Origin of the sequence: Mycobacterium sp. UM_WGJ (assembly GCF_000455125.1) — a bacterium.
In the GTDB taxonomy this organism is placed as follows: Bacteria; Actinomycetota; Actinomycetes; order Mycobacteriales; family Mycobacteriaceae; genus Mycobacterium.
Window position 1 is genome coordinate 56820 of sequence record NZ_AUWR01000008.1, and the last position, 115027, is coordinate 171846.

The 115027-nt window shown below is 68.2% G+C and carries 107 protein-coding genes, 1 tRNA gene, 1 other RNA gene and 2 pseudogenes (1 of these 111 running past the window's edge); 53 read left to right on the forward strand and 58 right to left on the reverse strand.

Annotation, left to right across the window (positions count from 1 at the left end; genetic code table 11):
• Positions 1-12 precede the first annotated feature (12 nt).
• Positions 13-1308, forward strand: a complete 1296-nt coding sequence (locus tag N416_RS0102180) for a glycosyltransferase 87 family protein (protein ID WP_024440500.1) — start codon at positions 13-15, stop codon at positions 1306-1308.
• On the opposite strand, the gene N416_RS0102185 is transcribed toward N416_RS0102180, so the two are convergent.
• From N416_RS0102185 to N416_RS0102205, 5 genes are all read right to left on the reverse strand, one after another.
• The gene (locus N416_RS0102185) at positions 1269-2003 is read right to left on the reverse strand and encodes a 1-acyl-sn-glycerol-3-phosphate acyltransferase (RefSeq protein WP_024440501.1); all 735 of its coding nucleotides are present in this window, start codon (positions 2001-2003) and stop codon (positions 1269-1271) included. The genes N416_RS0102180 and N416_RS0102185 overlap by 40 nt on opposite strands.
• A 112-nt stretch (positions 2004-2115) precedes the next feature.
• A complete protein-coding gene (locus N416_RS0102190; RefSeq protein WP_024440502.1) occupies positions 2116-2529 on the reverse strand; it encodes a hypothetical protein in 414 nt (137 codons plus the stop codon).
• On the reverse strand, positions 2526-3785 hold the full coding sequence (locus tag N416_RS0102195) for an ArsA family ATPase (RefSeq protein ID WP_036457032.1): 1260 nt from the start codon (positions 3783-3785) through the stop codon (positions 2526-2528). Before N416_RS0102195 ends, N416_RS0102190 begins: the two co-directional genes overlap by 4 nt.
• 35 nt (positions 3786-3820) lie before the next feature.
• Positions 3821-4258 carry an SRPBCC family protein gene (locus N416_RS0102200; protein ID WP_024440504.1) on the reverse strand — a complete coding sequence of 146 codons (438 nt, stop codon included), beginning with the start codon at positions 4256-4258 and terminating at the stop codon, positions 3821-3823.
• A 94-nt stretch (positions 4259-4352) separates the two neighbouring features.
• Positions 4353-4748: a hypothetical protein gene (locus tag N416_RS0102205; RefSeq protein ID WP_024440505.1), complete on the reverse strand. Its 396-nt coding sequence runs from the start codon at positions 4746-4748 to the stop codon at positions 4353-4355.
• Between the two features lie 193 nt (positions 4749-4941).
• On the opposite strand from N416_RS0102205, the gene N416_RS0102210 reads away from it, so the two are divergent.
• A complete protein-coding gene (locus N416_RS0102210; protein ID WP_024440506.1) occupies positions 4942-6744 on the forward strand; it encodes a long-chain fatty acid--CoA ligase in 1803 nt (600 codons plus the stop codon).
• Between the two features lie 66 nt (positions 6745-6810).
• On the opposite strand, the gene N416_RS0102215 is transcribed toward N416_RS0102210, so the two are convergent.
• The 4 genes from N416_RS0102215 to N416_RS0102235 form a co-directional block, all read right to left on the reverse strand.
• Complete coding sequence (locus N416_RS0102215; protein WP_024440507.1) at positions 6811-7953, reverse strand: glycosyltransferase family 4 protein; 1143 nt, start codon at positions 7951-7953, stop codon at positions 6811-6813.
• Positions 7954-8101: 148 nt separating this feature from the next.
• Positions 8102-8875: a DUF4157 domain-containing protein gene (locus N416_RS0102225; protein WP_369797561.1), complete on the reverse strand. Its 774-nt coding sequence runs from the start codon at positions 8873-8875 to the stop codon at positions 8102-8104.
• A gap of 46 nt (positions 8876-8921) precedes the next feature.
• Positions 8922-10058, reverse strand: coding sequence for a peptidoglycan hydrolase RipC (gene ripC, locus N416_RS0102230; RefSeq protein ID WP_081654441.1), 1137 nt, complete (start codon positions 10056-10058; stop codon positions 8922-8924).
• 183 nt (positions 10059-10241) lie between these two features.
• Positions 10242-10508: a hypothetical protein gene (locus N416_RS0102235; RefSeq protein ID WP_231383961.1), complete on the reverse strand. Its 267-nt coding sequence runs from the start codon at positions 10506-10508 to the stop codon at positions 10242-10244.
• 97 nt (positions 10509-10605) lie between these two features.
• On the opposite strand from N416_RS0102235, the pseudogene N416_RS0102240 reads away from it, so the two are divergent.
• A pseudogene (locus N416_RS0102240) lies at positions 10606-12462 on the forward strand (DEDD exonuclease domain-containing protein); the annotation flags it as partial.
• Here N416_RS0102240 and trpD read toward each other — a convergent pair.
• Positions 12400-13482: an anthranilate phosphoribosyltransferase gene (gene trpD / locus N416_RS23690; protein ID WP_125078104.1), complete on the reverse strand. Its 1083-nt coding sequence runs from the start codon at positions 13480-13482 to the stop codon at positions 12400-12402. The pseudogene N416_RS0102240 and the gene trpD sit on opposite strands and share 63 nt — an antisense overlap.
• 171 nt (positions 13483-13653) lie before the next feature.
• Between trpD and N416_RS0102255 the strand changes: the two genes are divergently transcribed.
• The 5 genes from N416_RS0102255 (at position 13654) to N416_RS0102275 (ending at position 18673) form a co-directional block, all read left to right on the forward strand.
• Positions 13654-14265, forward strand: coding sequence for a heme-copper oxidase subunit III (locus N416_RS0102255; RefSeq protein ID WP_024440513.1), 612 nt, complete (start codon positions 13654-13656; stop codon positions 14263-14265).
• Positions 14262-15137: a cytochrome c gene (locus tag N416_RS0102260; RefSeq protein ID WP_231383962.1), complete on the forward strand. Its 876-nt coding sequence runs from the start codon at positions 14262-14264 to the stop codon at positions 15135-15137. Before N416_RS0102255 ends, N416_RS0102260 begins: the two co-directional genes overlap by 4 nt.
• Positions 15134-16303: a ubiquinol-cytochrome c reductase iron-sulfur subunit gene (locus tag N416_RS0102265; RefSeq protein WP_024440515.1), complete on the forward strand. Its 1170-nt coding sequence runs from the start codon at positions 15134-15136 to the stop codon at positions 16301-16303. The genes N416_RS0102260 and N416_RS0102265 overlap by 4 nt, the downstream gene beginning before the upstream one ends.
• Entirely contained in the window at positions 16300-17925 is a 1626-nt protein-coding gene (locus tag N416_RS0102270; protein ID WP_024440516.1) for a cytochrome bc complex cytochrome b subunit, read from the forward strand. The genes N416_RS0102265 and N416_RS0102270 overlap by 4 nt, the downstream gene beginning before the upstream one ends.
• Before the next feature lie 115 nt (positions 17926-18040).
• The gene (locus N416_RS0102275) at positions 18041-18673 is read left to right on the forward strand and encodes a pyridoxal 5'-phosphate synthase (protein ID WP_024440517.1); all 633 of its coding nucleotides are present in this window, start codon (positions 18041-18043) and stop codon (positions 18671-18673) included.
• A 35-nt stretch (positions 18674-18708) separates the two neighbouring features.
• Here N416_RS0102275 and N416_RS0102280 read toward each other — a convergent pair whose 3' ends face one another.
• The 4 genes from N416_RS0102280 to N416_RS0102295 form a co-directional block, all read right to left on the reverse strand.
• A complete protein-coding gene (locus N416_RS0102280; protein WP_024440518.1) occupies positions 18709-19335 on the reverse strand; it encodes a DUF2561 family protein in 627 nt (208 codons plus the stop codon).
• 11 nt (positions 19336-19346) lie between these two features.
• Complete coding sequence (locus N416_RS0102285; RefSeq protein WP_024440519.1) at positions 19347-20258, reverse strand: MmpS family transport accessory protein; 912 nt, start codon at positions 20256-20258, stop codon at positions 19347-19349.
• 130 nt (positions 20259-20388) lie between these two features.
• The gene (locus tag N416_RS0102290; RefSeq protein WP_024440520.1) at positions 20389-20808 is read right to left on the reverse strand and encodes a cytochrome c oxidase subunit 4; all 420 of its coding nucleotides are present in this window, start codon (positions 20806-20808) and stop codon (positions 20389-20391) included.
• 10 nt (positions 20809-20818) lie between these two features.
• Positions 20819-21901, reverse strand: a complete 1083-nt coding sequence (locus N416_RS0102295) for a cytochrome c oxidase subunit II (RefSeq protein WP_036457039.1) — start codon at positions 21899-21901, stop codon at positions 20819-20821.
• Positions 21902-22094: 193 nt separating this feature from the next.
• On the opposite strand from N416_RS0102295, the gene asnB reads away from it, so the two are divergent.
• Positions 22095-24041 (forward strand): asparagine synthase (glutamine-hydrolyzing), encoded by a 1947-nt coding sequence (gene asnB / locus N416_RS0102300; protein ID WP_024440522.1) that lies wholly within the window; start codon positions 22095-22097, stop codon positions 24039-24041.
• A gap of 71 nt (positions 24042-24112) precedes the next feature.
• Here asnB and N416_RS0102305 read toward each other — a convergent pair whose 3' ends face one another.
• From N416_RS0102305 to N416_RS0102315, 3 genes are all read right to left on the reverse strand, one after another.
• Complete coding sequence (locus tag N416_RS0102305) at positions 24113-25087, reverse strand: carbohydrate kinase family protein (protein ID WP_024440523.1); 975 nt, start codon at positions 25085-25087, stop codon at positions 24113-24115.
• 123 nt (positions 25088-25210) lie between these two features.
• Positions 25211-25567, reverse strand: coding sequence for an iron-sulfur cluster assembly accessory protein (locus N416_RS0102310; protein ID WP_024440524.1), 357 nt, complete (start codon positions 25565-25567; stop codon positions 25211-25213).
• A gap of 101 nt (positions 25568-25668) precedes the next feature.
• Entirely contained in the window at positions 25669-26796 is a 1128-nt protein-coding gene (locus N416_RS0102315; protein ID WP_051190150.1) for a glycerate kinase, read from the reverse strand.
• A gap of 69 nt (positions 26797-26865) precedes the next feature.
• Between N416_RS0102315 and N416_RS0102320 the strand changes: the two genes are divergently transcribed.
• The 5 genes from N416_RS0102320 (at position 26866) to N416_RS23080 (ending at position 31902) form a co-directional block, all read left to right on the forward strand.
• Positions 26866-27543: a DUF3043 domain-containing protein gene (locus tag N416_RS0102320; RefSeq protein ID WP_024440526.1), complete on the forward strand. Its 678-nt coding sequence runs from the start codon at positions 26866-26868 to the stop codon at positions 27541-27543.
• 32 nt (positions 27544-27575) lie between these two features.
• Positions 27576-28634, forward strand: a complete 1059-nt coding sequence (cobT, locus tag N416_RS0102325) for a nicotinate-nucleotide--dimethylbenzimidazole phosphoribosyltransferase (protein ID WP_024440527.1) — start codon at positions 27576-27578, stop codon at positions 28632-28634.
• A complete protein-coding gene (locus N416_RS0102330; RefSeq protein WP_024440528.1) occupies positions 28631-29365 on the forward strand; it encodes an adenosylcobinamide-GDP ribazoletransferase in 735 nt (244 codons plus the stop codon). The genes cobT and N416_RS0102330 overlap by 4 nt, the downstream gene beginning before the upstream one ends.
• A 125-nt stretch (positions 29366-29490) precedes the next feature.
• Positions 29491-29661, forward strand: coding sequence for a hypothetical protein (locus N416_RS23075; protein WP_155943304.1), 171 nt, complete (start codon positions 29491-29493; stop codon positions 29659-29661).
• Positions 29662-29802: 141 nt separating this feature from the next.
• A complete protein-coding gene (locus N416_RS23080; protein WP_024440529.1) occupies positions 29803-31902 on the forward strand; it encodes a hypothetical protein in 2100 nt (699 codons plus the stop codon).
• Here N416_RS23080 and N416_RS0102345 read toward each other — a convergent pair.
• Together N416_RS0102345 and gcvT are read right to left on the reverse strand one after the other, a co-directional pair.
• Positions 31899-33005: a branched-chain amino acid aminotransferase gene (locus N416_RS0102345; RefSeq protein WP_024440530.1), complete on the reverse strand. Its 1107-nt coding sequence runs from the start codon at positions 33003-33005 to the stop codon at positions 31899-31901. The genes N416_RS23080 and N416_RS0102345 overlap by 4 nt on opposite strands.
• Positions 33006-33028: 23 nt before the next feature.
• Positions 33029-34129: a glycine cleavage system aminomethyltransferase GcvT gene (gene gcvT, locus N416_RS0102350; protein WP_369797565.1), complete on the reverse strand. Its 1101-nt coding sequence runs from the start codon at positions 34127-34129 to the stop codon at positions 33029-33031.
• Positions 34130-34155: 26 nt separating this feature from the next.
• Here gcvT and N416_RS0102355 point away from each other — a divergent pair, with 26 nt between their 5' ends.
• Together N416_RS0102355 and N416_RS0102360 are read left to right on the forward strand one after the other, a co-directional pair.
• On the forward strand, positions 34156-35244 hold the full coding sequence (locus N416_RS0102355) for an adenylate/guanylate cyclase domain-containing protein (protein ID WP_024440532.1): 1089 nt from the start codon (positions 34156-34158) through the stop codon (positions 35242-35244).
• An 11-nt stretch (positions 35245-35255) separates the two neighbouring features.
• A complete protein-coding gene (locus N416_RS0102360; RefSeq protein ID WP_024440533.1) occupies positions 35256-36800 on the forward strand; it encodes a leucyl aminopeptidase in 1545 nt (514 codons plus the stop codon).
• Between the two features lie 19 nt (positions 36801-36819).
• Here N416_RS0102360 and N416_RS0102365 read toward each other — a convergent pair whose 3' ends face one another.
• The gene (locus N416_RS0102365; RefSeq protein WP_024440534.1) at positions 36820-37722 is read right to left on the reverse strand and encodes a hypothetical protein; all 903 of its coding nucleotides are present in this window, start codon (positions 37720-37722) and stop codon (positions 36820-36822) included.
• Between the two features lie 232 nt (positions 37723-37954).
• Here N416_RS0102365 and sucB point away from each other — a divergent pair, with 232 nt between their 5' ends.
• Genes sucB through N416_RS0102390 form a run of 5 tightly spaced genes read left to right on the forward strand, consistent with a single transcriptional unit; the run spans position 37955 to position 43154 of the window.
• A complete protein-coding gene (sucB, locus tag N416_RS0102370) occupies positions 37955-39727 on the forward strand; it encodes a 2-oxoglutarate dehydrogenase, E2 component, dihydrolipoamide succinyltransferase (protein ID WP_024440535.1) in 1773 nt (590 codons plus the stop codon).
• A 42-nt stretch (positions 39728-39769) separates the two neighbouring features.
• Positions 39770-40678: a TIGR01777 family oxidoreductase gene (locus N416_RS0102375; protein ID WP_024440536.1), complete on the forward strand. Its 909-nt coding sequence runs from the start codon at positions 39770-39772 to the stop codon at positions 40676-40678.
• A gap of 27 nt (positions 40679-40705) precedes the next feature.
• Entirely contained in the window at positions 40706-41401 is a 696-nt protein-coding gene (lipB, locus tag N416_RS0102380) for a lipoyl(octanoyl) transferase LipB (protein WP_024440537.1), read from the forward strand.
• Positions 41398-42354 carry a lipoyl synthase gene (locus N416_RS0102385; RefSeq protein ID WP_024440538.1) on the forward strand — a complete coding sequence of 319 codons (957 nt, stop codon included), beginning with the start codon at positions 41398-41400 and terminating at the stop codon, positions 42352-42354. The genes lipB and N416_RS0102385 overlap by 4 nt, the downstream gene beginning before the upstream one ends.
• Before the next feature lie 47 nt (positions 42355-42401).
• On the forward strand, positions 42402-43154 hold the full coding sequence (locus N416_RS0102390; RefSeq protein WP_024440539.1) for a DUF4191 domain-containing protein: 753 nt from the start codon (positions 42402-42404) through the stop codon (positions 43152-43154).
• Positions 43155-43188: 34 nt separating this feature from the next.
• Here the strand turns inward: N416_RS0102390 and N416_RS0102395 are convergent, their stop codons facing one another.
• Entirely contained in the window at positions 43189-43659 is a 471-nt protein-coding gene (locus tag N416_RS0102395) for an RDD family protein (RefSeq protein WP_024440540.1), read from the reverse strand.
• Positions 43660-43782: 123 nt separating this feature from the next.
• Between N416_RS0102395 and glnA (N416_RS0102400) the strand changes: the two genes are divergently transcribed.
• Positions 43783-45219: a type I glutamate--ammonia ligase gene (glnA, locus tag N416_RS0102400; RefSeq protein WP_024440541.1), complete on the forward strand. Its 1437-nt coding sequence runs from the start codon at positions 43783-43785 to the stop codon at positions 45217-45219.
• 528 nt (positions 45220-45747) lie between these two features.
• Entirely contained in the window at positions 45748-47145 is a 1398-nt protein-coding gene (locus N416_RS21220) for a PE-PPE domain-containing protein (RefSeq protein ID WP_051190151.1), read from the forward strand.
• 13 nt (positions 47146-47158) lie between these two features.
• Here N416_RS21220 and N416_RS0102410 read toward each other — a convergent pair whose 3' ends face one another.
• Genes N416_RS0102410 through N416_RS0102425 form a run of 4 tightly spaced genes read right to left on the reverse strand, consistent with a single transcriptional unit; the run spans position 47159 to position 53766 of the window.
• A complete protein-coding gene (locus N416_RS0102410; RefSeq protein WP_024440542.1) occupies positions 47159-47806 on the reverse strand; it encodes a PaaI family thioesterase in 648 nt (215 codons plus the stop codon).
• Positions 47807-47819: 13 nt separating this feature from the next.
• Positions 47820-50846 (reverse strand): bifunctional [glutamine synthetase] adenylyltransferase/[glutamine synthetase]-adenylyl-L-tyrosine phosphorylase, encoded by a 3027-nt coding sequence (locus N416_RS0102415; RefSeq protein ID WP_024440543.1) that lies wholly within the window; start codon positions 50844-50846, stop codon positions 47820-47822.
• A 17-nt stretch (positions 50847-50863) separates the two neighbouring features.
• On the reverse strand, positions 50864-52204 hold the full coding sequence (gene glnA / locus N416_RS0102420) for a type I glutamate--ammonia ligase (protein ID WP_024440544.1): 1341 nt from the start codon (positions 52202-52204) through the stop codon (positions 50864-50866).
• A 20-nt stretch (positions 52205-52224) separates the two neighbouring features.
• Positions 52225-53766 (reverse strand): alpha/beta hydrolase, encoded by a 1542-nt coding sequence (locus N416_RS0102425; protein WP_024440545.1) that lies wholly within the window; start codon positions 53764-53766, stop codon positions 52225-52227.
• A 193-nt stretch (positions 53767-53959) separates the two neighbouring features.
• Between N416_RS0102425 and panB the strand changes: the two genes are divergently transcribed.
• Positions 53960-54799, forward strand: a complete 840-nt coding sequence (gene panB / locus N416_RS0102430) for a 3-methyl-2-oxobutanoate hydroxymethyltransferase (RefSeq protein WP_024440546.1) — start codon at positions 53960-53962, stop codon at positions 54797-54799.
• 42 nt (positions 54800-54841) lie between these two features.
• Complete coding sequence (locus N416_RS0102435; protein WP_024440547.1) at positions 54842-56245, forward strand: CYTH and CHAD domain-containing protein; 1404 nt, start codon at positions 54842-54844, stop codon at positions 56243-56245.
• 1 nt (position 56246) lies between these two features.
• Here the strand turns inward: N416_RS0102435 and rnpB are convergent.
• Positions 56247-56635: RNase P RNA component class A (gene rnpB, locus N416_RS22080), an RNA gene on the reverse strand.
• A 79-nt stretch (positions 56636-56714) separates the two neighbouring features.
• Here rnpB and N416_RS0102440 point away from each other — a divergent pair.
• A complete protein-coding gene (locus tag N416_RS0102440; RefSeq protein WP_024440548.1) occupies positions 56715-57428 on the forward strand; it encodes a 2OG-Fe(II) oxygenase in 714 nt (237 codons plus the stop codon).
• Between the two features lie 24 nt (positions 57429-57452).
• Here N416_RS0102440 and N416_RS0102445 read toward each other — a convergent pair whose 3' ends face one another.
• Positions 57453-58094 (reverse strand): bifunctional 2-polyprenyl-6-hydroxyphenol methylase/3-demethylubiquinol 3-O-methyltransferase UbiG, encoded by a 642-nt coding sequence (locus N416_RS0102445; protein ID WP_024440549.1) that lies wholly within the window; start codon positions 58092-58094, stop codon positions 57453-57455.
• Positions 58091-59050 carry an NAD(P)/FAD-dependent oxidoreductase gene (locus N416_RS0102450; RefSeq protein WP_024440550.1) on the reverse strand — a complete coding sequence of 320 codons (960 nt, stop codon included), beginning with the start codon at positions 59048-59050 and terminating at the stop codon, positions 58091-58093. The genes N416_RS0102445 and N416_RS0102450 overlap by 4 nt, the downstream gene beginning before the upstream one ends.
• 48 nt (positions 59051-59098) lie before the next feature.
• Here N416_RS0102450 and N416_RS0102455 point away from each other — a divergent pair, with 48 nt between their 5' ends.
• Positions 59099-59674, forward strand: coding sequence for a helix-turn-helix domain-containing protein (locus tag N416_RS0102455; protein WP_024440551.1), 576 nt, complete (start codon positions 59099-59101; stop codon positions 59672-59674).
• Positions 59675-59689: 15 nt separating this feature from the next.
• Here N416_RS0102455 and N416_RS0102460 read toward each other — a convergent pair whose 3' ends face one another.
• From N416_RS0102460 to N416_RS0102470, 3 genes are read right to left on the reverse strand one after another with little or no spacing between them, the layout of a single operon-like run.
• The gene (locus tag N416_RS0102460; RefSeq protein WP_024440552.1) at positions 59690-60784 is read right to left on the reverse strand and encodes a bifunctional RNase H/acid phosphatase; all 1095 of its coding nucleotides are present in this window, start codon (positions 60782-60784) and stop codon (positions 59690-59692) included.
• Between the two features lie 25 nt (positions 60785-60809).
• A complete protein-coding gene (locus tag N416_RS0102465) occupies positions 60810-61544 on the reverse strand; it encodes a zinc ribbon domain-containing protein (protein WP_024440553.1) in 735 nt (244 codons plus the stop codon).
• Positions 61541-62674, reverse strand: a complete 1134-nt coding sequence (locus N416_RS0102470; RefSeq protein ID WP_024440554.1) for a Nif3-like dinuclear metal center hexameric protein — start codon at positions 62672-62674, stop codon at positions 61541-61543. Before N416_RS0102470 ends, N416_RS0102465 begins: the two co-directional genes overlap by 4 nt.
• 61 nt (positions 62675-62735) lie before the next feature.
• Here N416_RS0102470 and N416_RS0102475 point away from each other — a divergent pair, with 61 nt between their 5' ends.
• The 4 genes from N416_RS0102475 to N416_RS0102490 are packed head-to-tail and all read left to right on the forward strand — an operon-like array spanning position 62736 to position 65637.
• Entirely contained in the window at positions 62736-63419 is a 684-nt protein-coding gene (locus N416_RS0102475) for an HAD-IA family hydrolase (RefSeq protein WP_024440555.1), read from the forward strand.
• Complete coding sequence (locus tag N416_RS0102480) at positions 63412-63906, forward strand: low molecular weight protein-tyrosine-phosphatase (RefSeq protein WP_024440556.1); 495 nt, start codon at positions 63412-63414, stop codon at positions 63904-63906. The genes N416_RS0102475 and N416_RS0102480 overlap by 8 nt, the downstream gene beginning before the upstream one ends.
• Positions 63906-64742 carry an SURF1 family protein gene (locus N416_RS0102485; protein ID WP_024440557.1) on the forward strand — a complete coding sequence of 279 codons (837 nt, stop codon included), beginning with the start codon at positions 63906-63908 and terminating at the stop codon, positions 64740-64742. The genes N416_RS0102480 and N416_RS0102485 overlap by 1 nt, the downstream gene beginning before the upstream one ends.
• Positions 64743-64776: 34 nt before the next feature.
• Positions 64777-65637 (forward strand): LLM class F420-dependent oxidoreductase, encoded by an 861-nt coding sequence (locus N416_RS0102490; protein ID WP_024440558.1) that lies wholly within the window; start codon positions 64777-64779, stop codon positions 65635-65637.
• A gap of 2 nt (positions 65638-65639) precedes the next feature.
• Here N416_RS0102490 and fadD8 read toward each other — a convergent pair whose 3' ends face one another.
• Positions 65640-67232: a fatty-acid--CoA ligase FadD8 gene (gene fadD8, locus N416_RS0102495; RefSeq protein ID WP_024440559.1), complete on the reverse strand. Its 1593-nt coding sequence runs from the start codon at positions 67230-67232 to the stop codon at positions 65640-65642.
• 76 nt (positions 67233-67308) lie between these two features.
• Between fadD8 and N416_RS21225 the strand changes: the two are divergent.
• Positions 67309-67449: pseudogene (locus tag N416_RS21225) on the forward strand (ArsR family transcriptional regulator); the annotation flags it as partial.
• A gap of 69 nt (positions 67450-67518) precedes the next feature.
• Here the strand turns inward: N416_RS21225 and N416_RS23085 are convergent.
• A complete protein-coding gene (locus N416_RS23085; RefSeq protein WP_152664711.1) occupies positions 67519-67737 on the reverse strand; it encodes a hypothetical protein in 219 nt (72 codons plus the stop codon).
• Between the two features lie 600 nt (positions 67738-68337).
• Between N416_RS23085 and N416_RS0102515 the strand changes: the two genes are divergently transcribed.
• The gene (locus N416_RS0102515; protein ID WP_231383964.1) at positions 68338-68856 is read left to right on the forward strand and encodes a hypothetical protein; all 519 of its coding nucleotides are present in this window, start codon (positions 68338-68340) and stop codon (positions 68854-68856) included.
• Here N416_RS0102515 and N416_RS21230 read toward each other — a convergent pair.
• The 3 genes from N416_RS21230 to N416_RS0102530 all read right to left on the reverse strand — a co-directional run bounded on the left by N416_RS21230 (position 68853) and on the right by N416_RS0102530 (position 71102).
• Entirely contained in the window at positions 68853-69191 is a 339-nt protein-coding gene (locus N416_RS21230) for a helix-turn-helix domain-containing protein (protein WP_024440561.1), read from the reverse strand. The two genes, N416_RS0102515 and N416_RS21230, sit on opposite strands and share 4 nt — an antisense overlap.
• Before the next feature lie 313 nt (positions 69192-69504).
• Positions 69505-70344 carry a mycofactocin-coupled SDR family oxidoreductase gene (locus tag N416_RS0102525; RefSeq protein ID WP_024440562.1) on the reverse strand — a complete coding sequence of 280 codons (840 nt, stop codon included), beginning with the start codon at positions 70342-70344 and terminating at the stop codon, positions 69505-69507.
• Between the two features lie 149 nt (positions 70345-70493).
• Positions 70494-71102: a TetR/AcrR family transcriptional regulator gene (locus N416_RS0102530; protein ID WP_024440563.1), complete on the reverse strand. Its 609-nt coding sequence runs from the start codon at positions 71100-71102 to the stop codon at positions 70494-70496.
• Between the two features lie 105 nt (positions 71103-71207).
• Here N416_RS0102530 and N416_RS0102535 point away from each other — a divergent pair, with 105 nt between their 5' ends.
• The 4 genes from N416_RS0102535 (at position 71208) to N416_RS0102550 (ending at position 75301) form a co-directional block, all read left to right on the forward strand.
• Complete coding sequence (locus tag N416_RS0102535) at positions 71208-71411, forward strand: ferredoxin (RefSeq protein ID WP_024440564.1); 204 nt, start codon at positions 71208-71210, stop codon at positions 71409-71411.
• Between the two features lie 51 nt (positions 71412-71462).
• A complete protein-coding gene (locus N416_RS0102540; RefSeq protein WP_024440565.1) occupies positions 71463-72743 on the forward strand; it encodes a cytochrome P450 in 1281 nt (426 codons plus the stop codon).
• A gap of 38 nt (positions 72744-72781) precedes the next feature.
• Entirely contained in the window at positions 72782-74233 is a 1452-nt protein-coding gene (locus N416_RS0102545) for an aldehyde dehydrogenase (RefSeq protein ID WP_024440566.1), read from the forward strand.
• A 147-nt stretch (positions 74234-74380) separates the two neighbouring features.
• Positions 74381-75301, forward strand: coding sequence for a TIGR03619 family F420-dependent LLM class oxidoreductase (locus tag N416_RS0102550; RefSeq protein ID WP_024440567.1), 921 nt, complete (start codon positions 74381-74383; stop codon positions 75299-75301).
• Here N416_RS0102550 and N416_RS0102555 read toward each other — a convergent pair.
• The 9 genes from N416_RS0102555 to N416_RS0102595 form a co-directional block, all read right to left on the reverse strand.
• On the reverse strand, positions 75298-75765 hold the full coding sequence (locus N416_RS0102555) for a hypothetical protein (protein ID WP_024440568.1): 468 nt from the start codon (positions 75763-75765) through the stop codon (positions 75298-75300). The two genes, N416_RS0102550 and N416_RS0102555, sit on opposite strands and share 4 nt — an antisense overlap.
• Before the next feature lie 13 nt (positions 75766-75778).
• Complete coding sequence (locus N416_RS0102560) at positions 75779-76555, reverse strand: SDR family NAD(P)-dependent oxidoreductase (RefSeq protein WP_024440569.1); 777 nt, start codon at positions 76553-76555, stop codon at positions 75779-75781.
• Positions 76552-78036 carry an aldehyde dehydrogenase family protein gene (locus N416_RS0102565; RefSeq protein ID WP_024440570.1) on the reverse strand — a complete coding sequence of 495 codons (1485 nt, stop codon included), beginning with the start codon at positions 78034-78036 and terminating at the stop codon, positions 76552-76554. Before N416_RS0102565 ends, N416_RS0102560 begins: the two co-directional genes overlap by 4 nt.
• A 113-nt stretch (positions 78037-78149) precedes the next feature.
• Positions 78150-78779, reverse strand: coding sequence for a TetR/AcrR family transcriptional regulator (locus N416_RS0102570; protein ID WP_024440571.1), 630 nt, complete (start codon positions 78777-78779; stop codon positions 78150-78152).
• A 36-nt stretch (positions 78780-78815) separates the two neighbouring features.
• Complete coding sequence (locus N416_RS0102575) at positions 78816-79745, reverse strand: alpha/beta hydrolase (RefSeq protein ID WP_036457121.1); 930 nt, start codon at positions 79743-79745, stop codon at positions 78816-78818.
• Positions 79746-79754: 9 nt separating this feature from the next.
• A complete protein-coding gene (locus N416_RS0102580; protein WP_024440573.1) occupies positions 79755-81215 on the reverse strand; it encodes an aldehyde dehydrogenase in 1461 nt (486 codons plus the stop codon).
• On the reverse strand, positions 81191-81985 hold the full coding sequence (locus N416_RS0102585; protein WP_024440574.1) for a carboxymuconolactone decarboxylase family protein: 795 nt from the start codon (positions 81983-81985) through the stop codon (positions 81191-81193). The genes N416_RS0102580 and N416_RS0102585 overlap by 25 nt, the downstream gene beginning before the upstream one ends.
• The gene (locus N416_RS0102590; protein WP_024440575.1) at positions 81982-82785 is read right to left on the reverse strand and encodes a mycofactocin-coupled SDR family oxidoreductase; all 804 of its coding nucleotides are present in this window, start codon (positions 82783-82785) and stop codon (positions 81982-81984) included. The genes N416_RS0102585 and N416_RS0102590 overlap by 4 nt, the downstream gene beginning before the upstream one ends.
• Positions 82782-83612, reverse strand: coding sequence for a mycofactocin-coupled SDR family oxidoreductase (locus N416_RS0102595; RefSeq protein WP_024440576.1), 831 nt, complete (start codon positions 83610-83612; stop codon positions 82782-82784). The genes N416_RS0102590 and N416_RS0102595 overlap by 4 nt, the downstream gene beginning before the upstream one ends.
• Before the next feature lie 74 nt (positions 83613-83686).
• On the opposite strand from N416_RS0102595, the gene N416_RS0102600 reads away from it, so the two are divergent.
• A complete protein-coding gene (locus N416_RS0102600; RefSeq protein WP_024440577.1) occupies positions 83687-84277 on the forward strand; it encodes a TetR family transcriptional regulator in 591 nt (196 codons plus the stop codon).
• A 642-nt stretch (positions 84278-84919) separates the two neighbouring features.
• Here the strand turns inward: N416_RS0102600 and N416_RS0102605 are convergent.
• The 4 genes from N416_RS0102605 to N416_RS0102620 form a co-directional block, all read right to left on the reverse strand.
• Positions 84920-84991: transfer RNA gene (locus tag N416_RS0102605), tRNA-Val, on the reverse strand.
• Between the two features lie 46 nt (positions 84992-85037).
• Positions 85038-85499, reverse strand: coding sequence for a peroxiredoxin (locus N416_RS0102610; RefSeq protein WP_024440578.1), 462 nt, complete (start codon positions 85497-85499; stop codon positions 85038-85040).
• Complete coding sequence (locus tag N416_RS0102615; RefSeq protein ID WP_024440579.1) at positions 85499-85921, reverse strand: DUF3052 domain-containing protein; 423 nt, start codon at positions 85919-85921, stop codon at positions 85499-85501. Before N416_RS0102615 ends, N416_RS0102610 begins: the two co-directional genes overlap by 1 nt.
• A gap of 86 nt (positions 85922-86007) precedes the next feature.
• Positions 86008-86529, reverse strand: a complete 522-nt coding sequence (locus N416_RS0102620) for a hypothetical protein (RefSeq protein ID WP_231383965.1) — start codon at positions 86527-86529, stop codon at positions 86008-86010.
• 253 nt (positions 86530-86782) lie between these two features.
• On the opposite strand from N416_RS0102620, the gene aceE reads away from it, so the two are divergent.
• The 7 genes from aceE (at position 86783) to N416_RS0102655 (ending at position 96474) form a co-directional block, all read left to right on the forward strand.
• Complete coding sequence (gene aceE, locus N416_RS0102625) at positions 86783-89572, forward strand: pyruvate dehydrogenase (acetyl-transferring), homodimeric type (RefSeq protein ID WP_024440581.1); 2790 nt, start codon at positions 86783-86785, stop codon at positions 89570-89572.
• 67 nt (positions 89573-89639) lie between these two features.
• Complete coding sequence (locus N416_RS0102630) at positions 89640-90956, forward strand: CdaR family transcriptional regulator (protein ID WP_024440582.1); 1317 nt, start codon at positions 89640-89642, stop codon at positions 90954-90956.
• 178 nt (positions 90957-91134) lie between these two features.
• Entirely contained in the window at positions 91135-92067 is a 933-nt protein-coding gene (locus N416_RS0102635) for an ACP S-malonyltransferase (protein WP_081654432.1), read from the forward strand.
• 81 nt (positions 92068-92148) lie between these two features.
• Entirely contained in the window at positions 92149-92448 is a 300-nt protein-coding gene (acpM, locus tag N416_RS0102640) for a meromycolate extension acyl carrier protein AcpM (RefSeq protein ID WP_024440584.1), read from the forward strand.
• 2 nt (positions 92449-92450) lie between these two features.
• The gene (gene kasA / locus N416_RS0102645) at positions 92451-93704 is read left to right on the forward strand and encodes a 3-oxoacyl-ACP synthase KasA (RefSeq protein ID WP_024440585.1); all 1254 of its coding nucleotides are present in this window, start codon (positions 92451-92453) and stop codon (positions 93702-93704) included.
• Positions 93705-93736: 32 nt separating this feature from the next.
• Complete coding sequence (gene kasB, locus N416_RS0102650) at positions 93737-95005, forward strand: 3-oxoacyl-ACP synthase KasB (protein WP_024440586.1); 1269 nt, start codon at positions 93737-93739, stop codon at positions 95003-95005.
• A 47-nt stretch (positions 95006-95052) separates the two neighbouring features.
• Positions 95053-96474, forward strand: coding sequence for an acyl-CoA carboxylase subunit beta (locus N416_RS0102655; protein WP_024440587.1), 1422 nt, complete (start codon positions 95053-95055; stop codon positions 96472-96474).
• Here N416_RS0102655 and N416_RS0102660 read toward each other — a convergent pair.
• Both N416_RS0102660 and N416_RS0102665 read right to left on the reverse strand, forming a co-directional pair.
• Positions 96471-98003 carry a glycerol-3-phosphate dehydrogenase/oxidase gene (locus N416_RS0102660; protein WP_196805089.1) on the reverse strand — a complete coding sequence of 511 codons (1533 nt, stop codon included), beginning with the start codon at positions 98001-98003 and terminating at the stop codon, positions 96471-96473. The two genes, N416_RS0102655 and N416_RS0102660, sit on opposite strands and share 4 nt — an antisense overlap.
• Positions 98003-98581, reverse strand: coding sequence for a TetR/AcrR family transcriptional regulator (locus N416_RS0102665; protein ID WP_024440589.1), 579 nt, complete (start codon positions 98579-98581; stop codon positions 98003-98005). Before N416_RS0102665 ends, N416_RS0102660 begins: the two co-directional genes overlap by 1 nt.
• 56 nt (positions 98582-98637) lie before the next feature.
• Here N416_RS0102665 and N416_RS0102670 point away from each other — a divergent pair, with 56 nt between their 5' ends.
• Positions 98638-100218: an FAD-binding oxidoreductase gene (locus tag N416_RS0102670; protein ID WP_024440590.1), complete on the forward strand. Its 1581-nt coding sequence runs from the start codon at positions 98638-98640 to the stop codon at positions 100216-100218.
• Positions 100215-101123, forward strand: coding sequence for a diacylglycerol kinase (locus tag N416_RS0102675; RefSeq protein WP_024440591.1), 909 nt, complete (start codon positions 100215-100217; stop codon positions 101121-101123). Before N416_RS0102670 ends, N416_RS0102675 begins: the two co-directional genes overlap by 4 nt.
• Before the next feature lie 6 nt (positions 101124-101129).
• Here the strand turns inward: N416_RS0102675 and N416_RS0102680 are convergent, their stop codons facing one another.
• The 4 genes from N416_RS0102680 to N416_RS0102695 form a co-directional block, all read right to left on the reverse strand.
• The gene (locus N416_RS0102680; protein ID WP_024440592.1) at positions 101130-102038 is read right to left on the reverse strand and encodes a hypothetical protein; all 909 of its coding nucleotides are present in this window, start codon (positions 102036-102038) and stop codon (positions 101130-101132) included.
• A gap of 188 nt (positions 102039-102226) precedes the next feature.
• On the reverse strand, positions 102227-102748 hold the full coding sequence (locus tag N416_RS0102685; RefSeq protein WP_036457126.1) for a DUF3145 domain-containing protein: 522 nt from the start codon (positions 102746-102748) through the stop codon (positions 102227-102229).
• 135 nt (positions 102749-102883) lie between these two features.
• Complete coding sequence (locus N416_RS0102690) at positions 102884-103717, reverse strand: serine hydrolase (RefSeq protein ID WP_024440594.1); 834 nt, start codon at positions 103715-103717, stop codon at positions 102884-102886.
• 86 nt (positions 103718-103803) lie between these two features.
• Positions 103804-104886, reverse strand: a complete 1083-nt coding sequence (locus N416_RS0102695) for an AraC family transcriptional regulator (protein ID WP_024440595.1) — start codon at positions 104884-104886, stop codon at positions 103804-103806.
• A 92-nt stretch (positions 104887-104978) separates the two neighbouring features.
• Here N416_RS0102695 and N416_RS0102700 point away from each other — a divergent pair, with 92 nt between their 5' ends.
• Genes N416_RS0102700 through N416_RS0102710 form a run of 3 tightly spaced genes read left to right on the forward strand, consistent with a single transcriptional unit; the run spans position 104979 to position 108508 of the window.
• Positions 104979-106784: an amidohydrolase family protein gene (locus tag N416_RS0102700; protein ID WP_024440596.1), complete on the forward strand. Its 1806-nt coding sequence runs from the start codon at positions 104979-104981 to the stop codon at positions 106782-106784.
• 9 nt (positions 106785-106793) lie between these two features.
• Complete coding sequence (locus N416_RS0102705; protein WP_024440597.1) at positions 106794-107879, forward strand: S-(hydroxymethyl)mycothiol dehydrogenase; 1086 nt, start codon at positions 106794-106796, stop codon at positions 107877-107879.
• Positions 107876-108508 (forward strand): MBL fold metallo-hydrolase, encoded by a 633-nt coding sequence (locus tag N416_RS0102710; RefSeq protein ID WP_024440598.1) that lies wholly within the window; start codon positions 107876-107878, stop codon positions 108506-108508. The genes N416_RS0102705 and N416_RS0102710 overlap by 4 nt, the downstream gene beginning before the upstream one ends.
• Before the next feature lie 80 nt (positions 108509-108588).
• Here the strand turns inward: N416_RS0102710 and N416_RS0102715 are convergent, their stop codons facing one another.
• Positions 108589-109305, reverse strand: a complete 717-nt coding sequence (locus N416_RS0102715) for a hypothetical protein (protein WP_024440599.1) — start codon at positions 109303-109305, stop codon at positions 108589-108591.
• An 84-nt stretch (positions 109306-109389) separates the two neighbouring features.
• Here N416_RS0102715 and N416_RS0102720 point away from each other — a divergent pair, with 84 nt between their 5' ends.
• On the forward strand, positions 109390-110466 hold the full coding sequence (locus N416_RS0102720) for an SAM-dependent methyltransferase (RefSeq protein WP_024440600.1): 1077 nt from the start codon (positions 109390-109392) through the stop codon (positions 110464-110466).
• On the opposite strand, the gene N416_RS24205 is transcribed toward N416_RS0102720, so the two are convergent.
• Positions 110463-111992, reverse strand: a complete 1530-nt coding sequence (locus N416_RS24205; protein ID WP_081654433.1) for an Hsp70 family protein — start codon at positions 111990-111992, stop codon at positions 110463-110465. The two genes, N416_RS0102720 and N416_RS24205, sit on opposite strands and share 4 nt — an antisense overlap.
• A gap of 607 nt (positions 111993-112599) precedes the next feature.
• On the opposite strand from N416_RS24205, the gene N416_RS0102735 reads away from it, so the two are divergent.
• Together N416_RS0102735 and N416_RS0102740 are read left to right on the forward strand one after the other, a co-directional pair.
• Positions 112600-113274, forward strand: a complete 675-nt coding sequence (locus N416_RS0102735; RefSeq protein WP_024440603.1) for a cutinase family protein — start codon at positions 112600-112602, stop codon at positions 113272-113274.
• 92 nt (positions 113275-113366) lie between these two features.
• A complete protein-coding gene (locus N416_RS0102740; RefSeq protein ID WP_024440604.1) occupies positions 113367-114026 on the forward strand; it encodes a cutinase family protein in 660 nt (219 codons plus the stop codon).
• A gap of 55 nt (positions 114027-114081) precedes the next feature.
• Here the strand turns inward: N416_RS0102740 and N416_RS0102745 are convergent, their stop codons facing one another.
• Positions 114082-115027, reverse strand: partial view of an acetolactate synthase large subunit gene (locus N416_RS0102745; protein WP_024440605.1) — the 3' portion only. It continues 614 nt past the right edge of the window; 946 of the gene's 1560 nt are visible here — the last part of the coding sequence; its start codon lies beyond the right edge, outside the window; the stop codon is at positions 114082-114084.

Below are 115027 nucleotides of genomic sequence, written 5' to 3' on the forward strand. Positions count from 1 at the left end.
CTGTGCTGCGACATGACTACATCGCGGCCGCCCGACCCGGGCCGTCGGCACGGGGGCATCAGCGGTTGGGCCGTTTGGTGGATCTTCACGCTGCTGGCGGTTGCAGCCTTGGGCTACACGACGTGGCGGGCGCTGGGCAGCACGCCGTACCACATCGACGTCGACGTCTACCGGATGGCGGCACAGGCCTGGCGTGAAGGCCGGCCGCTCTACGGCCAGGACTGGTTCCAAACCCAGATCGACGGGACGGTTCTGCCGTTCACCTATCCCCCGATCGCCGCGGTGCTGTTCGCTCCGCTCACCTGGGTGTCGCTGGGCACCGCGACCGCCGCGCTGATCGTCCTCTCGACGCTGCTGCTGGTGGTGTCGATCACCATCGTGCTCACCGGTCTGGGGGTCCGCTTCGACGCGCACCCCGACTGCGGGCCGGCCTGGTGGCACCGCGGCGTGGTGGCGACGGCGATCGTGGCGGCGTCGATCTGGCTGGATGCCGAACCGATCTGGGCGAACTTCGACTTCGGTCAGGTCAATGCGGTGCTGATGACGTTGGTGATCGCCGACTGTGTACCGTGGCGCACCTATTGGCCGCGCGGCGCACTGCTGGGTGTGGCGGTGGCGCTGAAGCTGACCCCGGCGGTGTTCCTGCTCTACTTCCTGTTACGTCGGGACAGGCGTGCCGCGGTGACCACCGTGGCGTCGTTCCTGGCGGCGACACTGGTGGGCTTCGTGATGGCCTGGAGTGACTCCTGGCAGTACTGGACGCACACCGTCAGCGATACCGACCGCATCGGCGGGGCGAGCCTGAACACCAACCAGAACCTGGCCGGCGCGCTGGCCCGGCTGCCGCTGAACGACCAGCTGCGCTCGGTGCTGTGGCTGGCGGGGTGCCTGGCGGTGCTGGCGGCGATGTGGTGGGCGGGCCGCCGGGTGCTCCGGGCCGGTGAGCCGATCCTGGCGCTGGTGTGCGTGGCACTGTTCGGGTTGGTGGTGTCGCCGGTGTCGTGGTCACACCACTGGGTGTGGATGCTGCCCGCCGTGGTGGTCACGGCGGTGGTGGCCTACCGGCATCGGGCGGTCGTGCTCGGCGTGCTCGGTGTAGCGGGGGTGGCGCTGATGATGCGCAGTCCGATCGAGTTACTGCCCGAACACCACGAAGCCGGCGCGGCGTGGTGGCGCCAACTGGCCGGGACGTCCTACGTGTGGTGGGCATTGGCCGTGATCATCACGGCCGGCGCCACGCTGCGGCCCGTCCCCCGGACGAGTCCGGATCAGCCCGCCGCGGTCTCCGGAAACCGGGCGACCGGCTGACCCGTTGCCCCGTCCTGTTGTGCGGCACCGTTTTTGACGCTTGCCGCGTAGATGTCGACGTATTCCTGGCCGGACAGCCGCATCAATTCGTAGATCACCTCGTCGGTGACGGCGCGTTCGATGAAACGGTTGTCGGCCATCCCGTCGAAGCGGGAGAAATCCATCGGCTCACCGAAGCGGACGGTGACCCTGCCGAAGCGCAGCATCTTGGTGCCCGGCGGGTTGACCACGTTGGTGCCGACCATGACGACCGGGATCACCGGGACGCCGGTGTGCAGCGCGAGCCGCGCCAGTCCGGTCTTGCCCTTGTACAGCCGGCCGTCGGGTGAGCGGGTGCCCTCGGGGTAGATACCGAGCAACTTGCCCTGCGACAGGATCCGCTGAGCGGTGTTCAGCGCGGCCTGCGCGGCGTCAGAGTCGTTGCGGTCGATGGGAACCTGACCGACGGCGGTGTAGAAGGAGCGGGTGAGCCAGCCCTTGAGTCCCGTGCCGGTGAAGTACTCCGATTTGGCCAAAAAGGTGATCCGCCGGCGCACCACCAAGGGCAGGTAGAAGCTGTCCATGACGGCGAGGTGATTGCTGGCCAGGATGGCCGCACCGTCGTCGGGGATGTTCTCCAGACCCTCGACTTTCGGCCGCCCGATCAGAGCAAGCAGAGGCCCCAAGAAGACGTACTTGGCCAGCCAGTACCACATGGCCCCTCCCTCCTGCCCCGACTAAAGGCGGCCGTGTTCGCGCCAACTTTACCGACCGCGGGTGGCTAGGACCACACGGTGATTCGTCACATCACGAATTCCGCGGAATTCCTCAGCTTTCGGCGTTTCTGGTGTCGGTTTCAATGGTGACCGGAATCGGCTCATAGTTGGGCCGGGCCGGCGGCTGGTCGCCGCCACCCCCTCCGCCGGGCGAGCCGGGGTCCGGCGGACGTGGCGCCCCACCAGCTCCGTCGGGCTCGCCCACCACCGCGCGGATCACCTCATACAGCGCGACGCTGTGCTCGGCGACGATGGTGAGCAGCGGATGTTCTTCCCCGGTGACCAGCGCAGCCAGCGCACACACCGGGCACCACACCTGTTGGCATTTGCCCGGGCCGTCACCCGAGGAGGCCGCCAACAGCGCCGCGGCGCGCACCGCCGGGTCAAGTCGATCCAGGATCGCCTGGGCCAGCTTGCGCAGTTCGGGTCCGAGCTCGCCCAGATCGGGGTGGGCGCCAGCGTTCAACGTCGCACCTCCTCATCGCCAGTCACCGGCCACACGGCCGGATCCGGCCGGAAGCGCACCGTCAGTTCGCTGCCACGCAGCGTTGCGTCCACGACCGTGCACCGCCGCAGCACCGACGCCAACCGAACCCGACGTCGGGTGCCACCTGCACCGATGATCAGATCATCTCCGGATCGCCCCAGGCTCAGCGCACCGGAATCGACCTGGGGTAACTCTAGCCGCAGTCGATACACCGCCCCCAAGCCGGAACCGGACTCCCGGTCGACCACTGGCCGCACCGGACCGGGTGGCGCCGATCCGTCGCGGCGGCGGCTGTTCGCGAGTAGATCGCCCAGCGCTTTAGGGCCGATCGGCTCCCCCGCCAGATGCGGGACCAACACCATCGCCACATCACCGATGGCGCGGTCGACCTCGTCGAGGACACCGCTCTGTTCCCTGATCCGTTCGGCGTACCAGTCGAACGCCGGGTGCGCCGGCAGATTGGTGTAGACGTACGAATCATCCTGCAACAAAATCTGATTGACGATCAGCTCTGCCACCCGGACGCCGGTCAGCGACAGCGCCCCCAAAGTCCGGACGGCTTCGGCGGCCACCACGCGCTCGGCGGTCAGCACCAGGTGCGCAGCGACCGTCGTCTCATCGGTCAGCCGCTCGGCAAGCTGCTCGGCGGCGCTGCTGATTCGCTCGATCAGATCGACCAGTGCGGTCGACCGGGGATCCTCGGTTCCACTGAGCCGACGGTGCCGCGGCCAGGACCGCTCGGCGTAGAGCGCCACCGTCGCCGGCAGCGTCAGCATCCGCATCGCATCGGCGGTGGACGCACAGTCGACGATGACCCGGTCCCAATGCCCGGTGTCTGCCAGTTCGCCCACCTCGTGCAGGCCCAGCACTTCCTGCACACCGGGAAGCGCCGAAAGCTCTTCGGGCGCAACGCTACCCAGGTCAGACTCGGGGAACCGCGCGGCCAGGACCTCGACCACGCCGGCCCACTGCCGCTCGAGCAGGGCCAGCGTGTCCAACGCCAACACGTCCAGGCAGCCACCCCCCATTCCGGCGTCATCGACGTCCACCGTGATGGGGTCCCGGCCGTCACCGGGGGGCACCGGCAGTCCGAGCACGTCGCCCACCGAATGGGCCTGGTCGGTGGAGATCAGCAACACCCGGTCACCAGCGCATGCCAACGAGACCGCGGTCGCCGCCGCACACGTGGACTTGCCTACGCCGCCCTTGCCGACGAACAGACTGATCGCAGGCACGGGAAGCGCTGTCGGCGTTCCTGCCTCAGGCGGCTTCACTCAGCCTCTGCTCGCTTCTTCAGGTCCTTCAGCGCGGTGTCGGTCAGCCGCCGCTCCGCCTTGCGCTTGAGCAGGCCGATCATCGGAATCATCAGATCCACCGACAACTCGTAAAGAACCTCGGTTCCAGATCCCTTGGGCGTCAATCGATATTCGCCGTTGAGCGCCTTCAGTAGCGAACTCGACTGCAACGACCAACGCACCGAGCGACGGTCTGGCGACCAGTCGTAGTCCAGCACCATGGTGTCCTTGAGCACAGCCGCGTCGAGTACCAACCGCGCCACCTTCGGGTAGCCGTCGGCATCGGTCTCGAGCACTTCGGCCTCGGTGTACTCCGAGACCCAGTCGGGGTAGGCGCCGATGTCGGCGATCACCTTCATCACCGTGTCCGGATCCGCCGCGATGTAGATCGTCTGAGCCGTTTTATCAGCCACGTACTTACTTCCCTAACTCGCTAGCGCCTGCCACACCGCCCTCGGCAGAGACGGTACCTGTCCTTTTTCGGAGCCGCTGTGCTGTAGCGCCGGGTCAACTGACAGCGAGCGGAGAGACCCCGACCGGCCGGGAACGCTCGAGGCGGTCCTTGATCTCGAAGGCCATCCGTTTGCCGGCCACCCGGCGACGGTGGTTGAGCTTCGCCAGGTTCAGCCGGGCCAGCTGCCGGCCGGTCACACCGGTGGGTTCGGCGTGCAGGAAGTAGTGCAGCAGCACACCGTCGAGCATCGGCTCCAGCCAGACCTCCATGGTGCCGGTCAGCGGCCCGCCCACCGTCCACCGCATGCCCTTGTCGGCACGATCCTCGACCACCTGCAGCTGCAGGTCGGGCCACCATCGCTGCCAACTCGAACGATCGGCGACAGCCGCCCCGACCTGCTCGCCGGACGCAGCAACGAATGTCTCGTCGGCGACCTGGATACTGTTCATGGCCCGCAAGCGTATCGAACACGCTTGCGCAACCTTCCCCCGCTATCTCTCCCGCGGGCCGACAACCGGTTCGCCGCGCCGGCCACTATCTTTCCCGGTGGGCGTACCGCAACGTGAACACCGTCACGGTCATCATCAGTCGCCGACTAGGCTGATTGGATCGACACCCCGGTTGGCAAGAGAGGTCATCGCAATGCGTGAGTTCAGTGTTCCCGCGCCGTTCACCGTCGAGGAGCACGACAACGTCGCCGCGGTCGTCTTCGAGCACGAGCGCAACAGCCCCGACTTCGCCATCTACCAGCGGTTGGTCGACGGGGCCTGGACCGACGTCACCTGTGCAGAAGCCGCCGCGCAGATCCGCTCGGCCGCGCTGGGCCTGATCAGCCAGGGTGTGGCGGCCGGCGACCGGGTGGTCATCTTCTCGGCGACCCGTTACGAGTGGGCCATCCTGGACTACGCGATCCTGTCCATCGGTGCGGTGACCGTTCCGATCTATGAGACGTCGTCGGCCGAGCAGGTCCGCTGGGTGATGCAGGACTCCAGCGCAGTGGTGGCGTTTGCCGAAACCGACGCCCACGCCCAGATCGTCAACGAACTCGCCGGCGACCTGCCGTCGCTGCGGCGGGTGTTCACCATCGACGGGTCAGGCGCCCCGGCCCTCGACGAACTCGCCGAGGCCGCCGCCGGCCAGGACCCGGCGCAGGTCACCGCGCGCCTCGACGCACTGCGGGCCACCGACCCGGCGACGCTGATCTACACCTCGGGCACCACCGGGCGGCCCAAGGGCTGCGAGCTCACCCACTCCAACCTCATCCACGAGGTCCGCGGCACCCAGGCCGCACTGCCGACCCTGATGACTTCCGGTCAGCGTCTGCTGGTCTTCCTGCCGCTGGCGCACGTGTTGGCGCGCGCCCTGAGCATCGCCGGCTTCGCCAACAAGGTCACGGTCGGATTCACCAGCGACATCAAGAACCTGGTGCCGATGTTCTCAGTGTTCAAGCCGACCGTGGTGGTGTCGGTGCCGCGGGTGTTCGAGAAGGTGTACAACACCGCCGCCCAGAACGCCGCCAACGACGGTAAGGGCCGCATCTTCGAGATGGCGGCCCAGACCGCGGTGGACTGGAGCGAGGCCACCGACCGCGGCGGCCCCGGCCTGTTGCTACGCGTCAAGCACGCCCTGTTCGACAAGCTGGTGTACCACAAACTGCGTACCGCGCTGGGCGGTAACTGCCGGGCCTCGGTCTCCGGTGGCGCGCCGCTGGGCGAGCGGCTGGGCCACTTCTACCGCGGCGTCGGACTGTCCATCTATGAGGGCTACGGGCTGACCGAGACCACTGCCGCCATCACCGTCAACCCGGTCGGCGGCATGAAAGTCGGGACCGTCGGAAAGCTGGTGCCCGGCAACAGTATGCGCATCGCCGAGGACGGTGAGCTGCTGGTGCGCGGTGGCGTGGTATTCAGCGGCTACTGGCAGAACGAGCAGGCCACGGCCGACGCGTTCACCGACGGCTGGTTCCGCACCGGCGACCTGGCCGCCATCGATGACGAGGGCTACCTCAAGATCACCGGTCGCAAGAAGGAGATCATCGTCACCGCCGGCGGCAAGAACGTCGCCCCCGCGGTGCTCGAGGACCAGCTGCGGTCGCACCCGCTGATCAGCCAGGCGATGGTTGTCGGCGACGCCAAGCCGTTCATCGGCGCGCTGATCACCATCGACCCCGAGGCCATCGAGGGCTGGAAGCAGCGCAACAGCAAGGCCAGCAACGCGACCCCGGCGGACCTGGCCACCGACCCGGACCTGATCGCCGAGGTGGACGCGGCCGTCAAGCAGGCCAATCTGTCTGTCTCGCACGCCGAGTCGATCCGCAAGTTCCAGATCCTGCCGGTCGACTTCACCGAGGCCACCGGCGAGCTGACCCCCACCATGAAGGTCAAGCGCAACGTGGTCGCGGAGAAGTTCGCCGACGCGATCGAGGCTATCTACGCCAAGGGCTGACCGAGCGGTTCAGCGAGGCTCGACGAAGGAGAGCCGAAGCTGGGACCGCCGCATGAACCGAGCGGTTCAGGCCTGCAGCAGGTCGGCCATTCGTCCGGCCAGCGTGTTCCAGCGCCAATGTCCCGTCGCCCATTCGCGTCCGGCGGCACCCATCGCTGTGGCCCGGTCGGGGTCGGCGAGCAGTCCGGCGACGGCGTCACCGATCTGTTCCACAGCCCGACCGTCGACCACCAGCCCAGTCCGGTTGTGCAGGACGGTTTCGGGGGCACCGCCGGAATTACCCGCGACCACCGGTACCCCGGCCGCCGACGCCTCCAGGAACACGATGCCCAGGCCTTCCACGTCAAGCCCGGCGCCCCGGGTGCGGCACGGCATCGCGAACACGTCGCCGAGCGAGTAATAGGCCGGCAGCTCGTCGGCCGGCACGCCGCCGGTGAAGATGACCGCATCAGCGACCCCGCACTCGTCAGCGAGCTTGTGCAGCGTCTCGGCGTAGGGGCCGCCACCGACGATCACCAGTGTGGCCTCGCCCACGCGTTTCCGGATCGCCGGTAGCGCCCTGATCAACATGTCCTGGCCCTTGCGGGGAACCAGTCGCGAGACGCACACGACGGTGGGACGCTCCCCCAGCCCATGCCGGGCACGAAGTTCGGCGCGGGCGCCGGGGTCCGGCCGGAACCGGTCGGTGTCCACTCCGGGCGGCAGGTGCTCCAGCGCGGCATCGGGGCCGAACGCCGAGGCGAACCGGCTGCGGGTGTAGTGGCTGACGAAGGTGACGGTGTCGCAGGAGTCGCCGATGCGGCGCAGCACCGATCGGGCCCCCGGCAGCATCGACCAGCCCACCTCGTGCCCGTGGGTGCTGGCCACCACCCGAGAGGCACCGGCGGAGCGCGCCCGGTTGGCCAGTAGCGCCAGCGGCGCGGCCGCACCGAACCAGACGGTCTGTGCGCCCACGTCGGCGATGAGCCGGCGCATCCGGGAGTCGACCGCCAGGCCCGGCAACATCAGCGTGCCGGGATGACGCACTACCTGATAGCCGGCGGATCTCGCGGCGTCGTCGAAGGCCTCGGCGCCCTTCCACTGCGGCGCGTACACCGTAACGTCATGGCGCCCGCTGGCGGAGATGCGGCGCACCAGCTCCTCCAGGTAGCACTGGATGCCGCCGGGGCGCGGCGGAAAATCGTTGGTTACCAGCAGGACCCGGCTCACTGCAGGGATGCTAGCGGGCTGACGATGCGGGCCGCCCGCGGCCCGGGGAGGAAGCGCGCAATCAGGCCTAGCGGGCTGACGATGCGGGCCGCCCGCGGCCCGGGGAGGAAGCGCGCAATCAGGCCCAGCGGGCTGACGATGCGGGCCGTCAACCCCGCCACTGCTGCCACCCGGCGAGCAGCTCGGGCAGATCCACCCCGAGCACCAACTGCACCGCCACCGGCGGCGGCACGTGGCCAGGACCGCACGCGGTCAGATAGAGCTCGCGCAACTTGGCCGTTCCGAAGCGCTCTGCCACGAATCGAGCGAACTCCCAGGCCCGGTCGTAGGCGTTCGCCCGGCGCGGTCCGGGAGCATCCAGGTCGGCATCCGAGGGCAATGCCAGCACCGGTCCTGCCACCCCGATCGCCCGATCCCCGGTGGGTCGTGCGACGAAATCGGCTACCCCCTCGGTGAGCCAGCGCGGCGCGTCGAACGCGGTGTCGGTGCGGGCTGCGTAGTGGAACAGCTCATGGGTCAACACAATTCGCAGTGCCGGGGTACTCATCGCGTCCGCGCCGGGCGCGAAGACGATGCGCTGACCAACTGCTGTCCGACGCTCCGGGTCCACCCGGTCGGCGACCGCGACAGCGGCGACATCCGACCACTGCGCGACATCCGCGCTGTCGTGGCCGGCCAGCTCGACGAACTGCCGATCCGACCCGGTGGCCGTCACCTGGATGCGATGCGACCAGTCGGTGCCCCAGAACGCTTCGACCGCGTCGACGGCAGCTCCGATGTTGGCAGCCACTCGCGACAGCAGTTCTTCGCCGCGCTGTCCGCCCAGGTTCTCCAGAACGACGCTGCGGTCATCGCCGACGACCAGCTGCTCGGTTGCCGGCGGGCGAGCAGCTACCCGCAGCAGCGCGACACCAACGATCAACTCGACAATCAGCAGCGCCGCGAGCAGGCGGCGGATTCCCCGGCGCTCAGTAACGGCGGGCGTTGTGGATCGGGCCGGAAGAGGTCATCGGGACCACCCGGACCGGCTGACCGTAGGTGGACGAGTGGATCATCATGCCGTCGCCGACGTAGATCCCCGAGTGCGACGCGTCCGAGTAGAAGGTCAGTACGTCGCCGGGCTGCAGTTCTGACAGCGATACCGCCTGCCCGCCGTTGGCCTGCGCCTGGCTGGAGTGCGGCAGGTTGATGCCGGCCTGGTGGAACGCCCACATCACCAATCCGGAGCAGTCGAATCCGCCCGGTGCGGCCCCGCCCCAGACATACGGCGTGCCGACCTGGGTCAACGCCGCCTGCACGGCGGTCGCGGCGGCTCCGCCACCGGAGGCGCCCATCGCCACATCCATCGGGGGCGGCGCGTCGGACCCGGGCATCGGGAATCCCGGGAATCCGGGTGCCGGCGGCACACCCTCGGGGCCGGGCTCGCCCGGAACGGCTTCGGGTCCCGCGCCGGGCGCGGCCATCGCCGTGCGCTGCTCGGGCGTCAGTGCGTAGTACTGGGACTTCACCACCGAGATCTGCAGCTGCAGACGGCTTTGGCGGGCCTGCAGCTCCGCGCGCACCGCGGCGGCCTGCTCGGCTGCCGTCCGGGCGTCCTCAGCCGATTGGGCGGACGCCTGCTCAGCCTGATCGGCCTGCTCGCTGGCAACACGGAAACGGTCCAGTTGCACCGACAGGTCGCCGGCAACCACCCGCTGCACACCGAGCTTGTCGATCAGTTGTTGCGGCGACTCGGCGGTCAAGATGGCGTCGGCGCCGCCGACCCGGCCACCCATGTAGGTGGCGGCGGCGAAGCGGTTGACGGCCGCCCGGTAGGTGGACAGCTGGTCCCGGGCCGCATCCAGGGCGGCTTGGTCGGCATGGTGTGCGTTGTCCGCGGCCTGCTGCGCGGCGAGCTTCTCATCGAGATTGAGCTGCGCGGTGTGCATGGCCTCAGTGGTCTGCTCGGCCTGCCGGGACAGTTCGCTGAGCTTCGCCAGGGCGTCGTCGGCGGGGTCTGCGTGGACGTTTCCGACCAATACGCTGCTCAGAGTCGTGACACCGACTACCAAACCGGCTGCGGCGCCGAGGGCAGGGCGCCTCAAAGCACGCAGACGCCACTGCATACGTTCGAGCTCCAAGATTGCATCCTTAACACTGCCCAGGGCGGTACAGGGGGTGTACCGCCGCCGAAACGTAAGGTCTCGAATAGGTTACGGAATGGCAACGTCGTTGTCCATCACGAATTGCCGACTGTAACAGTCAGGATTGTGAAATTTCTAAGGCCACTTATCCGGGTCCGCCCCTGGTCAGGCCACACCCGAGCGACGCGACCGCCCGCGCTCGCCCCGGATCGGGACTAACCGCAATCGCGGCGCCATCCCCGCCTCGGCAAGCACGTCGAGCGCCGCGCGCTCGTCCTCGAGGAGCTCGTTGGGCACACCCAGCAACACGCTGACCACACAGTCCCGGCAGGCCGGTCCGCGCACCGCACAGTCATCGCAGTCGATCACCATCGGATCCGAATCCGACCCGCGCGCGCCGCGGTCATCCGAGTGTCCCGAGATCTGTCCCATGACGATTCCTCTCATCAGTTGCCGGCACGCTAACTCCGGGCACCGACAACCTGTTGGTGATCGTCCTGTTGTCAGTGCGTGCGCCTACGGTTCGGCCATGACCACCGGCGCTGACACCGGGCAGCTGAGCTTCCCGCCTTTCGAAGCCCAGTTCGCAGCCGAATTCGACGCCGCCCCGGCCACCCTGCGCGACACCACGTTCGTGGTGGTGGACCTGGAGACCACCGGCGGCCGGGCCTCGCCAAGAGGGGCCGACGAAGCGGACGCCATCACCGAGATCGGCGCGGTCAAGGTACGGGGCGGAGTGGTCGAGGGCGAGTTCGCCACCCTGATCAACCCGCAGCGCGGCATTCCGCCGCAGATCGTCCGGCTGACCGGGATCACCACCGCCATGGTCTACGAGGCGCCCACGATCGACGCCGTGTTGCCGTCCTTCCTCGAGTTCGCCGGGTTCGACCGCGGCTCGGTGCTGGTCGCCCACAACGCCGGGTTCGACGTGGGGTTTTTGACCGCCGCCGCGCAGCGCTGCGATCTGGCCTGGCCGCGGCCCCCGGTGCTGTGCACGGTGCGGTTGGCACGCCGGGTGCTCAGCCGCGACGAGGCACCCAGTGTCCGGCTTGCCGAGTTGTCCCGACTGTTCGCGGTGAGCACCACCCCCACCCACCGGGCGCTCGACGACGCCCGCGCCACCGTCGACGTCCTGCACGCGCTGATCGAGCGGCTGGGGAATCAGCAGGTCAACACCTACGTCGACCTGCGCGCCTACCTGTCGCACACGACACCGGCTCAGCGCCGCAAGCGCAGCCTGGCCGCCGGGCTGCCGCACCGGCCCGGGGTCTACCTGTTCCGCGGCCCGTCCGACGAAGTGCTCTACATCGGCACCTCCACCAATCTGCGCCGCCGGGTCGCGCAGTATTTCAACGGTTCCGAACGCCGTAGCCGCATCGCCGAGATGGTGGCGCTGGCCACCCGGATCGATCATGTCGAATGCGCGCATCCGTTGGAGGCCGGGGTGCGCGAACTGCGACTGCTGGCCGCGGCGGCTCCGCCCTACAACCGGCGATCGAAGTTTCCCCGCCGGTGGTGGTGGATCACCCTGTCAGGCGAGGCTTTCCCCCGGCTGACCGTGGTGCGCTCGCCACGCCACGACCGGGCCGTCGGTCCGTTCCGTTCGCGAGCTGACGCCGCCGAGACCGCCGCCCTGTTCTCGCGGTTCACCGGACTGCGAACCTGCACAACGCGATTGAGCCGAACCGGTCGGCACCGCTGCCCACCGGCAGAAGTCAGCCCTTGCCCGGCGACGCCGAACACCACCGCAGACGAGTACGCCGAAGCGGTCAGGCGTGCGGTCGCGTTGCTCGACGGCGCCGACAACTCCGCCCTGCGCGCCGCGGTGCAGCAGGTGAACGCGCTGGCTGATCGCGGGCACTACGAAAGTGCGGCACGGCTACGCGACCGCACCGCGGCCGCCATCGATGCGCTGTGGCGCAGTCAACGCGCCCGTGCCCTGGTGGCACTTCCCGAGCTGGTGGCCGCGGCGCCGGATGGCACCGGTGGGTGGCAGCTCGCGGTGATCCGCCACGGCCGGCTGGCTGCCGCGGGGTGCGCTGCGCGCGGTGTCCCGCCGATGCCCGTGGTCGACGCGATCACATTGGGAGCCGAAGCGGTACTGCCCGAGCCGGCGCCGCTGGCCGGGGCACTGGTCGAGGAGACCATGCTCATCGCCCGCTGGCTGGCAGCGCCCGGGGTGCGCATCGTGCGGGTCGACGGGGCCGGCGGTTCAGCGAGGCTCGACGAACCGGCGGGTGAACCCGAGGGGTGGAGCTCGCCGATCGGCTCGGCCGGGCCGTGGATGGCGTGGGCGGCGCTGGCCCGATCGGCGCAGCTGGCCTCAGAGCTGAGCGCCGAAGCGGACCCAGCGAGCCAGCAACTGTTCCGCCGCGCCGCTGTCGATCGCCTCGACCGCGCGCGCCAACCCGTCCTCCCAGGCCGGCAACCACTCAGCGCTGCTGGATAGCCCTGCGTGCGCCACGATCGCGCCGGCCGCGTTGAGCACCACGGCGTCACGCACCGCACCCTTGGTTCCGCCGAGCACCGAACGGGCTTCCTCGGCATTGGCCTGCGCGTCCCCGCCGAGCAGCTCGCCCACCTCCGCCCGGGCGAACCCGAAACCGGCCGGGTCGAACGTCAGCCGTTCGATGGTGCCGGCCTGCACTCGCCAGATGGTGCTGGTCGTGGTGGTGGTCAGTTCGTCGAGGCCGTCATCGCCGTGCACCACCAGCACGCTGGACCGCCGCGCCGCGAACACACCGGCCATCACCTCGGCCAACTCCCGGAATGCGCACCCGATCAGCCCGGCCCGCGGGCGGGCCGGGTTGGTCAGCGGGCCCAGCAGGTTGAACACCGTCGGGACGCCGATCTCGCGCCGCGCCACCGAGGCGTTGCGATACGACGGCTGAAACTGCGGGGCGAAGCAGAAGCCGATGCCGACCTCGGCGACACTGCGCGCCACCTCGTCGGGCCCCAGGTCGATGCGCACCCCCAACGCCTCCAGGGTGTCCGCGCCCCCGGACAGCGAGCTGGCCGACCGGTTGCCGTGTTTGACCACCGGCACTCCGGTGGCAGCCACCACGATCGCCGCCATGGTGGACAGATTCACTGTGTTGGCACCGTCCCCGCCGGTGCCCACCACGTCGACGGTGTCGGTGCCGATCTTGTCGGTGGGCACCTTGCGTCCGTAGGCCAACATCACGTCGGCCAACTCGCCCACCTCGGCGGCGGTGGGGCCCTTCATCTGCATCGCCACCCCGAACGCCGCAATTTGTGCGGAGGTCGCGGCGCCGGACATGACCTGCTCCATCGCCCAGGCCGCCTGGCCCCGAGGCAGGTCGCTGCCGGACGTCAGTCCGCCCAGGACCTGTCGCCACTGCCCTATCTGCGCTTTCGGCTGCACCGCACTACCTGGCTCGACCACGCGCCGATCGTCGCACGCGGCCTCCGTGACACCAAAGCCAACCGGAAACCGGGCCCGAAACAAGCGGAGGACAGAGCGCTAACAGCCCGGTAACAGCAGCGACAAGACCAGTTCAAACGAATTGCCAGCCCCGGGTGGAGTTCTACAACTACATAGCGTCATACTTGCGGGGTGACGAGCGCTGTGGGGTCCTCGGGTACTGCCATTACTTCTCGTGTGCATTCGCTGAACCGGCCCAACATGGTCAGCGTCGGCACCATCGTGTGGCTGTCCAGTGAATTGATGTTCTTTGCCGGTCTGTTCGCGATGTACTTCACGGCTCGCGCGCAGTCCGGTGGCGCCTGGCCGCCGCCGCCAACCGAGCTGAATCTTGCGCTGGCGGTACCGGTGACACTGGTGCTGATCGCCTCATCGTTCACCTGCCAGATGGGCGTGTTCGCCGCCGAGCGTGGCGACGTGTTCGGGCTGCGCCGGTGGTACCTGCTGACCTTCCTCATGGGACTGTTCTTCGTCTGCGGTCAGGCCTACGAGTACTCCCACCTGGTCGCGCACGGCACCACCATCCCGTCGAGCGCCTACGGCACGGTCTTCTACCTGACCACCGGCTTCCACGGCCTGCACGTCATCGGTGGGTTGGTCGCCTTCATCTTCCTGATGCTGCGAACCACGATGAGCAAGTTCACCCCGGCTCAGGCCACCGCCTCGATCGTCGTGTCCTACTACTGGCACTTCGTCGACATCGTGTGGATCGCACTGTTCGCCACTATCTACTTCATCCGATGAGCAACCGCCCGATGAACAGGAGTGTCCGGTTGAAGACACTGAAGAAGTGGGCCCGACCTGGCAACAACAACACCGTCGCCCGTCGGCGCCTGCGCCGTCGGGCCTCGGGCGGACTGCTGCTGCTGATCGCCCTGGCCCTAGCCGGTGGAATGGCCGCGCTGCTGACCCCGACCCCGCAGGTTGCGGTGGCCGACGAGTCGGCATCGGCCCTGCTGCGCACCGGGAAGCAGCTGTTCGACACCTCGTGTGTCAGCTGCCACGGCGCCAACCTGCAGGGCGAGGTGGGCCGCGGTCCGAGCCTGATCGGCGTCGGTGAAGCCGCCGTCTACTTCCAGGTCTCCAGCGGCCGGATGCCCGCGGTCCGCGGTGAGGCGCAGGCCCCCCGCACGTACCCGTTCTTCGACGACAAGCAGATCGACGCCCTGGGCGCCTACGTTCAGGCCAACGGCGGCGGCCCCACCGTGGTGCGCAACGCCGACGGCAGCATCGCGCAGGCTTCGCTGCGCGGCGACGACCTGGGCCGCGGTGGCGACCTGTTCCGGCTCAACTGCGCCTCCTGCCACAACTTCACCGGCCGGGGCGGCGCCCTGTCCTCGGGTAAGTACGCGCCCGACCTGGAGCCGGCCAGCGAGCAGCAGATCCTGACCGCGATGCTGTCCGGCCCGCAGAACATGCCGCGCTTCTCCGACCGGCAGATCTCCATGGAGGAGAAGAAGGACATCATCGCCTACGTGAAATCCGTTACCGAGGAACGTGATCCGGGCGGCTACGGGCTCGGCGGGTTCGGCCCGGCGCCCGAGGGAATGGTGATGTGGATTATCGGCATGGTCGCAGCCATCGCCGCGGCAATGTGGATCGGGGCACGCTCATGAGCAGCAACGACAAGATCGAACTCCCTGACGACGCCGCACTGGCGACGATGACCAACGACGAGCTGCTGGCTCTCGGCGGCAAGATCGACGGCGTCAACACCGTCTTCAAGGAGACTCGCTGGCCGGTCGAGGGCACTCGGGCCGAGAAGCGCGCCGAGCGCCGGATCGCGGCCTGGTTCCTGGCGGGTGGCGGCTTCGGACTGGCCCTGCTGCTGGTCTTCCTGTTCTGGCCCTGGGAGTACGCACCGCTGGAGTCCCCGAACGGCTTCGCCTACTCGCTGGCCACTCCGCTGTACGGCTTGACCTTCGGTCTCTCGGTGCTGTGTATCGCGATCGGCGCGGTGCTGTTCGTCAAGAAGTTCATCCCCGAAGAGATCACCATCCAGGACCGTCACGACGGCAGCTCCCCCGAGATCGACCGGAAGACCGTGGCGGCCCAGCTGACCGACGCGTTCGAGGGTTCGACCATCGGGAGGCGCAAGCTGCTGGGCGCGTCGCTGGGCGTCGGATTCGGCGCATTCGGTCTGGGCACCCTGGTGGCCGGCGCCGGTGGCCTGATCAAGAACCCCTGGAAGCCGGTCGTCGAAACCGCCGAAGGCAAGAAGGCCGCGCTGTGGACCTCCGGATGGACCCCGCGCTACCCCGGCGAGACCATCTACCTGGCCCGCGCGACCGGTCAGAGCACCAACTCACCGTTCGTCAAGATGCGGCCCGAGGACCTCGACGCCGGCGGCATGGAGACGGTGTTCCCGTGGCGCGAGTCCGACGGTGACGGCACCACCGAAGAATCGAACGAGAAGCTCACCGAGATCATGATGGGCGTCCGGAACCCGGTGATGCTGATCCGCATCCGGCCCGACGACATGGCCAAGGTGGTCAAGCGCAAAGGCCAGGAGAGCTTCAACTACGGCGACTTCTTCGCCTACACCAAGATCTGCTCGCACCTGGGTTGCCCCTCTTCCCTGTTCGAGCAGCAGACCTATCGGATCCTGTGCCCGTGCCACCAGTCGCAGTTCGACGCGCTGCACTTCGCCAAGCCGGTCTTCGGCCCGGCGGCTCGCGCCCTGGCACAGCTGCCGATCACCATTGACGCCAATGGGCATCTGGTCGCCAACGGCGACTTCATCGAACCTGTCGGACCGGCCTTCTGGGAGCGCACCTCATGAGCCCTGCAATCGGCGACCTGCTCGCACGCCAAGCAGACGACATCGATACCCGGTACCACCCGGCCGCCGCCCTGCGCCGCCAGTTCAACAAGGTCTTCCCGACGCACTGGTCGTTCCTGCTCGGTGAGATCGCTCTGTACAGCTTCATCATCTTGCTGCTGTCCGGCGTCTACCTGACGCTGTTCTTCGACCCGTCAATGGCCGAGGTCATCTACCACGGCGTCTACCAGCCGCTCAACGGCGTGCAGATGTCGCGGGCCTACGAATCGGCGCTGGACATCTCCTTCGAGGTCCGCGGCGGCCTGTTCGTCCGCCAGCTGCATCACTGGGCCGCGCTGATGTTCGCGGCGTCGATCATGGTGCACCTGGCGCGCATCTTCTTCACCGGCGCGTTCCGTCGGCCGCGTGAGGCGAACTGGGTGATCGGGTCGCTGCTGCTGATCCTGGCCATGTTCGAGGGCTACTTCGGTTACTCGCTGCCCGACGACCTGCTCTCCGGTATCGGTCTGCGCGCCGCGCTGTCCTCGATCACGCTGGGCATGCCGGTGATCGGCACCTGGCTGCACTGGGCGCTGTTCGGCGGCGACTTCCCGGGCACCATCCTGATCCCCCGGCTCTACGCGCTGCACATCCTGCTGATCCCGGGCATCATCCTGGCCCTGATCGGCGTGCACATGGCGCTGGTGTGGTTCCAGAAGCACACCCAGTTCCCCGGCCCGGGCCGCACCGAGACCAACGTCGTCGGCGTGCGCGTGCTGCCGGTCTTCGCGATCAAGTCGGGCGCGTTCTTCGCGATGATCACCGGCATCCTGGGCCTGATGGGCGGGTTGCTGCAGATCAACGCGATCTGGAACCTGGGACCCTACCGCCCCTCGCAGGTGTCGGCGGGTAGCCAGCCGGACTTCTACATGATGTGGACCGAGGGTCTGGCCCGTCTCTGGCCGGCCTGGGAGTTCTACCCCTTCGGTCACACCATTCCCGGTCCGGTCGGCGTCGCGCTGATCATGGGTGGCGTCTTCGGCTTGCTGATGGTCTACCCGTTCCTGGAGAAGAAGTTCACCGGCGACTACGCACACCACAACCTGCTGCAGCGCCCCCGGGACGCTCCGGTCCGTACCGCGATCGGCGCCATGGCGATCAGCTTCTACATGGTGCTGACCCTGGCCGCGATGAACGACATCATCGCGTGGAAGTTCCACATCTCGCTGAATGCGACGACCTGGATCGGCCGTATCGGGATGGTGGTGCTGCCGCCGTTTATCTTCTTCATCACCTACCGGTGGTGCATCGGCCTGCAGCGCAGTGACCGTGACGTGCTCGAGCACGGTATCGAGACCGGCATCATCAAGCGGCTGCCGCACGGTGCTTACATCGAGCTGCACCAGCCGCTGGGCCCGGTCGACGACCACGGCCACCCGATTCCGCTGGAGTACGCCGGCGCGCCGCTGCCCAAGAAGATGAACAAGCTCGGCTCGGGCGGCGCTCCCGGTAGTGGCAGCTTCCTGACGGCCGACCCGGTCGAGGAAGACGCCGCGCTCACCGAGGCCGCACACGCCAGCGAGCGGCGTGCGCTGACCGCGCTGGCCGAGCACCAGGGCGGGGACACCAACGGTCACCACTAGGTCTGACAAAGGCGACCCGCTTCGCCCGGCTCCGCCGCGCTTGCGATCGCCTAGGTCTGACAACGGGTCCGAACCATCGGGCAGCCTGCGCGATCTCCTGCGCGGGCTGCCCGTTTTGGTTGGTGCCGCACCGGAATTCGATCCGGCGCAGGCACCGGCCGAGCCGGTCGCGCTGTTCGTCCGATGGCTGCTGCACGCTGTCGACAGCGGCGTCGCGGAACCTCATGCGATGACGTTGTCGACGGTCGGTGCGGTGGACGCGACGGGCCTGGCGCGGCCGTCGACGCGGGTGTTGATCCTCAAAGACGTCGATGCCGCCGGGTGGCATTTCGGGGTCAGCTCGGCCAGTCGCAAGGGCGCCGATCTTGCCCGCAATCCCGCTGTGTCACTGACGTTTTACTGGCCCTCGCTGGGCCGTCAGGTCAGGGTCGACGGCATGGCGCTGCCCGACCCGCCCGCGGTGACCGCCGATGACTTCCTGGCCCGCTCGCAAGACGCTCGGGCGATGGTGCTCACCGGCCGGCAGAGCGAGCCCTACGCAGATCCGACAGAGATCAGCGAGGCACTCGCCAAGGCGCATCTGGAGCTTGAGCGCTCCCCCGCCCTGGTGCCCGCCGAGTGGACGTCGTATGCGGTACGGGCCGAGGCCGTCGAATTCTGGCAGGCCGACGCCACGCGCCGGCACCGCAGGCTGCGGTACGAACGGGACGGCGACGCGAGCTGGTCAACGACGCTGCTCTGGCCGTAGCCGAGCACGCCGCGACAATGGCGCCGTTGGGGCGCTCAGCCGAACCGAGACGGCAGTTCCAGTACTTCACCCAGCCTGCGCAGGTACAGCCAGGGAATGACCGGCATGGCGGCAGCGCCGACCCCCGCCAACCCGTAGCAGACCCACGAGCCGGTGTCCTTGCCGACGGCCATCAGATAGGTGGCCAAGGCGACCAAGGTCAACGCACCACCCACCGCGATGGCCAGCACTGTGATGCCACGCAGCAACACCCGGTCCACTTGAGCCTGATTAGGCAGCACCTGGCGGGTGCCGGCCGCCCGCCGGCCCGGAGCGTCGAACCCGGGCTGCTGAAGCGGAGCGTCCTGGGCGGTCGGGCGCGGCGGCTTGGCCGGCGCCTGGGGCGGAAATCCTGGAGGCCGCGACGGGACGGGCTGGCGCGCCCGCAGCAACACCGGGATGGCCGCCAGGATGACCAACGCCGAGGCGCCGATCACGATGTAGAGCAGGCCGCTGTGCGAGCTCTCGGTCGGCTCGTGAAAACCCCGCCCGAGATCTACCAGCGCCACCGTGGCCGCCACGCTCATGCCGAGCAGCGTCAGCCAGGTCGCGGCGCACGCGCCCAGCAATATGCGGTCAGTAACCTCCGGGGACTGCCCCGGTCGAATGAATCGATCTACCATGTTCCCGCCGGTCATCCGCAGCTCGTCGCCGGTGCGTCATTGCTGTTGGAGAACAACACCCTACCGTCACTGCTGGTGATCGAGCAGTTGAGTTTGCTCAGCCGCAGCATGCTGGTCGCCTCCACCGAGCCGATCTCCGACTGGGAGATCGGGGTCAGGGTCAGCGACCAGGGGATGTAGGCGTTGCGCTGGGTGCGACGTTGCCCGGAGGCATCCACGTAGGTGATCGTGATCTGGTCGAACGGCGCTTTGGTGCCGGTCACCGAGTACGTCACCTGCAGCGGCTTCGGCGGCGTGGTCGTGGTGGTCTCCTGCGTCGTGGTCGATGGCTCCGGTGCCGGCTCCTCGCTCGGCGGCGGCGGGGGCGGCGGCTCTTCGCTGCTCGGCGGCGGCGGGGGCGGCGGTTCCTCGCTGCTCGGCGGCGGAGGCGGCGGCACCGTGGTGCTGGTGCTGGTCCGGGTGATCTCGTCCTGTACCGGCGGCACCGAGACGGTGCTGCTCGTGGTGGCCGGCGTGGCCAGATCGCGGGTTTCGGTGCGGGCGAACAGCAGTGCCACCGACACCACCAGCGAGACCGCGGCGATGATCACGGTGACACCGACCACCCACGGCCACCGTGGTGTCTTCGCGCCCGGCTCCGGTTCGTCGGGCACGTCGTAGTTGTCGTAGTCGTAGAGCCGCGGATCCACCGGCACGTAGGGGCCGCTCAAAAACTGCTCGGATTCGGGCGCCGAGTAAGCCTGCGAATACGCGGTGCTGTCTGCCCGCGCGGCGGCCGGAGTTGCCGTCACATCGTCCAGTGGCTGAATCTCCCCGCCCGCGCCCGCGTCGGGGGCCATGTCAGCGGCTGCGTCCGGGGCCGGCTGACCGTTGCCGGAGCCCTCGTCTCCAGAGCCCGCCTCTGGGGGATTCGGCCCGCTCATTCCCGCCTATCCTTTTCAAACCGCCGCGCCACGACCTGACCGGTTGCGGTCGACATCAACCACCGTTGGTCATTGTGCATCGGCAACCCTACCCAAGCGGGTCGACACGGCGGCCGCGGCGGAGATCCGGTCAGTGTTTCTCGGCGCCGATGTAGTACTCGAAGACCAGTCCGGCCACGCTCGACAACACGAACGCCACGCCGGCGGCGATCAGCCACGGCAGCCACAGCGCGATCCCGACGGCCGCCACCGACCCGGACAGCGCGATCAGGATGGGCCACCAGCTGTGCGGGCTGAAGAAGCCCAGCTCGCCGGCGCCGTCACTGACTTCGGCCGCCTCGTAGTCCTCGGGACGGGTGTCCAGCCGGCGGGCCACGAACCGGAAGAAGGTGGCCACGATCATGGCCATCATGCCGGTCAGGAACAGCGCGGTGGTGCCGGCCCATTCCACACCGCCGGTGGCGAACTTCCCGGTCAGCACCGCGTAGATCACGCCGACCACCAGGAAGAAGGTGGCGACGAACTCGAACAGCCTGGATTCGATGCGCATGCGGTTGTCCCTACTTGTTGCTGGCTTGCGGGGCTAGCAGGCCACGGCGGCTGTCGAACGGGAACGTGGTGGTCGCCAGTGGGTCCTGTCCGATTGCCTCCAGCGCCTCGGCGTTGGTCTTCCCGGCGATGCGCTGGTCCAGATAGGCCTTGAAGTCATTGGGCGAGACCACCCGGACCTCGAAGTTCATCATCGCGTGGTAGGTGCCGCACATCTCGGCGCAGTGGCCGACGAACGCGCCTTCCTTGGTGATCTCGGCGACCTGGAAGGTGTTCACCTGGTTGTTGCGCTCGGGCCAGGCGATGACGTCACGCTTGAACAGGAACTCGGGCACCCAGAAGGAGTGGATGACGTCGGCCGAGTTGAGCACGAACTCGATACGCTTGCCACTGGGCAGCACCAGCACCGGGATCTCGCCGGTGGTGCCCACCGTCTCGATCTTGTCGAAGTTCAGGTAGGTGCGGTCCTCGGCGTTGAGTCCCTGGATCGGCCCGACCAGTTCCTCGCCGTGCGCGTCCACGCCCTCGGGCTTGGAGACCATATCCGCCTTGCGATCCGGGTCCGATCCGTCGTAGCCGCGGATGGTGCCGTCGTGGAAGTCGACCTTCTGGTAACCGAACTTCCAGTTCCACTGGAAGGCGGTGACGTCGACGACCACCTCGGGGTTGGGCTCGTGGTGCAGCATCTTCTCCTGCACGACGACGGTGAAGTAGAAGATCACCGCGACGGCCAGGAACGGCAGGACGGTGAGTCCGAGCTCCAGCGGCATGTTGTAGCCGAACTGGCGCGGCAGCTCGGTGTCGGTCGCCTTCTTGCGGTGGAAGATCATCGACCAGAAGATCATTCCCCAGACGAGCCCACCGATCACCACCGAAGCGATGACCATGCCGATCCACAGCTGGTAGTTGGCCTCAGCCTCCGGCGTGATGCCCTTGGGCCAGCCGAAGCCGACCACATCGGTCCAATCGACGCTGCAACCGCTGAGCGTCACCGCCAGCAGTCCGAGCACGCTGACCGCGGTCAGCGGTCGACGCAGACGGCGATGTGCAACGCCCTGCCCGCGACGTGTCACGTTGGTGCCTCCTCGAGTCACAGAACGGGCCGACTGACCCGGCGGAGCAGTCGAATACTACGCAGCGTAGACCACCCGGATCACCGAGGTTCGATGTACCTGCCGGTTGGCCACCCTGTGTGTTGACCGCCTCAGCTGACTCCACCGGTTCTGCGCGGGCCTACATGGGCCTTCGCAGTTCAGCGCCGATACCGGTGCGGCATACTGGGACCCGATGTGTGGACTGCTGGCCTTCGTGTGTGCCCCGGCCGGCACAACACCCGGCCCCGATGTGGCCGAAGTCGCCGACGCGGTATCGCGCGCAACCCACCTGATGCGCCACCGCGGCCCGGATGAGCCAGGCGGCATCTGGGCCGGCGACCGGGTGGTGTTCGGGTTCAACCGGCTGTCGTTCATCGACATCGCCCATTCGCACCAGCCCATGCGGTGGGGTCCGCCAGAGGCGCCGGAGCGCTACGAACTGGTGTTCAACGGCGAGATCTACAACTACCTGGAGCTGCGCGAAGAGCTGGCCGCCGAGCACGGTGCGGTGTTCGCCACCGACGGCGACGGCGAGGCGATCGTCGCGGGCTACCACTATTGGGGCACCGAGGTGCTGTCGCGGTTGCGCGGCATGTTCGCCTTCGCGGTGTGGGACACCGTGGCCGGCGAGCTGTTCTGCGCCCGCGACCCGTTCGGGATCAAGCCGCTGTTCGTGGCGTCCGGCCCGGGCGGCACGGTGGTGGGCAGCGAGAAGAAGTGCCTGCTGGACCTCGCCGACGTGGTCGGCTTCGACACCTCCATCGACGCCCGCGCTCTGCAGCATTACACGGTGCTGCAGTACGTGCCGGAACCGGAGACGCTGCACCTCGGCATACGCCGGCTGGAATCGGGTTGCTACGCCCGGATTCGGCCCGGAGGCACTCCGGAGGCCACCCGCTACTTCCGGCCGCGGTTCGACGCCACCCCGATCACCCGCGACACCGAGCAGGCGCGCTACGACGAGATCACCGCCGTCCTGGAGGATTCGGTCGCCAAACACATGCGGGCCGACGTCACCGTCGGCGCGTTCCTGTCCGGCGGGATCGACTCCACCGCGATCGCGGCACTGGCGATGCGCCACAACCCCAAACTGATCACCTTCACCACCGGGTTCGAGCGGGAGGGCTTCTCCGAGGTCGACGTCGCCGCGGCCTCCGCCGAGGCGATCGGTGCCCGGCACGTGGTCAAGGTGGTCAGCCCGGCCGAGTTCGTCGCGGCCCTGCCCGAGATCGTCTGGTACCTCGACGACCCGGTCGCCGACCCCGCCCTGGTCCCGCTGTACTTCATCGCCGCCGAAGCCCGCAAGCACGTCAAGGTGGTGCTCTCCGGCGAAGGCGCCGACGAATTGTTCGGCGGCTACACGATCTATCGAGAGCCGCTGTCGCTGCGACCGTTCGATTACCTGCCGGCACCGGTGCGCCGATCCCTGGGCAAGGCGTCGCGGCCGTTGCCCGAGGGAATGCGTGGCAAGAGCCTGCTGCACCGCGGGTCGCTCTCGCTGCAAGAGCGCTACTACGGCAACGCACGCAGCTTCTCGGACGAGCAACTGCGTGCGGTGCTGCCGGGCTTCTCCCCCGACTGGACCCACACCGACGTCACCGCCCCGGTGTACGCCGAATCCGCCGGTTGGGACCCGGTGGCCCGAATGCAGCACATCGACCTGTTCACCTGGCTGCGCGGCGACATCCTGGTCAAGGCCGACAAGATGACGATGGCCAATTCACTGGAGCTGCGGGTGCCGTTCTTGGACCCCGAGGTGTTCGCGGTGGCGTCGCGCCTGCCGGTGTCGGCCAAGATCACCCGCACCACCACCAAGTACGCGCTGCGCCGTGCGCTGGAGCCGATCATTCCGGCGCATGTACTGCACCGCCCCAAGCTCGGCTTCCCGGTGCCGCTGCGGCACTGGCTGCGGGCCGGTGAGTTGCTGGAGTGGGCGTACGCCACGGTGGACGCCACCGGCGCCGACCACCTGATCGATGTCGCCGCGGTGCGCACGATGCTCGACGAGCACCGCGTCGGCACCGCCGATCACAGCCGTCGGCTCTGGACCGTGCTGATCTTCATGCTGTGGCACGCCATCTTCGTCGAGCACACCGTGGTGCCGACCATCCGGGAGCCGGACTATCCCGTGCGGCTTTAACCTCCGCGAGCAGACGCAAAAGCCCCCTGATTCGGCATGAATAGGGGGCCTTTGCGTCTGCTCGGCAAGATTCAGGTGAGCGCCGCGTCGATCTCGGCAGCGGCCGCGTCGCCGTAGGCATCCGCCAGCCGGCTCACCGCGGCGGCACGGTCCCATACCCATTCCTGGGTTCCGGTGGACTCCAGCACCAGCACCGCCACCAGCGAGCCGAGCTGCGCGGACCGCTCCAGGCTCAACCCGGCGCTGCGTCCGGTGAGGAAGCCGGCGCGGAACGCGTCGCCGACCCCGGTCGGGTCGGTCTGGGACTTCTCCGGAACCACGCCGACGTGGATGCGGGAACCGCCCGGCGAGACGATGTCGACGCCGTCGCCGCCCAGGGTGGTCACCCGCAGGCCGACCTGCTTCATGACCTCGGCCTCGGTCCAGCCGGTCTTGGACAGCAGCAGGTCCCACTCGTAGTCGTTGGTGAACAGGTAGTCGGCACCGTCGATGAGCTTGCGGATCTCCTCACCGGTGAGCCGGGCCAGCTGCTGTGACGGGTCGGCGGCGAACGCCAGTCCCAGCTTGCGGCACTCCTCGGTGTGCAAGAACATCGCCTCGGGGTCATTGGCTCCGACGATCACCAGTTCCGGCTTCCCGCCGGCCTCGACAAGCTGGGCCAGCGAGATGTTGCGGGCCTCCGACATCGCGCCCGGATAGAACGACGCGATCTGGGCCATGTCCTGGTCGGTGGTGCAGACGAACCGGGCCGTGTGCGCGGTCGTCGAGGTCAGCACGTGGTCGCAGTTGACCCCGTGCGAGACCAGCCACTGGCGATAGTCGGCGAAGTCAGCACCGGCGGCGCCGACCAGGGCGGCGTCACCGCCGAGCACGCCGATGGCGAAGGCGATGTTGCCCGCCACGCCACCCCGGTGCACCACCAGGCCATCGACCAGGAAGCTCAGCGAAACCTTCTGCAGGTGATCGGCCAGCAGTTGCTCGGAGAACCGACCCGGAAAGCGCATCAGATGGTCGGTCGCAATCGAACCGGTCACCGCAATCGTCACTGAACAATCCCCCTCATATCGTCACCGTTGGGCCTGGATGTGGGTACCCACGGTAGCGGCCCGGTACCACCGGTTCGCCGCCGGGCAGCACAAAACCCCCGGCGTTCAGGTGAAATCAGGTGCTCAGTTGAACGAGTCGCCGCACGAGCACGAGCCGCCGGCGTTGGGGTTCTCGATGGTGAAGCCCTGCTTGTCGATCTGGTCGGCGTAGCCGATCTCGGCGCCCTGCAGGTATGGCGCGCTCATCCGGTCCACGGTCAACGTGACGCCGTTGAACTCCGCGACCACGTCACCGTCAAGGCTGCGGTCGTCGAAGAACAGGTTGTAGCGCAGGCCCGCGCAGCCGCCGGGCTGGACCGAGATCCGCAGGGTCAGGTCGTCACGACCCTCCTGTTCCAGCAGCGCCTTCACCTTGGCCGCAGCCTCATCGGTCAAGACCACGCCGTGAGACTCGGTGGTCGACTGATCCTGAACAGTCATTGCGTCTCCCTATTGCGGTTGTTCATGGGGGCGGGTCCGGCCTCGACTCGAGGCGCTCGAACCCACCAGAACAACGATACCCTGCGCCAACGTGTTCCCTATCACCCCGGCGAAGCCGCAGGACGGCCACCGATCTGTGCCGCCGTCACGCTGGTCAGCCCGATCAGCTGGTTGGCCGCGTCAACCAGGGCCAGCCGCACGGAGCCGGCGTAGTCGGCGATCGCCCGGGCGGCCACCACCCCGGCCGACCGCAGTGCGGGTTCGTCCAGGCTGATCTGTCCGGCCAGCACCAGCAGCGGCATCTCCCGCGCCCGGGCCGCGGCCGCCAGCGAACCGACCACTTTTCCGTGCAGTGACTGCTGGTCGAAGTGGCCCTCGCCGGTGACCAGGACGTCGGCGTCGGCGAGCGCTGCCTCCAAACCGGTGTGGCGGGCCACGATCGCGGACCCGGATTCGACGGTGCCGCCCAGGGCCAGCATGGCGGCTCCGATTCCCCCGGCCGCCCCGGCGCCCGACGCGGCGCTGGCCTCCCATCCGGCCGCGGCGTCCAGTTCGGTCGCCCACGCGGCCAGCCGGCTCTCGAGGACCGCGACCGTGGCGGCGTCGGCGCCCTTCTGCGGCCCGAACACGCGGGCCGAGCCCCACGGGCCCAGCAGCGGATGTTCCACGTCGCACGCGGCGACCAACTCGACTCCGGCGAGCCGTCGGCGTCCCGCGGCCAGGCCGCCCAGTTCATCGACCATGCCGCGACCACCGTCGGTGCAGGCACTGCCGCCGAGCCCGACGACGATTCGCTGCGCCCCGGCCGCCAGCGCCGCGGCGACGAGCTGTCCCACCCCCATGCTGTGGGCGAGCAGCGCCGTCCGGGACGACGGTGGTTCGCCGAGCACTCCCAACCCGCAGGCTTGGGCGCATTCCAGATAAGCCGTGCTGGTTGTCGCGTCCCAGACCCACTCGGCGTCGACCGGGTCATCCAGCGGTCCGCTGACCCGTGTCTGCTGCAGCGTGCCCAGCGCGGTGGCCAGCACCGCGACGAAGCCCGGGCCCCCGTCGGACTGCGGTGCGATCGCCAGCCGGTCCTGCGGCCGGCTGCGATGCCAGCCCGTCGAGATGGCGGCGGCGGCCTGCACCGCGGTCAGAGTCTCGCCGAAACAGTCCGGCGCGATGAGCACCCGAAGCATCCGCGCCCGAGGTCCGGCCGAGCCGCCGGAACCCGGGTGATCAGCCATCTGTGCAGCGTATCGAGCCGCGCGGACGGCACCGCAAGCCGGGCGGACCGGGCAAGTAATCTGGCGGGCGTGAAGGTGCCGGGGCGTAGAAAAGACGAGGCTCAGTCCGCTGAGCCCGTGGTCTCCGCCGTCTCTGTCGACGGCGACGAGTCTGTGGGCGCCGCTCGTGGCGGGGTCACCGCGCCCAAGGGCCGGCCGACCCCGAAGCGCAGCGCCGCAGCCAAGCGCCGCGGCCCGGTGGCGCCGGCACCGATGACCTCCGCGGAGGCGCGGGCCCGGCGCAAGTCGCTGGCCGGCCCCAAGCTGAGCAAGGAGGAGCGCCGGCTCGCGAAGGCCGAGCGCCGTGAGCGGATGGCCGACCGCCGCGCACGGATGCTGTCCGGCGACGAGTCCGCGCTGCTGGAACGCGACCGCGGCCCGGTGCGCCGCTACGTTCGCGACATCGTCGACTCCCGGTACAACCTGTTGGGCCTGTTCATGCCGGTCGCGCTGGGGCTGATGTTCATCATGATGGCGGTCCCGCAGGTCCAGTACTACATTTCGCCGGCGATGATGCTGCTGATGGTCTTGATGGCCGTCGACGGGGTGTTGGTTGCCCGCAAGGCCGGCCGGATGGCCGACGCCAAGTTCCCCAACAATGTCGAAAGCCGTTGGAAGCTGGGGCTGTACGCCGCCAGCCGCGCATCCACGCTGCGCCGCATGCGGGCACCGCGCCCGCAGGTGCGGCGCGGCGAGCGCCTCGACTGAGCCTGAATCGCGGCAGACAAACCTTGGATTCCGTGGATTTCCCGCCGGTCAGCCCACCCGATGCCACGGTGGCGGCAGCGGCGCGGGCCCGGCAGGACTCGCTGACCAAACCCACGGGTTCGCTGGGCCGCCTGGAGGCCCTGTCGGTGTGGGCGGCGGCCTGCCAAGGGCAGTGTCCGCCCCGACAGTTCGAGCGCGTCCGCATTGTGGTGTTCGCCGGTGACCATGGCGTAACCCAGAGCCGGGTGTCGGCCTACCCCGCCGAGGTGACGGCGCAGATGGTCGCCAACATCGACCGCGGCGGGGCGGCCATCAACGCGCTGGCCGCGATCGGCGGGGCCGGGGTGCGGGTGGTGGACATGGCCGTCAATGATGGTGCGACCGACTCCCCCGCGATGCCGACCGAGGCCAGTGCCTACAAGGTGCGCCGCGGCAGCGGCGACATCACCAGCGAGGACGCCCTGACCGCCGAGCAGACCCTGGCCGCGGTCGAGGCAGGTCGGCGCATCGCCGACGAGGAGGTCGACAGCGGCGCTGATCTGCTCATTCCCGGCGATATGGGGATTGGGAACACCACGGTCGCAACGACTTTGATCGCCGCGCTCACCGGCGCCGAACCCGCCGATGTCGTGGGTCACGGGACGGGCATCGATGACGCCGGCTGGGCGCGCAAGACCGCGGCGGTGCGCGACGCCCTCTTCCGGTCCCGGCCGCAGCACGGCGATCCGGTTGCGCTCCTGCGCTGCTGCGGTGGCGCCGACTTCGCGGCGCTGGCGGGGTTCTGCGCCCAGGCCGCGGTGCGGCGCACCCCGGTGCTGCTCGACGGGCTGGCGTCGACGGCGGCCGCTCTGGTGGCCGACCGGCTGGCACCGGGGGCCCGGGCCTGGTGGCAGGCCGGTCACCGCTCGCCGGAGCCGGCGCACGCGCTGGCCTGTGCGGCGCTGGGCCTCGAGCCGATCCTGGACCTGCAGATGCGATTGGGCGAGGGCACCGGCGCCGCGGTTGCATTGCCGGTGTTGCGCGCCGCTATCGCGGCGTTGTCGTCGATGGCGACCTTCGATGAGGCCGGCGTCAGCGACCGATCATCGTGATCGCTTCCCTGGCAGCGTCTTTCGCGTTCGGGACGATTCTTCCCGTTCCGGCCGGCCGGCCGCCAGGCCGCGGGGCGATGACCGCGTTCCCGGTTGTCGGCGCTGCTCTGGGCGCGCTGGCCGCGGCCGTGGTGTGGGCCGGTGGTTACGCATTCGGCCCGGGCAGCCCGGTGACCGGCCTGCTGGCCGTGGCGGCACTGCTGGCCGCCACCCGGGGGCTGCACATCGACGGAGTGGCCGACACGGCCGATGGGTTGGGGTGTTCGCGGCCCGCAGCGCAGGCGCTGCAGGTGATGCGCGAGGGTTCGACCGGCCCGTTCGGGGTGGTCGCGGTGGTGCTGGTGATCGGCCTGCAGGCGACGACTTTCCCGATGCTGAGCGCGGCACAGATCGGGCTCGCGGTCTGCGCGGGCCGGGTGGCTGCGGTGTTGGCCTGCCGGCGCGCGGTGCCGTCCGCGGCCGGAAGCATGCTGGGCGCCACGGTGGCGGGCAGTCAGCCGCTGCCGGTTGCGGCCGCCTGGGTGGCGGCACTGCTCGCCGGGGCGATACCTGTCGGCGCGGCGCCGTGGCATGGGCCGGTTGCCGTCGCACTGGCCCTGGGCTGCAGCGCGCTGCTGGTCAGGCACTGCGTGCGCCGCTTGGGCGGTATCACCGGCGATGTGCTGGGGGCCGTGATCGAGTGGACGACAACGCTGGCCACGGTAGCGCTCGTCGCACTGACCGCCGGTTGACCGCTTCTTCTTTTCGCATTTTTTCCGGACTCCTGGACATTTCTCCGCCATTATGTGTTATACCCAGATGACGGTTGTGAAAATTGCGGCGTCCATTAGCATCGTGGTCCGGGGGAGGACGCTGGATGACGCGCCATCAGAGCTATAGCAAGCGGAGTCGGGAATCACGCAAGGCGATGACCGACGGCACCGTTGACGACGACGTTGACGACGACTACCTCGCCTGTTGCGAGCGGGTGTCCCAGGATTGGCCGCTGGTGGCCGACGCGGACCTTCCGCCGAACCCGGTGACCTGACTCTTCCCCGGCACGCGACGCTGCGCCCCCGCCGCCTGCCCGTGCCCCGAAATGCAGTAGTCGACTACTGCATGCCCTCCTTGCCGGGCGTCATAGCGTCTGTGCTTATCGGATCACCAGGGCTTGCAAAGGGAATGCATCATGTCTGGTCAGCGCAACAGCAAACAACACCACGTCGTCCGGCTGGTCGGGCTCGGTAGCGCAGCCGGCGCGGTCTTGGCATTCGGCCTGGGACCGGTAGGCACCGCACCGGCCCAGGCGGACCCGTTCGACTGGATCGTCGACCTGTTCGATCCGGCCAGCTGGTCGTGGCTGGGCGTGGAGAACAACGCCGACCTGGACCTGGCGTACCTCGGGCTCTCACCGGCCGCCGCCGACACCGATCCCACCCTGGCCGAACTGTTCGACACCTGGATCTACACCCCGATCCACGACGCCGGCCAAGCCTGGCTGGCCACCCCATCCGGCATCGAGGCCAGCACCTGGATCAACACCCTCTTCGGCAACGGCCAGCTGCTGATCGGCAACGGCGCCGACGGCGTCAGCGGCGGCACCAACGAACAGGCCGTGGGCGGCGACGGTGGGCTGTGGTTCGGCGACGGCGGACACGGTGGCACCGCTGTCGGCGGTTGGGGCGGCAATGGCGGCAACGCCGGGTTCTTCGGTAACGGTGGCGCCGGCGGCTACGGCGGTGGGCCCGGCTCCGGCGACTATCCCGGCGACGGCGGCGACGGCGGCAACGGCGGGATCTTCATGGGCCACGGCGGCGATGGCGGCGGCGGCGGAAACGGGGCCGCCGGCTTCGACGGCGGTCATGGCGGCGACGGCGGCGACGCGGTGAGTTGGCTGTTCGGCAATGGCGGAGCAGGCGGGCGCGGCGGGGACGGCGGCGACGGAGCGGCCGGCGGTGTGGGCGGCGACGGCTGGTACGGCGGCGACGGAGGAAGTACCTTCGCCCTCGTCGGTGACGGGGGCATCGGCGGAGCCGGCGGCAACGGCGGTGACGGTGGGTCCGCAGGCGCCGCCGGTACCGGTGGTGACGGAGGTTACGGCGGCCTGGGAGGCAACGGCGGCGCCGCCGTGACCGGCGCGGGCGGCGGCGGCGGGGCTGGTGGAAACGGCGGCAACGGCGGCAACGGCGGGACCACCTCCGGTCACGGCGGCGATGGCGGGGTCGGCTGGGGCGGCGGACGCAGCGGGAGCAACCTCTTCGACAGGTACTCCGGGACCGGCGGATCCGGCGGCCGCGGCGGTGACGGTGGCGACGCCAGCGTCGCCGGCTACTCGGCGGGTCGCGGCAACGGCGGTGGATGGGGCGGCTTCGGTGAAGTCGGTGGAGCGGGCGGCGACGGGGGCGCAGGCGGCAGCGGCAGTGGCGGCGCGATCGGTGCCGCCGGCGGCGCCGGTGGGACATCGGGGTTCGGCGTCGCCGGCACCGGTGCCGGCGGCAACGGTGGTCACGGCGGCGCCGACGGCGGGGGCACGGGCGGGGTGGGTGGCCTCGGGGCCGCCGCCTCTTCCGGGACCACTGCCGGCGGCGGCGGTGGTGGTGGCGGCGTCGGCAGTGACGGCGGTACTGGTGGTGCGGGTGGTGCGGGCGGTGCCGGCGGCACCGGCAGCGGCCTCGACATCACCGGCCGCCTGGCAGGGGTGGGCGGCGCCGGCGGGACTGGCGGCGAGGGCGGCCGCGGCATCGGCGCCGGCAGCACCGGCGGGGACGGTGGGGTTGGCGGGGTCGGCGGGTCCGGTAGCGGAATCAGTGCCGTCGGCGGCGGTTTCGGCATCGGAGGTCGCGGTGGAGACGGCGGGACCGGCGGCGTCGCCTTCAATGTCGGCACGGGCGGCGAAGGCGGTGCAGGGGGCGTGGGCGGTGACGGCACCGGCGGCAGCTCCGTCGTCATCGGGCAAGGCGCCATCGGCGGCGGCGGCGGTACGGGTGGTGTCGGCGGCACCGCCGACGGCTTCGTCGACGCGGGAGCCGACGGCTACAACGATGGCACCGGCGGTGTGGGCGGTGACGGCGGCGCCGGCGGCGATGCGACCACTGCCGCCGCGGGCACCGCCACCGGCGGGTTCGGCGGCACCGGCGGGGCCGGCGGGGTCGCCCACCCCGGCGCGGACGGCAGCGGCGGTGTGGGCGGCGCGGGCCAAACCGTCACCGACGGCGCGGGTGCCTCCGGCGGTGATGGCGGACCAGGCGGCGCCGACGGCACACCCGGCACACCGGGAGTGCCGGGCTAATCCAGCCGGGCCATCCAGCCGTGGGTGTCGGCGAAGGTACCGCGCTGAATACCGGTCAGAGTGTCCCGCAGCGCCATGGTGACCTCGCCGGGCTGACCGTCGGCGATGGTGAATTCGCCTTCGGCGGATTTGACCTGTGACACCGGGGTGATGACCGCAGCCGTCCCGCAGGCGAAGACCTCGGTGATCTCCCCCGAGGCGGCCTTCTTCTGCCATTCACTGACATCGATCTTGCGTTCTTCGACACTGAACCCGGCATCGGTTGCCAACTGCAGCAAGGAGTCCCGGGTGATACCGGGCAGCAGCGAGCCGGACAACTCAGGAGTGACCAGGCGCGCCGAGCCACCGGTGCCGAACACGAAGAACAGGTTCATCCCGCCCATCTCTTCGACATAGCGCCGCTCGGCCGCATCCAGCCACACCACCTGATCGCAGCCGTTGTCGGCGGCCTGGGCCTGCGCGACCAGTGATGCCGCGTAATTACCGCCGAACTTGGCCGCGCCGGTGCCGCCGGGGCAGGCCCGCACGTACTCCGTCGACAGCCACACGCTCACCGGCTTGATCCCGCCCTTGAAGTACGCGCCGGCCGGTGAGCCCATCACCAGGCAGCGGTACTCGTTGGCGGGACGGACCCCCAGGCCCGGCTCGGTGGCGAAGACGAATGGCCGCAGGTACAGCGACTCCTCGCCGCCCGCCTCCGGCACCCAGGCGCCATCCACGGCGATCAGCTGCCGCAACGACTCGATGAACAGCTCGTCGGGCAGCTCCGGAATGGCCAGCCGTCGCGACGAGGCCCGCATCCGCGCGGCATTGGCCTCGGGCCGGAAAGAGACGATCGACCCGTCGCTCCACCGGTAGGCCTTGAGCCCTTCGAACACCTCTTGCGCGTAGTGCAGGACGATGGCCGACGGGTCCAGTTCGATGGGTCCGTAGGGAATGACCCGCGCATTGTGCCAACCCGCGTCCACCGTGTAGTCGATCGACACCATGTGGTCGGTGTGGTACTTGCCGAAACCCGGCTCCGCCAAAATGGATTCGCGCACCTCGTCCGGCGTCGGGTTTGCGGTGACCGACACATGGAACTCGAGGAGGCTGCTCGTCATGCAGCGATTGTATAACCGGTGCGCTAGCGGGTTTTTGCCGTGACGAACGGCGGCGTCACCACCTGGCATTCGACGGCGCGACCGCGCACGTCGACGGTGAGCTGGGCGCCGTCCTCGATACCCGCATCTACATCGATCAGCGCCAGCGCAATGCCGGCCTTCAGCGTCGGCGAGAACGTGCCCGAGGTGGTGACCCCGACCCGGCGGTCACCGTCGAGCACGGCCAGGTCGGCACGCAGCACTCCCCGACCCGTGGCGCGCAGCCCCCGCAGCAGCCGCGCGGGACCGGCCGCCTTCTCCGCCAGCAGTGCGTCGCGGCCGAAGAACGATTCCTTCTTCCAGCCGATCGCCCACCCGCAACGGGCCTGCAGCGGTGAGATGGCCGGCGACAGTTCATGGCCGTGCAGCGCATAACCCATCTCGGTGCGCAACGTGTCGCGGGCACCCAGGCCGGCCGGCTCACCGCCGATCGCCCGCACGGCCTCTACCAGCGCGTCGAACACCACCCCCGCCGAGTCCCAGTCCGGCAGCAGCTCATAGCCGTGTTCACCGGTGTAGCCGGACCGGCACACCCGCACCGGCACGCCGGCGTAGGCGGCGTCGGCGAACGCCATGTAGTCCATCTCGGTCGGCAGGCCGAGACCCGCCACAACCTCGGCCGATCGCGGGCCCTGCACGGCCAGCACCGCGCGCGAACGATGTTCGTCGGTGATCGTCACCCCGGCCGGCGCCACCTCCTGCAGCACGGCCACCACGGCCGCGGTGTTGGCGGCATTGGGCACCAGAAAGATCTCGTCGTCGGCGACGTAGTAGGCGATCAAGTCGTCGATAACGCCACCAGATTCGTTGCAGCACAAGGTGTATTGGGCCTGCCCCGGCGTGATTCTGGCCAGGTCGTTGGTGAGCGTCGCATTGACGAAGGCGGCCGCGCCCGCACCACGAACAGTCGCCTTGCCCAGATGGCTGACGTCGAACAGCCCGACGCTGGCGCGGGTGGCATTGTGCTCGGCGACGGTGCCGGCGTAGGACACCGGCATCAGCCACCCGCCGAACTCGGCGAAGCTGGCGCCCAGTGCGCGATGGTGGTCTTCCAGGGGTCCGTGTTGCAGTTCGCTCACGTCGATCCACCCTAATCGGCACACTGGTGTGAATGGTCGATTGGGATGCGCTCGAAGCTGCCGGTATCGCTGACGCCAGGGACCGTGCCGGCCTGGTCGAATACCTCCACGGCCTCGGGTTCAGCACCGAAGAGATGGCCGACGCCGAACGCCGGGGCCGGTTGTTCGGCCTGGCCGGTGACGCGGTCGGGCGTTCGGGTCCGCCCGACTACACGCTGCGCACCGCCGCCGAAGCACTGGGCGTCCCCCTCGACGACGTCGCCCAGGCCTGGCGAATGCTCGGGCTCAGTGTTCCTAGCCCGGACACCCCCGCGCTGAGCCAGGCCGACGTGGACGGGTTGGCCACCTGGGTGCAGATGCGGTCCTACCTCGGCGAACCGGTAGACGGCTTCCTGCGGGTGCTGGGCGCGACGATGGCGCGGCTGGCTGAGGCCGAGTCGTCGATGATCCGGCTCAGCGAGCCCGACATGTGGTTGGGTCACACCCGCGACGAGCTACGTACCGCGCGGGCCTGGCGCTCGGTTGCGGCCTATATCCCGCGCATCGGCGCGATGATCGACGCCGTCCACCGCCAGCATCAGGTCAGCCACCGGACATTCCTCGAGGGGCTGGCCGGTGGGCCGGCGGCCAGCCTGATGTGCGGTGTCGGGTTCGCCGACCTGACCGGTTTCACCGCGCTGACTCAAGTCCTCACGTCCGCGGAGCTGGCCACGCTGCTCACCGACTTCGCCGGCACCGTCGCCGACGTGGTGCATTGCGACGGCGGGCGAGTGGTCAAGTTCATCGGCGACGCGGTGATGTGGGTGAGTGCGACCGGAGAATTGCTGGCCAGGGCGGCGATCGACCTTGTCGACCATCCCAAGGCCCGCAAAGCCGGATTGCAGGTGCGCGCCGGGGTGGCCTACGGCGAGATGGTGGCGATCAACGGTGACTACTTCGGGACCCCGGTCAATCTGGCCGCGCGTCTGGTGGACGCGGCCACACCCAGGCAGGTGCTGGCCTCGACCTGCGTCCGTGACCAACTCCCCGAGTGGCCGGCCACACTTCAGGAACCGTTGACGCTCAAGGGTTTCGACCAACCCGTCCCGGCATACCAATTGCACCCGAACCCGGATCGTTAGGGTGAGTGCTTGTGAGCACCGAACCCGGACACCCCGCCCCTTCCGTCACCGTCGCCGCCTCGCTGCCCGCGAACGCCGATGAGGCCGTGCTGATCGTGCCGGTCGTCTCGGCCGGTGAGGATTCTGAATCCGGCGCCTCGGTCGCGACGACTGAGCCGGCGCTGCCCGCCGAGGCGATTGCCGAGATCGAGGCGGGACTGCGCGCCCTCGGCGCCAAGGGCGGCAGCGAGCAGGTGAACCGGCTGCTGGTGGCGTCGCTTCCGGTGGCCAGCGTGGTGACCGTCGGGTTGGGCAAGCCGCGTGAGTCCTGGCCGGCCGACACCGTCCGCCGGGCCGCCGGAAATGCGGCGCGTTCACTCAACGGCACCGCCGCGGTGATCAGCATGCTGAGCGGACTACCCGGTGACGGGGTGCTGGCCGCCGGTGTCGAGGGGCTGCTGCTGGGCGGCTACCGATTCACCACGTTCCGCAGCGAGAAGACCGCCCCCAAGGAACCGGGCCTGCGGGCGGTGACCGTGCTGTCCACCGCGACCGACGCCGAGGCACAGGCGGCGCGCGGCGCCGAGATCGCCGCCGCGGTAGCCACCGCGCGCGACTTCGTCAACACCCCGCCCAGCCACCTGTTTCCAGCCGAATTCGCCGACCGCGCCAAAGCACTGGGCGAGTCGGCCGGCCTGGAGGTCGAGGTGCTCGACGAACAGGCGCTCGCCGAGGCCGGCTACGGCGGAGTGATCGGGGTGGGACAGGGCTCCTCGCGCCCGCCCCGTCTGGTGCGGTTGGTCCACCACGGATCACGCCTGCTCGACAAGCCGGAAAGCGCGAAGAAGGTGGCGCTGGTCGGCAAGGGCATCACCTTCGATACCGGTGGCATCTCGATCAAGCCGGCCGCCTCGATGCACCACATGACGTCCGACATGGGCGGAGCGGCTGCGGTGATCGCGACGGTGGTGCTGGCCGCCCGTCGCGGGCTGCCGATCGATGTGACCGCGACCGTGCCGATGGCCGAGAACATGCCGTCGTCCACCGCGCAGCGCCCGGGCGACGTGCTCACGCAGTACGGCGGCACCACCGTCGAGGTACTCAACACCGACGCCGAGGGCCGGTTGATCCTGGCCGACGCGATCGTGCGGGCCTGCGAGGACAACCCGGACTATCTCATCGAGACCTCGACGCTGACCGGCGCGCAGACGGTGGCGCTGGGCGCGCGCATCCCCGGGGTGATGGGCTCAGACGAGTTCCGCGACCGAGTGGCGGCGATCTCGCAGGCCGTCGGCGAGAACGGCTGGCCGATGCCACTGCCCGACGAGCTCAAAGAGGACCTGAAGTCGACGGTGGCCGACCTCGCCAACGTCAGTGGTCAGCGTTTCGCCGGCATGTTGGTTGCCGGGGTGTACCTGCGTGAGTTCGTGGCCGACGGTGTCGACTGGGTCCACATCGATGTTGCGGGGCCGGCCTACAACTCCGGCAGCGCCTGGGGCTACACGCCCAAGGGCGGCACCGGGGTGCCGACCCGCACCATGTTCGCGGTGCTGGAAGACATCGCCGCGAACGGATAACCGACGGCCGGCGTCAGGCTTATTCCTCCGCGCTCTGGGCGTTGCGCACCGGCCGGGGCGGCCTCGCGGGGTTTTCGACGCCCTGTTGAAACGACAGCGCCGCACTTTGCACCAACATCAACACGGCGAACACGGCAACCCAGAGCCAGGACTCCGTCGCGTCCAGGTGAGATGCCACATCGGTTTTCGGCAGCGCCGCCATTGAGCGGGTGATCGCCGCGACGATCACCACGGTGCTCAAGTACGGGAACGCGGTCCGGATGCGGCCGGCCATGGGCCCGATCGGCGATTCGCTGCGCCGTCGTGCCCGTCCCAGGAACCAACCGATCGCACAGGCCGCGGCGACGGCGACCGTGATGGGCACCGACAGTCGGTTGGCGTCGTCCCACAGCGGCTGCAATGGCTGATGCGTCTGCGGGTCACCGAGTGCGAGCGCCAGGTCGGCCAGCGTCGCCTCCACGAAGAACACCGCGATCGGCGGGACCAGGACCGCCACGATGAACACGCAATGTCTGATCAGTGTGCCTGCGCTACCCGAGACGAACTGCACTACGGCGTACAGCAGAATATAGAGCGAGGCCACAAATGATATGCCGCCCAACAGTTCTGCGGATGTGGCCCGACCGCTGACCACCGCGCATCCCTGTTCGCCGGCCAGCAGGCTGTATTGCACCGCCGTCAGGAACAGCCCCAGAAATGCGTTCATCAGCGCGACCCCGGTAAGGGTCTCGTGCTCGACCTCGCGCGGGTCCGGCGCATGACCGTCGCTGCGACGCCGATACGCACGATCGAGCACCAAATTGATGACAACGAACGCGAAACCGGCCAGCAAACCGGCTAGTTGGGCATAGTTGCGGGCCACGATCGAGACATCGAAGCCGGTCCACAGCTCGCAGGCTGCAGCGATCTGCTCAGTTGGCACCCGCGAGATATTAGTGACGCTGAAGCGGCCGCAGTAGTGCTTTGAGGGACGCTGCGGTGCGCCATACCCGACGGCGTCGAGAGCCCTTCGACCGCCACCTCGATGTGTGCCGACGACGCCGCAATGACAGGATGGTTTTCGACAGTCCACCTGGACACCGCCCTCGCCCCACCACTGACGTGGTATCCAGGAAACGACGTGCAGCGACCGATCGAGCGAGGAGTCAACAACGATGGCCTTCTCAGTCCAGATGCCCGCCCTCGGTGAGAGCGTCACCGAGGGAACGGTGACCCGCTGGCTCAAGCAGGAAGGCGACACCGTCGAGGTCGACGAGCCACTCCTGGAGGTTTCCACCGACAAGGTCGACACCGAGATCCCGTCACCGGTGGCCGGTGTGCTGACCAAGATCATCGCCGGTGAGGACACCACGGTCGAGGTGGGCGGCGAGCTGGCCCTGATCGGCGAGGCCGGCGAAAGCAGCGATGGCGAGAGCAGCGACGCCGCGTCGGCACCGGCGGCCGAGCCCGCCGAGCAGGCTCCCGCTGCCGAAGCGCCCGCCCCGGCGGCTCCCCCGTCCGATGCTCCAGCGGCACCCGCTGCCCAGGAGGCACCCGCCGGAGACGGCACCCCGGTGCTGATGCCCGAGCTGGGTGAGTCGGTCACCGAAGGCACCGTGACGCGCTGGCTCAAGCAGGTCGGCGACACCGTCGAGGTCGACGAGCCGTTGGTGGAGGTCTCCACCGACAAGGTCGACACTGAGATCCCCTCCCCGGTCGCCGGCACCCTGCTGTCGATCACCGCCGAGGAGGACACCACCGTCGAGGTCGGCGGCGAACTGGCCAGAATCGGTTCGGGTGCGCCGGCGGCTTCCGCACCTGAGCCGGCCCCCACCCCCGCAGCGGCGGCTCCCGCACCCGAGCCGGCAGCGCCCGCACCTGAGCCCGAGCCTGCTCCCGCGGCCCCCGAACCCGCCGCGCAGGCCAAGCCCGAGCCCACCCCGGCGCCGGCACCCGAGGCCAGGCCCGCGCCGGCGCAGCCCGCGGCTGCCGAGGCCCCGGCCGGCGACGCCGCACGGTATGTGACGCCGTTGGTGCGCAAGCTCGCCGCCGACAACAACGTCGACCTGGGCCAGGTCACGGGCACCGGGGTCGGCGGAAGAATCCGCAAGCAGGACGTCCTGGCCTTCGCCGAGCAGCAGAAGGCGCCCGCCGCCCCGGCCGCTCCGGCCGCCCCGGCCGCTCCGCGCCCGGCTGCCGCGGCACCCGCCTCGGCGCTGGCACACCTGCGTGGCACCACTGCCAAGGCCAACCGGATCCGTCAGATCACCGCCAAGAAGACCCGCGAATCCCTGCAGGCCACTGCGCAGCTCACCCAGACCCACGAGGTCGATATGACCAAGATCGTGGCGCTGCGGGCCAGGGCGAAGGCGGACTTCGCTGAGCGCGAGGGGGTCAACCTGACCTACCTGCCGTTCATCGCCCGCGCCGTGATCGACGCCCTCAAGGCCCATCCGAACGTCAACGCCAGCTACAACGAAGACGCCGGGGAGATCACCTACTACGACGCCGAGCATCTCGGCTTCGCGGTGGACACCGAGCAGGGACTGTTGTCCCCGGTGATCCACAACGCCGGTGATCTCTCGCTGGCCGGACTCGCGCGGGCGATCTCCGACATCGCCGCCCGGGCACGCTCGGGCAACCTCAAGCCCGACGAGCTGTCCGGGGGCACGTTCACGATCACCAACATCGGCAGTCAGGGCGCACTGTTCGACACCCCGATCCTCGTTCCGCCGCAAGCCGCCATGCTGGGCACCGGCGCCATCGTCAAACGGCCACGGGTCATCGTCGATGAGGCCGGCAACGAGTCGATCGGCGTGCGTTCGGTCTCCTACCTCCCGCTGACCTACGACCACCGTTTGATCGACGGTGCCGACGCGGGGCGGTTCGTCACCACGATCAAGAACCGACTCGAAGAAGGCGCGTTCGAGGCGGACCTGGGTCTGTAACAGCGCCTGGGGCATTCCAAAGAGCTGCAAGAGGATTCAGCTGTGAGCAACCCCATCGTCGCGATCGCCGGCTCGTCCGGGCTGATCGGCTCGGCTCTGGTGTCGGCGTTGCGCGCCGACAATCACCAGGTGTTGCGGATCGTGCGGCGGGCACCGGCCAATGCCGGCGAGCTGCAGTGGGATCCCGACGCCGGTCAGATCGACGTGGGCGCGCTGGCCGGAGTCGACGCCGTGGTCAATCTGTGCGGCGTCGGCGTCGGCAACCGCCGCTGGTCGGGAGCATTCAAGCAGAGTCTGCGCGACAGCCGGATCGCCCCGACCGAGGTGTTGTCGACCGCAGTGGCCGAGGCCGGCGTACCGGTGCTGGTCAATGCCAGCGGGGTCGGCTATTACGGCGACACCGGCAACCGCACCGTCGACGAGTCCGCCTCGGCTGGAACCGATTTCCTGGCCCAGCTCGCCGAGGACTGGGAAGGTGCAACCGCGTCGGCCCAAGCCTCGGGCGCCCGGGTGGTACTGGCCCGCACCGGCATCGTGCTGTCGCGATCAGGCGGCGCGTTGGGCCGGCTGCGCCCGCTGTTCTCCCTCGGACTCGGCGCCCGGATCGGCAATGGCCGCCAGTACATGTCGTGGATCAGCATGGAAGACGAGGTGCGGGCACTGCTGTTCGCGATCTCGCATGACACGCTGTCGGGACCGGTGAATCTGACCGGTCCGGCACCGGTGACCAACGCCGAGTTCACCGCGGCACTCGGACGGGCCGTTAACCGCCCGACCCCGATGTTGCTCCCGGCTTTCGCGGTCCGTGCCGGGCTCGGCGAGTTCGCCGACAGCCTCCTGACCGGCCAGCGCGCCATTCCCGCCAAGTTGGAGCAGGCCGGTTTCCGGTTTGCCCATCACACCGTCGGCGAGGCCCTGGCCTACGCCACCTCCCGGCCGACCCCGCTGTAGAAGCCCGGCGCCGAGTAGCCTGCGAACATGGTGTCCATCCGCTCCAGCGCCGCGCCGATCGAGGTGCGCCAGCTGGGCACCGTCGACTACGGCGAAGCCTGGCGACTACAACGCGAACTGGCCGACGCCAGGTCGGCCGGTGGTCCCGACACTCTGCTGCTGCTGGAGCATCCCCCGGTCTATACCGCCGGACGCCGCACCGAGCCGCAGGAACGCCCGATGGACGGCACCCCGGTGGTCGACACCGACCGGGGCGGCAAGATCACCTGGCACGGTCCCGGCCAGCTCGTGGGCTATCCGGTGATCGGCCTCGCCGAACCTTTGGACGTGGTGAATTACGTTCGACGCCTTGAAGAGTCACTCATCGAGGTGTGTAACACATTGGGTCTCAATACGGTTCGGATAGACGGCAGGTCCGGGGTATGGCTGCCGCCGGGCGGCGGCCGGCCCGCCCGCAAGGTCGCCGCGATCGGCGTCCGAGTGGCCCGCGCCACCACATTGCATGGGTTCGCGCTCAATTGTGATTGTGATCTCAGTGCGTTCGGCTCGATTGTGCCGTGCGGGATCACCGACGCGGGTGTGACATCACTCTCGGCCGAGCTGGGCTTTGTGACCGGCGTCGAGGATGTTCGGCAAGCCGTGGCCAGAGCGGTCGTCGATGCGCTCGACGGCGTGCTGCCGGTGCGCGAGCATTCCGGTCCGCGCGTAACATCGAACAGGTGAGTGCCGCCCCGGAAGGCCGTAGGTTAAGCCGTGCCGAAGCACGCAACGCCGAAACTCCGATCGAACGCAAGCCCCCGTGGATCAAGACCCGCGCCCGAATGGGTCCGAGCTACACCCAGCTCAAGGTTCTGGTCAAGCAGGAAAAGCTCCACACGGTGTGCGAGGAGGCGGGCTGCCCCAACATCTACGAGTGTTGGGAAGACCGGGAGGCCACCTTTCTGATCGGCGGCGAGGTCTGCACCCGCAACTGTTCGTTCTGTCTCATCAAGTCGGGTAAGCCGCCCGAGCTGGACCGCGACGAGCCGCGCCGGGTGGCCGAGAGCGTGCAGTCCATGGGGCTGCGGTATTCGACGGTCACCGGTGTCGCCCGCGACGATCTGCCCGATCAGGGATCCTGGCTCTACGCCGAGACGGTGCGTGCCATCAAGGCCCTCAACCCGTCAACCGGTGTCGAGCTGTTGATCCCCGACTTCGGCGGACGGCCCGACCTCTTGAGCGAAGTATTCGAATCCCGCCCGGAAGTGCTGGCGCACAACGTCGAAACCGTTCCGCGCATCTTCAGACTGATCCGGCCCGGCTTCAGCTACGAGCGCAGCCTTGACGTGCTGACCCAGGCCCGTGATGCCGGGTTGGTGGCCAAGAGCAATCTCATTCTGGGCATGGGCGAGACCCCCGAAGAGATCCGCGCGGCACTGGCCGACCTGTACGACGCCGGCGCCGAGCTGGTCACCATCACCCAGTACCTGCGCCCCACCGAGCGGCACCATCCGATCGACCGATGGGTCAAGCCCGAGGAGTTCGTCGAGCACGCCCGCTATGCCGAGGAGCTGGGCTTCGCCGGAGTGATGTCCGGGCCGCTGGTGCGCTCGTCGTATCGGGCCGGGCGGCTCTACCAGCAGGCGCTGGAAAACCGGGCCCGCCGCCAACAGGCCCCCGCCGTCGCCCCCGGCTGACTGACGCCCCGGCCGGCGGTAAGCCCCGCTGGGTATCCTTGGTGACTATGCCCAGACCGCGCACCACCACCGAGAACAAGGCTGCCCGGGCGGAAGCGAAAGCCACCCGCAAGGCCGCCAGCAAGCAGCGCCGCACCCAGCTGTGGCAGGCCTTCCAGCTGCAGCGCAAAGAGGACAAGCGGCTGGTGCCCTACATGGCCGGCGCCTTCGTGCTGGTCGCCGGGGTCACGACGGCGCTGGCGCTCAACGGCGGCACGTTCGCCAAGGTGACGACGATCCCGCTCGGCCTGGTGCTCGGCGCCCTGGTGGCGTTCATCATCTTCGGCCGGCGCGCGCAACGGTCGGTCTACCTCAAGGCCGAGGGTCAGGCCGGGGCTGCGGCGTGGGCGCTGGACAATCTGCGTGGTAAGTGGCGGGTGACCCCGGGGGTGTCGGCCACCGGCCAGCTCGACGCCGTGCATCGAGTGATCGGGCGGCCGGGCATCATCTTCGTCGCCGAGGGGTCGCCCTCCCGGCTCAAGCCGCTGCTGGCTCAGGAGAAGAAGCGCACCGCCCGGCTCGTCGGCGACGTACCGATCTATGACGTGGTGGTGGGCAGCGGCGACGGCGAGGTTCCGCTGGCCAAGCTGGAGCGTTACCTGACCAAGCTGCCGGCCAACATCACCACCAAGCAGATGGAATCGCTGGAGTCGCGGCTGGCCGCGCTGGGTTCGCGTACCGGAACCGCGGCCATGCCCAAGGGCCCGCTGCCCGGCGGCGCGAAGGTGCGTGGCGTCCAGCGCGCGGTGCGCCGGCGCTAGTCGAATCAGACCGTTGACCCTGCGCTGACCCGGCTCAGCGGCTGCGCACCACGGCGGTTGCGGTGGCCCGGTCCTGCAGGCCACGGCCGTCGGCGTCGGCAAACAATGCCGGGACCACCAGCGCGATCAACAATCCGCGGATCACGGCGCGGCCGACGCCCACGCCCAAGCCGGGGCCGTCGACGGGGACCACCCGCAGCCCGCAGGCGTACTGGCCGGGAGTGAAGCCGAAGAGTCGCACCGCGGCCACCCCGAGGACCAGCCAGATCCCCAGCACCACCGTGGCCAGGTATTCCGGCGTCACCACGCCCGCTGCCACGCCCAGCCCGGCCAATCCGTAGCCCACCATCCAATCGAGGGCCAGGGCTGCCATGCGGCGCCCCATCGGAGCCAGGGAGCCCGGGCCGCTGGGCGGCAGACCCAAACCCTGCCCGGGGGCGCTGTCGGAGTGACTGGGTCCGGCGGACTCCGGCCCGGACAGCCACGAGGAGAACGTGCGGCTCATGGCCCCTACGATAGGCGGGCGGCGAATCCGACCCGGCGTCGCAGGGTCCGGCCGTGGTTGCGTAACGTCAAGATCGGCAACCTCAGGGTCCGACCGGGGCTACCAGCGGAGGAGAACAGTTCTGTGACCGACAAGACGGCCGACGACATTCTCAAGCTCGTCGCCGACGAGAACGTGGAGTACATCGACATCCAGTTCTGCGACTTGCCCGGTCAGATGCAACATCTGTCGATCCCGGCGTCCACGCTGGACGCGAGCGTGTTCGAAGACGGGCTGGCCTTCGACGGATCCTCGATCCGCGGCTTCCAGTCGATCCACGAGTCCGACATGATGCTGCTGCCCGACTTCTCCACCGCCCGGATCGATCCGTTCCGGGCCGCAAAGACGTTGAACCTCAACTTCTTCGTCCACGACCCGTTCACCCGCGAGCCTTACTCCCGCGACCCGCGCAACATCGCCCGCAAAGCCGAGAACTACCTCACCAGCACCGGTATCGCCGACACCGCCTACTTCGGCGCCGAAGCCGAGTTCTACATCTTCGACTCGGTGCGATTCGACTCGCAGATGAACGGCACCTTCTACGAGGTCGACTCGGATTCGGGCTGGTGGAACACCGGCTCGCCGACCGAGGCCGACGGACGGGCCAACCGCGGATACAAGACGCGCCCCAAGGGCGGCTACTTCCCCGTCGCCCCCAACGACCAGTACGTCGACCTTCGCGACACCATGACCACCAACCTGGCCAACGCCGGCTTCACCTTGGAGCGCGGCCACCACGAATGCGGCTCCGGCGGGCAGGCGGAGATCAACTACAAGTTCAACACCCTGCTGCACGCCGCCGACGACGTGATGCTGTTCAAATACATCATCAAGAACACCGCCTGGGCTAACGGCAAGACCGTCACCTTCATGCCCAAGCCCCTGTTCGGCGACAACGGCTCCGGCATGCATGTTCACCTGTCGCTGTGGAAGGCCGGCCAGCCACTGTTCTATGACGAGGCCGGCTACGCCGGACTGTCGGATATTGCCCGCCACTACATCGGCGGCATCTTGCACCACGCGCCCTCCCTGCTGGCGTTCACCAACCCCACCATCAACTCCTACAAGCGTCTGGTCCCGGGCTACGAAGCACCGATCAACCTGGTCTACAGCCAGCGCAACCGCTCAGCCTGCGTGCGCATCCCGATCACCGGCACCAACCCCAAGGCCAAGCGGCTGGAGTTCCGCTGCCCCGACTCCTCCGGCAACCCCTACCTGGCGTTCTCCGCCATGCTGATGGCCGGCATCGACGGCATCAAGAACAAGATCGAACCGGCCGCACCGGTGGACAAGGACCTCTACGAACTGCCGCCGGACGAGGCCGCCAACATCCCGCAGGCCCCCACCACGCTGGCCGAGGTGATGGACAACCTCGAGGCCGACCACGAATACCTCACCGAAGGCGGCGTATTCACCCCCGACCTCATTGAGAACTGGATCCGCTACAAGCGCGACCACGAGATCACCCCGATCAGCGTGCGGCCGCACCCGTACGAGTTCGCGCTGTACTACGACTGCTGAGTCGGGCTGGCTGGCCTGACTGGCTATCCGCACGACCACACCGACCACCACCGGACGCCTCGGCTGGACCTACGGCACCACCCCACCACAGGTCAACCACGCCCACCACCGGAGAAGAACTCCTCAAAGGCGATCCCGACCCACCCAACAACGAGCACGCCTGACCGCGAATTACCCGCGCAATTCTGTGTATTTGCCGGGAGTTGGAGAAGGCGCACTAGCCTGTCCCGAAAGAGCCGGGACAGCATGGATGCCGATTGCGTCGATTGCCGAAAGCTGCTCACGGACAGGGGATTTGATTCCCACACCGCGCACCCCGCAGGGTCACCAGCCGACCCACCGCGACCCCGCCGATTCCGCCACAGACCTTTGCCGGGGCGGGTCTACCCGCCAAGAGAGATGCGCCGGTAACGGCCGTTACCAACCACCAAAACATGTGATTGAACTTAGAACTGATCCGTTGTAATTTATCGCGAGATCAGTAATCTTCCACCGAAACGGGCCTGATTTCCATGAAAGGAACCGCCCATGGTTGACCGTAGATTGCTCCCGCTGGCCCTCGCGCCGCTGCTGATCGCCAGTCCCGCCCTACCCGCGAGTGTGGCGGCCCAAGGACTCAAGTCGGTCTCCGCACAGGTGGTCCTGCTCGGCACCGAGGCGTGGGGCATGGGCGGCAGTGGTATGCCGATCCCCAGCCAAGCGGTCATCGACGCCGTCACCTCGCGCTACCTCACGCCCTCCCCGCCGATCTTCCCCGGCCAGCCGATCTTCCCGTTCGACTCGGTTCATCCCCTCTTCACCCCGGAGGGCCTGTATCCGATCACCGGTACCAAGTCTCTGGTACTCGACCAGTCCCTGGCACAGGGTGTGCAAATCTTGGACGCCACCATCAAGGAGCGGCTCGCCTTGGGCCACGACCTCGTCGTGGTCGGCGCCTCGCAGAGCGCAACGCTGGCCGGACTGGAGATGCGCAATCTGCTGGCGCTGCCGGCTGATCAGATCCCGACGTCCGATCAGCTCTCGTTCGTGCTGTTGGTCGATCCCAGCAACCCCAACGGAGGTCTGCTCTCCCGCTTCGGAGACCCGAGCCTGCCGCCGTTGACCGTTCCCAGCATGGGCGTGACGTTCAGCGGGGCTACCCCGTCGGAAACCCCGTGGGACACCGCTATGTACAACATGGAATACGACGGCTTCTCGGACTTCCCGCGTTACCCGCTCAACTTCCTGTCCGTTCTCAACGCGGTCATGGGGATCGCTTTCGTGCACAGCACCATCCCCAATCTGTCCGACGAGCAGATCGCCCAGGCCGTCCTGATGCCGGTGTCGGACGGCTACGGCGGCAACACCGATTACTTCATGATCCCCACCGAGAATCTGCCGTTGCTGGAGCCGCTGCGCTTCCTGCCGATCCTGGGCGACCCGCTGGCCGATCTGCTGCAGCCGGCGCTACGCGTGTTGATCAACCTGGGCTACGGCAACATCGAACACGGCTGGGACCCGGGTCCGGCCGACCTGTCGACACCATTCGGGGTGTTCCCGGACCTCGATCTGGGCGAGGTCCTCACGGCGCTGGGCGACGGGGTTCAGCAGGGCTGGCAGGACTTCATCAGCGGTCTTGGCTCGCTACCGAGCCTGCCCGAAGCCTTGGCAAGCAGCGCGGATGCCCTCGGCGGCTTCGCCGATGTGGTCAACGACTTCTCCGCGGCCCTGGCACGGGGCTATGCGGCCCTGCTGCCGATCGCCGATCTGGTCAATGCCCTGCTGACCACACTTCCGGCCTACAACGTCAGCCTGTTCGCGCAGGAGATCGCCTCTGGCGACTTACTCGATGCCCTGATGATGCCGCTCGCCGCTGACGTCGGCTTGATCACCACCGGACTCGGAATCGGCGCCTTGAGCCTGGCGTCGGCGTTTATCTCCTTCTGACCGCCGTCGCGGGTCACTCGACTCCGTCGCGGGCCCAGGACGGTGTGATGAAGACCCCGTCGGCCTCCACGGTGATCCCGTTGGCGTCCGAGATGTAGCCGCGGGCATAGGTTTTCACGCCTTCCCTGCGGTAGATGGAGGCTTCGGCGTGCAACGGCCCCAGGGGCGTTCCGCGCAGATACTTCACCGTGATCGTGCCGGTGTAGCGCGGCTTGGTCAGGCCATCGCTGGCCGCCTCACCGAGCACATGGTCGAGGACCAGCGCGCTCACCCCGCCGTGGACCAGCGACGGCGGGCCCTCGTAGGCGGTTCCCAGGTGAAAGTCGCTCCAGCAGTGGCCATTCTCCCCGTGCTGGATCACCAGCGGCGGAGCGATCGGGTTACGCAGGCCCACCACGGCATTGCCCCACGCCAGCGGCCGCCCCTCGACGACATAGCGCAGTCCCGGTGACTCGCTGAGGGTTCCGCCGCGCAGCTGCTCGGTCAGCTGCTGCACCTGGGCGGTCACCTCATGGGTCGTCGCGTCGTCGGCCTGGGTGCGGATCGTGGCGTCAATCAGGTCGCGGACCGCCTGGGCCAGCGGTCCGTAGCGCTGCGACAGCTGATCGCTCTCGTCGACGCTGATCGTCGGCACGTTCGAGTGAGCCCTGAAATCCACCACGCCAGACCCTCCTTCAGTCTCCGAACACCTTGCGCGCGACGACCTTCGCGCGCCGTGTCACCCGGAGGTAGTTGTCCAAGAACTCACCGCCGTCGCCGCCGGGCCAGCCGGCGGCCACCGCCACCGCGTTCAGCGCGCGGCCCGGCCCGGGCAGTTGGTCGGTCGGTTTGCCACGGACCAGCACCAGCGCGTTGCGGGCACGGGTGGCGGTCAGCCAGGCCTGCCGGAGCCGGTCCACCTCGTCCTCTTCGAGCAGCCCGGCAGCGGCGATGGCATCCAGGGTTTCCAGCGTAGAGGTGTTGTGCAGCGCCGGAACACGGTGGGCGTGGCGCAACTGCAGCAGCTGCACGGTCCACTCGACGTCGGCCAGACCGCCCCGACCCAGTTTGGTGTGCGTATTGGGGTCGGCGCCGCGCGGCAGTCGTTCGGCGTCGACACGCGCCTTGACCCGTCGAATCTCCCGCACCGCGTCGGTGGACACGCCCCCGGGCGGATAGCGGGTGGCGTCGACCATCCGCAGGAACCGGTCACCCAGCTCCGCGTCACCGGCGACGCAGTGCGCCCGCAGCAGCGCCTGGATCTCCCACGGCTGCGCCCACTGGTCGTAGTAGGCCGCGTAGGAGGCCAGCGTGCGCACCGGCGGCCCATTGCGGCCCTCCGGGCGCAGATTGATGTCGACCTGCAGTGGCGGATCGGCGCTGACGGTGCCCAGCAGCGCCCGGACCTGCTCGGCGATCGACGTGGCCCACCGCACCGCGTCGGCGTCACTCACGCCCGGCACGTTCTCGTTGGCCTCGCAGACGAACATGACGTCGGCATCCGAGCCGTAGCCCAGTTCGCGCCCGCCGAGTCGGCCCATCCCGATCACCGCGATCTTCGCCGGTGCCTGCTGCGCGTCTGTGTCGGGCGAGCCGGACAGGTTGACCCGGATGATCGCGTCCAAAGCGGCCTGCAACACCGCTACCCACACCGCGGTCAGTGCCCGACAGACATCGATGACGTCCAGCATGCCCAGCAGGTCCGCCGAGGCGATGCGGGCCAGTTCGTGGCGCCGCAGACTGCGGGCCGACGCGATCGCGCGCACCGGGTCGGGGTAGCGGCCGGCCGAGGCGATCAGCGCCCGCGACACCGCGTCCGAGTCGGTGTCGAGCAGCTTGGGGCCGGTCGGTCCGTCGCCGTAGGCCTGAATGACGTCGGGTGAGCGCATCAACAGTTCCGGGATGTAGGCCGAGGTGCCCAGCACCCGCATCAGCCGCTTGGCCACCGCGCTGCTGTCGCGCAGGGTGCTCAGATACCAGCGCTGCTGCGCCATCGCCTCGCTGAGCCGCCGGTAGGCCAACAGTCCCGCGTCGGGGTTGGGCGTGTCCGACAGCCAATACAGCAGGGTGGGCAGCAGCACCGCCTGGACCCGACCCCGGCGACCACTCTCGTTGGTCAGCGCACCCAGGTGAGTCAGTGCGTTGTGCGGCGCCTCGTAACCGAGTGCCGCCAGCTGCCGTTCCGCGGCACCGGGAGTCAGTCCACCGGCCAGCTCCAGTCCCGCTGGGCCGACAGCCTCCAGCAATGGCTGGTAGAAGAGCTTGGCGTGTAGCCGCGACACCCGCCGGTTCTGGGCCTTGAGTTCTGCACGAAGGACGCCCAGGGCATCGTGACGGCCGTCCGGGCGGACATGGGCGGAGCGGGCCAGCCAGCGCAGCGCCTCGTCGTCGTCGGGCGGCGGGAGCATGTGGGTGCGCTTGAGCCGCTGCAGCTGCAGGCGGTGTTCCAGGAGTCGCAGGAACTCATAGGAGGCGGTGAGGTCGGCGGAATCCTCCCGGCCGATGTAGCCGCCGGCACCCAAGGCCGCCAGCGCATCGACCGTGGAGGCCACATGCAATGACTCATCACTGCGGCCGTGCACCAGCTGCAGCAGCTGCACGGCGAACTCCACATCGCGCAGTCCCCCGGAGCCCAGCTTGATCTCGCGGGTCCGGATCTCGGCGGGCACCAGCTGCGCCACCCGGCGGCGCATCGCCTGCACGTCGGTGACGAAATCCTCACGCTCGCATGCGGTCCAGACCATCGGCAGCAACGCGTCGATGTAGGCCCGGCCCAATTCGGCGTCGCCGACCGCCGCGCGCGCCTTGAGCAGCGCTTGGAACTCCCAGGTCTTGGCCCACCGTTGGTAGTAGACGACGTGCGATTCCAGGGTTCGCACCAGCGCGCCGTGCCGGCCCTCGGGCCGCAGGCCGGCGTCCACTTCGAAGAACGCCTCCCCGGCCACCCGCATCAACTCACCGGCGACTCGCGTGCTCACCGCGTCGGCTTCTTCGGCGACGAAGATGACGTCCACGTCGCTGACGTAATTCAACTCCCGCGCACCGCATTTGCCCATGGCGATGACGGCGATCCGCGGCACGTCGGCACCGGCATCGGGGCCGCAGATCTGCAGTTCGGCCACCTGCAGCGCGGCCGCCAACGCGGCGTCGGCCAGGTCGGCCAGATGCTCGCCGACCGGCACGAAGGGTAGGACGGGCAGGTTCTCGACGGTGGGCGCCAGGTCTATCGACGCCAACACCAGCATCCGGTCGCGATACAGCGACCGCAGCCGGTCGATGTAAGTGCCGTCCGTGGTTGCCGCAACGCAGTCGGTGAACATCGCGCGCAGTTCGGCCGCTGACGGCAGCGTGATCGTGTAGTCGTCGGAGTCGACCGGGCTGGCCAGCAACTTCCAGGTCTCGGGATGGGTGATCAGGTGATCCCCCAGCGTCAGTGAGGATCCCAGTACCGCGAACAGCCGCCCGCGAAGTCCCCGATCGGTCATGAGCGCTGCGCTCAGTTCGGCCCAGTCGATGCCCGGTGCTTCGGACAGCCGGACCAGGGTGCGCAGCGCGACATCGGCGTCGGGAGCGCGCGACAGCGCCCAGAGCACGTCAACGTGCGGTTGGGTGTATGCGCTGTACCAACCCAGTGCGGTCAGGTCGGCTGCGGCGTACCGGTCGACCAGACCGAGGCGCCCGACGCTGGGCAGCTTGCGGCGCTGAGCTCCGGGATAGGCCATGAGGCTTTGGGAGGCTGCTACAGCGACAGGTAGTTCTGCAGCTCGTAGGGGGTCACGTGGCTGCGGTAGTTCGCCCACTCCTGGCGCTTGTTACGCAGGAAGAAATCGAAGACCTGCTCCCCCAACGCTTCCGCGACCAGCTCGGAGTTCTCCATCTCGCTCAGCGCGCGCTCCAGGGTGCCGGGCAGTTCCTTGTAGCCCATCGCCCGGCGCTCCTCGGGAGTCAGCGCCCAGACGTTGTCCTCGGCTTCGGGACCGAGCTCGTAACCCTGCTCCACCCCACGCAGCCCGGCGGCCAACAGCACCGCGAAGGCCAGGTAGGGGTTGCATGCCGAGTCGGGGCTGCGTACCTCGATGCGCCGCGACGACGTCTTGTGCGGGCTGTACATCGGGACCCGCACCAGGGCCGAGCGGTTGGAGGCGCCCCACGACGCCGCGGTGGGTGCTTCCCCGCCGTGGATCAGGCGCTTGTAGGAGTTCACCCACTGATTGGTGACGGCGCTGATCTCGTTGGAGTGCTCGAGAATCCCGGCGATGAACGACTTGGCGGTGGCCGACAGCTGCAGCGGGTCGTCCGGGCTGTGGAAGGCGTTGACTTCGCCCTCGAACAGACTCATATGGGTGTGCATGGCCGAACCTGCGTGCTCGCGGAACGGCTTGGGCATGAACGACGCCCGGACGCCTTCCTTGAGCGCGATCTCCTTGATCAGGTAGCGGAACGTCATCACGTTGTCGGCCATCGACAGCGCGTCGGCGTAGCGCAGGTCGATCTCCTGCTGCCCCGGAGCGTTCTCGTGATGGCTGTATTCCACCGAGATGCCCATCGACTCCAGCGCATCGATCGCGTGTCGGCGGAAGTTGGCGGCCGAACCGTGGATCGACTGGTCGAAGTAGCCGGCGTCGTCGGCCGGAACCGGGGTGCTGCCGTCGTAGGGGCCGGGCTCCAGCAGGAAGAACTCGATCTCGGGGTGCACGTAGCAGGCGAAACCCAGCTCCCCGGCCTTGGCCAGCTGCCGGCGCAACACATGCCGCGACGACGCCCAGGCCGGCGAACCGTCGGGCATGGTGATGTCACAGAACATCCGCGCCGAGTACTGCCGGCCGGTGTCAGACACCCATGGCAGCAGCTGGAAGGTCGACGGATCCGGGTGGGCGACCATGTCGGATTCGAAGACCCGGGCGAAGCCCTCGATCGCCGAGCCGTCGAAGCCAACGCCTTCGTCGAAGGCGCCCTCGAGCTCTGCCGGGGCGATCGCGACTGATTTCAGATAACCGAGTACATCGGTGAACCAGAGCCGGACGAAACGGATGTCGCGTTCCTCCAGCGTGCGGAGCACAAACTCCTTCTGACGGTCCATACCGCGAAGCGTATCAGCGCTCAGCACTTCGCATCGGTTGGCGGCAACGTGCCGTCGACCAAGTACCGCGCGGCGAACCGATCCACGCATTCGTTGCCCTGGAATACGACCGTGTGCTGGGTTCCGTTGAACGTCAGCAGACCCCCGCCCAGCTGCTTGGCCAGGTCCACACCGGCTTGGTACGGAGTGGCCGGGTCACGGGTCGTGGAGACCACCATCGTCGGCGGCAGGTCCGGCACCGAGAGGGTATGCGGCTCGGAGGTCGGGGGCACTGGCCAGAAGGCGCAGGTGCCCAGCGGGGCGTCGCCGGTGAACTTCCCGTAGCTCATGAATGGCGCCACCTCGCGGGAACGCCGGTCTTCGTCAATTACCTTGGCGCGGTCGGTGATCGGCGGCTGGTCGACGCAGTTGACCGCGACCCGGGCATCCGTGGCGTTGGTGTAGTGACCGTTGGCGTCGCGGCGCATGTACAGGTCGGCCAGGCTCAGCATGATGTCGCCCCGGCCGCCGGCCAGATCGGACAGGCCGTCGTTGAGGTGCGTCCAGAACGTCGGCGAATACAGCGCCATGATGGTGCCGACGATCGCGTCGCTGTAGCTCAGACCGCGCGGGTCCTTGGTCTTGGCGGGCTTGTCCACCAGCGGGTCGACCAGACTGTGGTAGACGTCGACGGCTTTGGCCGGGTCGGTGCCCAGCGGGCAGTCATCCTCTTTGGCGCAGTCGGCGGCGAAGTCGTCGAACGCGCCCTGGAAGGCCTCCGCCTGGCGCAGGTCCTCTTCGATCGGGTCGGCATTGGGGTCCACCGCGCCGTCCAGAATCATCGCGCGCACGTTCTGGGGGTAGGCCTCGGCGTAGGCGGCGCCGATCCGGGTGCCGTAGGAATAGCCGAGGTAGGTCAGCTTGTCATCACCCAATCCGGCGCGGATCGCGTCGAGGTCGCGGGCGACGTTGACGGTACCGACGTTGGCCAGGAATTCCTTACCGGTCTTGTCCAGGCAGCGTTCGACGTATTCCTTGGTCTCGTTCTCGATGCGCGCCACGCCCTCGGGACTGTAGTCGACCTGGTTCAGAGCCCGCAGCCGGTCGTTCTCCTTATCGGAGTTGCACCACACCGCCGGCCGTGATGACGCCACCCCACGCGGGTCGAACCCGACCAGATCGAATTGCTCACGGACCTGGCGCGGCAGCGAGCTGACCAAGCCCACCGCGGTTTCGATTCCGGACTCCCCCGGCCCGCCCGGGTTGATCACCAGCGAGCCGATCTTGTCCTTGGTGGCCGGGAATCGGATCATGGCCAGCCGGGCGACGGCGCCCTGTGGCTTGGAGTAGTCCACCGGAACCCCGATGAACCCGCACTGGGCGTCGGTGGGCACTTTGATGTTGGTATCGGCGGTGAACCGGCACTTGTCCCACTGGACCGGTTGACCGACTCGCGGCACGGCCAAGAGCGCGTGGCCCGGGATCATTCGGGTGCAGCTGCCGACGGTGAATGCCACCATCGCTATCGCGAAGCAGGTCAGGGCGGTGCGCGTCATCCCATTGCGGCGCGTCGGCGAGCTCATGACACCACATGGTGCCATGCACGCCGGTGCAAGCCCGGCCACCTGCTGCGCTGCGCGTGTGGCGGTGTGAGGAAATCCACTGCAGCTGGAGGTTCAGCTGTGCGGCCACAGGTGGCACACTGGGCATGTCAGACGACCCGGGGACCCGAGTTATGGGCTTCGAGGATCGACCCGAACAATTCGAGGGACAACGATGTCTGAGCACGTTTATGGCTCTTCGCCTGATCCTGTCCGCGTCGCACCCAAGACCCGCGTTCATCATCTGCTGCAGATGAAAAACGAGGGCCGCAAATGGGGGATGCTGACCGCCTACGACTACTCCTCGGCTCGCGTCTTCGACGACGCCGGCATCCCGGTGCTGCTGGTCGGCGACTCGGCGGCCAATGTGGTCTACGGCTACGACAGCACGGTTCCGGTCACCATCGACGAGCTGATCCCGCTGGTGCGCGCGGTGGTGCGCGGTGCCCCGCATGCGCTGGTGGTCGCCGACCTGCCGTTCGGCTCCTACGAAGGCGGGCCGGCGGCGGCATTGGCCACCGCTACCCGGTTCATGAAGGAGGGTGGCGCGCACGCGGTCAAGCTGGAGGGCGGCGAGCGGGTGGCCGACCAGATCGCCACGCTGTCCGCGGCCGGCATCCCGGTGATGGCGCACATCGGGTTCACCCCGCAGAGCGTCAACACCCTGGGCGGTTTCCGGGTGCAGGGGCGCGGCGACGCTGCCGAGCAGACCGTTCACGACGCGATCGCGGTGGCCGAAGCAGGTGCGTTCGCGGTGGTGATGGAGATGGTGCCCGCCGAGTTGGCCACCCAGATCACCGGCAAGCTGACCATTCCCACCGTCGGGATCGGCGCCGGACCCAACTGCGACGCCCAGGTTCTGGTGTGGCAGGACATGGCCGGGATGACCACCGGCAAAACCGCCCGATTCGTCAAGCGCTTCGGCGACGTGGGCGGCGAGTTGCGCCGCGCCGCAGAGCAGTACGCCGCCGAGGTGGCGGCGGGCACCTTCCCGGCCGAGGAGCACTGCTTCTAGAACGCCATGTCCGGCCGGTCCGGATGTGACAGGCTGGACGCCGTGTCTGCAACCGACCCGAGCACCTCTCGGCTTCGTGAGGTGGAGCGCAAGTTCGACGTTGACGCAGCGGCGATCTCGCCGTCCTTCGACGGCATCGCCGGCGTCGCCCAGGTTGAGCAGCTGCCGGCACAAGACCTTGCGGCCGTGTACTTCGATACACCCGGACACGACCTGGCGGCCCGGCGAGTCACGTTGCGCCGACGCACCGGAGGTCCCGACGCCGGCTGGCACCTGAAACTTCCTGCCGGGCCGGACACCCGCACCGAGGTGCGCGCGCCCCTGGGCCCGGAGGTTCCCGACGAGCTGCTGGATGTGGTGAGGGCGATCGTGCGGGATAGGCCGCTGGCACCGGTGGCCCGAATCCGTACCGCCCGCGGTGTGGTGGTGCTGCGCGACGAACAGGGCGAGGTGCTGGCCGAGTTCTGCGACGACCAGGTCACCGCGTCGGCTGGCGATGACGGCGAACAGCACTGGCGGGAATGGGAACTGGAACTGGGCAGCGGGGACCTCAAGCTGCTGGACCGGCTGAGTAACCGGCTGCGCGACACCGGCGCCAGGCCGGCCGGCTACGGCTCCAAACTGGCCAGGGTGCTCGGCGCGCCGGCGGTGCCCGCGCACCCGACCGACCGTCTGCATCGGGCGCTGGCCGAGCAGATCGAGCAGTTGCTGGTGTGGGATCGCGCCGTGCGCGCCGACGCCGACGACGCCATTCATCAGATGCGGGTGACGATCCGGCGGATCCGCAGCCTGTTGCAGGGCGAGGAAACGGCCCACGCCCCGCTGCTCGACGAACTGCAGGAACTGGGATCGGTCCTCGGTGTCGCCCGCGACGCGGAGGTCCTGGCCCAGCGCTATCAGCAGGCACTCGATGAGCTGACGCCGGAGCTGGTCCGCGGGCCGGTGGGCGAACGGCTGGTCGGCGGCTCGCTGCGCCGCTACCAGACGGGACGACGCCGCAGCCTGGCCGCGCTGCGCTCCCCGCGGTATTTCCGGCTGCTCGACGGCCTCGACGATCTGGTCAGCGCGCCGGCCGCCGAGCGGTACGCCACGGTAGACGTCGCCTACCGGCGGCTGCGCAAGGCGGTGAAGGCTGCCAAGAAGGCCGCCGACCGCGACGCGGCACTGCACCGGATCCGCAAGGCCGCCAAGCGACTGCGCTACGCCGCCGCGGCAGCGAATAAGAAGAAGATCGCCAAGCGGGCGAAGACGATTCAGAGCGTGCTCGGCGACCACCAGGACAGCGTGGTCAGCCGGAAAAATCTGCTGCAACAGGCCGATGCCGCGGCGGCTGCCGGCGAGGACACCTTCACTTACGGACTGCTGTATGCCCGCGAGGCAGACCTTGCCGCGCGGAGTCGGGCGGCGTTGCGGCCCGCGCTGCGCAAGCTGAAGCGGGCGATGTAGGCGGACGAGTTGGCCTGTAAGCCGGATTCTGTCCCGCACCGCCGAAGCGATGCGGCGGCGACCATCCATCTGGGCACACCGTCGCCGGGTACCTCAAGCGGCCTACCCGCAGATTCGGGCGAGCAGCCCTCAAACACCTGCGCGACCGCACCGAAATGCGGCCTTCTTGGCCTTGCTTCGGGTGGGGTTTACCGAGCCGTCCCGGTCACCCGGAACGCTGGTGCGCTCTTACCGCACCGTTTCACCCTTACCACCTTGCGGTGGCGGTCTGTTTTCTGTGGCACTGTCCCGCGAGTCACCTCGGATTGCTGTTAGCAATCACCCTGCTCTGTGAAGTCCGGACTTTCCTCGACCCGCTTTTACGCGTGCCGCGGCCGCCCGGCCAACTCGTCCGCGCTGATCACCGTACCGGCAAGCCTGGGCGCAGACCAGCCGGCATCACCCCGCACGGCTGGCGCACACTCTAGGGATGACGACACGCTGGGAGCGGCGGGTGGGTGCCGGCGACTGGGACGCCGTGGCCGCCGAGCTCGACGAGTGCGGCGGCGCGCTGCTGCCCCGGCTGCTGACGGTCACCGAGGCCGCGCGGTTGCGGCGTTGCTACGCCGACGACGAGCGCTTCCGCGCCACCGTCGACATGCAGCGTCATCGCTACGGGTCCGGGCAGTACCGGTATTTCGCGGCACCGGCACCTGCACCCGTCGATGCGCTGAAGCGGGCCCTGTATCCGCATCTGGTGCCGATCGCCCGGGACTGGGCTACCCGGCTGGGCCGCGCGACGCCGTGGCCTGACGATTTCGACGAGTGGCTGGAGCAGTGCCACCGTGCCGGCCAGACCAAACCGACCGCCCTGATGTTGCACTACGGCCCGGGTGACTGGAATGCCCTGCACCGGGACCTCTACGGCGAGTTGGTGTTTCCGCTACAGGTGGTGATCAACCTCAGCGATCCGGCCGCCGACTACACCGGGGGTGAGTTCCTGCTGGTCGAGCAGCGCCCGCGTGCGCAGTCTCGCGGCGTGGCCGTGCAGTTGCCGCAGGGGCACGGCTACGTGTTCACCACCCGCGATCGGCCGGTGCGCTCCACCCGCGGCTGGTCCACGGCGCCGGTGCGCCACGGCGTCTCGCCGATCCGCTCCGGTGAGCGCTACACACTGGGGCTGATCTTTCACGACGCCGCTTGAAAGACGCCGCTTGAAAGACGCCGCTTAACGCGTGGGACCGGTGCGCCGCAGCATGATCACGTTGTCGGTCAGCACGCCGGTCTGGCCGTCGGGTCCGACCGCGTCGCGCTCGGCAGTCCCGAGCCGCAGCAGCTCCCACTGCGCGTCATCGAGTCGAAGCCCGGCCAGTACCTCTTCGGCCGTGGCGAAGTGATGCTCGTGCACGTGCTGGCCGGCCCACGGCGGCGCGGCGGCATGGTCCACTATCAGTAGTCGCCCGCCCACCGCCACGGCGTCAGCCGCCCGGCGCAGCACTGCTTCGCGTTCCAGTGGCACCGGCGAGTGCAGGAACTGCGCCGACACCAGGTCGAATCGGCCGGCGGGGAAGCTGGTGGACAGGTCGTGGCGCTCGAAGCGGATGCGCGAGATCACCTGGCGCTCTTGAGCAGCGGCGCAGGCCCGTTCCAGCGCGTTGGCCGAGACATCGACCGCCACCACCTGCCAGCCGTCTTCGGCCAGCCAGATCGCGTCGGCGCCCTCACCGCAGCCCAGATCCAGTGCCCGGCCCGGCGCCAGATCCGCGGTGATCTCGGCGAGCTGGACGTTGACCCGTCCGCTCCACACCGGATCATTGCCACCGTAGAACTCGTCCCAGAATTCGCGCGGGTCGCGCACGGCGTCGGTCATCGGTCTGTGTTCCTTCCGTTCATGACTGGCGGCAACGGCAATCCGTAGTCGTCGGCGGCCAGGCTCTGCACCACCGCCGCCGCGGCGCGGGAGCCCGCCGCGATCGCAGCGGCCACCTGTGGCATCTCCCCCGCCAGATCCCCCGCGGCGAACACCCCGGGAATCGAGGTGCGGCACAACGGATCGACACCGACCGGGTCATGCGCCACGGGACCAGGCTCCGCGACTGCCACACCGAGGCGCTCAGCCAGCTGATCGCGCTGCCGCAGGGCCGCCGCGACCAGAAGTCCGCGCCTGGGCAACCGATCACCGTCAGCGAACACCACCGCCGACAGCTCACCGTCCTGAGCGTCCAGCGCTGCCACCGGCCGCTCGTCGACCCGGACGCCGGCTTTGGCCAGTCGGGTGCGCTCGTCCGCGTCGAGCTCGGTCGGACCGTTCGTGAGAACCACGATGTCGTCGCTCCAGCACCGCAGCAGCAGCGCTAAGTGAACGGCCCGGGCACCGTCGGCCAGCACCGCCAACGGAAGATCCCGCACTTCCCAGCCGTGGCAGAACGGGCAGTGAAACACCGAACGGCCCCAGAGCTGCGCGATGCCGGGGAGATCCGGTGGCAGGTAGGCCATTCCGGTGGCCAGCAGCACGCGGCGTGTTCGTTCTAGGCGACCGCCGAGTAGTCGCACCAGGAACTCGCCATCGACGCTTTCGATGTCTACCACTTCACCGGCGCGGATCTGCACACCGTAGGAGGCGAGTTCGTCGCGGCCGAGCCGATAGAGCTCGACCGGCGGGCGGCCGTCATGGCCCAGCAGGCCGCCGATTCCGTGCGCGCTGCGGTTGCTCTGCTGGCCCGCGTCGATCAGCAGGGTATTACGCCGGGCGCGGCCCAACACCAGACCGGCGCTGAGTCCGGCCGCGCCGCCGCCCACCACGATGCAATCCCAGATTTCGCTCATGCTTCCGAGCTTGCAGGCCCACGTCAGGGACTGGCAAGCTAATTTGCTATGCAGGCAAATGCTGAGGAGAGCGGCGTAGACCTACGGGTGCGGCGTCGGCTGCGTGAGCTGCGCACCCAGCAGGGGCTGACCCTCGAGGGCGTGGCGACGCGCGCCGGTATCGACGTCTCGACATTGAGCAGGCTGGAATCGGGCAAGCGACGCCTGGCATTGGACCATCTGCCCCGGCTGGCCGAGGCACTGTCGGTCAGCACCGACGAGTTGCTGCGCGCGCCGCAGCACCAGGACCCGCGGGTGCGTGGTACCTCGCACAGCCACAACGGCATCACCTATTGGCCGCTGACCCGGCACGGCCCGGCCGGGGGTTTGCACGCCTTCAAGATCCGGGTCGGCATGCGCCGCCGACGGCCCACCGAATTGCCGGTGCACGAAGGCCACGAGTGGCTGTACATGTTGTCCGGCCGCATCCGGTTGGTGCTGGGCGACGACGATTTCCTGATCGGGCCCGGTGAGGCGGTCGAGTTCTCCACCTGGACACCGCATTGGTTCGGCGCCGTCGACGGTCCAGCCGAGGCCATCGTGATCTTCGGAACCCACGGCGAGCGCGTGCACCTGCACGGCTGACGGGCGGGCCGGCGGCTACAGGTAGGCCGTCTGATTCACCAGCCGCACCGACGCGGGCCCGTCACGAAAGAACTCGGCGATGCTCAGCGATGCCAGGTCCAGGTGCAGCCGGTACAAGATCGCTGGGCCGGCATCGAGCGCCAGACGCAGCACCGTCTTGATCGGTGTCACGTGTGACACCACCAGCACGGTGGTGCCGGCATGGTCGGCGACGATTCGGTCGCGCGCGGCCTGCACCCGCTGCTGTACGGCGTCGAAGCTCTCCCCGCCGGGGGGCTGGGTAGCGGTGTCCTTGAGCCAGCGCCGGTGCAGTTCGGGGTCGCGTTCGGCGGCCTCGGCGAAGGTCAGCCCCTCCCAGGCACCGAAGTCGGTTTCGGTCAGGTCCTCATCGATGGTCACGTCCAACCGCAGCAGTCGCGCCGCCGCCTCGGCGGTGTCGCGGCAGCGTTGCAGCGGCGAGCTGATGACCGCGGCGATGCCGCCGTGCTGGGCCAGGTAGCGCGCGGCCGCATCGGCCTGTTGCCGGCCGGTGTCGGTCAGCGGCGGGTTGCCGCGTCCGGAGTAGCGCCGATTCACCGACAGTTCGGTCTGCCCGTGCCGCAGCAACAGCAGCCGAGTCGCGGTGCCCGTCGCGCCGGTCCAGCCGGGAGCTGTCGGGGCAGGCGCGGGCGCCGTCGCCACCGGCTTCGGTGCCGGGCTGTCGATTCCGGCAGCGGCATCCATGGCCTCGTTGGCCAGCCGGTCAGCATGGGAGTTCTTCTCCCGCGGAATCCAGGTGTAGCGGACATGGTCGAACTTCGACGCCAGCTCGCGGGCCTGCCGATGCAGCGTGATCAGGTCCGGATTTTTGACCTTCCACCGGCCGGCCATCTGTTCGACCACCAGCTTGGAGTCCATGAACACCCCGACCTCGGCGGCGCCCAGCCGGGCCGCCTCGGTCAACCCCGCGACCAGGCCCCGGTATTCGGCAACGTTGTTGGTGGCAACACCGATGGACTCCTTGGCCTCGGCGAGCAGCGAGGAGCGATCGGCCGACCACACCACCGCCCCGTAGCCGGCCGGGCCCGGATTCCCCCGCGACCCACCGTCGGCTTCAACTACGACTTTCATCCCCCCACCTTCACCGGCCAGCGCGCTAACCGAAGTCTTTGACCCGCAGCAGGATCGCGCTGCACTCGGGGCACCGCAACACCTCCTCGGGGGCCGCTGCGGAGATCCGGGCCAGCTCACCGCGGTCGATCTCGATCCGGCAGGCGCCGCACTGTCCCCCGCGCAACGGTCCGGCACCGACCCCACCGGACGCCCGCTGCCGTTCATAGAGTGCCAACAACTCGGCGTCAATCGTGGCGGCCAACTCGTCGCGGGTGGCCGCGCGCTGCCCACTGGTGGTCTCGATCTCGGCCAGCGCGGTGTCCACCGCCTCCTGTAACCGGGCCAGATCAGCGGCCAGGCCTTCGATCACGGCCGCTTCCGCGTTCGTCTGGGTCTGCAGTTGCTCACGCTGCTCCATCAACTCCAGCAGCGAGTCCTCCAAGCTGGACTGGCGCTTCTGCAGTGTCTCGAGCTCATGCTGCAGATCGACGACCTGTTTGGGGCTGGCCTGCCCGGAGTCCAGCAGGGCGCGGTCGCGGTCCTCGCGCTGGCGCACCGCGTCGATCTCCGACTCGAAACGACCGGCTTGGGCGTCCAAGTCCTCCACGGCCAACTCCAGGGCGGCTAGCCGGTCGGCGGCCGCGGTGTGCTCGGCCTGGAGACGCTCGCGGTCCTGCTGCTCGGGCAGATTCTTGGCGCGGTGCGCGTTCCGGGCCAGCTCGGCATCCAGCTCCAACAATTCCAACAACGAACGTTGTTGAGCTACAGCAGCCTTCATGACCGGTCTCCTTCATGCGCGAGATTCCAGGGGTCGGTGCGCAGCGTGCTGACACGCACCGGCAGCGTCGCACCGAAATGGGAGCGGAGTATATCGGCCGCCTGCGCGCACCACGGGTATTCACTGGCCCAGTGGGCCACGTCGACCAGCGCCATCGCAGACCGTCGGGAATGCTCGTCAGCCGGATGGTGACGCAGGTCGGCGGTGACGTACACCTGAGCGTCGGCGGCGGCAGCCGCATCGAGCAGGGAATCGCCGGCGCCGCCGCAGACCGCCACCCGCGAGACCAGCAAGTCGGAGTCTCCCGAGGCGCGCACACCCCAGGAGGTGGCCGGCAGCCCCGCAGCGACGCGGGCGACGAACGCGCTCAACGGCTCCGGGGTCGCCAGGCTGCCCACCCGGCCGATCCCGACTCCGGCGGGCAGCGGCTGCACCGTAAAGATGTCGAACGCCGGTTCTTCGTAGGGATGGGCAGCCAGCAGCGCCGCGTGAATCGCCCCACGGGCCCGCGCCGGCGCCACCACTTCGATCCGGTCCTCGGGAACGCGCTCGACCTCACCCACTCGTCCGATCGACGGCGTCGCGCCGTCGCCGGGCAGGAACTGGCCGGTGCCCGGCACACTCCAACTGCACTGCGCGTAGTCACCGATATGACCCGCGCCGGCCGCGAACACCGCGGCCCGGACCGCCTCGGCGTGCTCTGCGGGGGTGTAGATCACCCATTTGTCGGTGTCGGGTTTGCCGGCGGCCGGGTCGAGCACGGACTCCACCGTCAGCCCGAGTGCCGCTGCCAGCGCGTCGGAGACCCCGGGCGCGGCGGCGTCGGCATTGGTGTGAGCGGTGAACAGCGCCCGACCGGTCCGGATCAACCGGTGGATCAGCGAGCCCTTGGGGGTGCTGGCCGCCACGGTGTCCACCCCGCGCAGCAGCAGCGGATGGTGGGCCAGCAGCAGACCGCCGTCGGGCACCTCGTCGACCACCGCCGAGGTGGCGTCGACCGCGATCGTCACCGAACTCACCGGGTCGCCGGGGTCACCGCAGACCAGCCCGACCGAGTCCCAGGAGTGGGCCAGCCCGGGCGGGTAGGCCGCATCCAGTACGTCAATGACGTCAGCCAACCGCGCGGTCACACTGCAAGACAGTAGTGCGCCACCCGGCGAGCTCTCCGCGCACGTCGGGGACAATGGGACCGTGACGCGCACGAGCACCGCCGCCGCCGAATTGGTCATCTTCGACCTCGACGGCACCTTGACCGACTCCGCGGCCGGGATCGTCGCCAGCTTCCGGCACGCGCTGGAGCACATCGGTGCGCCGATTCCCGAGGGGGATCTGGCTGCGCGGCTGGTCGGGCCGCCGATGCACCACACGCTGGCCGCGATGGGCCTCGGCGAGCACACCGAAGCCGCGGTCGCCGCCTACCGCGCCGACTACACCAGCCGCGGATGGCAGATGAACACCATGTTCGACGGCATCGCCGCGCTGCTGCGCGACCTGCGGGCCGCCGGGGTTCGGCTGGCCGTGGCCACCTCCAAGGTGGAGCCGACCGCGCGCAAGATCCTCGCGCATTTCGGGCTCGACGGCTATTTCGAGGTGGTCGCCGGCGCCAGTGTCGACGGCTCCCGGGCCGCGAAGTCCGACGTGGTGGCCCACGCGCTAGCGCAGCTGGCGCCGCTGCCCGCGCGGGTGCTGATGGTGGGCGATCGGCGCCACGATGTCGACGGTGCGGCCGCGCACGGTATCGACACGGTGCTGGTCGGCTGGGGCTACGGCCAGACCGACTATGCCGAGACCGCCGATGCCGGTCTGGATTCCCCCGACGGTCCCCTCGCCCGCGTGCAGACCGTCACCGAACTACGGGAGGTACTCGGTGTCTGAGCCGATGCTGCATGTCACGTTCGTCTGCACCGGCAACATCTGCCGCTCGCCGATGGCCGAGAAGATGTTCGCCCACCAGCTCGCGCAGCGTGGACTGGGCGGCACCGTGCGGGTGACCAGCGCCGGGACGGCGGACTGGCACGTGGGCAAGGGCGCCGACGAGCGCACCAACCGGGTGCTGCGCGACAACGGCTATCCGGTGGAGCACCGTGCCGCCCAGGTCGGACCCGAGCATGAGGCCGCGGACCTGGTGGTGGCGCTGGGACGCAACCATGTCGGGCTGCTGAGGGGGCTGGGTATTCCGGCCGAGCGGATCCGGATGCTGCGGTCCTTCGACCCGCGTTCAGGAGCCGCCGTGCCCGACGTCGACGACCCCTACTACGGCGGTCATGACGACTTCGTGCAGGCGTTCACCGTCATCGCGGCAGCCCTGCCGGGCCTGCACGCCTGGGTCGACGGGCAGCTGGCGTTGGGCGAGAGCGGCTGATGCGCCGCCTGGCCTTCCTGCTGCGCCCGAGCTGGCTGGCTCTGGCGGCGGTGGTGCTGGGCTTCGCCTACCTGTGTTTCACCGTGCTGGCACCGTGGCAACTGGGCAAGAACACCACCACCTCTCGCGCGAACAGCCAACTCGAACACGCACTGACCGCCGAACCCGTGCCGGTGAACACGCTGCTGCCGCACCAGGATTCGTTTGCGCCGGACGAGCAGTGGCGGCCGGTGACCGCCACCGGGCACTATCTGGCCGACAAGCAGGTGCTGGTGCGGTTGCGGTCGGTCGACGGAGTGCCCGCGGTGGAGGTACTGGCACCGTTCACGGTCAAAGGCGGGCCGACCGTGTTGGTGAATCGCGGCTTCGTGCGCACCGACGACGGCGGTTCGCGGCTACCGGACATTGCGGCACCGCCTGCCGCCGAGGTCACCATCACCGCGCGGCTGCGCGACTCCCAGGGCGCCATACCGGGCAAGAACCCGTTCACCGAGAACGGGTTTCGCCAGGTGTACTCGATCAACACCGAACAGGTCGCGGAGGTGACCGGCGTCGAGCTGACCGGGTCCTACCTGCAGCTTGTCGAAGACCAGCCCGGTGGCTTGGGTGTGATCGCGCTGCCGCGCCGGGATGCCGGCCCGTTCCTGTCCTACGGCATTCAGTGGATCGCGTTCGGAATCCTGGCGCCAATAGGTCTGGGGTACTTCGCGTTCGCCGAGCTGCGGGCACGCCGGGCGGAGCGCGCCGCGACACAACCCGAGGCGGGCGAGGACGAGCCCGCGCCGCCGATGACCGTCGAGCAGAAGCTCGCCGACCGATACGGCCGGCGCCGGTAGGCCTCCGACCGCGCTGTGCCATCCTGGGGCCATGGTGAACATTTCCGGTGTCGGGATCTGGAGTGCGCCGCTGCGCTACGGCGATCAGGGCGAGGCCGCCGAGGCGGCCGCCGAATTAGAGGAACTGGGTTTCGGGGTGCTGTGGATACCCGACGTCGGCGGTCCGGTGTTCGACGCGGTGGCCAACCTGCTGGCGGCCACCCGCAACGCAATCATCGCCACCGGCATCCTAAACCTGTGGATGCATAGCCCGGCCGACGTCGCGGCGTCCTACGCTGCGCTGACCGCGGCACACGGTGATCGGTTCCTGCTCGGCATCGGGGTCAGCCACGCCCCGCTGATCGACGCCGGCGATCCGGGGCGCTACCGCCGCCCGCTGCGCGCCATGAGCGAGTTTCTCGACGGGCTCGACGCCGCCGACGCGCCGGTGCCGGTCGAGTCGCGGGTGCTCGCGGCACTGGGCCCCAAAATGCTCGACTTGGCCGGCGCCCGTAGCCGCGGCGCCCACCCCTACCTGACCACCCCCGAGCACACCCGGTTCGCCCGCGAGCAGCTGGGCGACGGGCCGTTGCTGCTGCCCGAGCAGACCGCGATCCTGTGCGCCAGCCGCGACGAGGCACGCGCGATCGGCACCAAGTGGCTGAGCTCCTATTTGGCGCTGCCCAACTACGCCAACAACCTGCTGCGGTCCGGCTTCTCCGAGGACGACATCGCCGGCGTCAGCGATCGGCTGTTCGACGCGATCATCGCCTGGGGATCCCCGGAGTCCGTGCTCAGCCGGGTCGCCGAGCACCAGGCCGCCGGGGCCGACCACGTCTGCGTCCAGCTGCTGGATGCGGACCCGCGGGCCTTCCCGCGGGAGCAGTGGCGGCAGCTGGCCGCAGCGCTGCGCTGACCTCAGCCGACGGAACGGTCCGCGCCGGACCAGAACTGGGCGCGCACCGCCTTCTTGTCCGGCTTGCCCAACGCCGTCACCGGCACCGATTCTGCGACAATCACCTGCTTGGGCGACTGGACCGAACCCTTACGTTCCTTGACCGCGGACTGGATCTCGGCGGTCATCGTGGCTACCGCGGCGGCATCGCTGGCCGCACCCGGACGCAGCACCACCACCGCGGTCACGGCCTCACCCCACTTCTCGTCGGGGGTGCCGATCACGCACACCTGGGCCACCGACGGGTGCTCGGCGATAACGTCCTCGACCTCGCGGGGGAACACATTGAAACCGCCAGTGACGATCATGTCCTTGGTGCGGTCGACGATGTAGTAGAAGCCGTCTTCATCCTCGCGGGCCAAGTCGCCGGTGTGCATCCAGCCGTCCCTGAAGGTTTCGGCGGTGGCCTCCGGAAGCTTCCAATAGCCGCCGGACAGCAGGGGCCCGGACACGCAGATCTCGCCGACCTCACCCTGGGGCACCGGGTTGCCGTCGTCGCCCAGCAGCGCCACCCGGGCGAACAGGGTGGGGCGCCCGCAGGAGGTCAGACGCTTCTGGTCGTGGTCCCCCTTGGCCAGGTAGGTGATCACCATCGGCGCCTCGGACTGGCCATAGTACTGGGCGAAGATCGGCCCGAACCGGTCGATGGCCTCCTGCAGCCGGACCGGGTTCATCGCCGAGGCGCCGTAGTACACCGTCTCCAGCGACGACAGGTCGCGGGTGTGCGAGTCCGGGTGATCCATCAGCGCGTAGATCATCGACGGCACCAGCATGGTGGCGGTGATCTTCTGCTCCTCGATCACCCGCAGCACCTCGGCCGGGTCGAATTTGGTCAGCACCACCAATTGGCCGCCCTTGATGATCGTCGGCACGAAGAACGCCGCGCCGGCGTGCGAAAGCGGGGTGCACATCAGGAATTTGGGGTGCTCCGGCCATTCCCACTCGGCGAGCTGCGTGGTGGTCATCGCGGTAATGGACGACACGGTGCCGATGACGCCCTTGGGCTTACCGGTGGTCCCGCCGGTGTAGGTGAGACCGCCGATGTGGTCGGGGGCAAGGTCGGAGGCCGCTAGGGGCTGCGGGTCGTACTTGGCCGCCTCCGCGGCGAGATCGACGGCCTTGCCCTCCAGCTCCGGCGGCACCGGCCCGATGGTCAGCACCTGCCGCAACGTCGGCACCTTCTCCAGCAGGCCGAGGGCGCGCTCCACGAAGGCCGGTGTGGGGTCGATGATCAGCGTGCTGACCTCGGCGTCGGCCAGCACGTAGGCGTGGTCGTCCAGCGACCCCAGCGGGTGCAGGGCCGTGCGCCGGTATCCCCGGATCTGCCCGGCGCCGATGATCATCAGCACCTCGGGACGGTTCAGCGACAACAGCCCGGTCGCGTCAGCTCCGAGTTCCTCGAACGCCTGGATGTACTGGCTGATGCGCTCGGCGAGCTGACCCCCGGTCAAGGTGGTGTCACCGAGGAACAGCACCGGCTTGTCCCTGTTGCGCTTGAGGGCGCCCACGGTGAGATGCCCGGAGTGAATGGGCTGGCGCAGTGACTGCGTCGACATCGAGTTACCTCCGCTAGAGCGCTGAAAACTTGCCCGCTGGACATTACCGACCGCCCCATCGGCCGCTGGGACGAGCCGGGAGATGTCGGTCAACGAACTCGCCGAGCACGTCGGCAAGCCGGCGCCATCGGCGTCACAACACCCGGTGAAACTGCGGATGGCGCGGCTGGTGCGCACCCGCCGCGAGGGCACCACGATTTGCGACAGCATGGAGAGCAGCGCGCCATTGAAAGAAGATGAGCCACCCATGTCGCACTGAGCGCTCCGCAGAGCTCCGGGCAGCGCTTTAGGCCGAGAGCACGATCAGCAGGGCGATGACACCGATCAGCACCAGCAGTGCCGCCCACAGCGTCGCGCGTACGCCGGGCGGCTTGGCGGAGCGGCCAGATGGTGTCAGCTGCGGGCTGGTCGACGGCGACACTCCCCATTGGCCGGTCGGTGCCCGGTCAGGTGGAACGGGCGGCGACGGTGGAGTGGGTTCGTCCGGTGTCGGAGAGGTTGTCATGCTCACCGCATTGACGGTCTGCCGCGGTGTCAAACAACTGGTGGGCGCGGACGGTATCGAACCGCCGACCGCTGGTGTGTAAAACATCCGGAAACCGTGGAATGGCGTCTCACCCCGTCTCATTCGAGCAGGTCAAGCCACTTTCCACGTCCCATAGAGTCTCTGTCATCACCCCCTGTTGCAGCGTGTCGGAGCCCACTGGGAACCCACTGGCTTGGCGGATGTGGGCTCCTGGGGCACTTCGGCCGGACGCGACGTCAGCAAACTCCAGGACGCCAGCAAACCGGCCACCGATTTGTGCATACCCCAACTTGTTCGCGCGGGTGCGGTCGAGCCTGCGTCGGCACGATGACGAGTTCCATACGCACTCCCCCGACACGGAACGCGGCAATCCGTGGTCGACTGCTGTCCCGTTCCGCATGCCTCATTGTGTGGCGCACCACGGCCCTTATGCCACTGCCCTACCGATTACGTCGGGGGGCCGCCGCGGACATAGATATGGGCGAACGAATCGGGTGGCTTCCGCTGACCGCCGGCAGCAGACTGGCCGACGTCTCGGCCGTACATAGGGGTGTCGTCGGCAGGTGATGAGATGAAACGGTGAGTCGCCACAAACCGCCTCGGGAAGCCGCGCCGACGGTGGAGCCCCTGTCGTCGGATGCCACGCACACGGTGGCGTTCTTCAAGCGGCACCGCGACGACGACGCGACGCAGAGCTCGCCCGGTTTGGATGCGCTGTTGGGATTCCCCTCGAACGTTCGGGCACGCCTGCTCGCGACCTTGGCCGCCGTGGCGAAGGCGCCGCCGAAGCGGTTTGCCGGAGGTGGGCAATGGGAGGCGTTGCACGCAGACATGACCGGCTATTTCGAGGCGCGTGTCACCTCAAAAACGCCGAACGGCAAGTGGCACTACCGGCTGTTCTGCCTTCTCGACTACGACGGAGCGAGGACAACCTTGCCGTTGCTTACGGTGATCGACGGTGCAGCAAAGCCGTACCGCACGACCCTGTCCGATAAGCGTTACGCCGAGGTGCGGGCGCTGGGAGACGAGTACCTGCGGCGCAAACCGAGGTCGCTCGCCACCGACGACGACATCCGCGCCGCGAAGGGAGTGAACTAGGCGCAGGCCCGCATGGGTGCGGTGATACGGGTGCGCTCGTCCTCCGACATCGGCGTGAGTGTCACCTTCATGCCTAGCGCTGCTGCGACCTCGGCGATGGTGCTGAGCGTGGGGTTCACCGACTCCGACGACAGCAGTCGCCGCACGGTGCTCGGGTCAGCGCCGATCGCTCGAGCCAGTGCCGCCTTACTGAGCTTTTCCGTCCCTCGCGCCTCGTCGAGCGCGTTGATGATCGAATCGATCGCCTCGATCCGGGCCGACTCGGCGGCGTACGCACGGGCGAACTCGGGGTCGTTACCCTCGATCTCAAGCAACGTGCTGAACACGTCGTTCATGGGGATCACCTCTCTTTCGGCCGTGCGACAGACAACCGAAAGCGTAACATAAATGCCACGCTTCGGCCAGGGTGCGGAAGGGTTGAACCGCCGGTCGGGGTGGTGTCAACCTTCAAGCACGGGCGAAGGCGCGAACAGGACGTCGGCATCCTTCCAGGACTCCTCCGTTTTGTTCTTGGTCAGCCCTGTTTACGCCGATAATCCCCAGACTAGTCACCGGAGGCAACGGCTACGGACGCCGGAACAACCGCCGAGAACGCCTAACGATGTCGTGCGCCGCGTGGCGGGCAGAACGATGCGCCGTTTCGGACCGTTACTTGAGCATGCTGCCGGCGTCGACGGTGACGGGCAAGCCGGTGATGTAGCGGGATTCGTCGGAGGCCAGGAACAGCACGGCGTTGCTGATGTCGACCGGTTCGACCCAGCCGATGGGCAGGGTGTGCATGAACTGAGCCGCCACTGCGAGATCATCCGGGCCCGGGTTCTCCAGGTCCGGACGGAACAGTTTCATGGTGCCCTCGTTCATGAACATCGGAGTGTTCACGTTGGTGGGGCAAACCGCGTTGACGCGGATGAAATGCTGGCCGAGTTCGACGGCGAAGGTGCGCATCAGGCCGATCACGCCGTGCTTGGCGGCGATGTAGTGACCGGTGTTGGGGTAGGGCTTCAGACCGCCGACCGAGCTGGTCATGATGATCGATCCGCCGTTTCCACCGGCGATCAGATGTGGCACAGCGGCTTTGACGGTCTTCCAGACGCCGGAGAGGTTGACGCCGATCATGTCGTCCCAGTCGGATTCGCTGGTCTTGTCCAGCGTTTCGCCGCCGTTGCCGATGCCGGCGTTGGCGACGACGATGTCGAGTCGCCCGAGTTGCTCGACGCCGTTGTCGAGTGCCGCCTTGAGCGTGTCGTAATCGCGGACGTCGACCTGGGCGGTGACGATCCGGCGGCCGAGGTTCTTGACCAGGTCCACGGTCTGGGCGAGGTCGTCGGGATTGGACGGCGCGATCTGGCTGTCCGGGGTGATGGGGCCGCAGATGTCGACCGCGATGATGTCGGCGCCTTCCTCGGCCAGCCGGACCGCGTGGCTCCGCCCCTGCCCTCGGGCGGCGCCGGTGACGAAGGCAACCTTGCCTGCTACGCGTCCACTCACGGAATACCTCGATTCTCGGATCGCCCGAACGGCAGCTCGGACGGTGCGTCATTCGTGTCGATCAACTTTGTCGATCGATCAGGAACGATGGCAGGTGATGGGCCAGCTGTCAATAGCGGGAGCCCAATCCGGCTGAGGCAGAGCTTGGGTCAGGTGGCGGGGTTGGCGTGATCGAACTGGTGTTGTGTGAGCAGCTGGAGTTGTCGTTCGACGAACTCGCGCAGTTCGGCGTGCCCCAGAGTGACGCCGACGGCGTCCTCGTTGCACAGGCTGCGGCCGGTTTGGGCGATGAGCATCGAGATCGCGATGGGTGGATAGAGTTTGGTGTCGATTCCCCGGGCGCGCAGCGCGACCGCGACGGCGGCAGTCTCGATATCACGGACCCGTTCGGCGTAGGTCTTCAGTTCCGCGCGAATCGCCTTGCGGTGATTGGCCAGTGCCATGAACTCGGTATTCAGGACTGTCAGCCGGTCATCGGAATTCATCGTCCACAGCGTGAGCAACGGATCGTCGGCGTTGAGCGCATCCCGCATCCGGGCCAGCGAAACCTCGGCGCCGGAGCGGAGCACTTCGACGAACAGATCGTCCATCGACGGGAAGTAGTAGTAGACCAGGGCCTGCTTGACGCCGGCTTCGGCGGCGATCCGCCGCGAGGTGGCCGCGGCATAACCCTCATCGAGCATAAGTTTGGCGGTGGCCTCGATCAATCGGGTGCGTGCACCGCCGTCGGTGCTACGGGCCTTGCGCGGTACCGCCATTCAGCATTCCCCCGTCGGCTGGTTGCTTGACCGGCAATCCCGCCGGATGGTAGACATGCAGCATTCTAGCAATTTGGTCAGTCGATCAGTAGAGGTGGGCGAGCGGTGAGCGTTTCCCGGCGCGTGGTCGTCGATCCGCACCTGTGCGAAGGGCACGCGCTGTGCCTCGAGTCAGCCCCGGAGTTGTTCGATCTGGGCGACGATGACGTCGCGACCTGCGTCCAGCAGCCGTCGGCGGAGCAGTGGGATCTGGTCCACGCGGCCATCGATGCCTGCCCACGCGGTGCCATCAGCATCGTCGAGACCTGAGACTCAGCCCCTCCCTCCCGCCGGTTTCTTCCATGAAAGGACAGCCCGTCCATGACCGACCTCGCCTTCGTCGACTTCTTCTCCGATCCGGCACTCGCGCAGGATCCCTACGCGTACTTCGATGCCCTGCGTGAGCAGAACCCGGTGTTCCGGGAGCCGCATCAGGGCGTCGTCGCGGTCACCGGCTACCAGGAGGTGATGGCAGCGTTCAAGGATCATGAGACCTTCTCGGCGGTCAACGCGATCGGTGGGCCGTTCCCGCCGCTGCCGTTCACCCCCGAGGGTGATGACATCAGCGCACAGATCGAGGCACACCGCCATCTGTTCCCGATCCACGAGCACATGGTCGTCATGGACCCGCCCGCTCATGAGAAGGCGCGTTCACTGTTGAGCAAGCTACTGACCCCGCGGCGCCTGAAGGAGAACGAGGACTTCATGTGGCAGCTGGTCGATCAGCAGATCGACCAGTTCATCGACAACGGGAAATGCGAGTTCCTGTCCGAGTACGCCAAACCCTTTGCCACTTCGGCGATCATCGACCTGCTCGGCGTGCCAGAAGAGGATCGCCCCGAGTTCCTCGCCGCCCTGGGCGCCGAACGCCCGGAAGGCAACCGGGTCGGCGCCCTCGACGGTGAGGCAGTCGGCCTGGATCCCTTGAAGTATCTCGACGACCGGTTCGCTGGCTATCTCGCAGCCCGCCGCGCCGAACCGCGCGACGACGTGCTCTCGGGCATGGCGTCCGCGCTCTACCCGGACGGGTCGACCCCGGACCTCTCCGAACTCGTCAAGCCCGCGACGTTCCTGTTCGCCGCTGGGCAGGAAACCGTCACCAAACTGCTGTCGGCCTCTGTGCAGGTGCTCGGCGATAACCCCGATTATCAGCAGCGGCTGCGCGAAAACCCTGATGGCATACCGACGTTCATCGAGGAAGCGCTGCGGATGCACGCGCCGACGAAGGTCGATTTCCGACTGGTCCGGCACACGACCGAACTCGGCGGGGTGCATCTGCCGGCCGGCACCATCGTGATGCTGTGCCTGGGCGCGGCCAACCGCGACCCGCGCAAGTTCGAGAACCCGCACGAATTCCGGCCCGACCGCAAAAACGTTCGCGAGCACATCGCCTTCGGCCGCGGCATCCACACCTGCGCCGGCGCACCCCTGGCCCGCGTCGAGGGACAGATCACCGTCCGCCGCCTGCTCGACCGGATGAGCGAGATCCGCATCGACGCGGATTTCCACGGCCCGACCGGTCACCGCAACTACGCCTACGAACCCACCTTCCTGCTGCGCGGCCTGACCGAACTGCACATCGAGTTCGACCGGGCTCGGTAGCTCAGCCCGACTCTCTCAAGACCGAAAGGTTGTCCTACATGGCGTTTCAGGCTGTCCTCGACGAGCTCCGTCAGCGGCCCGGCACCGGCGACATGATCCCGATCATCGACCCGGTCAGCGAGGAGCAGATCGGTGAATTCACCGATGGCGGCGCGGCGGCGGTCGATGACGCTGTCGCCCGGGCCCGGGCCAGCTTCGAATCCGGTGTGTGGCACCAGAAACCGGGATCGGAACGGGCGAAGGTGCTCGGACGTATTGCCGACCTGATCGACGAGCACGCCGACGAGCTGGCCGACATCGATTCCCGCAACACCGGCATGCCGCTGATGCAGGCCCGGGCGATCATGGGAACGAGCGCGGAGATCTTCCGCTACTACGCCGGCTGGTGCACCAAGCTCAACGGCATCGCCCACGATGTGCAGCAGACCGGTGGGATCACCGGCGTCGACTCGAACATGCACGGCTACACCCTCAAACAACCGTACGGGGTGGTGGGGCTGATCTTCCCGTGGAACGGACCGGTGTTCAACGCCTGCACCAAGCTGGCGCCCGCACTCGCCGCCGGCTGCAGCAGCGTCGTGAAACCCGCCGAGGAAACCCCGCTTTCAGCGATCGTGATCGACAAACTCCTCACCCAGGCGGGAGTCCCCGACGGCGTGGTGAACCTGGTAACCGGCTACGGACACACCGCCGGCGCCGCGATCAGCGAACACCCCGGCATCGAGAAGGTCGCCTTCACCGGCTCCACCGAAGTCGGCAAACGCATCGTGCAGGCCGCCAGCGGCAACCTCAAACGCGTCACACTCGAACTCGGCGGCAAGTCGCCCGTGTTGATCTACGACGACGCCGACCTCGACACCGCCATCCTGATGGCCGCGATGGGGATCTTCATCCACTCCGGCCAGGGCTGCATCTGCGGATCGCGAATCTTCGCCCACCGCAACGTCTATGAGCGCGTCCTCGAAGGTGTCGCGAACCTGGCCAACACGGTCACGCTGGGCGGTCCGGCCGAGGAGGCGCTGATCGGACCGCTGATCAGCCAGAAGCAGCTGACCCGCGTGCTGGGGTTCATCGACGAAGGCAAGCGCGACGGCGTCGAGCTGGTGACCGGGGGGCACCGCCTCGATCGCAAGGGCTACTTCGTGCATCCGACGGTACTGACCGATGTGGATCCCACGATGCGCCTGTACCAGCAGGAGATCTTCGGGCCCGTCGTCCCGATCCTGCCGTTCGACGACGACGACCAAGTCGTCGCTCTGGCGAACGACTCCGACTACGGTCTGGCGGCAACGGTGTGGACCAAGGACGTCGGCCGGGCCCACCGGTTGGCCAAGCGCCTGGAATCCGGAACAGTTACCGTCAACTGCCAGATGGTGTTCGACCACTCGATGCCCTTCGGCGGCTGGAAACAATCCGGCTGGGGCTACGAATGGGGCCGCGACGGCGTCGAATCATTCATGAAGAACAAGAGCGTCTACGTTCAGCTCTAAGTCGAACCGAGTTCCAGGAGTTGGCGCGGGAGCTCCTGCAAGACAGTGGGATACGGGGTGCCGTTCTTGCTCGGCGCTGCCGTTATTACTCTATATTCGTAGTGAGTAACTGCGCACCTGCACTACCGCTGAGGAGAAGATCCCGACATGAGACTGCTCTTCAACCTGCCACACATGCTGCGACTCAAGGCCACCATGCAGCCGTGGGAGGCGCAGGTCACCGGCGCAGATCAGACGCGGATGGTCAAGCACGCCGATGCGCTCGGATACGACATGGTCGCGGTGCCGGAGCATTTCATCATTCCGTCCGAGCATGTCGAACTGTCCGGGCCGCATTACTTCCATTCGACGGTCGCACAGGCCTACCTGGCCGGCGCGACCGAGCGGATCCTGTTGAATTCCTGTATCACGGTGCTGCCGTTGCAGAACCCGATCGTCCTGGCCAAGGCCTTGGCGACGGCGGATTGGCTCAGTAGCGGCCGGATGATGGTCACCTTCGGGGTCGGTTGGCTCGAGCGCGAGTTCGATCTCCTCGGCGTGCCGTTCCGGGAACGCGGCCGCATCGCCGACGAGTACCTCGCCGCGATCGTCGAGTTGTGGACCGCCGAGTCGCCACAGTTCCAGGGAAAGTACATTTCGTTCGACGATGTCGCGTTCGAACCCAAACCCGTTCAAAAGCCGCATCTTCCGATCTGGATCGGCGGCGACGCCGACGCCGCCCTGCAACGCGCCGCGAAGTACGCCACCGGATGGTGGTCCTTCCTGACCCCGCCGGAGAAGATCGCCGAGCGCGTCGCGTTCATCAAATCGCAGCCGGGCTACAACGGCCGCGACTTCGACGTGGTCCACGGACTGGGCACCAACCGGGTCGGCGAGGGACACGCGGTCCAGGATGATCCGCACGCCCGCCCGGGGATGAGCGCCGCGGAGATCGTCGACAAACTCGGCTGGCTGACCGAACAGGGCGTCACCGTCAGCGCAGTGCCGCTTCCGCCATTGAGCGGCGTGGAGGAATACCTCGATTACAGCCAGTGGCTAATCGAAGAAGTCAAAACCCAGCTGCCCTAGGGCAACTCGGCGATCACACGGAATGTCTCCACGCCCGGCGCACAGCCGCCGGGGTGAACCAGCTCGGTTGCCCGAGCCTTGAATGCCATTGCCGCGGCACTCGGGACATGGCGTAGTTCGCTGTCATCTCTTCCCGACGGCAGCGGTGTCCAACAGTCGTCGTCCGGATCGGGGAGCATCACAGCGGCTCCCAGGATGCGCAGGGCGCACGGACTCGACCGGTCCGCGGTTTGCACCACAACCTCCCACCCACTGAGCGCACCGTCGCAGATCAAGCCGCCGGCCGACCACACCGCGTCGGCCACCGTGTCCGCCCGCACCGTCAATACCGGCGGACCTGCCGGCGGCGCCTCCCAACACAACCGGACCAACCTGTCGGCACTGCCGCCGGTCGCCAGCACCGCCGGTGCACGGTCAGAACCGAATTCGCCGCAGCGACCTTCGATCCACTCCCGTAGCTGCATCAGCGCCGCTTTCCTACAGGGCCATCGAGTAGCCGCCGTTGACACAGATCGTCTGCCCGGTGATCCAGGCGCCGTGCTCACTGGCCAATGTGAGCGCCAACTGGGCGACGTCATCGGGTGATCCCGGGCGGCGAATGGCGTAGTTCGCCAGGATCGCCTTGGCCTGCGGAGAATCGGCGTGCTCGGCCCACAGCGCCTCGGTCAGCGGGGTGCGCATGGTGCCCAGCGAGATGTTGTTGGCGGTGACGTTGTAGCGGCCGTTCTCCAGCGCCACCGACCGGGTCAGGCCGGCCGCTCCGGCCTTCGCCGCCCCGTACACCGCACCGCCAGGGTCCCCCGTACGGCCGGCATCCGACACGATCGTCAGAATGCGGCCCCACTGGTTGGCAACCATCCCCGGCAGCACCGCACGGGTGCAATGCAGGACGCCGTACAGGTTCACCCGAAGGAACGCCTCCCAGTCGCCCGGCTCTGTGTCGGCGAACTTCGCCCGGTTCGCGAACCCCTCGGCACCCGCATTCCCGGCGTTGTTGACCAGGACATCGACCGGGCCCGCCGCGCTGATCGCGGCGGTGACGGCGGCGTAATCGGTGACGTCGAACGGAACCGCCTGCGCCGCCGCACCACCGGCGCGAATCTCATCGACCACCGCCTGGGCGCGTTCGGCACGCAGATCGTTGACCAGGATTTCGGCTCCCGCGGCGGCGAAGGCGTCCGCCAAGCCGCGGCCGACGCCCTGACCGGCGCCGGTGACCAGGACCCGGCGACCCGCAAGATCGAGCTCGCTCATTCGGGTAGGCCGATGGTTTTGATGTGCAGGTACTCCTGATAGCCGAGGTCGCCGTTGCGGTAGCCCAGGCCGGACTGACCAGTGCCGCCGAACGGGCTGTCGATGCCGAAGTGACTCTTGGCGTTGATGCTCACGTTGCCCGTCCGCATCCGTTGGGCAACGCGCAGCGCCCGATCGACGTCCACGCTCGAAACTTCGCCGGACAGGCCATAAATGGTGTTGTTGGCGATCGCCACCGCCTCGTCGTCACCCTCGTACGGCGTGACGGTCAGCACCGGCCCGAAGATCTCCTCCTGCGCGATCTGCGAATCCGGATCCACGTCGGCCAACAACGTCGCCTGCGTGTAATAGCCCACCGGCAGGCTCTCCGGGATGCCGCCACCGGTGACCAGCCGCGCCCCCGACTCGATCCCGCTCTGGATCAACCCGAGCACCTTCTGCCGCTGGCCCTCACTGATCTGCGGGCCCTGCATGATCCCCGGCGTCCACGGATCACCGACCGGGAAGTTCTCCATCGACGTCTTCAGGATCTCCAGACCCTCGTCATAGCGGCTGCGCGGCAACAGAATCCGCGACGGCAGAATGCACGACTGCCCCGACATCACACACGCCATCATGGCCGCCAACGGCAACGAACTCGAGAAATCGGCATCGTCGAGCACGATGTGCGCCGACTTGCCACCGAGCTCCAACAGGGTCTTCTTCACCGTCGGCGCACCGGCGGCCAGGATCGCCCGGCCCGTGGCTGTCGACCCGGTGAAGGTGATCATGTCCACCCGCGGATCCGCGCTCAGCGCCGCACCCACCTCGTTGGCGTTCGAGGTCACCACGTTGAACACCCCGGCCGGGATGTCGGTCTCCTCGGCCACGATCCGGCCCAACTCGCTGCCCGACCACGGCGTCAACTGCGCCGGCTTGAGCACCACCGTGTTGCCCGCCATCAACGCCGGCACCGTCTCGGCGATGTTCAGGTAGAACGGCACATTCCACGGCGTGATCGCCCCCACCACACCGAGCGGCTCGAAATGCGACAACCGCCGCGCCGGCCCCAGCGGCGTGTCATGCAGCCCGGTGTCCACCGTGTAGGCGAAGTCGCGGCCGTACTCGGCCCAGTGCTTGACCTCATGGATCGGCGACTCGATCTGCGAACCGGTGACGCTGACCGGACACCCCACCTCGGTGATCAGGATCCGCCGCAACCGCTCGGCGTTGCGCTCCAACGCCGCATGCAACTGCATCAAACAGTGAAACCGGAACTCCACATCCATCGACCAGTCGGTGGTGTCGAACGCACGCCGCGCCGCACCCACCGCCCGGGCCATGTCCTCCACCGAGCCGTCGGCGGCCACACCGGCCACCTCCTCGGTCGCCGGATGCACCACCTCAAACGTCGCACCACCACCGGTGTGCTCCAACACCCCATCGATCAACATCCGCTCATCACCGGCCAACACCCCGGTCTCGCTGTGCACAGTCGTCATCCCTGACATTCCTTCCCGCCTGGCCGGCCCGATGGCCGCGAGCACCTCGGCATGCTAGAGGTGACGTGCCTAACACTCTACTTATGTAGAGCGATATGGCAAGGCCGCGGTAGTCAGCGTTGGTCAGGACGAGACCGGGGTTGATCCCCAACCGCACCGACGCCGGCCACGATGCCCGAGATGATCGCATCCAGCTCTTCGGCTGTGCGCGTCCCGGTTTCACCGCTGGACCGGGTCAGCATCACGCCGCTGATGAACATCATCACCGCGTAGGTCTGCTCGTCCACGGCGGCGGCATCTGCGCCGTCAGGCTGGAGTCGCACAACCGCCTCCCGGATCAGTCCGAAGAATCGGTCGTCGTTGCCCCGCAGTTTCTCCGCGAGCACCGGATCGCGGGCGGCCTCGAGGGCAAGTTCATTGCGGGCTTTGGCCCGGATGCGCCGTACCCCGGTGCCCGAGCGCACCACCAGCGTGGCCAGGCCCGACGCGCTCGATCCCGAGTCCTCGGGTATGGCCGTCGCGGCAGCCAAATCCTTCAGATCGAGGTCGGCGACGCGTTCGGCCACGGCATGCAACAGCGCTGAACGGGTCCGGAAATAGAACGACGCGCTGCCGTCGGGTACGCCCGCTTTCCGATCGACTTTCAGGTGGCTGACCCCTTTGAGGCCGTCATCGGCCAATAACCGGATCGCCGCATCGCACAACTCACGTCGTCGCTGCTGCGGGTTCGGCTTTCGTCGCATGAGCCCGAGAGTCTAGCCCGAGGGGCGAGGTCCGGACTAGGTATCGCCATCGGGACCGCCGATCTTCAGACGGGTTCGAATCATGGTCATCTGACTGGCGAAGAACTGGTTGGCAACAAGCGTTTTCGGGGCGACGGCGTCGAAACCGTGGAAACCGCCGGGGACGACTTCGAGGTGACACTCGACTCCGGCCTCGCGTAGGCGCTCCGCGTAGGCACATGCCTCGTCGTGCAGCACATCCAGGTTGCCGACACCGATCCACGTCGGCGCGAGGCCGCACAGGTCACCGCGCCGGGCCGGCACCGCCGTCACGGGGTCAACCCCGCCGAGATAAGCGCGCCACCCCAATGTGCTGCTCGCGGCGTTCCACAGCCTGCGCAGCCCGGCCACGGGGTCCTCCCCACTCGCGCAGCGGTCGTCGAGCATGGGATAGATAAGCACCTGGGCGGCCACAGTGATCTCACCCCGGTCACGCGCCCGCAGCGCCACGGCCGCGGCCAGACCACCACCCGCGCTCGCACCGGCGACTGCTAGTCGGGAGCCGTCGACGCCGGGTTGCGCGGCCAGCCAGCACAACGCCTCGTAGCAGTCGTCCAGTGCCGCCGGATACGGGTGTTCTGGGGCCAACCGGTAGTCGACGGCACAGACCGGGATGTCCAGTTCGGTTGCCATCCGGCGGCACAGGGTGTCGTCCATGGCCGCGTTCCCGAGCACGTAACCGCCGCCGTGGATCCACAGCAGCGCGCCACCGCGATCCTGCCGCCGCTCCGGTGGCCGGTGTACGCGCACACCGATGCCCGAGGGCAGGACGTGCACGGAGGTTCCGGGCCGGCATTTCGCCCGGCGGGGAAGCCGGCGGAAGACGGTGACCGTCAGCGGCGTGACGAGCGTACGGGGTAGGTAGCGGGCGTACCGCCGCAACTCGGGGTGGAATTCCCGTGCGGCCAGCCGGTGCCAGATGGTCACCACCTGTACTCAAGCCAGCCCGATCCGAATGTTCTTGACCTGCTGGAATCCCTGCAACCCTTCCAGGCCGCCGGTGCGTCCGGCGCCGCTGTGCTTGTAACCGCCGTAAGGTCCCTGCGGAGATATTCGGCTGCCCTGGTTGATCCAGATCGACCCGGCCTGTAGTTGACGCGCGACGGTGTGCGCGCGGGTCAGGTCGCGGGTGTGCACGAAGGCATTCAGACCATATCGAGTGTCGTTGGCGATCCGCACGGCCTCGGCGTCATCGCTGAACCGGATCAAGGAAACGACGGGGCCGAAGGTCTCGGTCTGCGCCAGTACCGAGCTGTTGTCGACATCGCCGAAGACCGTCGGTTCCAGGTAATAGCCGTGTGCGAGTTCACCTTCGGCGATCCGGTGACCGCCGGTGAGCAATTGTCCGGCGCCGTCTGCTACGGCACCGTCGACCGCAGCGAGGATACGATCGGCCGCGGCCTTGGAGATGACGGGCCCGAAGGTGGTGGCGGGGTTCAGCGGGTCGCCGACGCGTGCGGCGGCGATCACGGCGAGGAAGCGCTGGGTGAAGGCGTCGTAGACGCTGCCGTGGACCAGGATGCGACTGGCGCACGCGCAGCTCTGTCCGGACTGCATCAGCGGGCCCTGGTGCGCGGAATGTACGGCGGCGGTGTCGAGGTCGGCGTCGGCGAAGACGATGTTGGCCGACTTGCCACCGAGTTCGGTGACCACCGGGGTGAGGTTCTCGGCAGCCGTCCGCAGGACGGTGCGTGCGGTGTGCTCACCGCCGGTGAAGTGGATCTTGCCGATCCCCGGATGACGCACCAGGGCCTCTCCCCCCTCGGCGGCGGCGGGCACGACATTCACCAGCCCGGGCGGCAGGCCGGCTTCCAGGCACAGTTCCCCGAACCGCAGTGCGGCCAGGGGTGCCAGTTCCGACGGTTTGAACACCACGGCGTTTCCCGCGGCCAGCGCCGGCGCCACACACGACGCGGCGACGACGAGGGCTCCGTTCCACGGGGCGATGACGCCGACCACCCCGTACGGTTCGCGTTCGATGAGGTTGAGGTCAGCGCTGCCGCTGACCGGAGTGCTGGTCCCATGGGGTTTGTCGACATAGCCGGCGAAGTGGCGCAGGAACTGTTCCAGCAGAATCCCGTTGCCGGCGTAGGAGATCGGCACCCCGTAGTCGCGGGTGTTGAGTTCGGCCAGTTCGGCCAGGTGTTCATGCACGACGTCGGCGAGATGGATCAGCGCGTCGCGGCGATGGTCCACCGACAGTGCCATCCACTGCCGCTGCGCTTCCCCGGCGACGGCGACCGCGCGGTCGATCTCGGCGGCACCGGCCAACGCGACCACCGCGTTCGGGACCCCGGTCGCCGGGTAGACGTGCTCATGTACCGATGTCGCGGTGACCCGGTCGTCACCGATGAGCAACCCGACGGCGTGCGTCACGAGGCCGCCTCGTCGGCCCATTCCTGGGTCACGCGCTGCTTCTGCTCGGCGATCACCTGGTTGAGGTGTGAACCTTTCGGCCAGCCGTAGTGTGCGGCGAAATGCAATGCCAGTTCGTCCATCTCGTCGAAGGACACGTCGCGACTCTTCAGCGCGGCATAGACGTGGCTCAGGATCGGATAGGCGGCGTCCTGGAAAGCAACGCAGGCGACGGTGATCAGCCGCCGTTCCTTCATGCCGAGGCCGGGCCGCTGCCACATCTCGCCGAACACGAAATTCAGGATGCCGGCGCCGTGGAACGGGTTGTTCCGCGTCGGCGCGTACTCCAGGCAGTTGACGTCCTTGAACGCCTGTTCACCGCCGGCGATGCGGGCCTCCGGGTCACTGGGTGTCGTTAGCGGCAACAGCGGTACGGCATCCGGCACCGGTAGTCCACGTTCCCGGTTGACCCGCTCCCACTGTTCGTCGACGACCATGTTGAACCAGGACGCTTTCGGCCATCCCGCGTAGACGGCGAAATGCAGCACGGTTTCCTGCATTTCGACGATCGACAGGTCGCCGCTGTTGAGAGCGGCGTACACGTGGTCGCGCAGGGGTTGATCGGCATCGGCGGCCGCCACACACGGTAGCGTGACAAACCGGCGCTCCCGTCGGGTCAGGCCGGGCCGCTGCCACACTTCGGCGAACACGAAGTCCAGCAGGTTCACGGTGGCCGGCGAGGTGTCTTCGGGGGCCGGCACCGTCATGATGTCGGCAAAGGCCTGGCGGCCCCGCTCCAAACGGTCAGTCATCGAATCGTCACTCCCGCATCGACTTTGAACTCCAGGCCGGTGACATACCGGGCCTCATCGGAGATCAGGAACAGCACCGCATTGCTGATGTCGACGGCCTCGGCCATCACAATGGGCAATGCGTTCTGGAAGATGGGACCCAGATCGGCCCGGGTCTCGTGCAGCAGGGTGTGCAACGTCGTCGGCTGCATCCCGGTCGGGACCCCGGTCGGGTGCACGGTGTTCACCCGGATGTTCACCGCAGCAAGCTCATTGGCCAACGCCTTGCTCATCCCGACGACTCCGTGTTTGGACGCCGTGTACGGCGTGTGCAGCGGTGAACCCTTGACACCGGCCGCCGAACTGATGTTGACCAGGCTGCCGCCGTGTTCCACCAGGTGCGGGATGGCGGCCCGGCAGGTGTTCCAGCTGCCGATCAGGTTGACGTCGACGACGGTGCGCCACTGCTCGGCGGTGGTGGTGTCCCAGGTGCCGCCGGTCAGCACCCCGGCGTTGGCCACCGAGGCGTCCAGTCCCCCTAGTTGGGCCACCCCGTCGTCCACCGCCGCGGTCAAGGCCTCCAGGTCGCGCACATCGACGACGTGGGTGACCGCACGACGCCCCTGTTCGGTAACCAGCCGGGCAGTCTCGGACAGTTCTTCGGTTGTGGCCAAAGGGTATTCGATGACGGGTAGGGATTCGCAGATGTCCACGAGGATCAGGTCGGCGCCCTCTTGGGCCAGCCGCACGGCGTGGCTGCGGCCCATCCCGCGGGCAGCCCCGGTGACAAGGACCTTCTTGCCCTCGACCCGGCCGGTCACAGCTTGTTGCAGAAGCCGGCGTCCACGGGGAACGTGACCCCGGTGACGTACTGGGCGGCGTCGGACACCAGGTAGGCGATCGCGGCGCTGATGTCTTCCGGTTCCAGCATGCCGACCGGCATCGGATTCTGCAGGTGCGGCCCCCCGTCGGGGTAGGCCTCCAAGAACGCAGTCATCTGCGGGTTGGTGGCCATCATGGTGTTGACCGCCGTCGGATGCACGGTGTTCACCCGAATACTATAGGGCGCCAAGGCATTCGCCAGCGTGCGCATCAGCCCGACAATGCCGTGCTTGGACGCCGCATACCCCAGGCCGCCGCCCTGTGAACCACCGAAGCCCTTCAACCCGGCAGTCGAACTGGTGAACACGATCGCCCCGCCCCGCTCCCCGGCGATCAAATGCGGGATCGCCGCCTTGGCGGTATGGAAGGAGCCGACCAGGTTGACGTCGATGACGGCGGTCCACATGTCGAGGTCTTCCTCGATGCTGGTCTCCCGGAACGCCGTCGGTGCGATCCCGGCATTGGCGCACACGATGTCCAGCCGGCCGAACTGCTCCACGCCAGCATCCACTGCGGACTTCAGCGCGTAGAAGTCCCGGACATCGGCAACGGTGGCAAGCATCTTTCCGCCCGCCGCCTCGACCAGCGTCACCGTTTCGTCGAGCTCGTCACGCGAGGCCATCGGATAGCCGTTGGCCGCGATGTCGGCGCAGATGTCGACCCCGATGATGTTCGCACCCTCGCTCGCCAGCCGGACCGCATGGCTGCGGCCCTGCCCGCGCGCCGCGCCCGTGATGAAGGCGACTTTTCCGTCCAGTGAACCCATTGCTCCTCGCTTCATTGCCCAGTAACCAAGTTACAGGCGGTACTGTAACCACGTTACACACAGGAGGGCAAGGGATGAGCGAAGCCGTAGCGACAGAACTCGAGGGCGACCGGCTGCTCGACGTCGTCGTCGGCATCCTCGAAACCGAGGGCTACGACGCCGTTCAGCTCCGCGAGGTCGCCCGGCGGGCGAAGACGTCCCTGGCGACCATCTACAAGCGCTACCCCACCCGCGACGACCTGATCCTCGGCGCGCTCGAGTATTGGACACAGCAGAACCGCTACGCCGATCTGCCCACCGCCGCTCCCGGTGCGTCGCTCTACGAATCCTTGATGCAGTTGTTCCGCGCCATCTTCGAACCCTGGGAACGCCACCCGGCGATGCTCGCGGCCTACTACCGAGTGCGGTCATCTCCCAACGGACAGAAGCTCTTTCGGTTCGGCCTCGACGTGGTAGCGCCGGCCGGCCGGGAGATCTTCGACGGCGTCGACGCCGACTTCGTCGAAGACTTCACCGACGTCATCTCCAGCGTCATCTACGGACTCCTCGGGCGGTATGCAACCGGGGAGATCGCGGTCACCGACATCCTGCCCATCCTCGACCGCACGGTCTACTGGCTGACCCGCGGATGCGAGTCGTCCGAGAACACCCGAACGGCGACCTGACCCGAATTAGGGTCAGTCCCCGGCGACCCGCAACCTCCTCAACTCGGGGCGAGGTGCACTACTCGGATGAAACGCACACTGGCATCACGCCAAGACCAACCATTGCGCTCAGCGAGCAACACGGTGACCTGATGGATTCGTTGTGTCGCACCCGTGGACGACATTCGACAAATGGCGGTTCCTGCCCATCGTCGACAATGATTACCGAGTTCTGGACGTCGCAGTCACGATGTTTTCGGGGTCACTCGCAGACCCCAACGGGAGACCCGCACAGCTAACACTCGCCTCCTGCCGCCAGGCAGACATGCGCGCAATTGCTCTCGGACATTCTCGGGATACTGCGCCTCCAGATCCAGCGCCCGAACTCGACCCAGAGCTGCGGAAATCAAGCCGTTGACCTGCAATGACTTTGGCGGCCGGAGAGGATCCCCGAACCCCCGAGCGCTGGTGTAGAGGTCTAGCGCCAACCAGAAACGGCGCCTCGAGAAGAGGCATCCGTGCAGGTCAGCGTCCAAGCGCCGTCTCCCAGCGTCTCAACCGTTTCACCTGTAGCAGCACGGCGGGGCCCACGCGGGGGACACAGGGGCGCAAAGGCGCTTGTTCAGCAAACTCCCAAAGGGCCTTGAAGTGCAGTTATACCTGTGGGCGCGGACGGTATCGAACCGCCGACCGCTGGTGTGTAAAACCAGAGCTCTACCACTGAGCTACGCGCCCCTGCCCCGGGCAGGTTACCCGGACCGGTACCCCAGGCCCAAAACGATCAGGACTTGAGCGCGCCCAGGGCGTCGAGCCAGAGCTGCTGGTCGCGCGCCTCGCCGGGCTGCTTCATCTCGGCGAACCGGATGACCCCGGACTTGTCGATGACGAACGTGCCGCGGTTGGGAAAGCCGGTGTCGGAGTTGAACACCCCGTAGGCCTCGCTGACGGCGCCATGTGGCCAGAAATCCGAGAGCACCGGGAACAGGAACCCACTCTCGGTCGCCCAGATCTTGTGGGTGGGCGGCGGGCCGACCGAGATCGCCAGCGCCACGCTGTCGTCATTGACGTAGCTGGGCAGATGGTCGCGCAGCTGATCCAGTTCGCCCTGGCAGATGCCGGTGAAGGCCAGCGGGAAGAACACCACCAGAACGTTCTTGTCGCCCCGGAAGCTGCTCAGCGTCACCTGCTGCTGGTTCTGGTCCTTGAGGGTGAAGTCAGGGGCCTGCGCGCCGACTTCCAGCATCAACGCTTCCCCGCGCGGGACTTGGGCTGCACCAGGCGACTGGCGCTCCAGTCCCCCAGGTTGACCGACGACGTCGGCATCAGGCCGGCGGTCGGCGCAGCTTCGGCGATCTCGGCGGGCTGCACGTGGCCGGAACGACCGGTCTTGGGCGTCAACACCCAGATCACCCCGTCGTCGGCCAAGGCGGTGATCGCATCCATCAGGGTGTCCACCAGATCACCATCGCCGTCACGCCACCAGAGCAGCACGACATCGACCACCTCATCGGTGTCCTCGTCGAGAAGTTCGCTGCCGGCGGCCTCTTCAACGTCGACACGGATGTCGTCGTCGGCGTCCTCGTCCCAGCCGAACTCCTGGATCAACTGCTTGCTCTCGATGCCCAGTTTGCGGGCGAAGCTCGGGGCGTTATCCGCCGCGACCACCGTGTGACCTCCTTCGATCGTCAGCGCTATGTGTGATGTGAATCATCGTTGCACAGCTCGCTGTGCTTGACAGTGCGAGCGGGGGCTCAGAACGCCTTGCACAGCTGCATTCCCTTGTCCCGGGCCCGGTTGAGCTCGTCCTTGCGCGCGTTGTACACCGACACCGGCGCCTTGGATGAAATCGCGGTCGCCACACCGCGGGCGGCCTGCGCGTAGGTGTTGAACGCGTCGGTCATCTCCTGCGACAACTTCTCGTTGATCGCGGCGGCGACCTCGTCGGCGCTGTGGTTGAGTGCCTCCACCGCCGGCCCGGCGGTGCCGGAGATATCGCCACCGTTGTTGAACGCCTCGACGTACTTGTTCACCACGTCGACGGCGTCGCTGCTGCTGGAGGCGAATCGGCCGCACGCGCCGCGGACCGCCTGGGTGGTCATCGACTGCTGGCGCTGGGTCTCACGAATGCTGGAGGTGGCCTCCGAGGCCGACACCGACGCCGACACCGAGGAGCGGTAGGCCGGGGCTTCGGAGGTGTCGGCTTGCGGGTTGCCGCCGATGATGCTGGTACAGCCGACGACACCCATCGCCAATGCCGCCACCACACCGGCCACCGACGCGCCTACCCGAGCGTGTCGCCGCGTCTGGGCGCGCGAGGCAGTCAGCCGTCGGGTCAGCACAACTTCAGACGTTACCGCGTACCTGCCACCAGGCCGAGATCAGCCCACCCCGCGGCACTCGCCCACCGGCGGGCGGGTGTCCGGTGAGGCACGATAGAAAAGACGAGACCGACGAATCGATCGGTCGGTGTCATCCTGGCCACAAGCCGGGAGGCACATCTTGCCCTCCGAACCAAGGAGCAATGCGTTGACCACTGAGGCCGTAGATCAGGATCTGGCCAAAAAGCCAAGCAGCACAACCGAATGCGATCGGGTCCGGGTGATCCGCGAGGGGGTGGCGTCCTACCTCCCCGACATCGACTCCGACGAGACCTCCGAGTGGCTGGAGTCCTTCGACGAACTGCTGGCCCGGTCCGGCCCGGCCCGCGCCCGCTACCTGATGTTGCGATTGCTCGAACGCGCCGGCGAGCAGCGGGTGGCGATCCCCGCACTGACCTCCACCGACTACGTCAACACCATCCCGACCGAACTGGAGCCCTGGTTCCCCGGCGACGAGGAAACCGAGCGCCGCTACCGCAGCTGGATTCGCTGGAACGCGGCGGTGATGGTGCACCGCGCGCAGCGCCCCGGAGTGGGCGTCGGCGGGCACATCTCGACCTACGCGTCGTCGTCGACGCTGTATGAGGTCGGCTTCAACCACTTCTTCCGCGGCAAGGACCACCCCGGTGGTGGCGACCAGGTGTTCATCCAGGGCCACGCCTCCCCCGGCATCTATGCGCGCGCCTTCCTGGAGGGCCGGCTGAGCCCCCACGATCTCGACGGTTTCCGCCAGGAGCACAGCCATCCGGGCGGCGGCCTGCCCTCCTACCCGCATCCGCGGCTGATGCCGGACTTCTGGGAGTTCCCCACGGTGTCGATGGGCCTGGGCCCGATGAACGCGATCTACCAGGCCCGGTTCAACCACTACCTGCATGACCGCGGCATCAAGGACACCTCCGATCAGCACGTGTGGTGCTTCTTGGGCGACGGTGAGATGGACGAGCCGGAGAGCCGCGGGCTACTGCACGTCGGCGCGCTGGAGGGCCTGGACAACCTGACGTTCGTGGTCAACTGCAACCTGCAGCGCCTGGACGGCCCGGTGCGCGGCAACGGCAAGATCATCCAGGAGCTGGAATCGTTCTTCCGGGGCGCGGGCTGGAACGTCATCAAGGTGGTGTGGGGCCGCGAGTGGGATGCCCTGCTGCACGCCGACCGCGACGGTGCCCTGGTGAACCTGATGAACGTCACCCCCGACGGCGACTACCAGACCTACAAGGCCAATGACGGCGGCTACGTGCGGGAGCACTTCTTCGGCCGCGACCCGCGCACCAAGGCGCTGGTACAGAACCTGTCCGATCAGGACATCTGGCACCTCAAGCGCGGCGGGCACGACTACCGCAAGGTCCACGCCGCCTACCGCGCAGCCGTCGAACACAAGGGCCAGCCCACCGTCATCCTGGCCAAGACCATCAAGGGCTACAGCCTGGGCAGCTACTTCGCCGGCCGTAACGCCACCCACCAGATGAAGAAGTTCCGGCTGCAGGACCTCAAGGACTTCCGCGACGAGATGCGGATTCCGATCCCGGACTCCGAACTCGAGGAGAACCCCTACCTGCCGCCGTACTACCACCCCGGCGAGAACGCCCCCGAGATCCGTTACCTGCTGGATCGGCGCCGCGCCCTGGGCGGCTTCGTGCCGCACCGTCGCACCCAGGCCAAAGCGTTGCAGCTGCCGGGCTCGGAGGTCTACGCGGCGGTCAAGAAGGGTTCGGGCAACCAGGAGGTCGCCACCACCATGGCGACCGTGCGGGTGTTCAAAGAGTTGTTGCGGGACAAGCAGTTAGGCCCGCGTCTGGTGCCGATCATCCCCGACGAGGCCCGCACGTTCGGGATGGATTCGTGGTTCCCGTCGTTGAAGATCTACAACCGCAACGGCCAGCTCTACACCTCGGTGGATGCCGACCTGATGCTGGCCTACAAGGAAAGCGAAGTCGGCCAGATCCTGCACGAGGGCATCAACGAGGCCGGTTCGACCGCCTCGTTCACCGCGGTCGGGACGTCGTACGCCACCCACGACGAGCCGATGGTGCCGATCTACATCTTCTATTCGATGTTCGGCTTCCAGCGCACCGGCGACGGCCTGTGGGCGGCTGCCGATCAGATGGCACGAGGTTTCGTGCTGGGGGCCACCGCGGGACGCACCACGCTGACCGGCGAGGGGCTGCAACACGCCGACGGCCACTCACTGCTGTTGGCGTCCACCAACCCGGCGGTGGTCTCCTACGATCCCGCGTTCGCCTACGAGGTCGCCCACATCATCGAAAGCGGCCTGCACCGCATGTACGGCCCGGACCCGGAGAACGTGTACTTCTACGTCACGCTCTACAACGAGCCCTACGTGCAGCCGGCCGAACCCGACGGTTTCGATCCGGAAGGGCTGCTGCGCGGCATCTACCGTTTCCGCAAGGCCGCCGAACCGCGGTCGAACACCGCGCAGATCCTGGCCTCGGGGGTGGCGGTGCCCGAGGCGTTGCGGGCCGCCGACCTGTTGGCCGCCGACTGGGATGTGGCCGCCGACGTGTGGTCGGTGACCAGCTGGGGTGAGCTCAACCGAGACGGTGTAACCATCGAACGCGAGCGGCTGCGGCACCCGGACCGCCCGGCCGCGGTGCCATATGTGACCCAGGCACTGGCAGACGCCACCGGCCCGGTCGTCGCGGTGTCGGACTGGATGCGTGCGGTACCCGAGCAGATCCGGCCGTGGGTGCCCGGCAATTACGTCACCCTGGGCACCGACGGGTTCGGGTTCTCCGATACCCGGCCGGCCGCGCGGCGCTACTTCAACACCGACGCCGAGTCGGTGGTGGTGGCGGTGCTGGCGGCGCTGGGCCGCGACGGGGCCATCGACGCATCCGTTGCGGTGAGCGCGGCGACGCAGTACCAGATCGACGACGTGTTGGCCGCCCCGGAGCAGACGTCGGATTCCGGGGTGGCCTAGAGAGGCTTGAGCCTCGGTGACCGCCGGGTTGTCAGTTGTGGCCAGAAAATGGGCGTAGCTTTTAGGGATGACTGACAACCCGGCGGTTCCGGTCCTACCGCGCTCCACCCTGGACCAGCTCAGCGCCGTCCCGGACGCCATCCTGCGCCGACTGAAGAACTACTCGGGCCGCCTGGCCACCCAGGCTGATGCCGTGATGGGCGAGCGGTTGCCGTTCTTCGCCGACTTGGAGGCCTCCCAGCGAGCCAGCGTCCAATTGGTGGTGCAGACCGCCGTGGTCAACTTCGCCGAGTGGATGCGCGACCCGCACGGCAATGTCAGCCACACCGCGCAGGCGTTCGCACTGGTGCCGCAGGATCTGACCCGCCACATCGCGCTGCGCCACACCGTGGACATGGTGCGGGTCACCATGGAGTTCTTCGAGGAGGTCGTGCCACTGCTGGCCCGCTCCGAGGAGCAGGTGACCGCGCTGACGGTGGGCATCCTCAAGTACAGCCGGGATCTGGCGTTCACCGCGGCCTCCGCCTACGCCGACGCCGCGGAGGCCCGGGGCACCTGGGACTCCCGGATGGAGGCCAGCGTGGTGGACGCCGTGGTTCGCGGGGACACCGGCCCGGAGTTGTTGAGCCGGGCGGCCGCGCTGAACTGGGATACCACCGCCCCGGCCACCGTCGTGGTGGGCACCGCTCCGCCGGGTCCGGATGCTCTCGCCGGACAGAAAGCCAGCCAAGACGTCCGCGACGTCGCCGAGCGTCACGGCCGGGCGGCGCTGACCGACGTGCACGGCACCTGGCTGGTGGCCATCGTGTCGGGTCCGCTGACGCCCACCCAGAAGTTCCTCGCCGACCTGCTCGGTGCCTTCTCCGACGGTCCGGTGGTGATCGGACCGACGGCGCCGATGTTGACCGCCGCCTATCACAGTGCCAGCGAGGCGATCTCGGGGATGAACGCCGTCGTGGGCTGGACCGGGGCACCGCGACCGGTGCTGGCTCGCGAGCTGCTTCCGGAGCGGGCGCTGATCGGCGACGCGTCGGCGATCGCGGCCCTGCACACCGATGTGATGCGGCCGCTTGCCGAGGCCGGGCCCACGCTCACCGAGACGCTGGACGCCTATCTGGACTGTGGTGGCGCGATCGAGGCCTGCGCCCGCAAGTTGTTCGTTCATCCAAATACCGTCCGTTACCGGCTCAAGCGGATCGCCGACTTCACCGGACGCGATCCGGCCGTGCCGCGCGACGCCTATGTCCTGCGGGTTGCCGCCACGGTCGGGCGGCTGGCCAACCAAGCGCAGCACGCCAGTTTCAGCAGTGCAGACGTCACCTACGCGGCCCCGCCGCTGTCGTCCGGCCGTCCCGATGAACCTCAGGTCAGCCCGGATGGGTGAGCCGCCGGCGGTAGTCCGGACACCTACAGGCGCACACCCACGGCGGACATTTGTCGCAGTTCGGTATCGAACACGTCGCATCGAACGGCAGGTTTGTAGGGTCTCCACAAAAACATAAGACAATGTTCATAATCTAGGACATCCTGCAAATCGCGCTTCACAATGTTCTCTTAAAGACGTGATTGCGTTGCTCGCTCCCGGACAGGGATCTCAGACCCCCGGCATGCTCGCGCCGTGGCTGGAGTCGGCCGGCGCCGATGCCGCCCGCGAGCGGTTGGCCGCCTGGTCGGAGATCGCCGGCTTGGACCTGGTCGCACTGGGCACCACCGCGACCGCCGAGGAGATCACCGACACCGCGGTCACCCAGCCGCTGGTGGTGGCGGCGACCCTGCTGGCCTACGCCGAGTTGGTCGAACGACGCAACGGCCCGGTGAGTGGCAGCGACGTGATCGTGGCCGGCCACTCCGTCGGTGAGATCGCCGCCTACGCGATCGCCGGCGTCATCTCCCCCGACGACGCCGTCATGCTGGCCGCCACCCGCGGCCGCGAGATGGCAAAGGCCTGCGCACTCGAGCCGACCGGCATGGCGGCGGTGCTCGGCGGCGACGAGGCCGAGGTCCTGACCCGCCTCGAGCAGCTCGACCTGACCCCGGCCAACCGCAACGCCGTCGGCCAGATCGTGGCGGCCGGCCCGCTGCCCGCGCTGGACAAGCTCGCCGAAGACCCGCCCGCCAAGGCCCGGGTCCGCAAGCTGGCCACCGCGGGGGCATTCCACACCCAGTACATGGCACCGGCGCTGGAGGCCTATACCGCCGCCGTCGAGCAGGTCAGCGCCGCCGGGGTTTCCGAGCCCAGCGCTATCCTGTTGTCCAACCGCGACGGGCAGCCGGTGACGTCGGCCGCGGAGGCGTTGGAGCACCTGGTGGCGCAGCTGACCCGGCCGGTGCGCTGGGACCTGTGCACCGAGACGCTCCGCGCCCGCGAGGTCACCGCGATCGTGGAGTTTCCGCCCGCCGGCACGCTGGCCGGCATCGCGAAACGCGAACTTCGGGGGACCCCGACGCACGCCGTCAAGTCCCCCGCAGATCTGGACGGACTGCCCGCGTTCTAGAGTCCGCTTCCAACCCTGCACAACCAGATACGCAGTAATCACGCCGCACACCCCGTGCGGATCCAACCGAAGGGAAACACAGTGCCTGCTAGTCAGGAAGAAATCATCGCCGGTCTCGCCGAGATCATCGAAGAGGTGACCGGTATCGAGCCGAGCGAGGTCACCGTCGAGAAGTCCTTCGTCGACGACCTGGACATTGACTCGCTGTCGATGGTGGAGATCGCGGTTCAGACCGAAGACAAGTACGGCGTGAAGATCCCGGACGAGGACCTCGCCGGCCTGCGCACCGTCGGTGACGTGGTGGGCTACATCCAGAAGCTCGAGGCCGAGAACCCCGAGGCCGCCGCCGCGCTGCGCGAGAAGTTCGGTTCCGAGAGCTAATCGTGTCCTCTCAGCCTTCTACGGCCAACGGCGGTTACCCGAATGTCGTGGTAACCGCCGTTGAGGCCACCACTTCAATCGGCGCGGACATCGAGAGCACGTGGAAGGGCCTGCTCGCCGGCGAGAGCGGCATTCATGTGCTTGAGGACGATTTCGTCTCCAAGTGGGATCTGCCGGTCAAGATCGGCGGACACCTCAAGGACCCGGTCGACGACCACATGGGCCGGCTGGACCTGCGACGGATGTCCTATGTCCAGCGGATGGCCAAGCTGCTCGCCGGGCGGTTGTGGGAGAACGCCGGATCGCCAGAGGTCGACCCGGACCGTTTCACCGTCGTCGTCGGCACCGGACTCGGTGGCGGCGAGAAGATCGTCGAGACCTATGACCTGATGAACGAGGGCGGCCCTCGCAAAGTGTCGCCGCTGGCCGTTCAGATGATCATGCCCAACGGTGCGGCCGCAGTGGTCGGTCTGCAGCTCGGCGCTCGCGCCGGGGTCATCACCCCGGTGTCGGCCTGTTCGTCGGGCTCGGAGGCGATTGCGCACGCGTGGCGTCAGATCGTCATGGGCGACGCGGACTTCGCGGTCTGCGGTGGTGTCGAAGGCGGCATCGAGGCGCTGCCGATCGCCACCTTCTCGATGATGCGCGCGATGTCGACCCGCAACGACGACCCCGAGGGTGCGTCGCGGCCGTTCGACAAGGACCGGGACGGCTTCGTCTTCGGTGAAGCCGGCGCGCTGATGATCATCGAGACCGAAGAGCACGCCAAGGCACGCGGCGCCAAGCCGCTGGCCCGGTTGATGGGCGCCGGTATCACCTCCGACGCCTTCCACATGGTGGCTCCCGGACCCGATGGCAAGCGGGCGGGCCGTGCGATGACGCGGTCGCTGGAGTTGGCGGGTCTGTCCGCCAAGGACGTCGACCACATCAACGCGCACGGAACGGCGACTCCGATCGGTGACACCGCCGAGGCGAACGCGATCCGGGAAGCCGGTTGCCAGCACGCCGCGGTCTACGCACCCAAGTCGGCGCTGGGCCACTCCATTGGGGCGGTCGGTGCGCTGGAGTCGGTGTTGACGGTGCTCTCGCTGCGTGACGGGGTCATCCCGCCGACGCTGAACTACGAGACGCCGGACCCCGAGATCGATCTGGACATCGTGGCGGGCGAGCCTCGTTACGGCGACTACAAGTACGCCATCAACAATTCATTCGGGTTTGGTGGGCACAACGTCGCGCTCGCCTTCGGGCGGTACTGACACCGGATCAGAGAGGGAAGTTCGCAACAGCCATGTCAACGCTGGCAACGGGAAAGGGTCTCCCCAACGTCGTCGTCACCGGCTACGCCATGACGACGGCACTGGCCGCGGACGGGGAGAACACCTGGAAGAAGCTGCTCGACGGCCAGAGCGGCATACGCAAGCTCACCGACTCATTCGTCGAGGAGTATGACCTGCCGGTTCGCATCGGCGGGCACCTCGTCGAAGCCCCGGAGTCATTCGACGAGGGGCTGAGCCGCACCGAGCTGCGTCGGCTTTCCTACCTGCAGAAGATGGCTTTGGTGCTGAGCCGGCGTGCCTGGGAGCACGCCGGCTCACCCGAAGTGGACACGCGGCGCCTGATGGTGTCGGTCGGTACCGGGATGGGCTCTTCCGAGGAGCTCGTCTGGGCCTATGACGGTATGCGCGAACGCGGCCTGAAGGCGGTCTCGCCGTTGGTCGTGCAGAAGTACATGCCCAACGGAGCGGCCGCTGCGGTCGGGCTGGACCGTCAGGCGAAGGCCGGGGTGATCACCCCGATCTCGGCCTGCGCGTCCGGCTCCGAGGGCATCGCCCACGCGTGGCAACAGATCGTGCTCGGCGAGGCCGACATGGCGATCTGCGGCGGTGTGGAGACCCGGATCGAAGCAGTGCCGATCGCGGGGTTCGCCCAGATGCGCATCGTGCTGTCCACCACCAATGACGACCCGGAGGGCGCCTGCCGCCCGTTCGACCGCGACCGCAACGGGTTCGTGTTCGGCGAGGGCGGCGCACTGATGGTGATCGAGACCGAGGAGCACGCCAAGGCGCGCGGGGCCAACATCCTCGCCCGGATCATGGGTGCCTCGATCACCTCGGACGGCTACCACATCGTCGCGCCAGACCCCGACGGCCAGAGCGCGGGTCGGGCGATGACACGGGCGATCCAGGCCGCCGGCCTGACACCCGGCGACATCACCCACGTCAATGCGCACGCCACCGGAACCACGGTGGGTGACGTGGCAGAAGGCCACGCGATCAACCTCGCTTTGGGCCCGCACGGCGGCAACGCCGCGGTGTACGCACCCAAGGCGGCGCTCGGCCACTCCGTCGGCGCGGTCGGTGCGGTCGAGTCAATCCTGACGGTGATGGCCCTGCGTGAACAGGTCATCCCGCCGACCCGGAACATGGAGAACCTCGACCCCGAGATCGACCTGGATGTGGTCGCGGGCGAACCGCGCCCGGGCAATTACGAGTACGCGATCAACAACTCATTCGGGTTCGGCGGGCACAACGTCGCACTCGTCTTCGGCCGGTATTAGAAAGCCGCCGGAGCGAGACCCGCGATCAAAAATCAAGGAGAGGCGCGATGACGACTATGGCTCCCGAAACGGTGGGCGAATCGCTCGACCCGCGCGATCCCCTGCTGCGTCTGTCGACGTTCTTCGACGACGGCACCGTGGAATTGCTGCACGAGCGTGACCGCTCCGGCGTGCTGGCCGCGGGCGGCACCGTCAACGGAGTGCGCACCATCGCGTTCTGCACTGACGGCACCGTCATGGGCGGTGCGATGGGCATCGAGGGCTGCGACCACATCGTCAACGCATACGACACCGCGATCGCCGAGCAGAGCCCGATCGTGGGACTGTGGCACTCCGGCGGTGCCCGGCTGGCCGAGGGCGTCCGAGCCCTGCACGCGGTCGGACGCGTCTTCGAGGCCATGATCCGGGCGTCCGGATTCGTCCCGCAGATCTCGGTGGTAGTCGGTTTCGCCGCCGGCGGCGCCGCCTACGGCCCGGCCCTGACCGACGTCATCGTGATGGCACCGGAGGGCCGGGTGTTCGTCACCGGCCCCGACGTGGTGCGCAGCGTCACCGGTGAGGACGTGGACATGGCCGCGCTGGGCGGCCCCGACACCCACCACAAGAAGTCCGGCGTGTGCCACATCGTCGCCGACGACGAGCTCGACGCCTACGAGCGGGGCCGCCGCCTGGTCGGGTTGTTCTGCCAGCAGGGCCATTTCGATCGCAATAAGGCCGAGGCGGGCGAGATCGACCTGCACGCGCTGCTGCCGGAGTCGGCGCGACGCGCCTACGACGTGCACCCCCTGGTGAACGGGCTGCTCGACTCGGACGCTCCGTTCGATGAGTTCCAGGCCAAGTGGGCGCCGTCCATGGTCGTCGGACTGGGTCGGCTGTCCGGTCGCACCGTCGGCGTGCTGGCCAACAACCCGCTGCGGCTGGGCGGCTGCCTGAACTCCGAGAGCGCCGAGAAGGCGGCACGTTTCGTGCGGTTGTGCGACGCGTTCGGGATTCCGCTGATCGTGATCGTCGACGTGCCGGGCTACCTGCCGGGTGTCGGCCAGGAATGGGGTGGCGTGGTGCGCCGCGGTGCCAAGTTGCTGCACGCGTTCGGTGAGGCCACCGTCCCCCGCGTCACGCTGGTGACCCGCAAGACCTACGGCGGGGCTTACATTGCGATGAATTCGCGGTCGTTGGGCGCTACCAAGGTGTTCGCCTGGCCGGACGCCGAGGTCGCGGTGATGGGCGCCAAGGCCGCGGTCGGCATCCTGCACAAGAAGAAGCTGGCCGCAGCGCCCGACCACGAGCGCGAGGCGCTGCACGAGGAGCTGGCCGCCGAGCACGAGCGGATCGCCGGTGGAGTGGACAGCGCCATCGACATCGGTGTGGTCGACGAGAAGATCGACCCCTCACACACCCGCGGCAAGATCACCCAGGCACTGGCCGAAGCGCCCGCCCGCCGCGGCCGGCACAAGAACATCCCGCTCTAGTCGCTCACGAATTCCCGGGCGACGTCGAGCACCCGATCGCGGTCTTCGGCCACCAGCCCGATCCGGGTCCGTCGATCCACGATGTCCTCGACGGTCAGCGCACCCTCGTGGCTGACGGCGTAGTCGAACTCGGCACGGATCACGTCGATGCCCTCGGCCACCGGCTCTGCGGGCCGCTCGCAGGTGGCGACTGCCAACACGTTGGCCGCCTCCCCGCCATAGCGCCGAACCAACGACTCGGGTAGATCTGCCGTCAGCGCAACCTCCGATCCCGGGTTGCCGGGCGCACCGATCAACGGCATGTCCCGGGTACGGCATGGCGTGGCCGGCAGTGCCCGCAGGCGCACGGCTCGGTCCAGCACGTCTTCGGCCATATGCCGGTACTCGGTCAGTTTGCCCCCGATCACGCTGAAGACACCGGCCTGCGATTCGACGACAGCGTGATTACGTGAGACGTCGGCGGTGCGGCCTGATCCGGTATCGATGAGCGGTCGCAGCCCGGCGTAGGCGCCGCGGACGTCGGCCGTGCTCAAGGCGGTGCCCAGCGCGGTATTGACGGTGTCCAACAGGAACGAGATCTCCGCCGACGTGGGTTGCGGCACATCGGGAATCGGCCCGGGCGCCTCTTCGTCGGTGAGGCCCAGATACACCCGGTCGAGCTGCTCGGGCATAGCGAACACGAACCGGTTGAGCTCGCCAGGAATCGGCACGGTCAGCGCAGCGGTCGGATTGCCGAAGGCGGCCGCGTCGAACACCAGGTGCGTTCCGCGGCTCGGCCGCAGCCGCAGTGCCGCATCGATGTCGGCGGCCCAGACGCCCGTCGCGTTGATCACCGCCCGGGCGGTGACGTCGAAGGACTCACCCGAGACCTGATCGGTCAGCCGAACCGTGTCGCCGGTGGCGTGCGATGCGGCCACGTAGGTCAGGATCGTCGCGCCGTGCTGGGCCGCGGTGCGGGCGACCGCCGTGACCAGCCGGGCGTCGTCGATCAATTGCCCGTCGTAGGCCAGCAGGCCGCCGTCGAGGCCGTCGCGGCGCACGGTGGGCGCCAGCGCCACGGCATGCTCGGCCGAGACCCGTCGCGAGCGGGGCAACACCGTCGCCGGTGTGCCCGCCAACCGGCGCAGCGCATCCCCGGCGAGAAATCCGGTGCGCACCAGGGCCCGATCCCGTCGCGGCATCGACCCCAGTAGCGGGACTAGTTGCGGCATCGCCCGCACCAGGTGCGGCGCGTTGCGGGTCATCAGGATTCCGCGTTCGATCGCGCTGCGCCGCGCGATGCCCACATTGCCGGTCGCCAGGTAGCGCAGTCCGCCGTGAACCAGTTTGGAGCTCCACCGGCTGGTGCCGAACGCCAGGTCTTGCTTGTCCACGCACACCACCCGTAGCCCGCGGGTGGCCGCGTCCAGGGCAATGCCGGCGCCGGTGATACCCGCGCCGATCACGACGATGTCAACCGGTGCGCCGTCGGCCAGCGCGGTCAGTTCGGCAGTGCGGCGGGCGGAGTTGAGCGCGGCGTTATCGGGCATCAGGAGAGATACCTGTTCAGTGTGTAGGCCAGTTCGGCGGAGAGCGCGTCCTCGTCGAGGATCGGCGCGACGACTTGCGCGGACTGGATCGCCGATTGGGTGATCAGCAGACACATCGCGGCAAGTTCACGCGGGTCGCCGGCTCGCACGCTGCCGGCGGCCTGGGCGCCGCCGAGTTCGCCGGCCACCAGGTCGATCAGCCGCCGCTGGCTGGCCCCCATCCGCTGGGCGATGTAGACCATCGCCAGATCCGGTGCGTGGTGCAGCACCCGCATCACCACCTCGTCATGGCGCAGCCGCGCCGCAACCGCGACGATGCGCTTCACCAGCGCCTCACGCCCGGTTCCCGGTTGCTCGAGCTCGGTCCACGCCGCGGTGATCCGTGCGGTCAGCAGCGCCGCGATCACCGAGCGGCTGTCCGACCACCGCCGGTACACCGTTGGGCGACTCACCCCGGCACGCCGCGCAATGGCCGCCAGGGTCACCCGCTCCATGCCCAATGCGAGCAGGCAGCTCGCGGCGGCATCGAGGATGCGCTCCCCGACCTCCACCTGCTCGTCATTACTAGTTGACAGCATATGTAATACTGTAACGCATGACGCAGGCCGATACCCAGGATGCCCTGACCCCGCCGATGAAGTGGAACGCCTGGGGGGATCCGGCAGCGGCCAAGCCTTTGAGCGACGGCATCCGTCAACTGCTCAAGGCCGCCCTGGGGGTGGACGGCACGAGCTCCCCGGAGCGCGATCCGAACCAGGTGTCGCTCACGCCGTCGGCATTGACCGAAGCTGACCACGCCGCGTTGGCGGCGATCGTCGGCGCTGGCTTCTGCCGCACCGATCACACCGCACGACTACTGCACGCCGGAGGCAAGTCCACCCTGGATCTGCTGCGGCGCAATAGTTCCGCCACCCAGGATGCGCCCGACGCGGTGCTGTTGCCCGGCAGCGACGACGAAGTCGCGGCGGTGTTGAGCTACTGCAGCCAGCACGCCATCGCGGTGGTTCCGTTCGGCGGCGGCACCAGTGTCGTCGGCGGGCTCGACCCGATCCGCGGCGACTTCTCCGCCGTGCTGTGCCTGGATCTGCGCCGGTTCGATCACCTACTCAACCTCGACGAGGTCTCCGGGGAAGCGGAATTCGGCGCCGGAGTGACCGGGCCCGACGCCGAGCGGTTGCTCGGCGAGCGCGGCTTCTCGTTGGGCCATTTTCCGCAGAGCTTTCAGTTCGCCACCCTGGGCGGCTACGCCGCCACCCGCTCCTCGGGTCAGGACTCGGCCGGCTACGGCCGATTCGACGACATGGTGCGCGGCCTGCGGATGATCACCCCGGCCGGCGTGCTGGACCTGGGCCGCGCCCCCGCCTCGGCCGCCGGGCCGGACCTGCGCCAGCTCCTGCTGGGGTCGGAGGGCGTGTTCGGTGTCATCACCCGGGTGCGGGTGCGGGTGCATCCGGCGCCGGCAACCACCCGCTATGAGGCGTGGTCGTTCCCCGACTTCGCCACCGGCGCAGCGGCACTGCGCGCGGTCACCCAGACCGGCACCGGACCGACCGTGATCCGGCTGTCCGACGAAGCCGAGACGGGCGTGAACCTGGCCACCACCGAGCAGATCGGCGAGCAACAGATCACCGGTGGCTGCCTGGCGATCACCCTGTTCGAAGGGACGGCCGAGCACACCGAGAGCCGGCATGCCGAGACCCGGGCGGTACTGGCCGCGCACGGCGGCACGTCACTGGGCGAAGAGCCGGCGCGGGCTTGGGAACACGGCCGATTCTCCGCGCCCTACCTGCGAGATTCGCTGCTGGCCGCCGGCGCGCTGTGCGAAACGCTGGAGACCGCCACCGACTGGGCGCGCGTGCCCACCCTCAAGACAGCGGTCACCGAAGCACTGACCACCGCACTGGGCGACAGCGGGACACCCGCCCTGGTGTTGTGCCACATCTCGCACGTCTACCCGACCGGCGCATCGCTGTACTTCACCGTGGTGGCGGGTCAGCGCGGCAATCCGATCGAACAGTGGCAGGCGGCGAAAGTCGCTGCGGGCGACGCGATCATGCGGGCAGGCGGAACCATCACCCACCACCACGCCGTCGGCGCCGATCATCGGCCGTGGATGGGCGAAGAGGTGGGAGAACTGGGCGTGCAGGTGCTGCGAGCGGTCAAAGCCACGCTGGACCCGGCCGGAATCCTCAACCCCGGCAAACTGATTCCATGACGTCGCGCCAGATCAGCCGGATCACGCTGCTGACCAACCCGGCGGCCGGGCACGGCAACGCCCGGCATGCCGCCGAGCGGGCGCTGGCGCGGTTCCAGCAGCGCGGCATCAACGTCAACCACATCGTCGGCTCAGATGCTCACCACGCACGGCAGCTCCTTGATGAAGCCCTGGCCGCCGGAACGGACGCCGTGGTGGTGGCCGGCGGCGACGGCGTCATCTCGCTGGCATTGCAGTCATTGGCGCTCGGTGAGGTGCCGCTGGGGATCATTCCGGCCGGCACCGGCAACGACCACGCCCGCGAATACGGTTTGCCCACCGGCGATCCGGAGGCGGCCGCCGACGTCGTCGCCGAAGGACAGACCGAGACGATCGATCTGGGACGCATCGTCGAAGACGGCGGCGCGGTGTCCTGGTTCGGCACCGTGATGGCCGCCGGATTCGATTCGCTGGTGAGCGACCGCGTCAACCGGATGCGCTGGCCGCACGGCCGGATGCGCTACAACCTCGCCATGGTCGCGGAGATGTCCAAGCTGCGACTGCTGCCGTTCCGGCTGACCTTCGATGACGGTGCGCCGCTGGACATCGAGCTGACGCTGGCGGCGTTCGGCAACACCCGCAGCTACGGCGGCGGCATGTTGATCTGTCCGGGCGCCGATCATGGCGACGGCTTGCTGGACGTCACAATGGTGCACTCGGGGTCGCGGACCAAGCTGATTCGCCTGTTCCCCACCGTGTTCAAAGGCACCCATGTGCTGCTCGACGAGGTGAGCACGCGGCGGGCGAAGTCGATCCGGGTGGAGTGCCCGGGGATCAACGCCTACGCCGATGGCGACTACGTGGCCCCGCTGCCGGTGACGGTGTCGGCGGTGCCCGGTGCACTGCAGATACTGCGTGCGCCCTGATCGCTCTCACGAGATCAGCGAACTCCACAGGTCGCCGAGCTGACCGACCACCTCGTCAACCCAGGTGGTGAAGTCGGCAGCCGCCGGGGCGGCCGTGTCCAGCCATGGGAAAGCCGGGATGTAGGTGCCGCCGGGCAGGAACGGATTCAGCATCACCGACCACGACGTCGCGAAGTCGATCAGCACCTGGAAGATGTTCGGCATCGGCACCAGCGGGTGCTCCGATGGGTCGGCAGTCAAACTGGCCCAGAGATCCGCCCACGGTTTGCCGAGATCCAAGGTGAACGTCGTGCCGGCCCACGGGTAGACGTCCGAGCCGTCCGAACCGATAGTCGTACCGGGGAAACCCAACGCACCCTCGACCGCACCGTGCGGGTCGGTGATGGTCGGGCCCTCTGTCGGGAAGGTGTAGCCGTTCAGGAGTTCCGAGATCGGCACCCGCCCGTAGCCCTGCAACAGCGCCAGCCAACCTTCGAGGCTGCAGAACATGGTGTCGCACGCAGTGTGGCTCGGTATTTGGGCCTGCAGAAAGCCGATCAACTGCTCACCCAACGGCTTCGAGAACGCCGGAATCGGGATCAGCATGTCGACCACTGCCTGGATTCGCTGCGGGTCGCCGAGGTCGATGCCCCAGATGTTCGTCGCGCTCGGGACGAACCACGGGCCGCTGAAGAACTGCGCGTAGGCGAATGCGTCGATGGCCTTCAGGGCGTTGGCCGGGATGTTGATGATGGCGTAGAGCAGGTTCAGCGGCACGTTGGCCAGGTCTCCGTCAGCGGTCAACTGCACGGCGACACCTGACGTGGCGACACCTGGCGTGGTGATGATCTCGGGTGCGGCCGAGCTGGCGGTGATCAACCCGGCGGCCACCAACGGCACATTGGCGATCGCGACCGAGCGCGTCAGGGCCGACATGATCTCTCCTTGACACCGAGAAACAGCGCGCGCCGAATACGCCTCGATGGAACAGCGCAGGCGCTGAGCACAGGCCGAGCCAACAGGAACAACGGGAGACAACAGGAACAACGCGCGGCTACAGGAGCAACGCGCGAGCGAGTCTACCCTAAGAAAAAACTATCGGCGAGTTGAGCGAATCCTGTGAGCTACCCCACACCACGGCTGAGCCAAGACACCTCTGCGCCGTCGCCACCGTCACGGTAGGCCTCCAGGGCCTCATCCCAAGCGGTGCCCAGCACCGTCTCGAGCTCCGCGGCCAGCGCGTCCGCCCCGGCGGCCATCAGCGTGCGCAGGCGGTTCTCCCCGACCATCACGTCACCGTTGGCACTCATCGTCCCGCTCCACAGGCCGAGCTGCGGCGTGTGGCTGAACCGCTGGCCGTCGACTCCGGCGCTGGGGTCCTCGGTGACTTCAAAGCGCAACACCGACCAGGAGCGTAGCGCGCTGGCCAGTTGGGCGCCGGTCCCCACCGGACCGACCCAGTTGACCACGGCTCGCAGCTGTCCCGGCATGGCCGGTTGCGGCGTCCAGTTGAGCTTGGCCTGGCCGTTGCGGGCACCCAAAGCCGAGGTCAGTGCCCACTCGACATGCGGGCACACCGCCGCGGGCGAGGCATGGATGTACACCACGCCGCTGGTCACGTCGGCGAATTGATTCGTCGCGCGCATCAGTTGCTCCTTCGGATCCACGAGGGACGTCTTCCCCAACGACCTGGTGGGACCGAGCTTGAGCAATGTTGCTGCAGAAACGGGAGTGTATTCAGTGTTGTATGCGTCTATTGTGCCTTGTGTGACGCCTGTTGGCTAGTCCCGGCTGGCCGCGGCTACCACGGCGTCGGACAGCGCCGGCCATCGGCCGGTGACCCAGTCCCCGAAGTCGCGGTCGGTGAGCACCACCAGCGCCCGCTTGATGGCCGGATCAGCCCAGATCAGCGTGCCTGACTGGCCGAAATGGCCGAAGGTCCGCGCCGAGTTGCCGGCCCCGGTCCAGTGCGGTGTTTTGCCGTCCCGGATCTCAAAGCCCAGCCCCCAGTCGTTCGGTCGCTGCGGCCCATAGCCGGGCAACACCCCGTCCAGGCCGGGAAACTGCACGCGGGTGGCCTCGGCGTGGAGCTGCGGCGACACCGTGACCGGCGTCAGCAGGTCGCCGGCGAAGGCGGCCAGGTCCGCGACGGTGGAGGTACCGCCGAATCCAGCCGCCGGCGCTCCCCCCGTCAGCCGGCTGGCCGTCATGCCCAGTGGCTCGAACACCGCCTCGGCCAGGTAGCGGCCGAATTCGATCCCGGACGCCTGCTGCACGGCTTCGGCCAGCACCGCGAAGCCGTGGTTGGAGTACACCCGCCGCGTGCCGGGTTTGGCCAGCACCCGATCAGAGTCCGCCGAGAGCCCGGAGGCGTGCGCCAGCAGATGCCGCACCGTGGCGCCCGGCGGCCCGGCCGGGGTGTCGAGTTCGACGGCCCCCTCCTCCACCGCGACCTGCACCGCCCGCGCCACCAGGGGCTTGGTCACCGACGCGAGGTAGAACGGCCGCGCGGTATCGCCATGGGTGGCCAACACCCCGTGCGGGCCGATCACGGCGGCGGCCGCGTGACCGACCGGCCAGTCGTCGAGGGCGGCGAGAGCGTCTGCGGCGGACATCGCTGGTCAGCCTAAGCGGGGACTGCGAGCGCGGCGAAGCCGGGCGAGGGGGGCACCTCCCGCTCCCAGCGGCCAGGTCACCGCCATCAGCCACCGGGGCCGTCGAACCCGGTCGCCGCACGGACCGCCTTGCGGTGGGTGGTCGCGCTGCACCCGAACCAACGCCGGCAGGACCGGCTGAGCACGCTCTGCTCGGCGTAGCCGAGTTCGCGGGTCAGGTGCGCCAGGCTGATGTCGGTGTCGCGCAGATAGCGATGGGCGGCATCGCGGCGGACGCCGTCGACCAGTGCCGCAAACGTAGTCTCCTCGGCGGCCAGCCGCCGATGCAGCGTCTTGGGGTGCAGACCCAGCTGGCCGGCGATCAGCTCCAGGCTCACGGCGCCGGTGGGCAACAGCTGCAGCGCCATCGCGCGGACCGAGCCCGCGATGCCCGGCGACTCTGCGGTGATGCCGCTGAGATAGCGCACCATCGCCTCATGCGCTTGGTCGTCCCGGTGCAGGGGGCGGTCCAGATCGACGGTACGGATGGTGAAACCGGCGACCGGCTGCGCGAAATAGGGGCGGCAGCCGAAGTAGGCCACATAGTCGCGTACCGGGGTGAGCGCTTCGTGCGGTAGGTGCACGGACAGCGGCGCATACGGAGCGTCGAACATCATCCGCATGATCCCCAGCGACACTCCCAGCGACAGCTCGGTGGTCTGCGGATGCGGCGGGGAGCGCTCGATGAGGACCTCGAACGCATAGAACGATTCGCCTGGTGCCTGCGGCGGTCCCGGCTTCCCCTCCCCTACGTCGAGCCTCGCTGAACCGCCGGCCCGGGCGCCCGGCATGATGCGCGCCGCGATCGCCGGGCTGTAGGCGGACAAGAACCGCTCCACGATCGAGAAGCCGCCGCCGACGGTGGCCGCGGTGCGTGCGGCCACACCCAGCGGCCCGAAGATGCCGATGTCTTGACGGAGGGCCAGCCGGCGTCCGAAATCCGGGCAGACGGTCGCGTTCGCTGCGCCCTCGATGGCCAGGATCAACGCGCGGTACGGCACGAATACGTCGTGGGCTCCGACCGAGCCGTCCGGTATCCCGGCTGCTCGCAGCAGTGCCACGGGATCACCGCCGAGCTCGGTGACCAGCTCCGGGTATCCGGACAGTGCGGTGCCGCGCACCACCGACATGTCCGCAAATATCAAAGAAATGTCCGCAGATGTCAAGACTTCGCCCGCCCTGCGAGACATGCTGGAACGGCATTCGGCGGAAAGGAATACCCGTGAGCTTTGACACCGTGATCCGTGGCGGTCGGTGGTTCGACGGCACCGGGGCGCCGTCGGCGATCCGCAATATCGGCATCCGCGACGGACACGTCGCCGCCATCTCGGCCGAACCACTCGACGAGTCGGGCTGCGACCAGGTGATCGACGCGGCCGGCAAATGGGTGACGCCCGGACTGCTCGACATCCACACGCACTACGACGTCGAGATACTGCTTGCCCCCGCGCTGTCGGAGTCGGTGCGGCACGGCGTGACCACGGTGCTGGTGGGCTCGTGCTCGCTGTCCACCATCCACGTCGACGGCCAGGACGCCGGCGACCTGTTCGGCCGGGTCGAGGCCATCCCGCGCCAGTACGTGGTCGACACCATCGATGCGCACAAGACCTGGTCGAGTTGTGCGGACTACATCGCCAGCCTGGAGAAGCTGCCGCTCGGCCCCAATGTGACGGCGCTTATCGGACATTCCGACATGCGCGCCGCGACCATGGGATTGGACCGCGCCACCCGCTCCGATGAGCGGCCCACCGCGGCCGAGCAGGCCCGCATGGAACAGATGTTGGACGAGGCACTGCAGGCAGGATTCGTCGGAATGTCCTCCCAACAGCTGCTTTTCGACAAGATGGACGGCGAGGTCTGCCGCTCGCGGACGTTGCCGTCGACGTACGCCAAGCCCAAGGAGTTGCGCCGGCTCAAGTCCAAGCTGCGCCGCAGCGGACGAATCCTGCAGGCGGGTCCGGACGTCAAGAACCCGTTCGATGTGGTGTCACAGCTGGCCCAGGCCCTGGGAATATTCCGGCGGCCGCTCAAAACCACTCTGCTGGCCGCCGCCGACGTCAAGAGCAACCGCCTGGCGATCCCGACCATCATCAAAACATCACGCCTGCTCAATAAGTTGGGCGCCAACTTCCGCTGGCAGCATCTGCCGGTGCCGTTCGAGGTGTACGCCGACGGCATCGATCTGGTGATCTTCGAAGAGTTCGGCTCGGGCGCCGAGGCACTGCATCTGCGCGAGTCACTCGAGCGGGACAAGTTGATGCGGGACGAGGCTTACCGGCGACGCTTCCGCAAGGACTACGAGAACAAGTATGGACCGCGGGTGTGGCACCGCGACTTCTTCGATGCCGAGATCGTCGCCTGCCCGGACGCCTCGGTGATCGGAAAGTCCTTCGGGCAGGTCGGAATTGAGCGCGGCGGAGTGCACCCCGTCGATGCCTTCCTCGACCTCGTCCTCGAACACGGCACGGCCCTGCGCTGGCACACCACGATCTCCAACGACCGACCCGAGGTGCTCAAAACACTCGCCGCCGAACCCGGCATCCAGATGGGTTTCTCGGACGCGGGCGCGCACCTGCGCAATATGGCGTTCTACAACATGGGCCTGCGGTTGCTGCGCCACGTCCTCGACGCCCAGCAGGCCGGTCAGTCGTTCTTGTCCGTCGAGCAGGCGGTGCACCGGCTGACCGGTGAACTCGCCGACTGGTACCGGGTCGACGCCGGTCACCTGCGCGTCGGTGACCGCGCCGATGTGGTGGTCATCGACCCCGCGCACCTCGACGACACCCTGGACGCCTACGCCGAGGAATCCTTCGAGCCCTACGGCGGGATGTCCCGGATGGTCAATCGCAACGACAAAGCCGTCAGCGCCGTGTTCATCTCCGGCCGGGCAGTGGTCCTCGACGGTCAGCCCACCAGCGTGCTCGGCACGCAACGCACCGGAAGCTTTCTGCGGGCCGACACCCGCACCCCGGCCGCGGGCGTGCCGGCCGCGCAAGCCAGCGCACCGGACGCCACACCGGCAACATAGGGTGGCCCCATGAGTCAGACAGTGCGCGGTGTGATCTCCCGCGAAAAGGGCAAGCCGGTCGAGGTGACCGACATCGTCATCCCCGACCCCGGTGCCAACGACGTCGTCGTCGCCATCACCGCCTGCGGGGTGTGCCACACCGACCTGACCTACCGCGACGGCGGCATCAACGACAGCTACCCGTTCCTGCTGGGCCACGAGGCCTCCGGCACGGTCGAGTCGGTGGGCTCGGCGGTCACCGCGGTGGCGCCCGGTGATTTCGTGATCCTGAACTGGCGCGCGGTGTGCGGACAGTGCCGCGCCTGCAAGCGCGGTCGCCCGCACCTATGCTTCGACACCTTCAACGCCTCGGTTCCCATGACGCTGACCGACGGCACCGAGCTCACCCCGGCGCTGGGCATCGGGGCGTTCGCCGACAAGACCCTGGTGCACGAAGGTCAGTGCACCAAGGTAGATCCCAGCGCTGACCCCGCGGTGGCCGGCCTGCTGGGCTGCGGCGTGATGGCCGGTCTGGGTGCGGCGATCAACACCGGTGGCGTCACCCGTGATGACACCGTCGCGGTGATCGGGTGCGGCGGTGTGGGCGACGCCGCGATCGCCGGGGCAGCCCTGGTGGGGGCCCGGCGCATCATCGCGGTCGACACCGACAACACCAAGCTGAACTGGGCGCGTGAATTCGGCGCCACCCACACCATCAATGCCCGCGAGCTCGACCCGGTGGAGACCATCCAGGATCTCACCGACGGCTTCGGCGCCGATGTGGTGATCGACGCCGTCGGGCGCCCGGAGACCTGGAAGCAGGCGTTCTACGCGCGCGACTTGGCCGGAACCGTAGTGCTGGTGGGGGTTCCGACCCCGGAGATGCAGCTGGAGATGCCACTGATCGACTTCTTCTCCCGCGGCGGTTCGCTGAAGTCTTCCTGGTACGGCGACTGCCTGCCCGAGCGCGACTTCCCCACCCTGATCAGCCTCTACCTGCAGGGCCGGCTTCCGCTGGACAAGTTCGTCTCCGAACGCATCGGGCTCAACGATGTGGAGAAGGCGTTCGGGCGGATGCACGGCGGCGAGGTGCTGCGGTCGGTCGTGGTGCTATGACCGCAGCCAGTCCGATTCAGCGGGTCATCACCCACGGCACATTCGAACTCGACGGCGGCAGTTGGGAAGTCGACAACAACATCTGGATCGTCGGTGACGATTCCGATGTGGTGGTCTTCGACGCAGCTCACGACGCCGCCCCGATCGTCGAAGCCGTCGGCGGGCGCAACGTGGTGGCGGTGGTGTGCACGCACGGCCACAACGACCACATCACGGTGGCACCGGAGCTGGGTCGAGCGCTCGACGCGCCGGTGCTGCTGCACCCCGGCGACGACATGCTGTGGCAGATGACGCACCCGGACAGCGACTTTCGGGCGGTTGCCGACGGCGACACGCTCACTGTCGGGGGCTTGGAATTGCGGGCGCTGCACACCCCCGGCCACTCACCGGGCTCGGTGTGCTGGCATGTACCGGACCTGGGCGCGGTGTTCAGCGGTGACACCTTGTTCTGCGGCGGCCCGGGGGCGACCGGCCGATCGTTCTCGGACTTCCCGACGATCTTGGCGTCGATCTCCGAGCGGCTCGGCGCACTGCCGGCCGACACGGTGGTCTACACCGGGCACGGCGACAGCACGCGTATCGGTGACGAACTGGTCCATTACGACGAGTGGGTGGCGCGCGGCCACTGACGATGCGCCGCGAGGAACGAGCGGCGAAGAGGAAGGGCCCATCCAGCCCGGCCACTGAGCGCCACTAAGCGCCACCGAGCTCAGTGCCCGCGCAGGATTCGCCGCTTCTCTTCGGCGAACTCCTGCTCGGTCAGCGCTCCCGAATCACGCAGCGCCGTTATCGTTTTGAGCTGCGCGATCCGGATCCCCTCGCCCTCCGGAACGAACCGACCGTGGCTGACGTCTGCTCCCGTGTCGGTCGTCTCCACCGACGGGCTTCGACGGGGCGCCGCCCACAGCCGGCCTGCGATCAGATTCACCAGCCCCAGGACGAAGATCACCGGAAACACCCACAGCAGCGCCGAGTGGCCGGCAGGTTTTCCGAAGGCCAGCCGCGGAGCGATGTAGGCGCCGACCTGCCCATCGGTGACGATCTGGTAGTCACCGGCCTCGGCCACGTTTATCCGCCACAACCGGCGCCGGCTGTCGTTGTTGACCGTGGTGGTCATCCCGATGCTTTCCTCGAACTCCGGATCGGGCACCCCATCCGGTGGTGTCACCGTCACGCTGATCGGTGGGACCGGCAGTCCGCCGCCAGTGGGACTTGAGATGACCCGGGTGTGAAGATTGACCGTCACCTCGCCCGCCGGCAGATGCACCCTGCCCGAGCCCGGGATCGGCACTTCGCCATAGGCGTCGTAGCGGTCCAGCACAAAGACGTTGAGAATCAGCGCGACCACGAAGCCGATCACCCCAATGGTCATCAGGCCGGCTGTCACCACGAGCGGAATGCGCCCGATCGCCCGTTGTGCGCCCACTTACGGAAGTGTGCCACGGATTGCCGATGCCGCTACGGTCAGTGGTGGATATCGATGACGGTTTCGCCGGGGTCGGAGGTGGCCATGCCAGAGTCGAGTATCGTCGTCCGCCCCGAGCCCGGCGGCGCTCCCTCGAGTCGCTTGCAGGCGGCCGGGCTGGCCCATGCGACCGGTGTTTTCGCACAGCTCGCGGCGACGGTTCCGCTGCCCGCCGCCCCGCGGCCGATCGTCGTCGCCGACTACGGGGCCGCCACCGGTTACAACTCACTGCTTCCGATCGGGGCCGCCATCGCCGCGTTCCGACGGCGAACCCGGACCGACCATGCCGTGTTGGTGGTCCATACCGACCTGCCGGACAACGACTTCACGGCGCTGTTCACGACGCTGGCTGACGATCCCGACAGCTATGTCCGCAGGGACACCGCCAGCTTCCCCTCGGCGGTAGGACGCTCGTTCTACAGCCAGATTCTGCCCTCGCAGAGCGTCAATCTGGGCTGGACGTCCTGGTCGACCATGTGGCTGCGCCGGACCGCCGCGGAGCTGCCCGAGTTCTCCGATCACGTCCATGTCGCGCACACTGACGACGACGACGCGCGGCGCGCCTACGCCCGCCAGGCCTCCCAGGATTGGCATGACTTCGTGGCGTTCCGCGGCCGGGAGTTGAGTCCGGGCGGCAAGCTGCTGGTGTTGACCGCCGCCGTGGACGCTGCCGGCCGATCGGGCTACCAGCCGCTGCTCGATGCGATCGTCGCGGTCCTGGACGAGCAGGTGCACGACGGCACACTGACGCGGGATGAAGTGGCCCGCATGTCGATTCCGGTGCTCGGCCGCACTGAGAAGGAACTTCGTGCGCCGTTCGCCCCTGCCGGGCGGTTCGAGTCGCTGACGATCGAGCGGCTGGAGGTGTTCGACGCCGAGGACCGGTTCTGGGACCGATACCTGCTGGATGGCGACGCGGCTGCGCTCGGCACCCACTGGGCCGCCTTCGTCAGCGCCGCCGTCTTCCCCACGCTGGCCTCTGCCTTGGCCGGCGGCCCCGACGATCCGCGCGCAGCCGACTTCGTGCGTCACTTGGAAGCCGGCGTCGCCGCCCGGCTCGCGAGCCACCCCGAGCAGGTGCAGATCCCGCTGGCATTGATCGTTCTTGCCAGGCAGCGCTAAGGGCTGACGGGGATCTCGGCGGTTTCCGACGGCGAGCTCTCGGGAATCTCGGGCACGGTCGGCGGTATCGGTTCGGGGCTGGGAGCGAACGCCGGGGGCGGCTCGAAGGTCGCTGGCGGTGAGGTTGTCGTCGTCGACGACGAGACCGTCGTCAGCTCGCTGGTGCCCGGTCCGGTGTCGGCGGCACGCCGCAGCACCAAAACGGCAACCGTACCCAGCAACATCGCGACCAGCGCAGCCAAGAGCACCACCGGGACCGGCCTTCGATACCACTCCACGCCACGCCCGGCACCGATCACTTCGGGTTCCGGCGCGGCGAGCTGCGGCGGCGCGGCGGGTGCCGGGCTCGCCGGCGGCGGCGGAGTCACCAACGGTTGCAACCCCGCCTCAGGGACGCTGTCGGGCACCGGTGGTGGAGCATGCTCCGGTGGCGGCACCGACTCCGGGAACGGCGGCGGCGCCACGGTCGGCGGCGCCTTCTTCGGAACGGCCACCACATTGCCGGCAACGCTCAGCGCGGCCCCGATCGCCGCCGTCAGCTGTGGTCGCGGCGAGCTGATTACGGCGACCCCGAAGCGTTGCGACAGACCGGTCGTGACCGACGGCATGTTCGCTCCGCCGCCGACGGAGACGATCGCCGACAGCGCATCGGGACCGATTTCGTTGTCGGCCAAGGTGTTCTGCAGGACGGTGAAAAAGCCCTCGAGCGGCTGGCGCAGCGCCTCGTCGAGTTCGATACGGGTCAGCCATACGCCGCCGTGGAACCCCGCGAGTTCGGCCACCGTCTCAGATGACAGTTGCTCCTTGGCGTCACGGCACTGGCTGCGCAGCCGGGTCAGCGACCCCACCGTCGGAGGCCCGTCGCCGTTGCCACCCAGATCGGCCACCACGTGATCCAGCAACGCCTGGTCGATCACGTCGCCGGAGAAGACGGTGCTGCGCCGGGTGGCACTGATCGGTTCGAAACCGCGCTCCGCGTCGACGAGGGTGACGTTGGTTCCGCTCCCCCCGAAGTCGCACACCGCGATGATCCCGTGCTCGGGCAGGCCCGGATTCGCTTGCAGCGCAGTCAAAGCAGCCGTCGCGTCGGAGACCAGCGACACCGGATGCTGCGCCCATTCCGAAACCCGTGCCAGCGCGGTGCGCAGCGCCCCGACGGCGTCGCGTGACCAATGCGCGGGGTAGGTGACCGCTACCGCGGGCGGGATGGGACGTCCCTCGGTCACCGCATACGCCAAGGCGTGCAATCCATCTGCGAGCAGTTGCTCGGCACGGTGGGTCGATCCGTCGCTCGCCACCACGGGCCCGCCGCCGCCGACGCGATCCACGAAATCGGTCACTACGAGTCCACGGTCGTGCAGTTCGGAACTCACTGCGGAGTTCTCCGACGGCATGCCGATCTGGGAGGGCCGATCCCGGAACAGCGTCAGCACGGGCCGACGGGTGATCGCGCGATCGGCGGTAACCGCCGCTAATGTGGTCGCCCCGACGGACATCCCCAACGCGGGGCCTGTCTCTTGCGCCATGCTGTCCCATCCACGGTGTCATCCGGCGGTCAGAGCGCACCGGTCCGCGCAATTTTATCGATGAATGTTCGATATATCCGGTATTGCAGCGCTGTTGGTGCGCCGGAGAAGTCGCGCCGAGCGCTGCTGCCGACATTCGGCATCTGGTCGTATGCGAGCGCTGGGCCACCGCCCCTTGGCGTTGCCCGGTGCCGCGGCGCCGGCGCTTCCGCGAGCGTGGCCGGGGCGTTGCCGGGGGGTGCCGCGGTGGGCAGCCCCTACCGAGCGTTCGGCGCCGGGCCGGGCCGCCGGACTGCTCACGGGTTGGCTCTGCGACGTGTCCGTCGGCGCGCTGATCGCGTCGATGCTGGGGATTCACTACTCGCACTCCCTGTCGAGGGTGGCTTCAAAGTTTGCTCGGGAGGCATTGCCGGCGGTCATCTCGCTGACACCCGACGGTCACAAGCCGGTAACCGGAAGCCGCTTCTGAACCTATCTCAGTTGCGACTCAGATCCTGGATACGAGCTACTCAGCATGGTCCACGAGGTTCGGTCAGCTACCACCGAATATGTTCACTGCCTGGGGTGTCTGCTGCACACGGGGCGCTTCGTATGCCACCATGTACCGGTGAACCCACGACGGATCCTTCGCTCCCTCGGTGTTGTTCTGGCCCTGACTTGGCTGCTGCACAGCACCGTCGCCACCCCTCCCCCCGCCTTCGCGGATCCCTGTCCCGATGTCCAAGTTTTGTTTGCTAGAGGCACTGGCGAGGAAGTCGGCCTCGGTGAGACCGGGCAAGCATTTGTCAACTCACTACGGAACCGGCTGCCCGAGCGGCCCGTCGACGTCTACGCCATCGACTACCCGGCCACCAACGACTGGCCGACCGGCATTCAGGGCATCCGTGACGCCACCGCGCACATCGAGGCCACCGCGGCGAATTGCCCCAAGACCAAGATGGTGCTCGGCGGCTTCTCGCAGGGCGCCGCAGTGATGGGTTTCTCGACCGCTAGCGTCATCCCGGACGGGGTGGAAGGGGTCGACATACCACGGCCGATGCCCCCGGAAGTGGCTGACCACGTCGCCGCTGTGGTGCTCTTCGGCACGCCGAACGAGCGGGCGATGAATTTCCTCGGCCAACCGCCCCTGGTCATCGGCCCGGCATACACCGCCAAGACCATCCAGCTGTGTGCGCCCGAGGACCCGGTCTGCTCCGAGGGACTGAACTTCTCAGCGCACGCTCCCGGCGCCTACGATGGCATCGCGGACGAGGGCGCGGCGTACGCGGCAAACCGGCTTTAACCTCCGTTTTCGCTCCACGCGGCCGACTTTGCGGTTTGCTGATCGGCGACCCGCAGGCCAGTGGCACCAGCGAGACATGTCAGCATTTGAGGATGACTTTGCGTAACACTGTTCGCACCTTCGCTGCCGCGGTGACGCTCACCGGAGCCTTGGTGGCCGCGCCGGCCGGCCTTCCCCTCGCAACCGCAGAGCCTTGCCCGGACGCCGAAGTGGTGTTCGCCCGCGGCTCCGGTCAGCCCGTCGGGCTCGGTGACGTCGGTGACGCTTTCGTCGGCTCGTTGCAGGAGCAACTGGCGGGCGTCAACCTCAACGTCTACCCGGTCGAGTACCCGGCGAGCACCGACTACCGCAACAGCGCGGTGCTCGGCGAGAGTGACGCCACCGCCCACATTCAGGCGACGGTCGCCAACTGCCCCAAGACCAAGCTCGTGCTCGGCGGATACTCCCAGGGCGCCAGCGTCATCGCAATGTCCAGTAATGCCCTGCCGGCGCCGGTCGCCAACCACGTGGTCGCGGTGGCCCTGTTCGGCCCGCCGTCGAGCCCGTACTCCACCTCGTTGTGGGGCGGTCCCCTGCCGGTCCTCGCCTCGTCCTACCGCCCGAAAACCATCGACTTCTGCCTGACGGGCGACATCTACTGCGAAGACAGCGGCAGCGTCGTCCCGCACCTGATGTACGTGCAGGACGGCAAGACCGTGGAGGCCGCGACATTCGTGGCGAGCCGGCTCACGGCCGGCCAGAGCGTCAACTAGAACCGCTCGGCCGGACCGGCACCGGCCGGCACGGGTTCAAGGCGGCGTCGTTCGGTCAGAACAGGGTCGGGATGCGCGCATCGATCAGATGCGGCCCCGGTTCTGCGACGGCGCGGCGGAACTGTTCGGCGAGTTCCTCGCAGGTGGTGGCCACCGTGGCCGGCACCCCGAAGCCCTCGGCGATCTTCGCGAAGTCCATGTTCGGCCGCGACAGGTCGAGCAGATCGTTAGCTTTCGGGCCGCCTCCCTCAGCGCCCACCCGGGCTAGCTCCAGGCGCAGGATCGCATACGAGCTGTTGTTGATCAGCACCGTGGTGACGTTCAGGTTCTCGCGGGCCATCGTCCACAGCGCGGAGATGGTGTAGGCCGCACTGCCGTCGGCCTGCAGCGCGATCACCGGCCGGTCCGGTGCGGCCACGGCCGCACCCAGCGCGACCGGCAGCCCCTGCCCGATCGCCCCGCCGGTGAGCGTGAGCACGTCGTGGCGTGGTGACCCGGCGGTGGCCGCGGGCAGCATCAGGCCCGAGGTGTTGGACTCGTCGGAGATGATCGCGTTGTCGGGCAGCAGCGCGCCGATCACCTGCACCCAGTTCTGCGGGGTCAGCTGACCGCTCGGCAGGTCGGGAACGGCCGCGGGCGCGGGCCGCGGCTGCACCCCGGCAGCCACCGCTTCGGCCAACTGTTCCAGCGCGGCCACCACGTCGGTCTCGAGGCCGGCCAGGTTGTGCACGACGCAGCCCTCGGGAACCAGGTCGCTGGCCTTGCCGGGATAGGCGAAGAACGACACCGGAGCCCGGGTGCCGGCCACCACCAGGTGCTTGATGCCGTCGAGTTGGAACGCGGCCTGCTCGGCCAGGTAACCAAGCCGGTCGATCGCCGGGACCCCTGCCCCGCGGACGAGCCGGGCCGGGAAGGTCTCGACCAGAGCACGCGCCCCGGTTGCGGCGACGATCCGATCGGTGGCCTCCAATGCGCGCACATCGGCGACAGCGGGCCCGCCG

Bases quoted from the DNA above. Each gene is read 5' to 3' on its own strand.
- N416_RS0102180 (WP_024440500.1), top strand. From the start codon at position 13: ATGACTACATCGCGGCCGCCCGACCCGGGCCGTCGGCACGGGGGCATC.
- N416_RS0102185 (WP_024440501.1), bottom strand. From the start codon at position 2,003: ATGTGGTACTGGCTGGCCAAGTACGTCTTCTTGGGGCCTCTGCTTGCT.
- N416_RS0102205 (WP_024440505.1), bottom strand. From the start codon at position 4,748: ATGAACAGTATCCAGGTCGCCGACGAGACATTCGTTGCTGCGTCCGGC.
- N416_RS0102210 (WP_024440506.1), top strand. From the start codon at position 4,942: ATGCGTGAGTTCAGTGTTCCCGCGCCGTTCACCGTCGAGGAGCACGAC.
- ripC (WP_081654441.1), bottom strand. From the start codon at position 10,058: ATGCAGTGGCGTCTGCGTGCTTTGAGGCGCCCTGCCCTCGGCGCCGCA.
- N416_RS0102235 (WP_231383961.1), bottom strand. From the start codon at position 10,508: ATGGGACAGATCTCGGGACACTCGGATGACCGCGGCGCGCGCGGGTCG.
- N416_RS0102260 (WP_231383962.1), top strand. From the start codon at position 14,262: ATGAGCAACCGCCCGATGAACAGGAGTGTCCGGTTGAAGACACTGAAG.
- N416_RS0102265 (WP_024440515.1), top strand. From the start codon at position 15,134: ATGAGCAGCAACGACAAGATCGAACTCCCTGACGACGCCGCACTGGCG.
- N416_RS0102270 (WP_024440516.1), top strand. From the start codon at position 16,300: ATGAGCCCTGCAATCGGCGACCTGCTCGCACGCCAAGCAGACGACATC.
- N416_RS0102280 (WP_024440518.1), bottom strand. From the start codon at position 19,335: ATGGTAGATCGATTCATTCGACCGGGGCAGTCCCCGGAGGTTACTGAC.
- N416_RS0102285 (WP_024440519.1), bottom strand. From the start codon at position 20,258: ATGAGCGGGCCGAATCCCCCAGAGGCGGGCTCTGGAGACGAGGGCTCC.
- N416_RS0102290 (WP_024440520.1), bottom strand. From the start codon at position 20,808: ATGCGCATCGAATCCAGGCTGTTCGAGTTCGTCGCCACCTTCTTCCTG.
- asnB (WP_024440522.1), top strand. From the start codon at position 22,095: ATGTGTGGACTGCTGGCCTTCGTGTGTGCCCCGGCCGGCACAACACCC.
- N416_RS0102310 (WP_024440524.1), bottom strand. From the start codon at position 25,567: ATGACTGTTCAGGATCAGTCGACCACCGAGTCTCACGGCGTGGTCTTG.
- N416_RS0102315 (WP_051190150.1), bottom strand. From the start codon at position 26,796: ATGGCTGATCACCCGGGTTCCGGCGGCTCGGCCGGACCTCGGGCGCGG.
- N416_RS23075 (WP_155943304.1), top strand. From the start codon at position 29,491: ATGACGCGCCATCAGAGCTATAGCAAGCGGAGTCGGGAATCACGCAAG.
- N416_RS23080 (WP_024440529.1), top strand. From the start codon at position 29,803: ATGTCTGGTCAGCGCAACAGCAAACAACACCACGTCGTCCGGCTGGTC.
- N416_RS0102345 (WP_024440530.1), bottom strand. From the start codon at position 33,005: ATGACGAGCAGCCTCCTCGAGTTCCATGTGTCGGTCACCGCAAACCCG.
- N416_RS0102355 (WP_024440532.1), top strand. From the start codon at position 34,156: ATGGTCGATTGGGATGCGCTCGAAGCTGCCGGTATCGCTGACGCCAGG.
- sucB (WP_024440535.1), top strand. From the start codon at position 37,955: ATGGCCTTCTCAGTCCAGATGCCCGCCCTCGGTGAGAGCGTCACCGAG.
- lipB (WP_024440537.1), top strand. From the start codon at position 40,706: ATGGTGTCCATCCGCTCCAGCGCCGCGCCGATCGAGGTGCGCCAGCTG.
- N416_RS0102390 (WP_024440539.1), top strand. From the start codon at position 42,402: ATGCCCAGACCGCGCACCACCACCGAGAACAAGGCTGCCCGGGCGGAA.
- N416_RS0102395 (WP_024440540.1), bottom strand. From the start codon at position 43,659: ATGAGCCGCACGTTCTCCTCGTGGCTGTCCGGGCCGGAGTCCGCCGGA.
- N416_RS21220 (WP_051190151.1), top strand. From the start codon at position 45,748: ATGGTTGACCGTAGATTGCTCCCGCTGGCCCTCGCGCCGCTGCTGATC.
- N416_RS0102415 (WP_024440543.1), bottom strand. From the start codon at position 50,846: ATGGCCTATCCCGGAGCTCAGCGCCGCAAGCTGCCCAGCGTCGGGCGC.
- glnA (WP_024440544.1), bottom strand. From the start codon at position 52,204: ATGGACCGTCAGAAGGAGTTTGTGCTCCGCACGCTGGAGGAACGCGAC.
- N416_RS0102425 (WP_024440545.1), bottom strand. From the start codon at position 53,766: ATGAGCTCGCCGACGCGCCGCAATGGGATGACGCGCACCGCCCTGACC.
- panB (WP_024440546.1), top strand. From the start codon at position 53,960: ATGTCTGAGCACGTTTATGGCTCTTCGCCTGATCCTGTCCGCGTCGCA.
- N416_RS0102440 (WP_024440548.1), top strand. From the start codon at position 56,715: ATGACGACACGCTGGGAGCGGCGGGTGGGTGCCGGCGACTGGGACGCC.
- N416_RS0102445 (WP_024440549.1), bottom strand. From the start codon at position 58,094: ATGACCGACGCCGTGCGCGACCCGCGCGAATTCTGGGACGAGTTCTAC.
- N416_RS0102450 (WP_024440550.1), bottom strand. From the start codon at position 59,050: ATGAGCGAAATCTGGGATTGCATCGTGGTGGGCGGCGGCGCGGCCGGA.
- N416_RS0102455 (WP_024440551.1), top strand. From the start codon at position 59,099: ATGCAGGCAAATGCTGAGGAGAGCGGCGTAGACCTACGGGTGCGGCGT.
- N416_RS0102460 (WP_024440552.1), bottom strand. From the start codon at position 60,784: ATGAAAGTCGTAGTTGAAGCCGACGGTGGGTCGCGGGGGAATCCGGGC.
- N416_RS0102465 (WP_024440553.1), bottom strand. From the start codon at position 61,544: ATGAAGGCTGCTGTAGCTCAACAACGTTCGTTGTTGGAATTGTTGGAG.
- N416_RS0102485 (WP_024440557.1), top strand. From the start codon at position 63,906: ATGCGCCGCCTGGCCTTCCTGCTGCGCCCGAGCTGGCTGGCTCTGGCG.
- fadD8 (WP_024440559.1), bottom strand. From the start codon at position 67,232: ATGTCGACGCAGTCACTGCGCCAGCCCATTCACTCCGGGCATCTCACC.
- N416_RS23085 (WP_152664711.1), bottom strand. From the start codon at position 67,737: ATGACAACCTCTCCGACACCGGACGAACCCACTCCACCGTCGCCGCCC.
- N416_RS21230 (WP_024440561.1), bottom strand. From the start codon at position 69,191: ATGAACGACGTGTTCAGCACGTTGCTTGAGATCGAGGGTAACGACCCC.
- N416_RS0102530 (WP_024440563.1), bottom strand. From the start codon at position 71,102: ATGGCGGTACCGCGCAAGGCCCGTAGCACCGACGGCGGTGCACGCACC.
- N416_RS0102540 (WP_024440565.1), top strand. From the start codon at position 71,463: ATGACCGACCTCGCCTTCGTCGACTTCTTCTCCGATCCGGCACTCGCG.
- N416_RS0102545 (WP_024440566.1), top strand. From the start codon at position 72,782: ATGGCGTTTCAGGCTGTCCTCGACGAGCTCCGTCAGCGGCCCGGCACC.
- N416_RS0102550 (WP_024440567.1), top strand. From the start codon at position 74,381: ATGAGACTGCTCTTCAACCTGCCACACATGCTGCGACTCAAGGCCACC.
- N416_RS0102555 (WP_024440568.1), bottom strand. From the start codon at position 75,765: ATGCAGCTACGGGAGTGGATCGAAGGTCGCTGCGGCGAATTCGGTTCT.
- N416_RS0102560 (WP_024440569.1), bottom strand. From the start codon at position 76,555: ATGAGCGAGCTCGATCTTGCGGGTCGCCGGGTCCTGGTCACCGGCGCC.
- N416_RS0102565 (WP_024440570.1), bottom strand. From the start codon at position 78,036: ATGACGACTGTGCACAGCGAGACCGGGGTGTTGGCCGGTGATGAGCGG.
- N416_RS0102570 (WP_024440571.1), bottom strand. From the start codon at position 78,779: ATGCGACGAAAGCCGAACCCGCAGCAGCGACGACGTGAGTTGTGCGAT.
- N416_RS0102580 (WP_024440573.1), bottom strand. From the start codon at position 81,215: ATGGGCCGACGAGGCGGCCTCGTGACGCACGCCGTCGGGTTGCTCATC.
- N416_RS0102585 (WP_024440574.1), bottom strand. From the start codon at position 81,985: ATGACTGACCGTTTGGAGCGGGGCCGCCAGGCCTTTGCCGACATCATG.
- N416_RS0102595 (WP_024440576.1), bottom strand. From the start codon at position 83,612: ATGGGTTCACTGGACGGAAAAGTCGCCTTCATCACGGGCGCGGCGCGC.
- N416_RS0102600 (WP_024440577.1), top strand. From the start codon at position 83,687: ATGAGCGAAGCCGTAGCGACAGAACTCGAGGGCGACCGGCTGCTCGAC.
- N416_RS0102610 (WP_024440578.1), bottom strand. From the start codon at position 85,499: ATGCTGGAAGTCGGCGCGCAGGCCCCTGACTTCACCCTCAAGGACCAG.
- N416_RS0102630 (WP_024440582.1), top strand. From the start codon at position 89,640: ATGACTGACAACCCGGCGGTTCCGGTCCTACCGCGCTCCACCCTGGAC.
- kasB (WP_024440586.1), top strand. From the start codon at position 93,737: ATGTCAACGCTGGCAACGGGAAAGGGTCTCCCCAACGTCGTCGTCACC.
- N416_RS0102655 (WP_024440587.1), top strand. From the start codon at position 95,053: ATGACGACTATGGCTCCCGAAACGGTGGGCGAATCGCTCGACCCGCGC.
- N416_RS0102660 (WP_196805089.1), bottom strand. From the start codon at position 98,003: ATGCCCGATAACGCCGCGCTCAACTCCGCCCGCCGCACTGCCGAACTG.
- N416_RS0102665 (WP_024440589.1), bottom strand. From the start codon at position 98,581: ATGCTGTCAACTAGTAATGACGAGCAGGTGGAGGTCGGGGAGCGCATC.
- N416_RS0102670 (WP_024440590.1), top strand. From the start codon at position 98,638: ATGAAGTGGAACGCCTGGGGGGATCCGGCAGCGGCCAAGCCTTTGAGC.
- N416_RS0102675 (WP_024440591.1), top strand. From the start codon at position 100,215: ATGACGTCGCGCCAGATCAGCCGGATCACGCTGCTGACCAACCCGGCG.
- N416_RS0102680 (WP_024440592.1), bottom strand. From the start codon at position 102,038: ATGTCGGCCCTGACGCGCTCGGTCGCGATCGCCAATGTGCCGTTGGTG.
- N416_RS0102685 (WP_036457126.1), bottom strand. From the start codon at position 102,748: ATGCGCGCGACGAATCAATTCGCCGACGTGACCAGCGGCGTGGTGTAC.
- N416_RS0102690 (WP_024440594.1), bottom strand. From the start codon at position 103,717: ATGTCCGCCGCAGACGCTCTCGCCGCCCTCGACGACTGGCCGGTCGGT.
- N416_RS0102695 (WP_024440595.1), bottom strand. From the start codon at position 104,886: ATGTCGGTGGTGCGCGGCACCGCACTGTCCGGATACCCGGAGCTGGTC.
- N416_RS0102705 (WP_024440597.1), top strand. From the start codon at position 106,794: ATGAGTCAGACAGTGCGCGGTGTGATCTCCCGCGAAAAGGGCAAGCCG.
- N416_RS0102710 (WP_024440598.1), top strand. From the start codon at position 107,876: ATGACCGCAGCCAGTCCGATTCAGCGGGTCATCACCCACGGCACATTC.
- N416_RS0102720 (WP_024440600.1), top strand. From the start codon at position 109,390: ATGCCAGAGTCGAGTATCGTCGTCCGCCCCGAGCCCGGCGGCGCTCCC.
- N416_RS24205 (WP_081654433.1), bottom strand. From the start codon at position 111,992: ATGGCGCAAGAGACAGGCCCCGCGTTGGGGATGTCCGTCGGGGCGACC.
- N416_RS0102740 (WP_024440604.1), top strand. From the start codon at position 113,367: ATGACTTTGCGTAACACTGTTCGCACCTTCGCTGCCGCGGTGACGCTC.